The sequence below is a fragment of the Actinoplanes rectilineatus genome, assembly GCF_000962825.1.
Lineage (GTDB): Bacteria > Actinomycetota > Actinomycetes > Mycobacteriales > Micromonosporaceae > Actinoplanes > Actinoplanes rectilineatus.
The window spans coordinates 1-114117 of sequence record NZ_JZKF01000028.1 but is presented as its reverse complement, the minus strand read 5'-3'; the positions used below and the strand labels follow the sequence as shown (position 1 = coordinate 114117).

Below are 114117 nucleotides of genomic sequence, written 5' to 3'. Positions count from 1 at the left end.
CGCCGGGTGGGCGGTGCGGATGCGGTTCAGCTCGGCGAAGAGGGCGTCGGGACCGGGGGTCATCGAGCCCACGACGACGGTGAAGGACGGGCGGCCGCGGCGGAGGTGCGGGCGCTGGACCGGCGCCGTGCCCTCCAGGTGGCGGACGTTCTCCACGCGGTCAGGGATGATCACCAGGCGGGTCAGGGAACCCATGAGACGGCGTTCCACGGCGGCCACCGACGACCAGGGCAGGAACATCGGGCGGCGCAGGGTGGGCGTGAACGCGATGCCGGCTTCGGTGAGGCGGATTCGGGCCAGGGAGTCGCGCCGGAGGAGGGCGAAGGCGGCGGACGCGCCGACCGGGCCGGCCACGAGGGGGATCATGTCGGAGGCGTCGACGGTGGCGCTGCCCGCTATCAGCATCGCGATCAGCCGGGTCAGGATGACGGCGGTGACGGCCCACCCGGTGATGGTCAGCCACATCCGGCCGCGGTTCACCTGAAAGTCCACCCCCGCATTATGGACCTTGACAGCGGGCGGGTATCGACGGCGGTAGCGTCGGGGTGTGGGTCTGCCTGGTGACAGTCATGTGCACAGTGAATGGTCGTGGGACACCACGGCTGCCTCGATGGAACGGACGTGTGCGCGGGCCCTTCACATCGGGCTGCCTGCTGTCGCTTTCACGGAGCATTTCGATCACACCGTGTGGCGGATTGCGGTCGACGGGCCGTACAAGATGGACAATCTCACCCGGCTGGCGGACGACGACGGCGTCCTGACCCCACCGGTCTTCGATTCTCAGGGGTATCTCGCGGCTGTCGAGCGCTGTCGGGAGCTGTTCCCTGGGCTGCGGATTCTCAGTGGTGTCGAGGTGGGGGAGCCGCACTGGCATGCCGAACCGGTCGGGCGTGTGCTGGCCGGGGGCGGCTTCGACCGGGTGCTCGGGTCGCTGCACTGCCTGCCGGACCGGGGGAGTTTCGCCGAACCGTGGCTGATCTTTCCGCACCGGGACGCGCGCGAGGTGATGCGGGAGTACCTCGGTGCCGTCGCCACGATGGCGGCGATGGACGGGGTGTTCGAGGTGCTGGCGCACATCGACTACCCGCTGCGGTTCTGGCCGGCGCAGACTGCCGGGGTGTTCGATCCGGCCGACTTCGAGGAGGAGTTCCGGCACGCGCTGCGGATCACCGCCGGTTCCGGGCGGGCGCTGGAGGTCAACACCCGGCTGCCGATGGACGCCACGATTCTGCGCTGGTGGCATCAGGAGGGCGGGGAGGCGATCACGTTCGGCAGTGACGCTCACACGCCGGACGCGGTCGGGCACGGGTTCGCCGCTGCGGCGCACATGGCTGAGGCGTACGGGTTCCGGCCCGGCGCGGACCGGCATGCGCTGTGGGGGCGGGTGGACTGATCGCGGATCGCGATGGGTCAGGGTGCACCCGGATCGCAACCGGCAAACGTCAGGACGGCGCCCGCCGGGCCGAACCATAGGGGGTACAGGGAGGAGACCCCGCGATGTCCGACACCTCCATAGCCGTCGCGGCCGAGCGGTACAGGTCCGCGGTGGACGCCGTACCCGAAGTGCTGGAACTCGCATCGGAGGCCTGCCAGGTCCCGATGGCCGCGCTCAAGGTCGTCGGCGGGGGCAGTGCCCACTTCGCCGCGACGCTCGGCATTCAGACGGTGGTCGACGTGCCCCAGTCGATGTCGCTCTGCGACATCGTGTCCGCGGCCGACGACACCATGGTCATCAATGATGCGGCGCGTGACCCGCGCCTGTCGACGCACCCGCTGGTCCGCGGCACCGAGCACGTCCGGTTCCTGGGCGCCGCCCCGCTGCACCACGACGGGCAGATCGTCGGGGCGCTGTGCGTGTTCGACGATGCGCCGCGCCGCCGCAACACCGACACGATCAGCCGGCTGCTGTCGCGGATCGCCCGCCGGGTGGACGCCGAGACGAACCTGCGGCACCTGCTCACCCATCAGCCGTTCCCGGTCGCGAAGGACCAGGACGAGGTGATCTCGGCGATCTCGCACGAGATCCGGACGCCCCTGGCGGTGATCCGGGGCAGCCTGGAGATCCTGGCGGGTTCGATCGCCCCGGGTTCCGAGCGGCCGCTCGACGCGATCGCCCGCAACACCGACCGTCTCTGCCGTACGGTCGACAACCTGCTGTGCGCGGCCGATCAGCAGAGCCGCGAGCCGGTCGGGGAGCCGCGCCTGACGGACCTGGCGACCGTGGTGTCCGCGGCGGCGACCGGTCTGGGCCCGTGTGCGCACCGGCTGCGGATGGACCTGCCCGCCGCGCCGATCCGGATCGTTGCGGACGTCCGTCTGCTCGCCATCGCCGTCGGTCACCTGCTCAGCAACGCGCTCGGCTTCGGCGGACCGGACAAACCGGTCGATATAGCGATCACCGCCGAACCGCAGCCGACGGTGACCGTTCGCGATCAGGGTCCCGGGTTGGCGCCGGCCGAACTGGAGATCATCGGCCGGCCGTTCGTCCGGGGTGACGCCGCCCGCCGGGAGCAGGCGCCCGGCCTCGGCCTCGGCCTGTCGATCAGTCGCCGGATCGTCGAGGCGCAGGGCGGTTACCTGCTGCTGGAGAGCACGCCGGGGGCGGGTCTCACCGCCCGGATCCTGCTGCCGCCAGCCTGACCGTGACGAGGACCCGCTTGCCGTCGCGGCGGGCGGTGGCGTGCCCGGTCCGGACGACGTCGTCGAGGCGCAGACCGATCGGTCCGCCCTCGTCGAGGAAGTTGCGCCACCAGTTCTTCGCGTCCGGCATCATCACCTCGATCGTCACGCCGTCGGCGGTCCGGCGGTAGGCCACCGGGATGCTGAACTCCGTGCCGGACCGCCGGCCGGTGTACGTCACGACGGTCATCCGCCGGTTGACGAGCCGCCCCCAGCGGGGCGAGTTCTGCAGTCCGACGACGCAGCTGTTGAACCGGTCGACGAAAACGGTCACGGGTCGTGCCTGAGTACGCATGACGGCGACGCTATCCGCCGAAACGGAGAGCGTCGTCCGCCCACCTTAAAGTGGGAGCAATGAGCGCCCCCGCCTCTCCACTTCTGCGGTCCGACGCCCGCCGCAACCGGGACCGCATCCTCGACGCCGCCCGGGACCTGTTCGCCGTCCGCGGCCTCGACGTGCCGATGGCCTCGGTCGCCCGCCGGGCCGGCGTCGGCGCTGCCACCCTCTACCGCCACTTCCCGACCAAGGAGTCCCTGGTCACTGCGGTCTTCGCCGAACAGTTCACGGCCTGCGTGGCGGTCGTCGACCGCGCCCTGGCCGACCCGGACCCCTGGCGCGGCTTCTGCACGCTGCTCCACAAGGTCTGCGACCTGCAGGTCTCCGACCGCGGGTTCGGCCAGGCGTTCCTGGCGGCGTTCCCGGACACCGGCGGGGTCGCCGCCGAACGGGCCCGCGGCTACCAGGGTTTCGTCGAGCTGACCCGTCGCGCCCAGGCCGCCGGCCGGCTGCGCCCGGACTTCGTCCCCGCCGACCTGGCCCTGCTCATCGCCTCGGTCTGCGGGCTGGTGACGGTCGCCCCGGACGAGGCGGGCGCCGGCGCACAGCGGCTGGTGGCCTATCTGCTGGCCGCGTTCGACGCCCGCCACACCGGTCCGCCGCTGCCGCCGGCCCGCCTGGGGATGCGCCATCTGATCCAGGCCGGGTGAGCCGGTCACGCTCCTTCCGGGGTACGCCCACCGCCCGGTGCAGCCGCGCCGCCGTGTACCGGCGGTAGCCGGTGACCGGGAGTGTCAAGGGCAGTTCTCGCTCTTGAGTTTCACGTCGTACTCGGCGTCGTCGGAGGTGATGCCGGACGGGACGCCGTTGAAGTACGTCTCCTGCTTCTCCCCGGCGGCCACCTCCTCGAAGTGCAGGTGCGGGGCGCTGGAGTTGCCGGTGCTGCCCACCTTGCCGAGCTGCTGGCCCTGGGTCACCTCGTCGCCCTTGCTGACCATCGGCGGTTCCAGCATGTGCAGGTACAGCGTCGCCCACCGGCCGCCGTGGTCGATCTTCACCCAGTAGCCGCCGCCGCGGCCCTGCGGGCCCTTGGGGTTCTCCGGGGTACGCCCACCGAGCTCCCCGTTGATCCCCGCCTCGATCACCGTGCCCGGGAACGACGCGTGCACCGGGCGGCCCCAGGCCTTGCCCTTGGCGGGGTAGAGATCGACGTCGAAGTCGTCGTGCCCCGGATAGGTGGTGAGTTCCCAGGTCTCCCCGCAGGCGACCGGCAGCTGGAAGTTCGGCCGGGGGCCCGGTGGTCCCAGCACCGGCGTGAGCAGCGCCGCCCCCGCCACGATCACGGTGATCCCGGCGAGGGTGGCGAGCAGGAGGGAGCGGCGCTTATTGATCACCACTTGATGGTCGCAGGCGGACGCTTCCCCCGCCTCACGGCGAATCCGCCGCATGGCGAACCCGCCTCACGGCGAATCCGGGAAGCAGCCGGCGAACGGGTCGGGCAGGGCGCTCCAGGTGTCCGCCCCGGCCGCGAGTTCGACGTCGCTGAGCAGGCAACCGGCGAGCCGGTCGTGCAGGTCCGCGGTGTCCATGCCGAGGCCGACGAAGGCCAGCGCGGTCCGCCGGTCGCCGTAGTACGGGTCCCAGGTCACGTCCGCGGTCAGCCGCCGCAGCGCGCTCACCTCGGACCAGCGCTGTGCGGGGAGGGCGTCCAGCCACCGGCCGAGGGTGCCCAGGCTGATGCCCTGGCCGGCGGACTCCCAACCGACCGCGATGTCCGGCTGCGAGGCGATCCACATCTGGCCGCGGCCGCGCAGCGTACCCGTGGTGATCTCGGGCAGGGCCTCGTGCAGGCGTCCGGCGTGGAACGGCCGCCGACTGTCGAACAGCATCGCGGACACCCCGCAGGACCCGTGCGGATCGTGGACGCCGATCGGCATCGACTCCAGGGCCCGGCCGATCATGCCGGGGGCGTCCGGATCGTGCCGGCCGGTGCGCCGCAGCCGCCGGGTCAACTCTGCGGTGCCGTCCGTGTCCGGGACCGCCACGACGGTCGCCCACGGCACGAGCAGCCGGGCCGTCGCGGTGACCCGGTCGGCCTCGGGGCGTCCCCACACCACGACGGTGTCGGCGAACTCGACCTGCCGGGCGACCACCTGCGCGACGGCCCGGGAGTCGTCGTCGGCCGCGTGCAGGTCCCGGTCCCGTAGGTCGTCGTCGGTGCTCAGGTCGTCGAGGAAGTCGGCGGTGTCCAGGACCGTCACGTACGAGTCGAACCGCAGCGCCGGATGGTCGCAGGCGTCCGCGACGTCCTCCGGTTCGATCACCGGCGGCAGGACGAGCAGCACGTCCCGGCGCCCGTGACCGAGCCTGATCAGGGTGGGCAGGACGTCGTCGTGCAGGGTGCACGACACGCAGCCGTGCACCAGCGCGACGGTCGTGTCCTCGAGGACGTGCCGCTGGTCGCGGACGACGCGCCGCACCAGACCGTGCCGGATCCGGGTGATGTCGTGCTCGACCAGCACCAGGGCCGGGTCCTCGGCGAGTAGCCGTGCCGCCACGGCCCGGGTGGCCGGCGGGCTGAATCCGGACAGGACGGTGATGCGGGGCCGGGTGTCGGCGGGGGGTGGCGCGGTGGTCCGGGCCGGCTCGAGACTCATGGGAGCAACTCCCCGCGGGCGGCGAAGGTGTCCGGGAACCGTTGCCAGCCGTCCGGGCCGAGCGACAACTCGGCGTCGGTGAGCAGGCAGCGGGCCAGGGTGCGGTGCAGGCGGACCGGGTCGGTGCCGACGCCGACGAAGGCGAGGTGCTGGTGCCGGTCGCCGTAGTACGGATCCCAGTCGAGCGCGGCGGCGATCCGGCGTTCCGGGTGCGCTTGTTCCCAGGCGCCGTCGTCCTGCCCGTCGAGCCAGTGGCCGGCCGGTGTGACGGTCAGGACCCCGGCGGACTCCCAGGAGAGCACCCGGTCGGGCTGCCCGGCCAGCCAGAAGTGCCCGCGCGAGCGCAGCACCTGCTCGACGATCGCCGGCAGCGCCCGGTGCAGGCGCTCCGGGTGGAACGGCCGCCGCGCCTTGAACACACAGGCCACCACGTCGTCGCGGGACACCGGCTCGTGCACGCCGACCATCCGGCCCAGCAGTCCGCGGGTGGACGCGGCGACCGGTTCCCCGAACCGGCCGGCCGGGCGCCGCACGGTTGCCGGCAGCCGCGGGTCGTCCAGGCCGAGGACGCCGGCCCAGGGCGCGAGCCGTCGCAGCAGTGTCCGCAACTGATCGGCTTCCCACTGTTCGCCGCTCTCCGGTCCACCCTGGATGACGATGGTGCCGGCCTGCTCGATCTGCCGGGCGACGAGCTCACTGACCGGGCGGTCCGCGGTCAGCCCGTCGAGCAGTAGGTCGGCGGCGACCACGGTGACCGGTGCGGCGGTTCCGGTCATGTCGCTTGTCCAGGCCCGGCGCAGGTGGTCGGGTTCGCAGCCGTCCGGCATGACCACCACGGTGTCGCGCTCCGATCCGCCCGCGACGGTGATCAGATCGTTGACCAGGTGTGCCACCGGTGTGCCGCCCCGGTCCGCGAAGTCCACGACGGACCCGGGGCCGGCCAGCCGGTCGGCGGCCGTCCGGGTGGCGTGCGGCCAGAACCCGCAGAGCGGGACGACCAGCGGTGCTGAAGATCGCCTCATGGGGTCCCATCTTGTTGGAAATGATTTTCATTGTAAAGTCTGCCGCATGTCTTCCGTCTGTGACGTGACCGGAAAGTCGCCGGGCTTCGGCAACGCCGTGTCGCACTCCCACCGCCGCACCCGCCGCCGCTGGAACCCGAACATCCAGCGCCGCCGCTACTGGTTGCCCTCCGAGGGCCGCCACATCCGCCTGAACGTCAGCACCACCGCCATCAAGATCATCGATCGGGACGGCATCGAGGCGGTCGCCGCCCGCGTCCGGGCCCGGGGAGTCCGATTCTGATGGCCCGGTCCACGGACATCCGGCCGGTGATCAAACTGCGGAGCACGGCCGGCACCGGGTACACGTACGTCACCCGCAAGAACCGCCGAACCCATCCCGACCGGCTCACGCTGCGCAAATACGACCCGGTGGCGCGGCAGCACGTGCTCTTCCGCGAGGACCGCTGATCCTTCCGCACCGGTGCCGTCGATGCCGGCACCGTCCGCAATCATCGAACGTGAGGAATGCCCCATGGCACGTCGCTGCCTGACGGAACGCGAGACCCGCCGATCGCAACTGGTAGATCGGTACCGGTCGGAGCGTACAAAATTAAAGATCTTGATCTCTGCACCTGACACCGACGGCGTCACCCGGGCCGACGCGGTGCGCCGCCTGGCAGCCCTGCCGCGCGACTCCAGCCCGTCCCGCCGCCGCAGCCGCGACAGCATCGACGGACGGCCGCGCGGTGTGCTGACCAGATTCGGTCTGTCGCGCGTCCGGTTCCGCGAGATGGCGCTGCGCGGCGAACTACCCGGAATCCGCAAGGCCTCCTGGTGACCGTTTCGCCTGTGGCTGTTCTCGATCAGCCTTGACCGCCTCATCCCCGGCAGTTTCCGATCAGCGTCGATGCCGGGCTGCCGCGCGGACCGCCCGGTCCGCGCGGCAGGAAGCGGCGGTGGTCCGGCCAGGACCGATCGGTCCGTCCTCCTTGGGGGTACGCCTACCGTGAGTCCCCGGGCTACCGTCGGGCATGGCCGCTGACGTGGACGAGGACATCGCCGATACCCTGGACGAGGCCGTCATCGGCGCGCTGATCAGGACGTTCTTCGCGGCCTTCGTGTCGGGCGACGACGCCCCGGCCCGTCTCGACGCACTGCCGGGCCTGTTCCTGCCCGAGGCGGTGATCGTCCGCACCGGCCCGGACCTGGCCGTCTACGGCGTGGAGTCGTTCATCGCCCCGCGCCGTGATCTCCTGACCAGCGGCCGCCTGACCGATTTCACCGAACACGAACTGGCCGGCCACACCGCCGTCGCCGGTGACGTGGCCCAGCATCTCTGCACCTACACCAAGTCGGGCCTTCTGGACGGCAGGCCGTTCACCGGCCGAGGAGTCAAGACCTTTCAACTGGTCCGCACCACGTCGGGATGGCGCCTGTCCGCCGTGGCCTGGTCAGACGAGTAGCGTCGCCGGCGAAGGTTCAGGGGATGCGTTTCACCAGGAAGCGGGAGGGGTCGGCCATCTCGTGCACCGAGCCCTGATCGTCGATGAACGGGTAACGGTCCAGGTAGTGGCAGCCGGTCTCCTGGTAGCCCAGGCGCAGGTACAACGCCGCCGCCCTCGGATTGCCGTCGGAGGCGCCCAGACCTATCCGGTGGCGGCGCCGATCCGCGGCCAGCCGTTCGGCCGTGCGGATCAGCGCCGTCCCGATACCCCGGGACTGGTGTTCGGGGACCACCACCAGGCCGTTGATCTCGGGGCAGCCGGGGAAACGGGCGCGGACCGGCGACTCCTTCGCGCCCTGCCACAGCAGTTCGGTGCTGCCGACCGGTTCCTCGCCGAGCCAGGCGATCAGGAAGGTGCTGACGCCCGCACACTGCCGCCGGAAACGGAACTCGTGATAACGGTTCGGCCCGGTGGGGGAGTGCTTCTCCCACACGGCGACATCCGTCCACCGGCACTGCTTGACGACCAGTCGTGCGGCTTCCTCGCCCATGCTGAGCACGGTAGAGAGATCCGCTGCGCGATTCCACCCTGCACGACGTCGCCCGCGAGGTTAAGCGCTTGCGGTACGGGCCGGGTAATCGGTGTAACCGCTGGCCCCACCGATGTAGAAGGTCGCCGCGTCCGGCGCGTTCTCGTCGGCACCGGCAGCCCAGCGCTCGACCAGATCCGGGTTCGCGATCACCGCGCGGCCGACCGCCACCGCGTCACCGGCGTCCTCGCCGACCAGCCGGACCGCCTCCTCGCGGGTGGTCTGCACGCCGAAACCGGTGTTCACGATCACCGGGGCCCGCACCGCGCCGCGGATCTTCTGGACCAGCGGGCCGGCCGGATCGGCGTGCAGGATGTCCACGAACGCCAGACCGAGCGGGGCCAGACCGGCGGCCAGCGCCAGATAGGTGGCCAGCACGTCGTCGGCGTCCGTCTCCAGCGCGCCCTGGATGTTGTGCTCCGGCGAGATCCGGATGCCGGTACGGTCCGCGCCGACCGCCGCCGCGACCTCGGTGGCCACCCGGACGGCGAGCCGGGCCCGGTTCTCCGGGGAGCCGCCGTACTCGTCGGTCCGCTGGTTCGACGCCGGCGACAGGAACTCGTGCAGCAGGTAACCGTTGGCGCTGTGCAACTCGATCCCGTCCAGGCCGGCCGCGATCGCATTCCGGGACGCCGCCACGAAACCGGCCACCACCTCGTCGATCTCCGCGGTGGTGAGCGCGTGCGGGACCGGCAGCGGCTCCCGGCCATCGGGTACGCGGATGTCGCCGGGCGCCGCTACCGCGCTCGGCGCCACGACCCGTCCGGAGAGGCTGACCTGCGGGTGCGAGATCCGGCCGCCGTGCATGACCTGCATGACGATCGTCCCGCCGGCCGCGTGCACCGCGTCGGCGACCCGGCGCCAGCCGGCCACGTGCTCGGCCGTCTCGATGCCGGGCTGACCGATCCAGGTGCGGCCCTCGCCGACCGGCCACGTGCCCTCGGTGACGATCATGCCGACCGAGGCGCGCTGCCGGTAGTGCTCGACGAGCAGGTCACCCGGGACGCCGTCGGCGCCGGCCCGGATCCGCGTCAGCGGGGCCATCACGACCCTGTTGCGCAGGTCGATCGCCCCGAACCGGACGGGCGTGAAGATCTTGTCGGACAACGGTGGTTCCTTTCACGCGTACACAGGAAGGCTGTTGATCGGTTAAAGATCTGAAGCACCGAAAACCATGCCGGGTTGTGGGCACGGTCTCGCCATCGACGTCCGGGGCACATCCCGGACAGCGGCGCGGGTGGTACTACCGTGATCAACATGGTGAGCGCGAAGCCGGAGAGCATGCGGGAACGGGTCGTCCGGTACCGGGTCGACCGGTCGTTGACCGGGGACCAGGCCGCCGCGCGGATCACGGCCTACCTCTACGGCAACATCGTCGTGTTCGCCACCACGGTCCCGCTGACGACCGGGGACGCCGTGCACGGGCACGCCGTTCAGTTGCTGCTCGGCGTCGCGGTGTCGACGTATCTGGCGCACGTGTTCTCGGAGATCGTCGGGCATCAGGCGCGGGCGGGGGAGCCGATGACCCGCGCCGGGATCTGGCACGAGATCGGCGACTCCCGGCCGATCGTGAGTTCCGCGCTGGTGCCGGGTCTGCTGCTCGCGGCGGCGTGGGCCGGGTGGACGGCGGGGGACACCGCGATCCTGCTGTCCGAGATCTACCTGCTGATCCGGCTGGCGTTGGTGGGCTTCCTGCTGGAACGGTTGCGGTCGCAGCGGCCGTCGATCCACACGTTCGTCGCCGGGCTGGTGCTCGCGGCGGTCGCGGCGGGCATCGCCCTGATCAAGGTGTACCTGGGCCACTGAACCGTCGAGCTTTTCCTGATATATCCGATTTATCGGGTCTTGTTCTGGCGGGGGCTCGTGGCCCCCGCCAGACGGCTCCGTCCCGCGGTCAGGAGGACTTGCGGCGGGTGAAGTAGAGAGCCGCGCCGCCGGCCACCAGCAGGCCCACGCCCAGACCGGCCAGGCCCATGGCGTTCGGCCCGGTCCGCGGCAGGGCGCCGCCGGTGGAGACCGGAACCGTGGTGGCGGTGGCGGTGGCGCTCACCGAGACGGACGGGCTCACCGACGTGCCTACGGACGGCGACGCTGAGGCGGAGAGCGAGGGCGACGCGGATGCCGACGCTGATGCTGACGCCGATGTGGAAGCCGACGGTGAACTCGACGCCGAGGTGGAGGTCGACGGTGACGGCGAGCAGCCGGCCGGCTGCTGCCAGGTGCCGGTGTGGACGGCGCCGCTGTTGTCGCGGACGGTGAACGTGCTCAGCTGCGCCGGGCGGGCCTGGACCGTGCTCCGGCCGGCCGGAACCCGGTACTCCGACCAGGCGCCGTACTTCAGCTGCAGGATGAGGAATACGGCGTCGACGTTCGCGGCCGGACCGTTGGCGAACGTGGCGGTCATCCTACGGTCGCAGGTGGAGGTGAAGGTGACCGTCGGCTGCGGGGCGCACGCCGCACTGCCGCCGCGGGCGACGGCGATCCGGGGGACCAGGGCCTCCTCCTGCGCGGACAGCACAGCCGGGTCGGGAACCGTGGTACGCAGGACCACGATCTCGTGCCGGCAGGCGGGCACGTCGACGGTGACCGCGACGGTCGGCTGCGCGGCGTCGATGCGCAGGTAGGTGATCCGCTGGTAGACGATCCGCGGGTAGGCGTCGGCCTCCGGGGGCGTCGTGTAGGAGGCGACGGACACGGTCACCCCGTCACCCGCACACAGCGGTTTCGTGGTGGTGACCGTCACGGCTCCGGTCGTGTCGTCGATGTCCGCGTCGAACTCGGCGTCCGCCGCTGTCGTGCAGCTGTCGTCAGCCGCCGCCGGTGCGGCTGCGGGCATGCCCCCGAGCGCGCCGACACGGACTGGCGCGACAACCGCGGGCACGGCAGCGCCGGCCGGCGCAGCGGCTGGGGGCACGGCGGCGCGGACCGGCGCAGCGGCTGGGGGCACGGCGGCGCGGACCGGCTCGACTGCGCGGACCGGGCTGGTGAACGTGAAACCGCCGGCCACAGCGGCGGCAGTGATTGTCAGGAGCAAACGGCGCATGAACCATCCCCCGTGGATTCCGTAGCGGTGTCCGGAGGATACGGGTATCGATCAACGCCCGTGGCCCCTGGACCTCCCGTCACGTCGCCGGGGTGTGCCGTCGGTCCGGAGGCAGGGTTCAGTCGATGTCGTAGAGCACGGTGCCGGTGGCCGTGGTGACCACGCAGACGTCGGACGGTGCTGCCGCGGCGGCACCGGCCCAGCCCGCCCCGCCGATGACCGCTGCCGCGAAAGCGAGGGCGACCAGAAGCCGCACCCGGATCAGATGACGCATGGCATCTCCCTCCTCGAGGCGTCCACCCTAGGCGGCCGCGTCAAGCCCCGAAGATGGTGAAGCCCGGGGATATGGCCAATCCCCGGGCCTCCGCGTACCACTGAATTGCACACACCGGCACGTTTAAGGGTGTGGATCAATCATCAAGACATCGGGTTTTGCCTTTAAACTACCGCCGCTCGAAGCGCGGCGGGCCGGAATTGAACCGGCATCCGCTGTCGTCGTCCCACCCGGTCGATCCGGTGATCAGTGGTGAATGCTGACATTGGAGCGAGAATCTGAAATTCATACCGGCTGCCTCTGCCAGTTGGGCTACCCCCGCGCGAGTGGTGCGGGGAGCAGGACTCGAACCTGCACTGTCACCGGCTGGTTCAGCTTCAGCCTCAGCTGTCAGCTTTCGCGCCGCTGCCGGCGCGACCCCCGCGCTCCCACGGGGGAATCCATGACGGTCATCCGAACAGATAACCGAAGACGGCCGCTCCGACCTTCTGGTCGGTGACCTCGCTGTTGTTCGCCTCCTCGCGGGCGAACTTGACCGCGGTCTGCAGGGTGACGACCCGCTCGAGGATCTCGTTGACCCGCTTGGCCGGCAGCGCACCGGAGAACTTCAGCGTCGTCCAGTAGCCGACGGTGACATCCTCGTAGTACACCTCGACCTGGGCCGGGTGCTTGTCGGTGGCCTCCGCCTTGACGTGGTTGCGCGGCACCTTCTTGGTCCGGTTGGTGCGGACCGGCTCGGTGCGCCAGCTGTCGGTGGAGTCGTCGCGGATCCACGTCTCGGCCGCGTCGAGGACCGGCAGCTTCTTGACGAAGGTGTGCAGGTCGACGAGCTGCTTCTCGAGGAACAGCAGGTAGGTCACCGGCACCTGGGCGGCGATGGTGCGCCCGTCGACGACCACGTCGGCGCGGGCCACACAGTTCGTCCAGTCCTTCGTGGCGGTGACGTCGAAGAGCCGGGTCAGGGTGGCGGACATGTCCCGCAGGATGTCCTCGGCCTTGATCTGCACCCGCGTGGACTCCGGGGGCAGCTGCTCGCCCTCCTCGTCCTTCGGCTGGTACGTCCGGGAGATGCCGGCCAGCGGACCGGTCTTCTGCACGGCGTGGTGCGCCTCGCTCAGGTCGGCGAACGCCTTGCTCTTGACGCCCTTCTCCACGGCGATGATCTGGTTCAGTCTCGGCACGGTGTCCCCCTCTTCCGGCCGGAACCGTAACACCACCGATCAACCCGTCTCGACCCGTTTTCGACGATCCCGGGTGGCCGGCTCGGCGTGATCTCTAGGGTGGTCCCATGCGTCGTGTGGTGCGGTACGTTCCGGCCGGGCGGGAGATCGCCGAACCGGTCACCAAACTGAGTGGTCAGCCGGTGTGGCTGGAGACGCCGCAGTGGCCGATCTCCGCGTCGCGGAACCGGCAGATGCCGTTCGTGGGGCAGTTCCGTCTGGACGACGGCACCGGAGAGCCGCGCCTGGCCTACGTGTTCATGTCGGACGAGAACATCTGGGACATCGAGGACGAACAGAACGACGATTGGGATCCCGACGCCGACGATGAGGACGAGGTGGACGAGGACGAGGTCGGCGACACCTTCGATCCCGAGGGCGGCGAGAACGCGGTCATCATCCAGCCCGGCGGGCGGGTGCCGTCGTTCGTGACCGTCCGGCCCATCCGGACCGGGCCGGTCTTCAAGGACGATCACCTGCCGGAGGACGTGCCGGCCGCCGACGAGGAGAGTTGGCAGTTCCTGGGCGGGGAGCCGCGGTGGCTGCAACATCCGGAACCGCCGGGTGCCGGTTGGCGGTTCGTCGGGCAGATGACCGACGACCTGGGCCACAACTTCGGGGACGGCGGCATCGCGTACCTCTTCGTCTCGCCGGACGGCGCCGAGGGCCGCTTCCTGTGGCAATGCTGATTCAGGGCTGATCGAGTTCCTGGTAGCGCAGCGCCATCAGGATGTCGGCGCGGACCAGGGCGGCCGGGGCGTCCGCCTCCAGGGCGTCGGTGATCTGTTTCAGCCGGTAGGCGACGGTGTTCTCATGCAGGCGCAGTTCGGTCGCGGTGATGCGGGTGGAGAGGCCGGAGTGCAGGTAGGCGCGGAGGGTCTCCACCAGGTGGGGCCGGCCGAGCAGCGGGCCCAGGGCGCTCTGCACCACCTGGCGGGCGTCCAACGGGTTCTCCAGCAGCAGCACGTCGGCGACGACGGTGCCGAACTCGACCACGCCGAGGCGGCCCGCGTGCCGGCCGGCGGAGAGGGCGGCCATCGCCTCGCGGCAGGAGCCGGCCACCTCGCCGAAGCGGGGGCGGGGCAGGCCGACGCCGATCACCATCTCGTCGCGGCGGACGACCCGGTTGAGGGCGGCGATCAGGCCGGGCACCTCCGGGGTGACGATCACCGCAACGTCGTCGCGGGCGCCGGCCACGGTACGGCTGGGCAGGATCGGCCGCAGAGCGTCCAGGACGAGCCGCTGGGCGCGGGGCAGCAGGTGCGACCCGTGGACGGCCAGGGCCCGATGTTCGGCCTGGACGGCGACCCCGACGAGGCGGGCCCGTTCCTCGATGACCTGCGGGTCGAGGCGTTCCGCGCCGGTCAGCCGGGACACCAGGTCGGTGGCGATCTGTTCCAGGTGGCCGGCGACCTCGGTGCGGGCCCGCCGGTACGCCTCGGTGGACGCCGAGATCATCGCGTCGACCGCGGCGGCCAGGTCCCTGGACGACTGCCGGTGCTCGTCCGCGGTCATCGGCGCGTCGACCGTCGCCAGCCAGGAGAAGACCTCACGTTCGGCGCGGTGCCAGGAGGTGACCACGGCTTCGATCGGCACGCCCTGGATGGCGCGGCGTTCGCCCAGCCCGGCGGCGGTGGCCAGTTCGTCCCCGGCGGGCGGGCGGCGTTCGGCGACGCAGATCAGCAGGGTCCGCATGTTCGGGGTGATCGTGCCGACCAGGTCGTCGAGGTCCATGCGGTCCTCGTCATATCCCGGTAACTGCCGCCACACGTCGGTGACCAGGACCCGTGCCAGATCGGTAACACGGCTGAGAAGAAGGTGTGCTCGTTGTGGCACATCCACAATAAGTCGCCGCCCATCTTCTCGTTCACCTGGGTATTTTCGGTCGTGGGACGCCTCGATTATGTGGTGAATCGCTAACCGCGACCAGCCCGGCTATCAGGAGAGCGCGATGCCCGACGACAGGACCCTCGTGGCGGACATGGACGACCATGCCCTCGAAGCCGTACCGGCCTCGCAGCGCAAACCGCTGCTGCAGCTGATCGTGGTGCAGGTCGGCTGGAACATCAGTGTGAGCAGTTTCCTGGTCGGCGGGGTGGTCGGCGCCGGCACCACGTTCGGCGAGGGGATGGCCGCGATCGGCGTGGGCAACCTGGTGCTGGCCGTGGTGGCGTCGCTGATCGGCATCATCGGTTTCCGAACCGGCCTGACCAGCTATCTCGCGTCCCGGGCGGTGTTCGGGCGGTCCGGCTCGGTGGTCGTCTCGATCGTGCTCGGCGTGATCGCGATGGGTTTCATCGGTGTGCTGATGGACACCTGGGGCGGCGCGGTCCACAAACTGATCCCGGCGATCCCGTCGTCGGTGTTCGTCATCGGGTTCGCCCTGGCGATCCTCACCACCGCGATCTTCGGGTTCAAGGGACTGCACAAGTTCTCGATGGTCGCCGTGCCGGTGCAGGTGGCGATCGGCCTGTTCGCACTGTTCCGGATCGGGAGCCTGGAGGGCGGGTTCGGTGCGGTCTTCGACGCCTCCCCGGCGGCGTCGATCGGGTTCTCGGCGGCGGTCAGTTCGGTCATCGCCACCTGGGTCACCGGTGCGGCTCTGGTCTCCGACGTGCAGCGGTACGCCCTCAAGGCCCGCGACGTGGTGATCTCCTGCGTGCTCAGCTTCGTGGTCGGCGTCGGCATCTTCGAGGTCATCGCGACGGTCTCGGCGATGAAGGTCGGCAACAGCAACTTCGTGGTCGTCATGCAGGGTCTGGGCCTGCTCGCCCCGGCCGCGGTGCTGCTCTTCCTGGCGCTGTGGAACACCGCCGACAACAACATCTACAGTGCCTCGCTGGCCTTCACCTCCGCGTCGAACCTGGTCAAGCTGAAGATCTCCAAGCCGGTGTGGACCGTCGTCGCCGTGGTGATCGCGGTGGCCATCGCCTTCCTCGGGGTGGCCGGCCAGTTCGGCAGGTTCCTCACCGTGATCGGCGTGGTGGTGCCGCCGTTCGCCGGCCTGCTGATCGCGCACTTCTGGATCCTCGAACGCCGGGTCGAGAACGTGCTCAAGGACCTGCCGGCGGTGCGCTGGGAGGCCGTCGTCTGCTGGATCGCCGCCGCGCTGCTCGCTTACTACACCGACTTCCTGCTGGCCAACGCGATCGAGGGCCTGGTCGCCGGGTTCGTTCTTCACACCCTTGCCGGAGTGGCACTCAAGAAGAAGGTCGCCGCCTGATGCGCTACGGACTGGGAGTGCCGACCGGCACCGAGGGCCTGATGTACGCCGTCCCGTACGCCGACATCGACCAGGCGGTCGAACTCGCGATCAAGGCCGAGGAGTACGGGTTCGAGTCGGTGTGGGGCAACGACCACATCACCACCCAGCGGTACGTGCGGGACGGTTTCGACACCCCGCCGCGCTACTACGACCCGTTCGCCTACTTCAGCTATGTCGCCGCCGTCACCGAACGGATCCGGCTGGCTACCGCGATCATGGTGCTGCCGTTCCGCAACCCGGTGGTCGCCGCCAAGCAGGTCGCGACCCTGGACCACCTGTCGCACGGCCGGGCGGTCCTCGGCGTCGGGATCGGCGCGTACCGCGAGGAGTTCCAGGCGATGGCGCCCGGCACCCCGCTGCACCGCGGCGAGCACGCCGAGGAGGCGATCGTCGCGCTCCGCAGGCTGTTCACCGAGCGACGGGCCGGTTTCGACGGCAAGTGGGTGAAGTTCGACGACGTGGAGAGTTACCCGAAACCGGTGCAGACACCGCTGCCGATCCTGTCCGGCGGGAACGCCCCGGGCAGCCGGTCCCGTGCCGCCCGGCTGGCCGACGGATGGCTGCCGGCCTGCCTGTCACCGGCCGAGGTGGCGAGCGGCCTCGGCCTGATCCGGGCGGAGGCCGAGCAGCACGGACGTACCCTCGGCGACGATTTCGACGTGGCTCTTCAGGTGTGTGTGAGCGTGGCGCCGACCCGGGAGGAGGCGTGGCGGCGGTTCGAGTCGTCGCAGCTCTTCCACCACCTGGTGTCGCTGTCCAAGACCACGTTGAAGGACCAGGGCGTCGACGACCTGATCTCGCGCAACCTGATCGGTACGCCGCAGGACATCATCGAGCAGGTCGAGCAGTACCGCGAGGCCGGCGTCACCACGATGGCCGCGCTGTTGTTCGCCGCCGGTTCGGTCGGCGAGACCATCGACATGATGGCCGGATTCGGTCAGGAGGTGATCGCCCGGTGAGCGCCGCGCTGATCACGGCCGCCCTGGCGACGGCGGTGCTGCCGGAACGCCCGCAGGTCGATCTCACCGCCCTGGCCGCCGAGCGCCTGGCCCGGCTGCGGGCCGAGCTGGCGGCCGCGCCCTGCGACGCGATCGTGCTGACCGAGTCCGAGAGTGTCCTCTACGCGACCGGCTACCGCAGCATGCCCGGTCAGGTCTTCCGGGCACACCGGATCGCCGCGGTGGTCACCGCCGACGACCTCTGGCTGGTCTGCGCCGCCTCCGACGCGCCCGCCGCCGCGGCCGCCGGGATCCCGGTCGATCGGATAGTCCCTTTCGGTCGCTTCTACGTCGAGGCCGGCACCGGGGAGGCGGATCACGCGGCGATCACCCGGATGGCGGACCGCCATCCGGATCTGGAGACGGCGGTCCGCGAGGTGGTCGCCCGCCTGCGTCCCGGGACGCGCGTCGCCCACGAGAACGACACCGGCGTGGCCTCCGCGGCCCGGTCCGTCAAACTGCCGGGCGAGGTGCGTCTTCTGGGGTACGCCGCGCGGCTGAGCGAATCCGCCGTCACCGCCGCGCTGGCCGTGGCCGGCCCCGGCACCACCGAACGCGAGCTGGCCGCGGTCATCGCCGCCACCATGGTCGCCGGCGGTGGTGATCCCCGGTTCGTGGTGGCCACCACCGGCCCGAACAGCGCCCTCGCCGACGTGGTGCCGACGTCGCGCGCGTGGCAGCCGGGCGAGACGGCCCGGTTCGACGTCGGGTGCGTGGTCGACGGCTACTGGTCGGACATCGGGCGGACCGCCGTGCTGGGCGAGCCGGACGACCGCCAGCGCCGGGTGTACGCCGCCGTGCACGCCGGCGAGCAGGCACAGCTGGACGCGGCCCAACCCGGGATCAGCGCCACCGCACTGTTCAGGCTCGGACTCGAGGGCACCGCGGCGGGCGTGCCGAGCTATCGGCGCCAGCACTGCGGGCACGGCATCGGGCTCGCCGTCTACGAGCCGCCGATCATCGCGCCCGGCGTCGACGTCGCGCTGCGACCGGGGATGACGTTCTGTTTCGAGACGCCGTACTACGAGCTGGGCTGGGGCGGGATGATGGTCGAGGACACCGTGGTGATCACCGAGGACGGACACACGATGCTCTGCGCGGGCTCCCGCGAGCTGACCGTGGTGCCGGCATGAGCGCCTACACCGGGGAACTGCGCTGCGTCCGCTGCGGTGCGGGATATCCCGACCCGTCGATCGGGTTGATCGGCGCCGGCTGTCCGGCCTGCGCGGCCGAGGGGAGCCCGGCCAACGTGCTTCCCGCGTACCGGATGACGGGTCTGACCGGTGTCCCGACCGTGACCGGCGCGCCGGGGATCTTCCGGCACCGGGCCCTGCTGCCCCTGGCCGACGCGACGGTGCCGGTGAGTCTCGGCGAGGGCGGCACGCCGGTGGTCCCGCTGCCCGGGCTGGCCGAGGGGCTCGGACTGGGCGGGGTGTGGGTGAAGGACGAGAGCCGCAACCCGACCTGGTCCTACAAGGACCGGCTGGCCGCGGTGGCCACCACCAAGGCGGTCGAGGTGGGCGCGGAGACCGTGGTGGTGGCCAGCACCGGCAACCACGGCGCGGCGATCGCGGCCTACGCGGCCCGGGCCGGACTGCGCTGCGTGGTGCTGACCATCGCCTCGGTGCCGGCCACGATGAAGACGCTGATGCAGGCCTACGGCGCGCGGGTGGTCGCCCTGCCCCGGCCGGTGGATCGCTGGCATCTGATGCGCGAGCTGGTCGCCGCACGCGGGTGGATGGCCATGTCGGGGTACGCGGACCCGCCGGCCGGCTCGCACCCGTTCGGCGTCGACGGCTACAAGACGATCGCCTACGAGCTGGTGGAACAGTTGCCGTCGGTGCCCGACGTCGTGGTCGTCCCGGTGGCCTACGGCGACGGGCTGGCCGGCATCGGCCGCGGCTTCGCCGACCTGGTGGCACTCGGGGTGATCGGAAAGGTGCCGCGACTGCTCGTCGCGGAGCCGTTCGGCCCGCTCGCGGCTGCAATGGGATCGGGGGAACCGGTGGCCGTCCGGCCGTCGGTGGCGTTCTCCACCGCCTCACCGTTCTGGACCTGGCAGAGCCGGGCGGCGGTAGAGGCGTCCGGCGGGGCCGCGGTGGCCACCCCGGACGACGAGGAGATCATGGCGGCACAGCTGGAACTGGCCCGGCACGCCGGGATGTACCTGGAGGCGTCGAGCATCACCGCCGTGGTGGCCCTGCGGAAGGCGGTGGCCGCCGGGCTGGTGGCGCCGTCCGAGACCGCGGTGGTCATCGGGACGTCCACCGGGCTCAAGGACGTCGGCGCCACGGCGGCCCGGCTGACCGACGTGCCGGTGATCGAGCCGTCTCCCGCCGACCTGGACCGGGTGCTGTCGTTCTCGGGTGGGGCGGTGTCGTGAGGCTCGCGTTCTCGATCTCCGGCCGGCGGGACTCGGCGGGGGCGGTCCGGGCCGCGGTGGCCGCCGAGGAGGCCGGGTTCAACGACGTCTGGCTGACCGAGGACTACTTTGAGCGGGGTGCGTTCGCGCTGGCCGGAGCGGTGGCCGCCCACACCTCGCGGGTCCGGGTGGGCATCGGGGTGGTCAACCCGTGGACGCGGCATCCGGTGCTGACCGCCATGGAGTTCGCCACCCTCGACGAGCTCAGCGGCGGCCGGGCGGTGCTGGGACTGGGCGCCAGCAACGCCCACTGGATGACCGACAACCTGGGGATTCCGTTCGACAGGCCGCTGGCACGGACGCTGGAGGCTCTGTCCGTCATCCGGCAGGTGCTGACCGGACGGCACGTCACCTTCGACGGGGACTTCCATCAGGTGGACACCGGGCTGTCCTTCACCCCGGTCCGGCCGGACCCGCCGATCGTGCTCGGCGTCAAGGGGCCCCGGGCGGTGGCCCGGGGTGGTGCGGTCGCCGACGGGCTACTGCTGTCGATCCTGGCCGGGCCGGGATACGTGCGATGGGTGCGCTCGCAGGTCGGTGCCGGCACCGAGATCTCCGCCTACATAGGGGTTTCGGTGGACCCGGATCCGGCTGTGGCCCGGGACCGGATCCGGCCGATGGCGGCGCAGTACCTCGGTGTGCACGGCGACCACGTGATCACCCGGGAAGCAGGGGTGGACCCGGCGCTCGCCGCCTGGCTGCGGGCGGGATGGCTGGCCGGGGCGCCCCGGGCCGACCTGGTCAGTGACGCGCTGCTCGACGAGGTGGTGATCGCCGGTGACGTGGCCGGGGCCGCTCGTGGGCTCGAACGGTGGGCCGCGGCGGGGCTGGACGTGGCGGTGATTCGGGACGATCCGGCGGTCGACCCGGTCGAGACGTTGCGGGTGGCCCGGGAGATCGCCTGATCTCGGTCTCTACCGCTTGTCGACTGCCGGGTGACGAACACGCCCCGGGCCGGCTCCGCCGCCGACAGCCCGGGCCCTGGCCGAGCAGGTCCAGGCAGGAGAACTGCGGAACGGGCAGTCCCAGCGGTCGCAGCCCGGGCTTCAACCAGTTCTTCCTCTCCGGTCCAGCGGGCCCGAACGAGCGGACTGTTCGGCCTGAATAGCCAACCGTCGTGTTTGATCCGTCGGGGATGGCGTTGACGCTGGTCCGGGACGCGGTGTTCACCTCCACGGTGGCCTGCGTCCCGGCCCTGCTGTTGATCACGTTCCTGTTCACCCGGTGAACCGTTTCATGCGCCGGGCAGAGCTTGTGTCCGGACCGTTGCGGAGGGTGTTGAAAAATCGATTTTGATCTACTCTCGGAGGTGTGAGAACGCAGACGGGAGTGATCACCAGATGAGTTCGCCCGAGGCCGGCCCCTCCGCCGGCCGGCGCCCGACCGTTCAACCGAGATTCGCTTCCGAGCGGGAACTCCGGCGCATGGTCCGCGATATCCTGGGACGTTTCGATATCGGTGTCGACGAGAATCTCTTCACCGCCGGACTGAATTCACTTCAAGTGATCACCTTGACCGCCAGAATTCGATCCCGGTTCGGCGTACGTATCAGTCTGGCTGATGTGGTGCGGGCGCCGACCATCGCGGGGATCGCATTCACCCTGCGCGGAGACATCGCCCCGGCCGCCGACGCCGGCATTCTGGTCGCATTGCAGGTCGCCGCGGGTTCCGTGCCGTTGTACTGCGCTCATCCGATCGGCGGCAGCGTCATCCGGTATTTCGCACTGGCCGCCGCGATCGGCGCTGAACAGGCGTTGTACGGTCTGCAGGCGACCGGGCTCGCCGGGGGGCGGCCGCATCGTGATATCTCCGAGATTGCGCGGGCCGCCGCCGACGCCATGATGTCGCTGACCCCGGACGGTCCGTTCCGGATTCTCGGTTTCTCGTTCGGCGGTGTCGTTTCCGTGGAGATTGCGAGAATCATTCGTCAGCGTACCGGGCAGGCCCCGCTCATCATCATCGTCGATGCGGATGCTTCCATGGCCGGTCAGCCGTCCGATTCCGTCGCCGAGGCCACCGACCGCCTGGCGCGGACGCTCCTCGACAACGGTTCGGAGCGGATACCCCGCGGGCGTACCCTGACCCTCCCGGACCTGCATCGACAAGCTGTCGAGGCGGGTTTGGTAGACGTTTCCTATCCCATCGAGAAATTCGCTGTACTGCGCGACACCCTGGCGGGAAATCTGGAGGCACTCGCGCGCCACGACATCGAACACTATCCGGGCCGGTTGTTCGTCATCCGCGGGAACGAACCGGTGACCGATCCGGCTCTGGGGTGGCGGCGGCTGGCGGACGAGGTCGAGGTCCGCCAGGTGGATCTGCCACATTCCCTCCTTCTGGACGAGCGGGGTTCCCGGCGCATCGCGGACATCGTCCGGCCCCTGCTGAGTGGGGCGGCGGGGGCGTCACCCCTCTCGTGACGAGGCCTCGGGTTCCGCGGCATTCGGTGGATCGGACGGGCTGCCGCCGGACAGCTGCTCCCCGGATGTCTTCGGCCACGGCTTGGCCAGCAGGGCCAGCGTCACCACCACGGTGACGAGGGCGGTCGTGGCGATGGCGGTCGCGGGTTCCGTCACCTGCGCCAGACCTCCGACCATGATGGCGCACAGGGCCTGCATCGTGCTCTGGCCGCTGCCCACCACGCCCATCGCCTGTCCCAGCATCGGTTTCGGTACCAGCGAAACGAAGCGTTCCTGCAGGGAGAGGATGCCGGCGTAGCCGAACGAGGCTACGAAGGCTATCCCGGTGGCCACCGCCAGATTCGGGTGCAACACGAATACCAGATACGGGCACGCGAGCAGGAGGAAGAGCGGCATCGTCAGCCGGGTGCGCGTCTCGGGGCTCGTCCATCGGCCGATGGTCAGGTCGCCGATGAGCATCCCGACCGCGGCGGCGGTCAGGAGGGCACCGGCAGCCTTGCCGCCGTACGGGACGAACATCGACTCGACCCCGACGATGAGGCTGGCGGGCAGCCACAACGCCAGCAGAAGGCGCCGGATCGACGACGAGCTGAACAGTGTCCGGTTGCCGGCCCAGGTGGCGGCCAGGGAGGCACGCCCGGTTGCTCGTGGTTCCCGGTCTTGGAGGCGGAGCCGGAAGACGAGCGAGGCGGCGAAGCCCACGCCCGCCGCGGTCCACAGGGCGCCGATCGGGCTGACCAGTGCGAGGACGATACCGCCGACCGCGTACCCGACGATCTGCATGCTACCGATGCCGACGTTGAGCAGCGAACGGCCCAGGACGTAGGCTTCCTCCGGCAACACGTCCACGACCAGGGCGTTGCTGATCGCCCCCGCCACCGGGTCTCCGAACCCCAGGATCATGAGCAGCGCCAGCATCGCCCAGAGTGGCAGGACGCCGGTCGCCATCAGGACGAGAGCGGTGGCGTGCACGGCCGACCAGGTGGCCAGCGCGGTCCGTGGTCGCAGCCGGTCGGCCACGGACAGCAACGTCATCGCGCCGAGCGCCTGAGGCAGGAAGCCTCCGAGGTATGCGACCGCGGCGAGCAGGGGTGACCCGGTCTTCGCGTACACCAGTGCCGCCAAGCCTAAGGTCTCCATCATCTTGGCGATGACCGTTGCCGAGGTGGCGGTGAAGAGTACGCGGAATTCGCGGATGGCCAGGATCTGACGATAGGTTGTCATCGATCAAACCTCACGTTCTGTCTGCGGCGGCTCCTTTGCCGCGGCGAGCGAAGGTCAGTGGTGGCGTTCCGCGGCGGCGATCGCGAGCGCCCGTACGGCGGCACGATCGATCTTGCCGCTCGGCAGCCGGGGCATCATATCGACGATTGCGAAACTCCGTGGGATGAGGTGCTTGGGAACCCGGCTGAGCAGGAACCGGCGCATGTCGCGGACGTCGGCCACGGTGCCGGGTGCGGGCACCAGCACCGCGACGAGTACGCGATTCAGCGGATCGTCGCCCACCGTGGTCACAGCGACGGCGGACACCTCAGGTGACGTACCCAGGACCGCTTCTATCTCGCCCGGTTCGATCCGGACCCCACGGATCTTGACCTGTTCGTCCGCGCGACCGACGAAGTGATAGATGCCGTCGGCGTCCCTTCGCAGGATGTCGCCCGTACGGTAGCTGCGGCTGCGCCCCGGCCCGTCCAGGCCGGCGAAACGCTGGGCGGTGAGGTCGGGCCGGCCCAGGTAGCCGTTGGCGACGAGTTCCCCGGTGACTGTCAGCTCACCCTCGGCGCCGTCGTCCACGGTTGCCCCGTCGCGGTCGACGAGCGTGAGCCGAGCACCCCGTACCGGGGTGCCGACCGACGGAAGACGCGGCCAGGAGCGGTAATCGGTGTCCAACCGGTGACGCAGGACGGCATGGGTCTCGGTCGGCCCGTACTGATTGACCAGTGTGGCACCGGTTCCCTCGAACAGCGCGATGATCTCATCGGTGCACTGCAGTTGTTCTCCGGCCGACACCACCTCCCGCAGAGTGCTGCCGCGCAGGGCGTCTCGGTTCCCGAAGGCGGCCAGCAGTTGCAACGCGATGAACGGTACGAAGATCCGCTCAACTCGGTGTTCGGCGATGACGCGGGACAGCAGATCCGGATCGTTGCGGACGCTGACGTCCGGGCAGACGACGGTTCCGCCGGCGAGCAGGGTGGAGAAAACCTCCTGGAACGACACGTCGAACGAGGCAGGCGCGAACTGGAGCGTGCGGGTGGGTCCGCGACCGTCCAAGATCGAGTCCGCCACCTGCCAGCGAGCCAGGGAGATGAACGAGTCCTCCCGGTACATCACGCCCTTAGGCTGCCCGGTCGACCCTGAGGTGTACAGCAGGTATGACAGTCGGCTCTCAGGGCGTGGCACGCGCCGGCCCAGGAGATCGACGGAGGGCGGCCGGTCGGGGATGCCGTCCAGGTCGATGATCGCGCGGATGGGGAGATCGGCCGGCAGATGCCCGAGTGTACGAGCGTTGCCGACGAGAACCTCCAGTCCGGCGTCCCCGGCGATGAAGGCCAGCCGTGCCGGCGGGTACGAGTGATCCAGCGGTACTGGCACGGCGTCGGCGAGCAGCACGCCCAGGAACACCACGACGACGTCGACGGACCCCTCGACGGCGATGCCGACGCGGTCCTGGCTGTCGACCCCGGTCGCAATGAGTCGCTCGGCCAGCATCGAAGCTCGTTGCCAGAGACGGTCGTAGGTGAGGGTGGTGTTCCCGTCCATTACCGCGAGTTCCGGGCCGTGCCGGCGGACCTGCGCCCGTACCAGGCTCGGGATACCGGCATCGGCCTGGAGGTGTGTAGTCACGAGCAGCCACCTTCGTCGGAGTTCAGGATGGTGAGAGTGGTTCGGTCACCGGGGTCGACCGGTTCGGGACCAGCCCCGTCATCGGCCGGCCCGCCGCGGCCGGCGTCACCGATCGCATGACGCCGGACCTGCTGCTCGGTCATTCCCATGAAGTGCACGACGATCTCGTGATTCGTGGAGGTGACCGCCGCGACCGCCCCGGTCCGGTAATAGAGGTCGACGACCCGTTCCGTCGGCCGGAGATCCGGGTCCCGATCAGCACGCAGGTCGCTGTGGATCCTCGGCACGTCGTGGTCGAGCCGGATACCGTGCCGGACGTGGTAGGTCTCCCCGTACAGCTCGATCACGGGAAGGTCGTCGGCGCGGGCGTCGCCCGCGCCGCCGAGATAGACCGGCTGGGTCACCAGGTCGTACCGGAAGACGTCGTCCAGCAGGGGCGTCATCGCAGTGGGCAACCGTGGTCGGATGGACTCCTGCCACCAGACCTGGAGCAACCGACGGCCCGCCGGGTCGGTGTACAGGTAGGTGATCGCCGCGCCGAACGCCGCGGTGCCACCCATCGCCGTTGCGGCGTGGGATCGCAGCGGGGCCGCGGCCGGATGCGCCGTCTCGACGATCCACGTGTCCAGGTCGAGCAGGACCTGTGACTGGGTGAGCCCGGCCAACTGCCGGAGCGGCAACCAGATGTACCGCAGAACCGCGTTCTCGGCGATCACCCGAGCCCAGAACAGGAATCGCTGCATCTGCCGGTTCTCCGCGAACGTCATGGTGTGGTGCGCCAGTACGTACTCGAAGTCGTCGTGGTCACCCCGAACCGAGGTGATGCCGTATTCTTTCTTCTTCTCGAAGTAGTCGGTGTTCGGCAACAGCATGATCGGATACACCGCGATCCGCGAGACACGCCGGGAGAGCCGGTCGTAGCCCTCCATGAACGACTTCACCGTTTCGCCGGGAGCACCCCAGAGGAGTTCGGCGTAGCAGTCCAGGCCCTCCCGGTCCAGCCAGGCCGACAGTTCCTCCCAATCGTTCAGCTTCATGTTGCGCCGGTTCATGCTGTCGAGCGCCCGTTCGTCCAGAGTCTGTAGAGCGAGCGTGAAGGAGCTGCGCATGCCGGCCTCCTTCATGCGCTTGACGATGCGGTAGAAGGTCTTCGACTTGTTCTTCGCCCACGAGGTCTCCAGCGCCCGGGGGAAACCGAACCGTTCTCTGGTCTCGATCAATGCCTCGACGAAGTCGACATCCCCCGGCAGCAGGCCGAAGTTGGCGTCACACGCCACCACGGTGTGCACCTTCAGGCGACCGAACACCTCCAACTCTCGGCGGAGCCGGTCCAGCGAGAACGCACGGATCTTCTGCCCGACGGCGCCACCCCAATAACAGAAGGCACATTTGTACGGGCAGCCGCGATTGGTCTCCATCAGTGCTACGTCGTAACGGAAGGCGCCGTGTTCGTCGGTGAGATCGATTGCTCCGGTCAGTACCGGAGACGCGATGACCTCAAGGTCTTCGATGCGATCACGATCGGCTGTCGTGACGGTGGTCCCCTCGTGCTGGAAGGAGATCCCGTCGACGTGGTGCAGAGCCCGGCGGTCGTCACCACGGATGCGGGCACTCAGCAGATCGCGAAAGGTCAGCTCACCCTCTCCGTTGACGACCACGTCGACCTCCGGGAACATGCGGAACACACGTTCTGCCTGCCCGGCGACATGAGTTCCGCCGAAGATGACCCAGCCGTCCGGGTTGAGCTGCCGGAAAGAGGCGGCGAGCGCCCCGAAGGCTCGGTAGTTCCAGCCGAGCACCGAGAATGCAATCACGTCAGGCGTACCGTCGGAGAACAATTCGTTCGCCATCGCGGAATTGGTCGTCCCTCCGCGGAAATTCTTGATGTCGATGCTGGCCGAGCGCCGAACGAGATCATCGGTGAGGGCGGTCGCCTTCAGGTATCCGGATGCCAGTGGCATGGACTCCAGGGGCATGTCCCAGACGCCTTGCTGTACCAGGAAGACGCTGATATTCGCACTGTCGTGTGATGCCGGATCAGCCATGCGGATTCCCCCATGCGAAAGAGCAGGTTGACGGAAGGTGACGGAAGCGGTGCGAGGGCCTATGCCGCGACGACCACGAGGCGGGTCCGCCGGCCGAGGGGGCGGCCGTCCAGCCCGCCGAAGACGGACACCTCCCGGAACCCGGCACGGACGAGCATCCGGTCCAGCTCGGACGGGGTGTAGACGCGGATACGGCTCACCGATCGGTGTCCGTCCGTTCGGTCGAGAAGCGACATGTGCATCCATCCTGAGTGAACATCCCAGGTGGTTTCTCCGGCCTGCCCGGCAACGTCCGTCCGATTCTTGGCGGCCAGTTCGCTGATCACCCGGTCACGGTGCGTGGTGTCCATGACCAGCCGGCCCCCGGGCCGGAGCACACGCTGGAATTCATCCAGAACCGCCTGGTCGCCGTCGTCGCCGCAGAAACCGAACGAGGTGAACAGGTTGAGGACGGTGTCGAACGTGCCTGCCCGGAAGGGCAGGTCGCGGTAGTCGGCCCGGACCCATTGGACACCGGCCGGTGCGTGGACGGCCCGAGCGGCGTCCAGCATGTCCTGGGACGAGTCCACGCCCGTCACATGGTGACCGGAGGCTGCCAGCGCGCGACTGTGCCGGCCCGCGCCGCAGGGGGCATCGAGCACATCGCCGTCCGGCGGAGTCCCGGCCAGCGTGACCGCGCCGTCCACCTGGGCCGTCGCGAGCTCGTTGGTATGGGTCTTCTGGTATGCCCTCAGATAGTGGGCCACGTCGGCGGAGGTCCATGCGGATCCTGGCCGGCTCGTACCTTCGGTGCGACTGGGCACATCGGCGCCTTCCGATCGGGGTGAGTGTGACTACTCCTCAGCGAGCATCGGCGGGACGGGCGGTGTCGATCAGGCGGGCCATGGTGCCGAGCGTGGGTTCGGCCAGAAAATCGCGTAGGGAGAGGCGTACACCGAAGGCCCGTCCGGCCAGTGCGAGCGCCTGTGCCGCGCCGAGGGAGTCGCCACCCAGCCGGAAGAAGTCCGCCTGCTCCGGAACCGGTTCTATGCCGAGAATGCCGGTCCAGATCGCGCCGAGCCGGATCCGTACCGGATCGACGGGAATCCGATCGACCGTCTCCGCCCCCGTCCCGATTCGTTCCGGGGTGACGGTGGCGGCGAGGCGGGGCCGGTCGAGTTTCCCACTCGGCAACCGGGGAAGTTCATCGATCGGCAGCACTACCCGAGGCCGCATGTAGACCGGCAACTCGGCGTCGAGTTCCTCCTGGAGTCGCGTGGACAGGGCGGCCGGTACGAGCGTGCCGTCCGGTACCACGAATGCCGCGAGCGCGGCGCGGCCCGCGTGACCGTCGAATCGCACCACGGCGACGTCCCGGACGCCCGGTACCCGGCGGAGGGTCGACTCGACCTCGCCCAGTTCGATGCGGTGTCCGCTGATCTTGACCTGGTCGTCGGCCCGGCCGCGGAGCGACAGCATCGCCTCAGCGGACCAGACGGCCGAGTCGCCGGTGATGTACGCGCGTTCACGGGGGGAGTGGGGAACGAGGTCCGTGCGGAACAGGAGAGCGGTCTGATCCGGCCGGTTGAGGTAACCCTCCGCGATGCCGGTCCCACCGAGCACCAGCATTCCGGGCGTGGCGGGTGGGCATGGTCGATTCCATTCGTCCAGTACCCAAGCCCGGACATGGCGCATCGGCCGGCCGATCGAGACCGGCCCTCCGTGCTCCACCCGCCAGCCGGTGGCCCAGATGGTCGCCTCGGTCGGGCCGTACCAGTTCCAGGCCTGCTCCGCGATCGTGAGCAGCCGGTCCCGTACCTCGGCGCTCATCGTCTCCCCGCCGCACAGGGCGGCTCGTAGCCGGCGAGCCGGTGGGTCGAGGACGGCCCAGACACTCGGAGTCGCCTGGACCACGTCCACCTCCTCCCGGTCGATCAGCCCACCCAGGCTCGCCGGATCCTGGACCTGCTCGTCGTCGGCCATCACCACGGTCGCCCCCGTGACCAGGGGAAGGAGAATCTCGATCAGAGAGATGTCGAACGTGGTCGTGGTCGATGCGAGCATCCGTTCGCCCGCGGTCATGCCGGTCAGCCGGGCCATCTCCGCCATCACCTCGGCGAGGGCGCGATGCCCGACCAGCACACCTTTGGGGCGCCCGGTCGACCCGGACGTATACATGATGTAAGCGGCACCGTCCAGGCGTGACTCATCGACGGGTGGTGCCGGGCCGGCGGTCGCCACCGCGTCGATCAGAAGCGCTCGCGCACCCAGCTGGTGCGCGGACGTAGCGGAACAGAGAACGCGGCGTGCTCCCGCATCGGCGAGGACGGCGGTGAGCCGGGCGCTCGGCCAATCCCGGTCGAGGGGGAGGTAGACCCCGCCGGCCAGCAGGATGCCGAACAGAGCCGACACGAGGTACCGATCGCGTTCCGCGCAGACGCCGACGACATCACCGGGTCGCACACCATCCTCTCGCAGGCGGTGGCAGATCCGCCGGGCCTGCGTGAGGAACTGCCAATAGGTGAGGGTGCCGTCCCGATCCCGGACGGCCACCCGGCCGGGCGTGCGCATGGCGTCCCGAGTGATCGTGGCGGCCAGGGTCCGGGCCGGTTCGGTACGGACGACGTCGTCGTCCGGCCGTCCGGTGGCGACCCACCGCTCGTCCGGCAGCAGGATCGGCAGAGCCGAGAGTGGTGTGTCCGGATCCGCGACCGCGGCGGCCAGCAGCGTGACATACCGGTCGCAGAGACGGTCCAATTCCGGGCGGGCGATGGTGCGGCTGTCGAGACGCACGGCGATCGCCGTGCCGCTCTCCTCCATCTGTACGGCCAGACCGTAGAGAGTGTGCGGTATGTCGACGGGGAATGCCTCGACCTCCACGCCGGGCAGGCTCAGCCGTCCTCCCGGATCGCGCCGATGGGTGAACACCACGTCGGTGAGGGACACACCGTTACCGTCCCCGGCCGTCCGTACCACCCGCAGGACGTCTGCCAGGGGAACCGCCCGGTGTGCCAGAACCTCATCACACCGGCCTTCCACCTGGGCCGCCAGCTCCCGGAAGGTCGGGTCTTCCCGCACGGTGACGCGGATCGGGGCGACATTGGTGAGAAAGGCCACCGTCTGGTCGACGCCGGCCCGGGCCCGGTCGGCGAACGGCATACCGATCACGAAGTCCCGGCTGTTCGCCCAGCGCGCGAGGAGGGCGGCGCAGGCGGTCAGAAATACCTTGGCGTTCGTGAGCCGGTGGACGCGGGCGAAGAGACGGACGTCCTCCGTCAGCACGGCCGGCAGAGCCCGCAGCAAGGTGGACCCACCGAACCCGTCCGGCGTGGGAGTGGACGGCAGATCGAACGAGGTCGGTACACCGTCGAGTCGGTGTCGCCAGTGATCCAGCGCGGTCTGCCAAGCCGGGGTATCCCTCTCGGACAGACATTCCCCGATCAGTTCCCGCAGCGGTCGCCTGACCTGCGGTTTCGGCGGCGAACCGGCGACCACGGCCCGGTAGGCATCAGCAAGTTGCTGCTCTACGAGACCGAGCGACCAGGCATCCGCGACGATGTGGTGCAGGACCATGACGAGTACGTTCTCGTCCGGCCCCATCTGCAGCAGCGTGGAACGGAACAGCGGACCGGTACTCAGGTCGAAAGGCTCCTCGACCAGCCGTTCGACCGCGGCGGTGACATCCGTGCAGTCCGCCGGGCCGGCGATCCGCAGCAGGTCGCTGTCGGGAGGAAGGATGCGGAGCGACGGTCGGCCGTCCCGGTCGTCGAACACGCTGCGCAGTGATTCGTGCGAGGCCACCACCGTGTCCACGGCGGCGGCCAGCGCCGTGACGTCCAGCCGACCCGTCAACCGCCACACGGAGACGACGTGCAGCGCCGTTCGGGAGCCCTCATACCGGTCAAGGTGCCAGATCTCGTGCTGTGTCGGCAGGACCGGTTCGGCGTACTCCGGGTCAGCCACGGCCGGGAACCCTGGAGGCCAGAAGACGTGCCTGATCGGCCACCGTTCGGTGGGTCCTCAGCTCGATCACCGTGACCGGATGTCCACGCTGGGCGAATGCGCCGATCAGCCGCATGAGATGCAGCGAGTCGCCACCCAGGTCGGCGAAGTCGTCGGTGCGGCCGACCGTGGCGATGCCGAGAACAGCGCCCCACAGATCGGCGACGATCCGTTCCCAGGGCGTGGCCGGTGCCGATCCGGCCGGCGTCTGCGGCGTCCCGGTGGTCAGAAGTCGGCGGTCCACCTTGCCGGTCGCCCCGGTGGGAAGCTCGTTCCAGATCACGATGCGGGTGGGCACCATCACCTCCGGGAGCCGCTCGGCCAGGTGACGCCGAAGTTCGCCGAGGGTGACCTCGTCGGCGGCGACGTGAGCTGTCAGCCGACTGCCCTCCGGGTCGTTCGCCACCGTCACGACCGCCTGCCGGACGCTGGGATGGGCCGACAGGGCCTGTTCCACCTCTTCCAGTTCGACGCGTACGCCGTGCAGCTTCACCTGGCTGTCCGCCCGGCCGTGGAACTCGAGCTCTCCGTCCTGGCGGTACCGGCCTCGATCTCCGGTCCGGTAGTACCTCCCATCGGAGGCATCGACGACGAAGCGTTCCGCGGTCAGTTCCGGCGCGCCGAGGTAGCCGCGGGCGACGCACGCACCGCCGATCCAGATCTCGCCCTGTGTGCCGGCCGGCACCACGTGACCGGCCGCGTCCCGTACCTCCACCGTGTAGCCGGGCAGAGGCCGTCCGATCGGGATCGGGCCCGCGCCGTCCGGGTCGCAGCGGTGAAGGGTGGTGTAGACCGCGGTCTCGGTCGGGCCGTAGCCGTTCCAGACCTGGCAACCGCCGTCGGTCAGTTCCCGGACCAGGCTCTGCGGCAGGACTTCTCCTCCGCTGAGTACGAGGGCCGGACCGGTCCAGCCCACCTCGGTCAGCAGGCGGAGCTTCGTCGGTGTCGCCTCCACCACGGTCACGGCTGTTCGGCGGATACGGTCGCGGACCCGAACCGGATCCCGGGCCTCGACGTCACCGACCAGTTCGATGCGTGCTCCGAGGGTCAACGGCAGGACCAGCTCGGCGAACCCCATGTCGAAGACGACGGTGCTCCATGCCAGCACGACCGCCTCCGCGGTCAGCCCGACGCGGTCGACCAGTCCGCGTACCAGGTTGACGAGTTGCGCGTGTTCGAGCGCCACGCCCTTCGGCGCTCCGGTGGATCCCGAGGTGTAGAGAACGTACGCGAGCTGATCGGGAGCCGGACCGTCCGTCCTCGGTGTCGGCGGTGCGGTGCCCGCCCAGTTCGTTGCGGACACGTCCACCACCGTGCCGGCGAAACCTGGCAGCCCGGCCGGTGTGCCGAGAAGCAGGTCCACTCCGGCGGCGGTCAGAATCCGTGCGTTGCGGGCGGCCGGGTGACCGGGGTCGAGCGGCACGACGGCCGCACCGGCCTCCAGAACAGCGTGGATCGCCACCACCAGGTCCGCGGTGCGGGGGAGGAGGACGCCGACCCGCGCCTCGGGCCCGATCCCGGCCGCGCGGAGCGTCGCGGCCAGGATTCCGATCCGGTGGTCCAGTTCCCGGTACGTGAACGTGCTCTCGGGGGTGGCGATGGCGGGCCGGTCCGGGTGGTCGGCGCGAGCCCGCCGGAGCATGTCCACGAGTGTCTTCGGCGTTGCCGGCGCGGGATCCGGCCGGTGCACGGCCGGCTCGTCGAATCCGGTCACCATCGATGCCAGAATGGCTAGAAAATCCGCTACGAAACGTTGTGCACCGGCAGCCGGCCAACGATCGGGGTGGAACTGGAACAGCAGCCTCTGGTCTGTCGTACCGGCGTCCGCGGCGACCTCCACCAGGAGCGGCACACTGGTGTAGACCTCGTTCGTCGCGGATCCCTGCTCGACCAGACCGCGCCGGACCAGGTCGTCGATGCCGTGATAATCGGCGAACGTACAGATGTTCTCGATCTCCACGCCCGTTGCCGCCTGGATGTCGGCTGTTGCCAGTCCGCGATACGGGTAGACCGCCTTCTCCGCGGCGGCGACCGCGTTCGCCGTCATCTCCCATGATCCGGTGAGCGGAATCCGCAGCGGCACGGTGTTGAGGTAAAGGCCGGCTGCGGCGTCACCGCCGGTCCGTTCCGGCCGTGAGTGAACGACAAGGCCGATCAACACCTCGTCGGCGTCCGGCTCGAGGCGGCCGAGAGCCACCGCATGAGCCGCGCGATAGAGCGTCTTCACCGGAACGCCGCGGTCGTGGGCGATCCGGAGCAGACCGTCCGTGACGTCGGTGGGGATGGGCACGGCGACTGTGGTCGGCTCACCACCTGCAGGCGGTTCGACCGGGGACGGTATCCGGCCGGACGGCGCACCGTCCAGGTATCCGGACCAGAACCGGGTCGTCGCCGGATCCTCCCGGGCGGCCCGTTCGGCGGCGACGTACTCGCCGAACGGCGGTGGGGGATCGATGTCGGCCTCGGCCTCCGTGCTGTACCGCTCCACGAGTTCGGTCAGTAGGGCCCAGTTGCTCCAACCGTCGAGCAGGACATGATGCACGCTGCAGGTGAGCAAAAAGGAGTCGGCGGTGAGGGCGTCCGCCCGCCACCGGATCACCGGTACGTCGTGCCAGTCCAGCTTGACCGCCTGTTCCTCGGCCAGCACCCGTTCCCGGCGGTCCCCGATCGGTTCCGTGGTGAGACCGAAGACGCTGAGCGGAGGCTTCGCGGTGCGGTGAACCAGTATGAGCGGTACCGAGAAGTGTTCGATGTCGAACGACGACCGCAGTGCGGCATGCCGGTCGGAGAGGATGGTCAGGCAGTGCAGAAGCCGCTCCCCGTCCATCGGACGCCGGACGACGACGCTGCTGACACTGTGATACGAGTCGGGTGCCGACCCCTCGCTGTGGAACAACATGCCCAGTTGCAGTGCGGTCATCGGATACGCGTCGACCACGTCCGGCCCGAGCCGGCTCCGGTCGTCGCCGGAGAGTTGTGACAACGGCTGGTATTCCGGTTCGGTCGACCGGGCGTCCGCGATCAGACCGTCGGCCAGGACCCGGATGGTCCCGGCCTCGAGCAGCTGCCGGACGCTGATCGACAGTCCCCGCTCCCGTGCGATCGCCACCGCCTGGATGGCAAGAATGGAGTCGCCGCCGATCACGTAGAAGTCGTCGTCCGGTCCCACGACGTCGAGGTCGAGGACCTCACACCAGATGTCGGTCAGGGCGGCTTGTGCGTCGAAGGCGGTCACCGGCGGTCACCCGTGGCACCGGTCGGCTCGAGGATCCGCGCGACGGCGGTGGATACGTCCTCGAGGGGATCCGGGGCGTCGGCACCCGCCACGATGTCCGGCAACCAGGCGAGTGACTCAGCTGCGAGCGGGCCCACCAGGTAGGTCGGCGCGGTGACCGGCCGGGCGGCGGTGGTGATCTGCGCGGCGAGGAAGCAGAGCCAGTCGACGTACCTGCCGACGATGTCGTGGGCGACGGTCTTCGCGGTCTCCTCGTCGAGGTCGAGACCGGCTACCCGCTGCATGGCCACCGTATGGAACTTCTCGTCGAGGAAGGCGGACAGCCGGGACGGAGATGCGTCGCCGGGCAGTCCGGCCACGACGGCTCGGGCGAGTTCCTCGTCGCCGCCCAGCCGCCCGACGAGCGCAGCGGCCTCTTCGCCCAGCAGTTCCGGTGTGACCTGTAGCGGGTCCACGATCAGGAGGGCCCCCGGGGGCCGTCCGGCGTCGCTCAGCGCGGCTGCGAGAGAGATGGTGAAGTTTGCCCCCGAACACTGGCCCAGCAGGATGGGGCGTGCGGGCACCCGGTCGAGGATCGACTCCGCTACGGACCGGGCGTTCCGGGCGAGGAGATCCGTGCCGCTCCGCCAGGACAGGCTGAGCGGGTCCACCACGCAGGCCCGGGAAACATAGTCGGTTACCCCTGACAATAGCTCGTCCAACGGGCGTCCTACCCCGACGGAGCCGAAATCAACGGCAACGACGTCATTGAATCCAACGTCGTTGCCGGGTCTGACCTCGGAGTTGAGTCCTGGCATCCGACGGCTCCCCGCTCGAGTTTCATCCTGTCACACGCCGACGATTGATACATACACTCATATCAAACCTCTGAGTGATCGTCTAACCCTTGTAAGGCCTTGCATGTCATCGACGCTCATGCGTAAGCTCGGCGGCGGTGGATCTTCGTGCTTCGCTGTGAAGTGACTCATCCGTTGAACCGGGACTCACCTGACGCGGGGGATTCTGAAAATGGTGTCAGTCCAAGATCTTGGCGAGAAGAAATTTATTCGAGACGTTCTCTCAAGTCACGCTTCAACAGCCTGTGCGGATGCACTGGAAGACTGCGTGGTGATCGATCCGGCAGCGTTGTTCGCTCTTGACGGATCTCCGCTGATCGTCTATTCGATCGACCATCCATCACCGATTGACCGACCGATTCCGGCCGGAATGGAACGTCGTTTCCAAGGCCGCTGGATCGCCGCGTGCACCGCTAACGACGTACTGGCGATGGGCGCGCGCCCCCGTGGGTTCGCACTGGATCTGGCGGTGCCGGGAGCCACCGACGTCCGCGAGGTGGACGAGCTGTGCGCGGGTATCACCGATGTGCTGGACGAGTACGGAGCACGGTTCGAGGGCGGTAACACGGACGTCAATCCGCACCTTGGCACGGTCGCCATGTGCTGGGGAACGGTCGGCGCGGCCGGCGTGATCCGGCGGCGCGGTGCCCGGCCCGGTGACTATCTGGCGGTGACCACCGAACTCGGGCTCGGCTGGGCCAGTTACTTGTTACGCAAACAAGGCGGATGGGACCGGCTCGACGCGGATTCGCAACGGAGACTGGCCGATTACAACCTGATGCCCCTGGCGCCGCACCAGGCGATCGTCGATACCGCCGAGCGGGCACCCGGGGCGATAACCTCCGGGATGGATCTCAGTGACGGCCTCGTCGAATTCCTCTACACCATCATCCGAACTCCCGGTCTCGGCGTCCGCGTCGAGCAGCATCGGATACCCGAACCGCCGCTGTTGACGGCCTGCGCCCAGGCCCTCGGGGTGCCGGCCGCCGCGCTTGCCGTCGAGTACGGCTTCGACATGCCACGAGCACACGGATACACCGTCGCGCCACACCGCTGGGATGAGGTCGCGAGCATCTTCGCCGGGCACGGCACCCCGCTGTTCCGCATCGGTGAGGTCACCGCTGATCCTGAGGTGACCTGGTGCGGCGTGGACACGGCACCCCGCCCGCTCGAGCGGCTGTGGGACGACAAGGCGCGGCGCGGTGACGCCATCAGTGACTGGACAGCCATGGTGGACAAGAACGCCTGGTGACGCGGCGAGGAGGAAGTCATGGCCGGAAGAAGTGATCTGGCGATTCTGGGGGGACGTCCGGTACTGGAGAAGGCGCCGCCGTTCGTCTGGCCGCCGGTTCGTCCCGCGGACGCGGAAATCGTCGCCGACATGGTCCTGCGGGGTGAGCTGTCCTACTACGGCAGGGAGGGGCAGGTCCGCGAACTGGAGGATCGGTTCCGGGACTACCTCGGTGTCCGCCACGCCCTCGCCACCTCGTCGGGCACGACCGCGCTCCATTCAGCGTACTTCGGGCTCGGCCTTCGCCCGGGTGACGAGGTGCTAGCACCCACCTACACGTTCCTGGCCACGGTCATGCCGTTGCTGGTGGCGAACGCGGTGCCGGTGCTGGTCGACGCGGAGCCGGACACCGGCAACCTCGATCCGGTCGATCTGGAGGCGAGGATCACCGAACGTACCCGGGCTGTGGTGGTGACCCACATGGCCGGTAACCCGGTGGACATGCACCGGGTGCTCGATGTCGCCAGGCGGCATCGTCTCAAGGTCATCGAGGACTGTTCACACGCGCACGGCGCCGAGTACGACAATCGCAAGGCCGGAACCTTCGGCGACGTCGCGGTGTTCAGTCTCCAGGGCAAGAAGCTGGTCTCCGCGGGTCAGGGCGGCATTCTCGTCACGAATGACCAGGAGATCTTCGAGCGAGCTGTCCTTCTCGGTCACTTCAACGTCCGCTCGATGCAGGACGTGCACAGCCCGGCGTACCGCGACTACGCCTTCACCGGACTCGGCCTCAACTACCGCATGCACGCTCTCGCCGCGGCGCTCGCCGTCACCCAGATGGATCGTCTCGAGGAGTACATCGCCGGCCGGCGGCACAACATGGGACTCCTGTCCGAGCGGCTCGAGAAGACGCCCGGCATCGTTCCGCCCACGATGGGACGGCTCGTCACCCGGCACGTCTACTACGGGTACCGGCCTCTGTACCGGGCCGCTGATCTCGGTGACCTGCCCATCGACGTGTACGTCGACGCGGTTCGTGCCGAGGGTGTGCCGTTGGAACGCTACGTCAGCAGCCCCCCGCTGCATCTGTTGCCCATCTTCGGCGCGCAGGAGCCACCGCTGATCACACATGGTGTGCCGGAACAGTTCGCGGTCGGCGGACAACGCCGGTCGTACCGGCCCGGTGATCTGCCGGTTAGTGAGGGGTACGCCGACGTGACGCTGTCCCTGCCGACGTACACCGAGCCGGACGACGGTCTGATGGAGGCCTTCGGCGAGGCTTTTCGTAAGGTGGCGGACCATGCCGACGATCTGCATGCCTTGGCGTGTGAAGACCGGGACGACCGGTGACGGTGACGCTGAGCCCGGTTCACACGGGCGACACCCCGATCGCCACGTGCCACTGGCAGGGCATCGCGAACATCGTCGCGGCATCCGGGATGCCCGACGCGGAACGCATGATGTGTCCGTCATGGGGCGCCCGGTGGAAGGGCGACGGCGTCCTGTACGGCGGCGGGCGCTGGCCTATCCTGGTGGCGGATCTCTTCGCGGTCCGGGTGGGGCAGTACTCGTTCGCCGCATCGAGTGACAGTGACCGGTGTGAACAGAACGAGCTGGCGGCCGGCCGGCCGGTGGTGGCCGAGATCGACGCCTACTTCGTACCGTCGCCTTACCACCGCACCGAACACGTCGTGCACACCGTGGTGGTTCTCTCGCGAAGTCCGGTCGGTGCCACCATCCTGGACACCACGAACAACCCGGTACCGGTCACGGTCGCGCCGGCCGATTACCGTCTGATGCGCGATCATCCCTGCGTGGGCCGTGTCGAACCCCGGAAGATCTACACGGTCGATCACGGAACCCCGCGGATGCCCACACCGGTTCAGGTGCTCACGGCGGTGAGCCGCGACATGGCGGCGCAGGCCGATGCCGATCTCCGGCATCTGGCGGTGTTCCTGGACTGGGCCGAGCACACCTCGGACCCGGTGAACGTCTGCCGGGTGGCGGCGGAACGTCACGCAGCGGCTCGCCTGTTCGAGGCTCTGGCCGATGCCGGCGTCGAGGCCGCCGTACCGGTGTCGGCAGCCCTCCGTGACCTCGCCCAGCAGTGGTACACCACACACGTGCTCACGACGCACCCACGGGCGGGAGAGTTCCGGCATCGACAGAGAACCCTGCGGTTGCTCCGGGCGCTCACCGAGAGGGAACGTGATCTCCACGGGCTTCTCCGCGACGTGGTGACGCGATGACGGCCGCACTCGACCCGCCGGTGGTGGCCATCGGCACGGACGTCCTCGGGATCGCCGGAGTGGGCGCGTCTCTCGACCGTTTCGGCGATCGGTACCTACGGCACGTCTACACCTCGGAGGAGATCCGAGCCTGTGAGGCGAAGGGCGTCTTCCGCGGTACGGCGTACGCCGCACGGTTCGCCGCGAAAGAGGCTGTCATCAAGGTCCTGGGCAGCACGGAGGTCTCGTTCCGTGAGGTGGAGATCGATCTCCGTGAGGGGGAGACCGGCCGAGAACCGACCGGGGGCGTCCGGGTCCAGCTGCACCGGAGAGCGGCGGTCCATGCCGAGCGGTGCGCGATAGCGACCATTCAGGTCTGTGTCGGCTACGGCCGGGAGTACGCGATGGCGACGGCGATCGGGTTCGCCGCCGCCCCGGCCGAGGCCGCGCGAGAAGGGAGCAGCTCGTGACCCACCCCGATCACTGCCGGGTACGCCTGCTGGAACAGGAAGAGGTCACCGTCCCGCGGATCAGGGAGATCTACCGGATCGAACAGCAGGCGGGCCGGGTCCGCAATCTCACCCGGGCGACCGCACACTCCGCCGCCGTCTGGCAGACCACCACCAAGGCCCTGCAGATCTACGACGCGTTGCGCTGCGTCGATCGCCGACTGGTCGATCTGCTGTGTCTCTACACATCGCTGCTCAACGGCTGCGACTACTGCGTGGACGACGCTGCCGGCGAGGCGTTGCGGCAAGGATGGCAACCCGGCGAATTGCTGGCGCTGGGAGAGAAACACGCGGACGTCTATCCGGCCGCCACCGTGGCGGCGCTGCGATATGCCGCCGTACTGGTCAAGGGCGGGGGCGCCGTTGACGAGGATCTACTCGTCGAGCTCCGGCGGCATTTCAGCTCCGACGAGGCTCTCGTCGAGCTCACGGCTGTTCTGTCGATGAAGAACTTCTGGAATCGATTCGCCACCGCCCTTCGTATTCCACCCGAGGGAAAATGTGCCGATCCGGCACTCAGGCAGTCACTGTTCGACCTGAGTAGGACGCTGGCAGATTGAGGAATCCCATGCGTGACGAACTCCGACAGGTGCTCGACGAATACGCGTTGTTGACAGTCAGCGCGGCGAGCCTCGATCCGCACGACAATCTGTACGAGAAAGGAATGACATCACACGCTAGCGTCAACGTCATGCTGGCATTGGAAGAACGGTTCGACATCGAGTTCCCCGACTACATGCTCACCCGCGCCGCATTCGCCACGATCGCCGACATCGAGCGTTCGGTGGCGGAATTGCTGGGTGTGAACTCGTGATGATCGACAGCGTGGCCCGCGAGGTCGCCGGGATTGCCGCCGAACATGCGGACGACGTCGACCGGCTGGCCCGCTTTCCGTCCGAGGCGATCGGGGCACTGCGCGAAGCCGGCTTGCTCTATGCCGGTGTCTCACTGCGTGAGCTGGTCGCGATCACCGAGACGCTGGGCGCGGCGTGCGCGTCCACCGCGATGACGTTCGCCATGCATCACATCCAGCTTGCATGTCTGCTCCGGCACGGCGAATCGGAAGGGTTGCGCCGATTCACGGAACAGGCGTCCGGAGAGAGGTGGTTGCTGGCGTCGGCCACCTCGGAGGCCGGCGTCGGCGGCGACATCCGTACCAGCATCGCCGCGCTGATCGTGGAGGGCGACGGATACCGGGTGGACAAGAAGGCGTCCACGATCTCCTACGGTGCCCACGCCGATGCCGTTCTCGCCACGGCGCGGCGTCATCCGGACGCGGCTCCCGGCGACCAGGTCCTGGTCGTGGTACCGGTCGGGGGGAGCCGGATGGAGCAGTTGAGCGACTGGGACACGCTCGGGATGCGTGGCACGTGCAGCGCGGGGTTCCGGTTGACGGCCCTGGTGCCCACCGTTAACGTCTTCCCGCACCCGTTCGACCGGATCCTGCGCGAGACGATGCTTCCGTTCTCGCACATACTGTGGGCGGCATGCTGGGTGGGCATAGCCGGATCGGCGCTCTCCCGGGCACGCGTGTTCCTCCGGCGCAGGGAACGCGCGAAGCCCGGGGCCGCCTCCGCGGCGACCGCCCGCCTGGCCCGCGCCTACGGCAGGCTGCAGATGGCCGGGTCGATGGTCGCCGCCGCGGCCGAACAGTTCGATCGGAAGGCGGGCGATCGCCCGGAGCGATGGAGCACGGATCTGCAGCTTGCCAATGTCAAGGTCGCGGTATCCGAGATCGCCGGTGAGGTCACCTTCGAAGCGCTCACCGTCTGTGGGATAGCCGGCTATCAGGAACGCGGACCGGCCAGCATCGCCCGTCATTTGCGCGACGTCCTGTCCGCCCCGATGATGGTGGCCAACGAGCGCCTTCTCGCCACCGGTGCCGGGCTGCTGATGAGCCACAAGGAGGAGGCGCCGATCCTCGGATCGGGCGCGGTGGACCGGGTATGACGCCGGTCCGTACCGACGGAGTCACCGAGACTGAGCCGACGGCGTGGGAGCTGTGCTGGTCGGCACCGGGAGCGTATCCGGACCCCGGATCACTGCCCACCGAACAGCGGTGGCTCCCGGCCCAGGTGCCCGGAACCGTCGCATCAAGCGCACGGCTCTGGAGCCCCGCCGATGTCCCCGCCGAGACCGCCGACCCCGATCGGTACGACTGGTGGTACCGATGCGGGTTCCGGGCGGACCCGCCGGACGGCGCCATGCTCTCCCTGCATCTCGACGGTCTCGCGACGATCGCCGACGTCTGGCTCAACGGGGTTCACCTGGGACACGGCGAGAACATGTTCCTGGCACACCGGCTCGATGCGGGGGGCGGTCTCGATCCCATCGGCAACGAGCTCGTCATCCGGTTCTCGGCACTGGCGCCGCGGCTCGCCGAGCGCCGGCCACGGCCACGTTGGCGTACCCGGCTGGTGGCAGAGCAGAGTCTGCGCTGGTTCCGGACCACGATGCTGGGCCGTATCCCGGCCTGGTCACGGGGCCCCGCACCGGTCGGCCCCTGGCGCCCGGTCCGGCTGGTCGCCGCGCGGTATCTGGGAGTGACACGGGCGGCGGTGTCGACCGGTTGGGACGGCGTCACCGGGTCTCTCCGGGTCGACCTGTCGTTGCGGCCCGGACCCGCCCGGCAGGTGGTGGTCGCGCACCTGTTCTGCAACGGCCAGGAGTGGCCGATGACCCTGACCGGTCCGGAAGCCATGGCCGATGTGACTGTTGCCGGTGTCCAGCCCTGGATGCCGCATACACACGGCACACCTATGCTCTACCCGGTCAGGGTGGCCGTCGGGTTGAGCGACGGGACGACGGTCGGCATCGACCTGCCGGCCACCGGGTTCCGGACGGTGGACAGCGCGGGCGGCCCCGGCGATCTCGCACTGCGGGTCAACGGCGTCCCGATCTTCTTCCGTGGCGCGTGCTGGACGCCGATCGACCCGGCCGCGCTGACGGCTTCTCCGGGCGACTACCGGACGGCTCTGGAGCAGTTGCGCGACGCGGGTGCGAACATGATCCGAATCTGTGGGCCGATGTACTACGAGTCGGACGATTTCTATGCCTGCTGTGACGAACTGGGCATCGCCGTCTGGCAGGACTTCATGTTCGCCAACATGGACTATCCGTTCCAGGACGACGGCTTCGCCCGCGGCGCCGGCCAGGAAGCCGGACACCAGCTCGACCGGTTGGGTGGTCACCCCTGTCTGACGGTGCTCTGCGGCAACAGTGAGGTCAGTCAGCAGGCGGCGATGCTCGGGCTGCCGCGGGAACGCTGGGCGCCCCCGTGGTTCGAGAAGGACCTGCGGGATCTCTGCCGGGAACGGGTTCCGGCGGTCCACTACTGGCCGTCCAGCCCGAGCGGCGGGTCACTGCCGATGCACCCTTCGGCCGGTGACGCCCACTATCAGGGTGTCGGCGCGTACCTGCGTGACCCGAGCGACGCGGAGATCTGTGGCGTGCGGTTCGCCAGCGAGACGCTGGCCTTCGCCAACGTGCCGGAACCGGCCGCGTTGACCGGTCTGCGGAGGGCCGGTGAGCTGAGCGTGCAGAGCCCGTCGTGGAAGGCGGCGAGTCCCCGCGACCGCGGGGTCGGCTGGGACTTCGACGATATTCGCGATCACTACCTCGGCATGCTGTTCGGCGTCGATCCGATGCGGGTCCGCTACGACAGCGTGGACCGCTATCTGGATCTGGCCCGGGTCACCACCGGCGAGCTGATGCACCGGGTCTTCGTGGCGTGGCGTACCGGAGGCGGGCAGTGCCGGGGCGGTCTGGTGTGGTTCTGGCGCGACCTCGTTCTCGGCTCGGGCTGGGGCGTGGTGGACGCCGACGGACGCCCCAAGGCCGCCTACCACTATCTGCGCCGGGCCTGGCGACCGCTCACGGTGTTCCTGGTCGATGCCGGCCTCAACGGGATTCAGGCCAGGATCGTCAACGACGGTGACGAAGCGCAGGAGGTGGTGCTCCGGATCGCTGTGTACCCGGTGCGTGGCACGGTCCCGATCACCGCGGTGACCACCCTCGCTGTCGAGGCGGCCTCGGTGCGAACGGTGGCGGTGGAGGAACTGCTGGACGGCTTTCGCGACCTCAACCACGCGTACGCCTTCGGCCCGATCGGCTACGACGCGGTGCTCGCCGAACTGGCCGGTCCCGCTTCACCGGAGACGGCGTTCGCGGAGGATGTGTACCTGCCTGGTGGGCTCACCGCGCACGAGACCTTGGACCTGGAGCTGACCGCGACCGTCACCACCGGTCCTCACGGGCCGGTGGTGTGCCTGTCGGCCTCCCGGACCGCCCACGCGGTTCATCTCGACGTTCCCGGCTACACCCCGGACGACAACTACTTCCACCTGGTACCGGGCCGGCGACGACAGGTCTCCCTGCACCGGGACGAACGACATCCGGTCGGTCACGGCACGGTGGGCGCTCTGAACGCCGTGACCCGCACGGCTCTGGTCCTCGAGGAGAACCACGACGAAGGGCGGTACCTCAGGTGACCGGTACGACATCACGACGTATTGCGGCATCGATACCGGAAGGCTTCCCCCCGGCACTTCGCGATCACGGTCTCCTGGTGCCGACCGGCGACGGTCTGTTCGGGTGGGGCGCGGAGTTGGAGGAGGTCTTCACCGGGCTGGACCGGTTGTTGACCAGGGTCGGCCGTGATGCCGGCACCCGGGTCCTCCGATTTCCGCCGATGATCAGCCGGGAGGTGTTCGAGCAGAGCGAGTTCGGCCAGTCCTTCCCGCAGCTCTTCGGTACCGTTCACGCCTTCGCCGGTGACGACCGGGACCACGTGATGCTCAGTCGGGCGATGGCGGAGAGGACGGCTTGGCCGGATGTCGTCCGGCCCACGCGGTACGTGCTGACACCGGCCGCGTGTTATCCGGTGTATCCGCAGTATGCCGGGCGACCCGATGCCGACGCGGTGGTGGACACCAGCAGCTACTGCTTCCGGCACGAGCCGTCCGAGGAGGTCGGCCGGCTCGTGGCCTTCCGTCAGCGGGAGTTCGTCCGGATCGGCACATCGCGCGACGTCGACGCCTGGTTCGGTAGCTGGCGCGACCGTGCCCTCACGGTGATCCGGTCGCTCGGCCTCGTCGCCCGCTGCGAGCCCGCCGCCGACCCGTTCTTCGGCCGGGGCGCGCGGTTGCTGGCGAGCGGCCAGCGGGAACAGGGGCTCAAGTACGAGATCATCACAGAGATCGACGGGCACCCGGTGGCGGTCGCGTCCTGCAACAACCACCGGGACCATTTCGGCCGGACGTTCGGCATCGAGGCCTCCGGCGGTGAGGTGGCCGCCACCTCGTGCATCGGCTTCGGGCAGGAGCGCATCGCCTTCGCGCTGGCCTCCGCCTTCGGGCCCGACCTCACCGGCTGGCCGTCGGAGACCCGGGATGCTCTGTGGGGGTGAGCCGCGGCGACACGGTGCACGTCGTCTACCAGATGGGCAAGGTCGGTTCCTCCAGCCTGTACGAGTCGTTGCGCGCTGCGGGTGTGCCCAACCTCTACAAGATCCACTACCTTTCCGACCAGGGGATCGAGCGGGCTCAACGGTTGTATGCCGGATTCCGTACCGAGGTGGGTGTCCCTCATCTGGCGGCCTCGCGGGAGCTCCGGGAGCTTCGGCGATCACGCCCGGATGTGCGCTGGACCGTCTTCACCCTGGTCCGCGAGGTGATCGCCCGGGACGTCTCGGCATACGTCCAGATGGTTGACCTTCTCAACCCCGCCCTGGTCGACGGGCCCGAGCCGGATGTCGGGCGGATCGCCCGTGGCGCCGCGGCCCAGTTCCTCGGCTTCGACGAGCGACGTAACTACACCTGCCGGTGGTTTGCCGATGAACTCGGCGCGGTGTTCGGTGTGGACGTCTTCGATCACGCCTTCGATCACGCCCGAGGGTGGCAATGGATCCGGACGGCGGGTGTGGACCTGATACTTCTCCGGACCGAGGACCTCACCCGGGTCCTGTCCGAGGCTACGACGGTGGCCGTGGACGTTCCGGTGGCACCGGTGTACGCCAGTGCACGGTCACCCGAGAAGTTGCAGGCCGCGTATGAGGTGAACACCTATCGCCGGGTCCTCGACCGGGTTCGGATTCCGGAGAGGACGTGCCGCCGGGTGTATGACGCGAAGTATGCGCGGCACTTCTACACCGATCAGGAGATCGACGCGTTCACCGACCGGTGGACCAAGCGACAGGAAGGCTGAACGGACATGGACGACGAGCTGAATCAGCGCCTGGAGGATGTGCTTCGCATACATCTTCCGGCGATCGAACCGGACCAGGAGGTGCCGGGTGAGGTCCCGCTCGTCAAGCTGGGACTGGACTCGTTGCGTGCCGTCAACCTGGTGCTCGACCTCGAGGACACCTTCGGCGTGGAGTTCCCGGACGCGATGTTGTCCGAGAGCACGTTCTCGACCCGCCGGTCCCTTCTCGAGAACCTGCACGTGTTGCTCTCCGGTGAGGGGGCGCAGGCGGCATGACCCCACCGACTACGCCTGGCCCGGAGTGGGAACTCCTCGAGATGCTGTGCCGTGAGACGGATCCCGGCGTCCGTACCGCTGAAGTGGGCCGGCTGATCGGCGGTGGCCTGCGCTGGGGTGAAGTGTTCGACCATGCTCTGCGGCACAAGATGCTGCCGATGCTCGCCCACGAGATCGCCGAGTCTGGAATCACCCAGGGTGTCCCGATCCGGGTCCTCGAACACCTGCACAGCGTGCTTGCGGTGAACCGCTACCGCCGCCGGGTGTGGTACGCCGAACTGGGCCGGGTCGCCGAGGCCTTCGCTTCGCGAGGGCTGCCGACCGTGGCACGTAAAGGCGCTGCCTACGAGTCCACGGTCTATCACGGGAACGGCAGCAGGTGGATCGGCGACCTCGACCTGCTGGTGCGGCAGTCGGACGGCCCCGCGGTGACCCAGGTTCTCGAGGAACTCGGATACCAGTGTGGTCTGTTCGACTTCCGCCGTGAGGTCGTCGTCCCGTTCGACCGTGCCGAGCTGATCAAGTACCGGCTGAACCCCGATCATCTCCCGCAGTACACGTTCGTGACCGGTGATCCGCTTGTCCCGATCATCGAGGTCGACTGCGCGACCAGCCTGACCTGGGCCCGGTCTCCCTACCAGGTCGACGTCGACGAGGTGTTGGCCGCCCGGACCGAGGTGACTGTCGACGTCCCGCCCCAGCTTCGGGTGCCGTGCGCTCAGCCGGTCCATCAGTTTCTCGATACGGTGCTGCACCTGTTCCGGGAGGCGTGGTTCGACTGGTGGCTGGAGAAGGAGCAGGACGTCGACCTGATGAAGTTCGGCGACGTCATCCGGCTGTCCCGCCGCTATGCGGACGATCTCGACGGAGGCCGCTTCGTCGAGGTGGTGGAACGGTACGACGTGGTGCAACCGGTGTGCTGGGTGTTCGAGCATCTCGACCGGACGTTCGGCACCGGTCTGATCGATCGATTCGGGCTGGCCGGCCGGGTGAGCGACACCTTCCTGGCCAGTGCGGCGGCGACCGGCGCGGAGGTGGCGGTCTGGGGCGCCGACATGCGTACCCGGTTGTTCGCCCGGGACCGCCGCCCCCTGATGGCCCGGACCTGACACGATCGAGACCTGAGGAGGCGTCACGTGTGGGACTCCGCCCGCCGTCACCTGCGGGAGCAGCTGCGGCTCGAGCGCGGCCTGCCGTCGTTGCCGGGCGAATCGGTGTGCGGACCGATACCTCTGTCGGCGACCCAGATGCGGATGTGGCATCGGGAGCTCACCACTGCCGACGGTCGGTTCGCCAACAACGTGGCCGCACCCGTCGTCCTTCTGGGCGTGCTCGACCGCCCGGCCCTCGAGTACGCCGTCGAGCGGGTGGTGCGCCGGCACAACGCTTTGCGGACGGCCTTCGAGGAAACTCCTGAGGGGCCACGACAGCGGGTCCGGACCGTGGGTGGGGGCGGGCGGATCACGTACGAGGATCTGAGCGGCGGTTCCCCGGAGATGGTGGACCGCCGTCTGGCCGCGACCGTGACCGAGCGTTTCGATTTGACCGCGGGTGTTCCGTTCCGGGTGGTGGTGTTCCGGCGGCGTCCCGACGACCACATCATGCTGGTCGTCGGACATCACCTGGTGCTCGACGGGCGGTCGTTGAGCGTGATCCTGGTCGAGGTGGCCCGCTGTTACACGGAGTATCTCGACGGCGGCCCGGTTCGGGACGACCGGCCGATCGTCCAGCTGGACCAGTTCGTTCGCTGGCAGGGCGACTGGATGCGGTCCGCGGCTGCGGTGCCCTACGAGCGGTACTGGCGGTCGGTGCTCGCCGACCCGGCTTTCCGGCGATTCGGGGCCCATCCGTTCCGTCGGCCTTCGGCGGACGACCACTCCGGTGGGCGCGTCGTGTGCCGTGTCTCCGCCGAGGTGGCCGCCCGGGTGGACGGATTCGCCGCCGCCGAGGGGGTTTCGTCGATATCCGTCTATCTTGCTGCTTACCAGGCGGTGATGGAGGGCTGTCTGGGGCAACGGTACGTGGTCGTCGGCATTCCCGCGGTCAATCGGGGCCGCGCCGAGCTGGCCGACATGGTCGGGCTGCTCGCCAACGTCCTGCCGGTGGCCGTGGTGGAGCCGGCGTCGCGGACCCTGCGATCGGCTGTGTGCCTGGCGGAGAGAAGTGTTGCGGCTGCCTATGTCCATCAAGCCATGCCGATCGAGCACATGACACCCCGGGAGATGCCGTTGCTCGATCCGGCCGAGTCACCGATCGACACCTTCTTTGCCGCGTATCGTCAGGCCGTCCCCGAACCGGTGCTGATGACAGGACTGGAACTGGGCCCATGGCCGCAGCTGCGGGCTAAGGACACCGAAACGCCGGTGATGATGACGGTGTTCATCGATGACGACGGAGCCGACGTCCGCCTCGGGTACGGCGAGTGGGCCCTCAGCGAGTCCGCGGCCCACGACCTGTTGGCCGTATACACCGCGCTGATGGACGCGGGTACACGACGTCCGGACGTCACGCTGGCAAGCCTGCTCGGCACAGTGGGCGCGCCGTGACCGGGCCCGCCGTCCATCCGTCCTTCACCGGTGTCCACCGCAACCATGCTCTGCACCGTGATCCGGACGGCGAGTGGATCGATGCGAACTGCTACACCGACGTCTGGGTCGAACTGCTGCACGGGCTGGGGCTGGATCCGTATCCGGTCCTCGTCGCCGCGCTTCGTCTGGATTTCGAGGGCGATCAGTGGACCTTCTTCAAACCTGCGGTGGCCGACCTGCAGATGCTGTACGGCATCGACGTGATCGAGTTGGCGCCGTACGGGTCGTTGGCCGAACAGGCGGGCCGGCACCTGCGCCGCGGGGATATCATGATCATGGAAGCCGACGCCTATCACCTGCCCGACACCCCGACCACGTACCATCGGACGCACAGCAAGACCACCGTGGCCGTCGTCGCTGTCGACCTGCCCGCCCGTACCGCCCGCTATCTCCACAACGCGGACTGCTTCACGGTGTACGACGAGGACTTCGACGGCCTCTTCCGGCTCGGCGTGGGCGAGCCGCCCGCCGGGCACTTGCCGCCCTATCTCGAACTGGTCAAACTGAATCGGGTACGGCGCCGGCCGGAAGCCGAACTCCGTGCGCTGGCCGGAGGGCTCGCCCTCGAGGCCGGCGGCGCACCGGACCGGGCGGAGGCGATGTCGCGGTTCGTCACCGCCTTCGACGACGAGATCCGTCGTATCGTCGCGGCCGGCCAGACCGGATTCGGTGACTATGCATTCGTCACTCTGCGGCAACTCGGCGCCGGGTGCGCTTTGGCAGCGAAATTCCTCCGATGGCTGGGAGCGGCGGCCCCCGGTGACCCGGAACTGATCGCGGAGGCGTGCGACTCCATATCCCGATGTGCGAAGCGACTCATCATGAAGTCAGCGAGGGCAACGGCCACCGGGCGACGACTCGACGGAACGGCCACCTATGCGGAAATCGTCGCTGCGTGGCACCGAATGTTGATCAATACCGAAAGGAATGTTCGTGAATCAACGACCGATGCTCAGTGATGTCGGCGAGAAGGGATTGATCCGGACGGTTCTCGCCGACTATGCGACAACAGCCCGTGAGAATCAGATCGACGACTGTGTCGTGATCGAACTGAGCGAACGTCTCGGCATTCCCGGACTGCCTAACATCGTCTACTCCATTGATCACCCAGGGCTTATCGACCGGCCGCTTCCACCGAATTCCACCTGGCGATTCCGTGGCCGTTGGGCCGCGGCGTGCACCTGCAACGACGTGATAGCGATGGGCGCCCAGCCGCAGGGGTTCGCGCTCGACCTGGCGTTGCCGAAAGACATCGCCATCGACGACGTGCGGGATTTCTATCAGGGCATGACGGATGTACTCACCGAATACGGTGTGGTCATCGAGGGCGGCAACATCGACGCCAACGACCGTTTCGAGACGGCCGCGATGTGCTGGGGAACGGTCTCACCGGAGGGGATGATCCGCAGGGAGGGCGCCCGGGCCGGTGACGTCGTCGCCGTCACCACGCCCATCGGGCTGGGCTGGGCCAGTCATCTCCTGCACCGCAACGGCCGGTTCGCGGAGCTGTCGCCGGCGATTCGTGCGGAATTGGAGGAGTACAACCTGATGCCCCTCGGTCCTGCCGAGGCGGTGCGGGAGACGGTACGGATGCTACCGGGCGAGATCACCTCCGGTATGGACCTCACCGACGGCCTGATCGAATTCCTGGACACCATACGAGTGCGCAACGGTCTCGGGGCGGTGATCGATGCCCGATCGGTGCCGGTGCCTCCGGCCCTGGCCGAGTGCGCGGCGCTGCTCGGCGTACCCCCGCAGGTGTTGTGCCTGGAGTACGGATTCGACACACCGCGGATGCATGGATACACGGTGCGGGCCGCGAGCTGGGAGAAGGTCAGTGAGATCTTCGCCCGATGCGGATGGCCGCTGTACCGCATCGGGGAGGTGACCGTCGAACCTCGTCTTTCCTGGCGCAGCCTCGACGGGACGGTGCTGGACCTGCCCCGGCTGTGGTGGGATCCCTACGGCGAGGCCGACATCGTAGGCCGGTGGACGTCCGACATCGTCCGCGCCTTGAGCGAAGCCTGACCGTCGGCCCAGAGCGCGTCCGTGGGCAGGCTCTTGCGGCCCGCCCACGCCAGGATCCGCTCCCGGGCCCGGCCGACGTTGATCGACGCGGAAGGGGCCTGGACGGCGTGCTCCCAGTCGGCCAGGCTCACGTCTCCGGCGAGCAGGGCTGCCTGGGTCCGCAGGAAATGCGGGCTCAGAGGGCGCGTGACCGGGTAGAACCGTCGTCCGGAGACGGTTTCGAGGACGAGGTAACCATCCAGTTCACCGGCCAGTTCAGCGAGGTCGGACCAGGACTCCCAGCCGGTTTGCTGGCTCAGCGTCAGGTGATCGGCGAGATCGCCGGGGAGAGGGAGGACGTGCACGTGTGCGTGATGGCAGATCTGCTCGTGCGGGTTCCGGCGGACGCAGTGACCGGTGCGGCCGTGTTCGAACATCGCGAAGGCGCCGTACTCGGCCAGGTACAGGTCGCGCGCCCACGCGGAGGCCTCCTCCAACCGGGCGCTCACCCGGTCGGACAGATCGGCGGCCGAGGGGAAGTGTTCCACCGAGCAGATCAGCGCATGTCCCTCCACGATCGGGGCCGGGTCCAGAAGCATCCACAGGTCGGAACTTCGCCAGAGGGTCAGGTCGGACTGCTGACAGAACACACAGGATGCCGAGAACTGGGTCAAGGCACCTCACTCCCCTTTCGCGAGGTCGGCCACCGCACCGATCGTCGTGTCGATGTCGGCCTCACTCGTCAGATGTGACAGGGCGAACCGCACCGTTCCGCCGTCGATGGTGGTCAGGGTCCGGTGAGCGGCGGGTGCGCAGTGCAGGCCCGCTCGGACCAGTACGTCGTACCGCTCCTCGAGGAGCATGGCGGCGGTGCCAGGCGGCAGCCCGTCGAAGGTAGCGGACACCACCGGCACCGGCGCCTCCGTCGACGGCCAGTCCCGCAGCCGGATGCCGGGCAGCGCCCGGAGCCCGTCGGCCAGCCTGTCTCGAAGAACCCGTTCCCGGGACGCGAGGTTCGCGATGCCTTCGCCGAGGATGTACTGGACGCCGGCTCTGAGGCCCGCGATGCCGACGCCGTTGGGCGTCCCAGACTCGAGGGCGTAAGGCAGCCATCGCGGTTGACGGGGCAGCTCGGAACGGCCTCCGGTGCCGCCGTGCAGGAGCGGCCGGACGGTGACCCGAGGGGAGACGTGCATTCCACCGGTGCCTTGCGGCCCGAACAGCCCTTTGTGGCCGGCGAAGACGACAACCTCGGCGTCCGCGGCCTGGACGGGCAGGTGGCCGGCGCTCTGGCTGGCGTCGAGCACCAACGGGACGCCGTGCCTCGTCGTGATGTCATGGATCGAGGTGACGGGCAGGACTGTGCCGGTCACGTTCGAGGCGTGGGATACGACGACGAGGCTTACGCCGCCACGCCGGAGTTCGTCCTCCAGGCGGTTCAGGTCGAGGGGACAGTCAGGTGCCGGCGGGACGACCGTGGTGGTCACTCCGGTCTCGGCCAGGGCGTGGAGTGGCCGTACTACCGAGTTGTGTTCGAAGGCCGAGGTCAGGCATCGGGTGTCGGGCTGGACCAGGCCGGCGATGGCGATGTTGAGCGCGGTGGTCGCATTGGCGGTGAAGACGACCCGGTCGGGCTGGCCGGCGTGGAGGAGTCCCGCGACGGCTTCACGCGCCGCCCAGATCTCCTGCTCGGCGGCCTGAGCCAGGCGGTGCCCCGAACGTCCTGGGTTGCCGGCTCGCTCCAGATAGTCGGTCATCGCGGCCAGTACGGTGGGCGGCTTCGGATGTGATGTCGCGGCGTAGTCGAGATAGATCACTTCATCAACGTCCCGAGAGGCTCGTGACCTGCCCGTACGCGTCAGCGACGATTGCCTGCGCTGCCGCGTCCAGCGGTACGAGACCGGGCTCGGACCGATTCATCGTCTGTGTCGCACCGGCGAGCATCAGCGCCCGGGTGACCTGGAAGTCCTGCGGGGAGATCGGTTCGCCGGGGAGGTGGAAGTTCGTCGGGAACCCGCCCGCGACCAACACCTGCCGGCTGGTCGGCCCGACCGCGTAGTGGTTGAGCCAGGGCTGGTCCGCCGTCCCGCCCGAGCCGGGCAGGATCGCCGCAGCGGTGCGGTATCGCCACACGGCGAACTCGATGTCCGACGACGCCCCGTTCACCAGGACCAGCGGACGGGTGACCGCGGCGAGGTCGCCGGCATCGAGAATGGGACTGCCCGTGCAACCGATCAGCACGTCGACCTCGTCGAACAGTGCGTCGCGCTCGAGCACCCGGCGACCGTCCGCGCGTGCCGCGGCGAGGTTCTGCGCGGCGGTGTCGTGGACCACGACCGCGTGGTCCGCGGAGAGCAGCCCGGCGAGCCGGGCACCCATCCGGCCGTACCCGACGATGCCGATCCGTTCGGGACGATGGTTCAAAGCCGTCAAGGCCATCGACAGGCCGTCCACCATCGAGGCGGTGACCAGCGGGCCCTCGAGATCCGCCTTGGCGGCCGATCGGGCGACGTCCACGACAGGGAAGGGTGGTGCCGCTGCTTCGGTCCATCTCGCCCCGCGGGTCGTCTGCTCCACGACGTGGACCCGCGACAGGAGATCGGCGTCCCCGGTCTGCAGCAGGGCCTTCGTCGCTACGGCGCCCTCGTCGATGACGAGCAGGCCGGTTCCGGCGCCTAGCCGGGGGCGGAGTTCCGCGATCGTGCTGGTGACCTGAGCCGCGAGCTCGTCCTCGTAGCTGTGCAGTGGATCGGCCATCCGGAGCGGGTCGACCACCCGGGCACCGGCGGCCCGGAGGGCCTCCACGGCCGGGAGTCTCGTCGAGTACGACTTGCCGACCACGGTGACCGATGCGGGGTCGGCGCCGCCGCACCGCAGCCCGGCGAGGAGCGCGAGCATCGAGCTGTGTACATGCTGTACGGCGAGCACGAGACACTTCTGGAACGGTTGATCCTCGGGCAAGCGCAATTCACGGACAACCGCATTGATGACAGGAAAATCCTTGACCGCGACCGTTGTGCTCATTCGACAACGTCTTCCACTGTGGTGGCTGCGGTTAATGAGATGTGCAACAACGGTATAGTGCTGCCGATCGCCACGGCTGTCCCCCCGTAGAAGCGACTCATTCCGGTCTCGGGAGCGAACCTGTCCCAAGGCTGAATGGCCAAATGGCTTGGAACCTTGGTCAGACTAGCACACATAGGATGCACTCGATCTAGGTCCGAGTGTCGATTTTTAAGTTGATCATGAAATGACCGACGTCTACCAGTGTCTTAACCACAGTTCTGGTCCGTCCTCGCGCGTGCGTCAGGAGTGGATCTCGGTCGTGGGCCGGCCGCCCCGCTCCGAGAACTGCGGTTCAATATTTGACGACAACCGCTTTTATTGAGTGTCGTCAACGCTTAGCATGGTCCGGGACGCTCGGCCGAGTAATAGTTGCCGAGACGGCCTAATGGGGGAGTGGACGACGATATGTCGGTGCACGAGTCGATACATGTGGCCGTTCGTGGGTTTCCGGGTCGGGTGGCGGTCGAGTGCTCCGACGCCGAACTGACCTACGCCGAGTTGTGGCACGAGGCAGGTGTGTTCGCGGCGGCGCTGGCCGCGTTGGAGGTCGGCCCGGGCGAGCCGGTGGGCATCGCGCTGCGGCGCGGCCTTCCTCTTCTTCCGGCCCTGCTCGGAGTCTGGCGGGCAGGCGGCTGCTACGTCCCGCTGGACGCGGCGGCCCCGTGTATACGAAATGAACGGATCCTCGCGGAGACGGCCCGCCACGGCCTTCGCTGGGTGTTGGTCGACGACGACGACACGGTGGCGGAGATGAACCTCACCGTGACGCGCAAGGTCGTTCTAGCCGGTGCCCGCTCGTCCGTGCAAGCCTGTCTGATCACCGAGCCGGACGGCGTCGGCCGCCCGGCCCGCGACCTGGCTTACATCATGTACACCTCGGGGAGTACCGGCCAGCCCAAGGGCACCATGGTCACGCACGACAACGTGGTGGCCTTCCTCGCGGCGACGGAACAGGCTATCGGCGCGGTCGACGACGAGGTGACCCTGGCGACGACGGCGCTGACCTTCGACATCTCGGTTCTCGAACTCTTCTGGCCGCTGACAGCGGGGCGCCGGGTGAATCTGCTGGACACCTTCGCCGCACTCGACACCGGCCGGCTTGCGGCGCTGCTCGGGACCGGGCAGCCGACCCTCCTGCAGGTGACGCCGTCCACTGCGGAACTGGTGACACTGCCGTCTCGGCCGAATCGGATTCGCGTGCTGGTCGGCGGCGAGGCACTGCCCGCCGCCACCGCTGCCCGCCTGATCCGGCGTTGTGACCAGCTTTACAACATGTACGGGCCGACCGAAGCGACGGTCTGGTTCACTGCACATCAGGTGCGGCCCGGCGACGAGTTGACCGACCCGGTGAGCATCGGCCGCCCGCTTCCCGGCTGTGAGGTGCGGGTTCTCGACGATCACGGCGACTTGGTGGCCGACGGGGAGGTCGGCGAGCTGTGCCTTCTGGGTCCGCAGGTCGCGGCGGGTTATCTGGACGCCGGCGAGACGTCGAACGCCCGTTTCGGCGTGGACGCGGTCACCGGCCAGCTGTCATACCTGACCGGTGACCTGGTGTGCCGCCGGGCGGACGGCACCCTTGACTTCCGGGGCCGGATCGACAGTCAGGTGAAGATCGCCGGAAACCGGGTGGAGCTCGGCGAGATCGAGGCGGCCATCCGGGAACATCCGGCGGTCAAGGGCGCCGCGGTCACCGTCGGCGGTGCCGCGTCCGCACCTACGCTGTGGGCATTCGTGCAAGTCACCCGCCCGGACGCGGGGAGCGATGCGGAACCGCACACCGGCACTCTGCTGATGGACTGGCTGCGTCTCTTCGAGAACGAGTTCACCGAGATGCCGGAGCCAGACGAGGACGCGGAGCCGGATTTCGGCCTGTGGCGTAGCTTCTTCGACGGTGCACCGATCAGCAAGGCGGAGATGACCGAGTGGCTCGAGGCCTCCGCCGACCTGCTCCGTGGTGTGGGCGCCCGCCGGGTTCTCGACATCGGGTGCGGCACCGGTGACATGTTCTACGCGATCGGCGATGAGCTGGACCGTTACGTGGGAGTGGAGCCGACGCCGGCCGCGATTCCACGACTGCGCCGGATGTTCGCGTCCCGGTCGGACAAAGCGTCCTTCGTCCGGGGCTTCGCCCACGAACTGCGGTCTGCCCATGTCGAGGCCGCGATCGTCCGGGGTTTCACCGTCGACGGAGCACTGCGGTCACCGGACTGCGCGGTGATCAACTCGGTGATCCAGTACTTTCCGTCCCTCGGCTATCTCACCGATGTCCTCACCCAGGGGCTCGGTCTGCTCTCCCCCCGCGGTTCATTGGTGGTCGCCGACGTCCGCAGCCTGCCACTGCTGCCTCTGCTGATGGCCCGTGCCGGTGTCCGTCACGATCGGATGAGCGCCGGCCGCCGGTTGGCCACCAGCACCGAACTCTGTGTCGATCCACGATTCTTCGCCGTGTGGGCCGCGCAGCAGGAGGAACCGGTCGCCGTCTGGGTCCAGCCCAAGCTCCTGACAGCGCACAACGAGATCGCCGATTTTCGTTACGACGTGACGTTGACCAGGGGCACCCCGTTCACCGGGAGCTACCGGATCACCGACTACGTGGCGGCGGGCGGTACCGTGGACGCGGTGGCGTCGTGGGCGGCCGATGCGGCCCGGCGTGGTGCCACGGCTGCGCTGCGCGGCATCCCGAACGCCCGTCTGACACCCGAGACCGGCCGGTCCGGAACACCGATCGCGCCGGTCGACCTCCGGAACGCCGTCGCCGCGTGGCCGGGGACAGCCGTCGCGCTCGACCCGTCGGATCTCGACGGAGGCGCCTTGCTGATCGCCTACCACCCGGATGGCCGGCACGACTGGGCGGCGCTGGCTCGCGACTGCCCCGAACCCGATCTCTTCGCCACCCGTCCATGGATGGCGGTGGCCGAGGAGATGATGGGTTCGGAGATCTGGTCCTTCCTGGCGGCGCGGCTCCCGGCACACATGATTCCGGCCAGGGTTCGGGTGGTCGACCAGCTCCCGTTGACCACGAGCGGAAAGGTCGACCGAGCGAGTCTGTCGCAGGGGCCGCCGACCGGCACCGACGTGACGGGGGCGGCGCACGCGCTCGCCGCCCCGAACACCGGGATGCGGGACTCCCCGCTGGAGTTGGTGATCGAGCTGTTGGGCGGGCTGCTCGACGTTCCGGTCGAGCCGGACGACGACTTCCTTCGGCTCGGTGGCTCCTCGCTCGACGCGGCCCGGCTCGCGGGACTGCTCTGGTCACGGTGGGGGTGGTCGATCACCCCCGGTCAGGTGCTCCGGGCCCGGACCCCGCGTGCGGTCGCCGGTCTCTCGCCGGACGGCGGGCGGGCCGGCCGTCCCGAACTCCCCGATGTCCGCGCCCAGCGGAGGTCCACACCCGAGCTCTCGATCGGGCAACGTGCCATCCTAGCCCAGACCTACCTCGACATCGCCGGCAATGAGCGGATGACAGTGGTCCTTCGTTGGCTGTTCGAGGGGGATCCGGACCCCCGGCGGGTCAGGGCCGCCATTGACCGCGTGGTGGTGAGGCATCCGATCCTGCGGACCACCATCTCACCGACCGGCGCGACGACGGTGCTGCCCGGCACCGAGCCCTGCGACCTGACGGCTGTCCCGCTGGAGCGGGCTCCGGCGGACTGGCCGGATCTGCTGGTACGGCCCTTCGAGCTGGCGGCTGAACCACCGGCCCGGTGGATCCTGCGCCGAACGGGACCGGAGGCCATCGAGGTCTACGGGGTCGTGCACCACATCAGTGTCGACGATTCCGCGATCCGCACCCTGCATGATCACTTCGTGACGGCGTACACGACCGGGGCGGTCGGCGCGGGTGACGCCGCTGCCTTCAGGCCGGCGGCGGCGTTGCTCGCCGAGAGGCGGCTCCAGATGGAGCGGGCAGCCGGTGATCGCGCCTTCTGGTCCGCGCGACGGGGAACCTTCGACGATTGCCAGGGTCTTCCGAGGCCACCGGCGGGCCGCTCCGGGAATCGGCGGACCTCCCGGCACGTCGAGAGCGGCGCCAGCCTGCTGGAGGCACGGGCACGAGCCGTCTCGGTGACGCCGTACACCGTCTTCATCGCGGCCATCGGACAGGCGATGAGTTCCGTTCTGCACGGAAGACCGGTTCTGGCCGGTGTGCCGATGTCAAGCCGGGAGATGGCCGGCGGCCACGGTGAGCTCGGTTGTTTCGCCGGGATGGTCCCGCTGGGGTTGCGGCCCGGGGACGACGCCGTGGCCTATCAGCGTCAGGTGGCGGACGAACTCATCCTCGCGCTTGATCACGGGCTGCTGCCGCTGGCGGAGATCACCAGGCTTGCCGCCCTGCCCACCAGAGGCTGGAACGAGGTGCCGTTCGGTTTTGTCTGTGAGCTCGAGCCGATGCCCGAACCGGTCACGGCGGGCGGGAGCCGGATCACGCTGACCATCCAGACACCCGAACGGCAGCTGTACCCGGTGAACCTGCGGGGCGAGATCGTCGGGAAGGACCTCGTCCTGCACCTCGACGTCGAGGGCGGCCTGCTGGACGACCGATCGGCCGCGAACGTGCTGAACCGGGTGGTCTCGGTCATCGAGCACGACGCGTGGCAGTGACCGCGTGGACGACTGATAACGGAGGAGGCGGCGTGGCGTCAGTCGGGCTCGTCGAATTACCGGCCCTCAAACTCGTTGACGAGAATGGGCTCAACTGGACAGCCTTCCGCAAGACGGAACCGTTGGCCAGCAAGCAGATCCTGGCCGCGCTTCTGGACGCGGCGGGATTCGACACAGCGATCGTCAACATGAAACAGGCCGACGACGCCTACGAGTACGGGCAGGTCCGATGGCGCTCGCGGATGATGTCCAAGATCGCCGTCGGGGCGTCGGTCAAGTCGCTGGACCCGGCCCGGTTCGACGTGTGGGGAGTGACTGTCAACTATCTTCAGGAGCGGGATCCCGCCCTGGAGGTGGTCGCCTTCCTGCACGCCGGGGGTGCGAAGGTCGTGGTCGGCGGTTCCGAGGCGCTAGGTAATCCCCGGCTCTACCTGGATGCCGGTGCGGATGCCGTGGTGATGGACAAGTCGGGTGCTGCCAACATCGACGTGCTCCGGTATGTGCTGGGTCAGCCGGTAGAACGACTCACCGGGGTGATGCTTCCGGACGGAACCGTCCACAAGAATCGACGGCCGCCGATGGATCCGCACGATTGGCCGTTGCCGAAACCGTGGATGGTCTCGCAGACCCTGGGAACCAGCTATTGGGAGGCGCCGATCGGTGACGAGCTCAAACCGGTCGCCGGGGTGATGCTCGATGTCGGCTGCGACCGCCATTGCAGCTTCTGCCAGACACCGACCTATCGCATCGGTTACCGGGCCTCGGGCCCGGAACGGGCACACGACTGGCTGGCGGCGCAGCGGAACGCCGGTGCCAAGTCCGTCATCATCCTGTCCGACCAGTTCCTCGGCCGGGTGTTGTGGCCGAACGGGCGCGACGACGTCCTCGCCATCCTTCGGGACGCCCGTGAACAACAGCTCCCCATCCTGTGGGGCAACGGTATCGAGCTCGGCAAGGCGACGCTGGGCCGTGGCAAGCGCGGCGGCGACCGCCGGCCCGACCTGGAGATGGTCGAGGCCGTGTGGGGGTGGGACGGCCGGGTCGGCTGCGCCCAGGCGTACATCCCGGCCGAGCGTCCGCTGCTCGGCCAGGAATCGTACGAGAAGCTGCTGCCTTGGCAGGAGCACGCGGCGATGATGCGCGCCATCGTGCGAGCAGGGGTGCCGGACATCAACTACGGCGTGATCGTAGGGTTGCCGAGCGACAGCCACGCCACCATGGAGACGCTGCTGGACTCGGTGGGCCGGCTGAGGGACGAACTCCGGGACATCAACCCCGATCTGCGGTTCCGGATCACCCCGTACGCGATCCGTCCGCTTCCGGGAACACCGCAGGCGTCCGAGCTCGAACGGGCCGGGCTGGTGCGGTTCACCGACCCGGCGATCGTCGGCGGCTTCTGGACCGCTTGCGCAGACACCCTCAACATGAGCTACGAGGAGGTCTCGGACTGGCAGATCCGGCTGGTGACCGAGCTTAACGAGCCGGAGCCCGACTGGCAGGGCATCACCGGCCTGCAGGCCGCTCTCGCCTGATCACGGTCGAGGGCGACGGGCCCGTACCACCAGGAAGATGGGCACCGTCCCCCGAGCAGGGTCCGCGTCGAGCCAGTGGGGTGGAGGGAGGGGCTCGGCCAGTCGGTCCACGATCAAACCGTGATCGACCAGTGCGTTGAGATAGGTCGAAAGCGTGCGGTGGTTGGCCCCCACGGCTTGCCGGATCTTGGAGGAGGCCGCCTCGCTCCGCCACCACCCCTCGGTGTGGTATCCGGTCTGCGGCGCCCACGAACTGGACCGACCGGATCCCCAGCCCGGGAAGCACGGGTGCAGGATGGAGAAGACCAGCGCGCCGCCGGGCCGCAACGCACCCACGGTGCCGTCCAGCATACCGTCCAGATCATCGATGTCGGACAGCCCGAAGTTGCAGACGACCATGTCGAAGGAGCCCACCACCTCGGCGGCGTCACCGACGTGGTACTCGATGCCCAGTGGCTCGGCCGCCTCCTGTTTCCTCGCCCGCTCGACCAGCGTGGCGGAGAGGTCGACACCGGTGGGACGGGCGCCCCGCCGGGCAAGCTCGCGGGTGATCCGGCCGTGGCCGCAGGCCACGTCGAGTATGTCCAGTCCGTCGACCTGGCCGGCCAGGTCGAGAAGCCCGGCGGTGCCACCGTCGGTGACTTTCTCACCGACCTCGGCGATGTAGAGATCTGCGGCCTCGTCATATCGAGCTGTGGAGGTCATGGGCCGATCCTATCCATCGATCATGATGATGACCATGAAAGGCTGTGGTCCCGCCGGGCCGGACAGCGTTCCGGGTACGCTGTCCGGCGCCGGTGCGGACGGCACCGTCGTCTTCTGGGACGCCTACGCGTTCCTGCACGAGGTGGAGGTGCTGTGTGGGCAGGTGGGCGAGCTGACCGCCGAGGAGTGGCAGGCGAACGCGGCCTGGGAGACGCCGGTGCCGATCTGTTCCTAGGGCTCCGCGGGTGGGGCGGGGAGAGTGAACCAGACCGAGGTGCCCTCCTCGACCTCGAGGTCCAGCCAGATCTGGCCACCGTGGTACTCGATGATCTTCTTGACGATGGCCAGGCCGATGCCGGTGCCCTCGTAGGCCTCGCGCGGATGCAGCCGCTGGAAGATGACGAACACCTTGTCGGCGAACTCGGCCTCGATGCCGATGCCGTTGTCGCGGACGTTGACCCGCCACATGTCGCCGTCGCGGTCCGCCGTGACGGTGACGACCGGCGGCACGTCCGGTCGGCGGAACTTCAGCGAGTTGCCGATCAGGTTGACGAAGACCGTGGTGAGCAGCGGCTCCTCGCCGTGCACGGTGGGCAGGCCCGACCACCGGATGTCGGCTTCACCGTCCCGCTGCTGCGCGACCACCGCGAGGGTACGACCGAGGTCCACGTTCACGAACCCGGTGGTCAGCCGGCCGATCCGGGAGAACGCCAGCAGATCCGTGATGAGGCGCTGCATCCGCTGGGCGCCGTCGACGGCGAAGGCGATGTACTGGTCGGCGCGGTCGTCGATCTGCCCGGCGTAGCGGCGCTGCAGCAGCTGGCAGAAGCTGGCCACCTTGCGCAGCGGCTCCTGCAGGTCGTGCGAGGCGACGTAGGCGAACTGTTCCAGGTCCCGGTTGGAGCGGGCCAGTTCGGCGGCCTTCAGCTCCAGTTCCTCCTTGGCGGCCACCACCTGTTCGCGGGCCTCGGTGACCTCGGTCAGTTCGGTGGCGATCCGCCGGCGCATGCCGTCCACGTCACCGGCGAGACTGCGCAGCTCCGGCGACCCGGAACTGAGGATCTCGCGGCCGTAGTCGCCGCCGGCCACCGACCGGACCTGCATCGCCAGGTCCACCACCGGGCGGGTGATCAGCCGGTTGATCAGCAGCAGCATCAGGCCGCCGACCACGACCACGATCACCGCGGCGGCGATCTCCAGAGCCACGAGCACCGCTCCGGTACGCCTGGCGTCGTCCGCCGCCTGGTTGCGCAGCACCAGGATGTCCAGCTGCAGCTGGTCCACCGACGCCCGCAGCGTGTCGAAACGGGCGGTGCCGACCGCCTCGTCGACCCCTCCGGCGCCGGAGGCCGTCGCGGCGAACACCGGCTCGGCGACGCTGGTGCGCCACTCGAGTGCTCTGGTGCGTACCGTGGAGAGGTCCTGATCGATGGCCGCCAGGCCGCCGGTGGCGTTCAGGGTCTCGATCTGCTTCAGCAGCCGCTGCTCGTCGGCGACGCCCCGCTCGTAGGGTTCCAGATTGTTCGGTGAGCGGCTCAGCGCATAGCCGCGCACACCGGTCTCCTGGTCCAGGTAGGCGGCGTAGAGCTGCTGCCCGGCCACCCGCATCGGCCCGGTCTTCTCCAGGATCACGTCGAGGTTCCGGTTGCTGTCGGCGGTGGCGACGGCGGCGAGGACACCGATCCCGGTCAGCATCAGACCGGCCACCGTGAACAGCACCGCGACTCGGCGCCGCAGCGTCCAGGTGCGCAGATGCAACCAGGTCATATTCTCTTGTCTCCTCGCCGGAACCCGCATCGGTCCGTCGGTTATACCAGCGGTATGGTCGGGCGGCGAGTTGACGTCCCAGTCCGGCCTGTCTGGCGGCTCGCGGCTTTCCACGCCGTTGGAGTCTCCGTTCTGATGACAGGCCTTTCACATTTCCGTGCCCTTTTCCTGGTGCCCGGCGCTTTACGCTTCTTCCTTCCCGCCGCCCTGGCCCGCTGGGGCGTGGCGATGACCGGCCTCGCCGTGTTCTGGACGGTGCAGGGCACGGCCGGTTCGTTCGGCCGGGCCGGCGCCGCCACCGGTGCGTTCGCCGTCGCCGATGCGCTGGTGGGACCACATGTCGGTCGCCTGATCGACCGCTGTGGACAGTTCCGGGTCGTCCCGGTGACGACTGTGGTGTTCGTCATGGCCGCCGTCGCCCTGGTGATGTCACCCGGATGGGCGGCGGTCGGCGTGGCCGCCGTCGTCGGCGCGACGGCCCCACCGGTGGGTGCGCTGGCCGCCGCGCGCTGGCGGTGCCTGCTGGACGGCACCGGGACGGTCCCGGTGGCGATGTCCCTGGAAGCGGTCCTCAACGAGCTGACGTTCCTGGTCGGACCGGTGCTGGTCACCGCCCTCAGCGCGACGGTCGTGCCGTGGGCGGGCCTGGCGGTGGCCGTGACCCTGGTGGCGGGCGGTGTCGCCGGACTGATCACCGCACGTGTCAGCGAGCCGGACCCGGGCGGCATGTCGCCGGGGATGATCGTGGACCGCCGGCTGCTGAACCGGCACTTCCTGGTGTTGTTCGCCGCGAACCTCGCGCTGGGTTTCTTCTTCGGCGGCATCGGGGTGGCGGTGACCGCTTTTGCCCTCGCCCACGACGCGGGCGCGCTCGCCGGCGTGATCACGGCGGCCGGCGGGGTGGTCAGCATGATCGTGGGGATGGTCATGCGGCCCCGGTCGCCGCTGCCGGCCGGTGTGGTGCTCACCGCCGGGTGCGTGGCGCTCGCGGCGGCTCCCGGCCTGCCGGCCATGATCATCGGGTACGCGCTGATCGGCGGCGCGGTGTGCCTGGTGGTGGTGCCGCTGTCGGTGCGGCTGCAGCAGGTGACCGCCGCCGCGGTCTACACGCAGGCGATGACCTGGATCAACTCGGCGAGCGCCCTGGGACTGGCGGTCGCGGCCCCGCTGGTCGGCGTGGTCGTCGAGCGACACGGCTGGCCGGCCGGATTCCTGACGCTGGCGGCGCTGACCGCATGTCTCCCGCTGGCATCGGTGTTCATGGTCGACGATGAATCGCATGGCAGACCATGACGAGGTGCTCGACCGGATCCGGCGCGGCCACCTCTACACCGAGTCCGAGGCGTCCTTCCAGGACCCGCTGCGCCGCGCCGACCTGATCTTCGAGTACAACAGCACCCGGCCCGGCGACGCGGACCGGCGCCGGGCGCTGCTGGAGCGGATCCTCGGGTCGGCCGGCGAGCGGACCGTGCTGCTCTCCCCGTTCCACGCCGGGTTCGGCAGCAACGTGCACCTCGGCGACGACTTCTTCGGCAACGTCAACCTGACCTTCGTCGACGACGTCGAGATCCGGATCGGTCACGGCGTGATGATCGCCCCGAGCGTCACGCTGACCACCACCGGACATCCGATCCACCCGGCACTGCGGGAGGACTTCCGGCGGTTCTCCCGGCCGATCACCATCGAGGACAGGGTGTGGATCGGCAGCAACGTGGTGGTCCTGCCCGGCGTCACGATCGGGTACGGCGCGGTGATCGGTGCGGGCAGCGTGGTGAGCCGGGACGTGCCGCCGATGACGGTCGCCTACGGCACGCCGTGCCGGGTGGTCCGCGAGATCACCGACGCCGATTCCGCTCCCGCCAGCGGTGAAATTCGGTAGAATTCGGGCAACTTTCTGGGTGGGGGATGACTATGAACGGCGTCGACAGGCGGGCGATGCTGCACATGGCCGCTGGGGTGACCGGGGCCGGGGCGCTGCTGGCCGGATGCGGCTCGGACTCCGGCACCGAGTCGGAGACGACGGCCAGCACGACCACCGGAGCGACGGCCACGACCACGGCGACGGCGTCGGCCGCAGCGACAGCGAGCGCGGCGGCCGGCAGCGACAGCGAGGTCATCACCGCCGCCGCCGACGTCCCGGTCAAGGGCGGCGTGATCACCACCGATTACGTGGTGACGCAGCCAGAGGCCGGGACGTACAAGGCGTTCAGCAACATCTGCACCCATCAGGGGTGCGTGGTCTCCTCGGTCGCCGACAACACGATCACCTGTAAGTGCCACAACAGCACGTTCTCCAGCTCGACCGGCGAACCGACCGGCGGCCCGGCGACGAAGGCACTGGCCGAGATCAGCGTCGAGGAGTCCGGCGGCAACATCGTCAAGGCCTGAGGGTGCGCGGGCCTTCTGCCGAAGTCGGGCGAGAGTGCTGCCGCTTCGGTGGCAGGTAAAATCCTGCTCGGAAGGGTGATCTTTTTCCATCGGATGGGCTGCGCACATATATTTCGATGCGTGGCCGGATACCGGACGGATTGTGGGGCAGGGGACAGTCTTGGGTACCGCCTTGCGTCGTGTTGTCCGTCGGGGACGTGTCGGCCGTGACGCTCCGGGAGTGCGTGGAGACCCGGTGGGAACGTTCATGGCGTAAGGACCCGAAGGCGTGAACGTCAATCGCGGGTATGTTCGCCGTCTGGTCCTGACTTGCGGGCAGGTTGCCGCCCTTGACGAGCAGGGTCATGCCGCGCGGGCGATGTGGAACCTGTTGCACGCCTGGTGGACGTGGGGTGGAAGGAACCGCCGGTCGGCTCTGAAGCAGGCCGATGAGGCGATCCGGCAGGCCCGTAAGGACATCGGCTGGCTGGCCGTTCTCCCGGCTCAGGCCGCGCAGCAGGTCCTGAAGACGTATGTCACGGCGTGGAGGAACTGCTGGAAAGGCCGGGCGTGCGCCCCGCAGTTCAAGAGCCGCATCCGGTCCCGGATGGCGGTGGATGTCCCGCAGGGCGGCGAACTCGCCGTGACCCGCCTGTCCCGGCATGTCGGTCAGGTCAGGATTCCGAAGATCGGCGTCGTCCGGTTCCGTTGGTCCGGTCCGATTCCCGGCGCCGGACGAGAGCGGGGCCGGATCACCGGTGCCCGGATCGTCAAAGACGTCCTCGGCTGGCACATCGTGTTCCGCACCGAGGTCGAGTCGCCGGTGCCCGCCCGGCACGAAGGCCCTGCGGTCGGTATCGACCGGGGCATCAACGTCGCTCTGGCCTTATCGGACGGTGAGGACCAGACCCACGGTGCGTGGATCAGGCCGAAGGAAGCCGAACGGCTGCTCAGGCTGGAACGCAAAGCGGCCAGGCAGAACCGGGAACGTAGTAAGCCGTTCGAAAAGACGTCGAACAGGCTGCGCCGTACGTACGGCCAGATCGCCGGGGCCCGCGCGAGAATCAAGCGCCGCCGCAGCGACTGGCAGCACAAGACCACCACCACGATCGCACAGCGATACGGCATCGTGGTGGTGGAGGACCTGCGGGTCTCCACCATGGTCCGTTCCGCGAAGGGGACCACCCTGACTCAGGGCGTCAATGTACGGCAGAAGGCCGGGCTGAACCGATCGATGTTGAACGAGGCGCACGCCCGAACGGTGGAGATGCTGACATACAAACTGGTGGAACGGGGCGGGCAGTTGTTGAAGGTCCCGCCCGCGTACACGTCGCAGACGTGTTCGGCGTGCGGACATCGAGATCGGCAGTCCCGTAAGGGTGTGGCGTTCGTCTGCACGTCATGCGGCTGGGCCGGTCACGCCGATACGAACGCCGCCGTGAACATCGTGAACGCGGCAGGGCTTGCCGTGTCGGGACGCGGAGCCTGCGAAGTTGCGGGCTGTGAAACGTCAACCACCCAGAGCGCGGCTGACCGTCTTTGGGTATCTGCCCTCTCCCGGGGACAGAGGAGGTCATTCGAAGGACGATGTCGACGTCGACGCGACGTTGATCAGCAGCAGGGTGAGGCCGAGGGCGACCGGCCACAGGATCAGGCCGGCGTAGGCGCCCACCGAAGTGTCCGCCCGCCCGGACCGCCGGTGCCAGGCGCCCAGGATCAGGCAGGCCAGCAGTGCCCCGCCGAGGAACGCGCCGGCCGCGACCGGGTTCGGGACGAGCAGGAGGCCGGCGGCGGCCACGATCCAGATGGCCAGTGCCTGGGTCATGCCCAGGGGAACGCTCTGTTGCATCGGCCCACCCTACGAACCGTGTCAAAACCATGTCAGGATGCTGACATGACTTCTGGGGTGGGCGATCTCGATCTGTCGGTGGGGTACGCGTTGAAGCAGGCCGCGGCGGCCCTGCGGACCGCGATGGATGCGGAGCTGCGGCCGCTGGGACTGTCCGTTCCGCAGTATTCCTGCCTGGAGCTGCTCGGGCAGCGACCGGGTCTGTCCGCGGCCGAGCTGGCGCGGGGCGTGTTCGTCACCCGGCAGTCGATGCACGCGCTGCTGCTCGGTCTGGAGGAGCGCGGCCTGCTGGCCCGGGCGTCGTCCGCCCCGCAGGGCCGGGCGCTGCCGACCCGGCTCACCGATGCCGGCCGGGAGGTCCTCACCGAGGCCAGCCGGACGGTCGCCGCGGTCGAGCGCCGGATGACCGAGGCGTTGAGCGACGGCGGCCGGGAGCGCCTGCAGGCTGATCTGGCGGCGTGCGTGCGGGCGCTGAGTTGACGATGTCAGGATCCTGACATAGCGTGGTGCATGTCAGGATCCTGACATATGTACGTCTGAGGAGATCACCATGGCCGTCACCGGACTCGACTTCTACTCCCTGCAGGCCCGCGACCTGGAGGCGACCGCCGCCTTCTACGAGAAGCACCTGGGCCTGCGCCGCGCACCGGTCAGCCCGCCGCACGCCGTGGTCTTCGCGACCGAGCCGATCCCGTTCGCGGTCCGCGAGCCGGTCCCCGGCACCGACCTCGCGGCGGGGCAGCCGGGCCTCGGCGTCGCCCTCTGGCTGCACGCCGACAACGCCCAGGAACTGCACGACGACCTGCTGGCCGCCGGGGTCCGGATCGTCACCGCCCCGATCGACGGACCGTTCGGCCGCACCTTCACCTTCGAAGACCTCAACGGGTACGCGGTGACCGTCCACGACAAGCGCTGAACCGGCCCGGGCCCGGGGTGGCGCCGCCCGCCCTCGGCTCGTCCTCGTCGGGCCGCGTGGCGTCCACGGTGACGGCGCCGGCGTGGCCCGGCGCCGCCCGTCGTGCTCAGCTGTGGTCGACCGCCGCCTGCTGGACCGGCAGCGCCGCGACGTAGCGCGTCATGAACGCGTCGAAGCCGGCCACGTCGGCCGCGTCCGGCGCCACGGTGTCCAGGCGGGCGTCCGCGAACACCGCGGTGGTGAGGAAGTCGTCCAGGCTCTGGCCCGCGGAGCGCTGCGTGACGAAACCGGCGAGCACCGCGATGCCCCACGCGCCGCCCTCGGCGGCCAGGTCACCCACCGACACCGGAGTGTCGATCGCGGCGGCCAGCAGTCTCTGCGCGACGCCCTCGGTCTTGAACAGGCCGCCGTGCGCGAACATCCGGTCCAGCTGCACGTTCTCCGACTTCTGCAGCACGTCCATGCCGATGCGCAAGGTCGCCAGGGCGGCGTACAGCTGCACCCGCATGAAGGAGGCCAGGCTCAGCGTGCTGCCCGGCTCGCGCAGGAACAGCGGACGGCCCTCGTGCAGCTTGGTGATCGGCTCGCCGGACAGGTTGTTGAACGCCATCAGGCCGCCGCCGTCGGGGGCACCGTTCAGCGCCGCCTTGAACAGGGTCTCGAAGACGGTGCCGCTGTCCTGCTCGATGCCCAGCGCCGCGGTGAACTCGGCGAACAGGCCGGCCCACGCGTTCAGCTCGCTGGCGCCGTTGTTGCAGTGCACCATCGCCACCAGGTCACCGGCCGGCGTGGTCACCAGGTCGATCTCCGGGTGCACCCGGCTCAGCTCGCCGTCCAGCACGATCATGGCGAAGATGCTGGTGCCGGCGCTGACGTTGCCGGTGCGGCGGGCCACCGAGTTGGTCGCCACCATGCCGGTGCCGGCGTCACCCTCCGGCGGGCACATGGTCGCGCCCGGCGCCAGCGTGCCGCTCGGGTCGAGCAGCGCGGCACCCGCCGCGGTCAGCTCACCGGCCGCCTCACCCGCGGGCAGCACGGCGGGCAGCAGCTCGGCCAGCTTGTGCGGCACCCGCCCGGCGGCCAGCTCGTCGAACTGCGCGAGCATCCGCGCGTCGTACGTGCCGGTGGCGATGTCGATCGGGAACACGCCGCTGGCGTCGCCGACACCGAGCACCTGGCGGCCGCTGAGCTTCCAGTGCACGTACCCGGCGAGGGTGGTGAGGTGGGCGATCCGGCCCAGGTGCTCCTCGCCGTTCAGCACGGCCTGGTGCAGGTGCGCGATGCTCCACCGGTGCGGGATGTTGAACCCGAACAGGCCGCTCAGCTCCTCGGACGCCGCACCGGTGTTGGTGTTGCGCCAGGTGCGGAACGGGGTGAGGATCTCGCCCTCGGCGTCGAACGCGAGGTAGCCGTGCATCATCGCGGAGACGCCGAGCGCGCCGACGGTCCGCAGCGCGACGCCGTGCCTGGCCTGCACGTCGGCGGCGAGCGCGGCGAAACAGCCCTGCAGACCCTCCCAGACCGCCTCCAGAGAGTAGGTCCAGACCCGGTCGACGAACTGGTTCTCCCAGTCGTGACTGCCGACCGCGATCGCCTCGTGGCCGGGGCCGGTCAGGACGGCCTTGATCCGGGTCGACCCCAGCTCGATCCCGAGGGCGGTCCGGCCCTGTTCGATGGCCTCACGCACACCGGTTTCTGTGTCAGTCATCGTCATGTTGTACCGCACCCGGTCAGAAGTGATCCTTCGGGATCACCGCGTGCACCCCGACGGTGCGGTCCACGACCTGGGAGACCTGGAAATCGGCGGCCGCGGACAGGTACGCGTACGCGATCGCCCGGTGCATGCCGAGGTCGTGCTCGAGGAAGTCGAGGGCGTTGACCACCGCCCGCCGCATCGCCACGTCGAGGTCGGTGCCCTGTCCGCCGCCCAGCGAGCCGTCCGGGTCGGAGAGCCCGATCGGCACCCAGGCGTCCGGCGTCTCGGCGAACGGGTACCCGAACGCCACCGACGGCGCGCCCTTGCGGCCCCTCTTGACCACCGTCAGCCGGTAGGTGGCCCGCAGCGACCCCTCCATCGCGGTCAGCGCCACCTCGCCGTTACCCATCGCCATGTGCGGGTCGCCGACGTAGAACAGCGCCCCTTCGGCGAAGACCGGCAGATAGAAGGTGGCGCCCCGGCCCAGCAGGTTGATGTCGATGTTGCCGCCGCCGAGGGTGGGCGGGATCGAGTTGAGGGCCGGGTCGGTCAGTCCGGGCGCGTCGGTGAAGGCCACCCCCATCATCCCCATGAACGGGTTCAGCGGGAACGCGGCGCCGGGCAGGACGCCGGTGAGCGCGCCCTTGCGTGTGGTGCGGACCGGGGTGAAGACCGAGACGTTGCCGTAGCGGCGGGGGTCGCCGGTCGCCCGGCCGTCCGACTCCACCGGCGGCATGATGTCGGCCTCGGTGATCCCGGCGGGCACCGCGCCGCCGGCCAGGCGGGGGAGGGCGCCCTTGCCGTGGCGGCTGGAGATGACGCCGTACGGCACGCGGGGCAGTGCCGACAACACCTCGATCTTGAGTACGTCGCCCGGCGCGGCGCCGTCCACGTGGATCGGCCCGGTGACCACGTGCGGCCCGTCGACGTCGAAGTTCCGCGTCGTCCGGTCGTAGTCACGGGCGATCGCGATCGCGTCGGTGAGCACGCTGTCCCGGTTCACGCCCTGCCGCCGGAACCACTCGACCGGGTCGCGGCCCTGGTCCTCGAGGATGCCCTCGTGCGAGACGGTGTCGACGGTGACGGTCTCGCCGGACCGCATCCGCAGGACCGGCGCGCTGCCGGTGGACGGCACGTATCCCCAGCGCACCTCGTCCGGCCGGGACCGCAGGTAGTGCTTGCCGTCGATCGGTCCCTTCCCGGGTTGCAGGATCCCGGCGCTCCGGCCGCCGGCGATCGCCGGTCCGGACCCCGCGGTGACGCCGGCACCGAGCGCCGCGACAGCCGTGATGAGGGTACGCCGCCCGAGCGCCGCCACCAGTGCATCCTTGATCTTGTCCATGCCCGTCAGTCCTAAGGTGACCGTGTGTCGCCCGCGTCGCGCGTCGATGACGAGCCGGTGAACCGGGTGGACGGCCGTCCATATGTGAAATTGATTTCCATGAAGGCTGGCGTCCGTAACATTTCGCGGGCAAACTCCATGATCGGATCGACCTGCGGCGATGACCATTCTGGATGGTCGGCGGCGGGGAGAGCTCTGTCCTGAGGGAGGCGCGCGGCGCCCGGCCCGCGCCACCGCGCCCGGCCGGACGCCGGCGTGCGGCATGGAGGAGGCAGCCCGCGTGGGCTCAGTTAATTTCAGCAGGCGGCTCGCCGCCATGGCCGGCATCGGCGTCCTGATGGGCGTCACCGGTGTCGGCAGCGTTCCGGGGGCGGCTGCCGCCCCGGGGCTCCGGGATACGTTCGAGCCGGTCCCGGCCGGATCCAAGATCACGAACCTGCCGGCCGGGATGCGGGACCGTCAGGTCACCGTGATGGTGGAGCTGGACGCGGACCCGGTGGCGGTGGTCGACGCCGAGGCGGCGACGCCGCTGACGACCGCCCAGAAGAAGCAGCGCCGGGACCGGATCCGTGCGGACCAGGCGCCGGTCGAGAAGAAGGCCCGCCAGCTCGGCGGCACCGTGCTCGGCGCGTACCAGCACGCGTACAACGGCATCAAGGTCCGGGTCGCCGCCGGTGAGCTGGCGACGCTTGCCGCGGCGCCCGGCGTGGTCGAGGTGCACGCGCTGCAGCTGGTCAAGCCGGACAACACCCGGGGTGTGCCGATGATCGGCGCGCCGGCGGTGTGGAGCGCCCCGGACAACCTCCGCGGTGAGGGCATCAAGGTCGCGGTGCTGGACACCGGCATCGACTACACGCACGCCGACTTCGGCGGTCCGGGCACCTCCGCGGCGTACGAGACCGCGCACGCCACCGAGACCGCGGCGGCCGACCCGGCGCTGTTCGGCCCGAAGGCCCCGAAGGTCAAGGGTGGCATCGACCTGGTCGGTGACAGCTACAACGCCGACCCGGCCAGCGCGTCGTACCAGCCGGTGCCGAAGCCGGACGCGAACCCGCTGGACTGCGGCGGCCACGGCACCCACGTGGCCGGCACCATCGGCGGTTACGGGGTGCTCGGCGACGGGTCCACGTACCGGGGCGGGTACGACACCACCACGATCAACGCCCAGTCCTGGCTGGTCGGGCCGGGCGTCGCGCCGAAGGCGGACCTGTACGCGGTCCGCGTCTTCGGCTGCGACGGCTCCACCGACATGACGGTGGACGCCATCGAGTGGGCCGTCGCCAACGACATGGACGTCATCAACATGTCGCTCGGTTCGCCGTTCGGCACCGCGGACGCCCCGGAGTCGGTCGCCGCGGACAACGCCTCCAAGGACGGCGTGATCGTCGTCGCGTCGGCCGGCAACTCGGGCCCGGCGCCGTACATCACCGGCAGCCCGGCCGCCTCGACCAGCACGATCAGTGTGGCGGCCAGCGACCCGACCCCGGCGTTCCCGGGCGCCACGCTCGGCGGCCTGGGTCTGAACGCGATCAACGCCAACGGCGCCACCTTCGCCGACGGCCTGTCCGCGCCGATCAAGGTGGTCGGCAACGGCGCCGGTGGCATCGCGCTGGGCTGCAGCACCGCGGAGTTCGCCGCGGCCGGGGTGTCCGGGGCGATCGCCGTGGTCGCCCGCGGCACCTGCGCCCGGGTCGCCAAGGCGATCTACGGTCAGGCCGCCGGCGCGGTCGCGGTGATCCAGGTGAACAACGTGGATGCGCTGCCGCCGTACGAGGGCCCGATCGCCACCAACCCGGACACCGGTGAGGCGGCGATCGTCACCATCCCGTTCCTGGGTGTGCCGTCGACGGCGGCCGCCGCGCTGCTCGCCGCGGACGGCTCGACGATCACGCTGGACAACCTGAACCTGGAGAACCCGGGCTACAAGGGCACCGCGAGCTTCTCCTCGGGTGGCGCGCGGACCGGTGACAGCTGGCTCAAGCCGGACGTCACCGCCCCGGGTGTCAGCATCTTCTCGGCCGCGGTCGGCACCGGCAACGGCACGGTCGGCATGTCCGGCACGTCGATGGCGGCCCCGAACACCGCCGGTCAGGCGGCCCTGGTCAAGCAGGCCCACCCGGACTGGCGCAAGGTTGAGTACTGGAAGGCGGCGATCGTCAACACCGCCGACCCGGCGGGCGTCTCCGACTACACCACGCGGGTCGACGGCGCGGGCCTGATCCAGGCGCCCGGTGCGGTGAACACCCAGGTCGTCGCGCTCGGCGACAAGGGCACGTCCACGCTGAACTACGGCTTCGCCGAGCTGGACAAGAACTACACCAAGCGCAAGGTCGTCAAGGTCAAGAACCTGGGCAAGGCCAAGCAGACCTTCACCGTCACGGCGACGCTGCCGTCCGGCAGTGCGCACAAGGTCAAGCTGTCCAAGACCACCGTGACGCTGGCCGGCAAGGGCGAGACCGAGGTCGGCGTGACCCTCGAGGTGCCGGCCGCGACCGCGGGCGACGCCAGTGCCTTCCGGGACGTCGCCGGCCTGATCACGCTCACCCCGGTGGGCAAGGCCAACGACGGTGTCGCGTTGCGGGTGCCGTACTACCTGGTGCCGCAGGCCGTGTCGAAGATCAGCACGGCGGTGGACGCGAACGCGCTCAGCCGCAAGGGTTCGGCCACCGCGACGGTGACCAACAAGAAGGGCGTGGTCGCCGGCTCCGCCGACGTGTTCGCCTGGGGCCTGTCCGACGGTCGGGACGCGGCCGGTGCGGCGGACCTGAAGGCGGTCGGTGTGCAGAGCCTGCCCGCCGACGGTGCCGTCTCCTTCGCGATCAGCACCCACAACCGGCTGTCGAACGCCGCCCGCAACGAGTTCGACGTGTACGTGGACGTCGACGGCGACAAGACGGACGACTACCTGGTCGTCGGCGCGGACTACGGCCTGCTGACCACCGGGGACCTGACCGGTGAGCTGGTCACCGCGGTGTTCGACCTGCGGACCGGCGGCGGCACGCTGGAGTTCTACGCCGATGCCCCGTACGACAGCAGCACGATCGTGCTGCCGGTGCTGGTCTCGCAGCTCTGCGAGGACGGCTCGCCGTGCCTGTCGGCGGACAACCCGCGTCTGACGTACCACGTGGAGAGCGTCGGCATCGTCGACGGCAACGACGACGTGATCGCCGGGTCGGCGAGCTTCAACGCGTTCGCGCCGGCGATCACCACCGGCGCGGTCGGTGAGGTGGCGCCGAACCGCAGCGCCACCCAGAAGATCACGCTGAACCGTGCCGAGTTCGCCACGACTCGGGCCCTGGGCCTGATGGTCGTCAGCCACGACAACGCCAGTGCCACCGAGGCTCAGCTGATCCCGGTGCGCTGACCCGCGGCGTCACGAGACGCGGCCCGGAACCGTTTAACGGTTCCGGGCCGCTTTTCGTATGTTCCGGACATGTGACAGGGGCTTAAAGATTTATAGCCATCAATTGAAGTGACAAGCTCAAGCACCTATCGTCAGCGGAACGTTCCCCAACGTTACATCGAGGAGTCTCAATGTCCGAGCGTTTCGCCCCGATCGTGTGGCCCCTGTTCCGCGCCACGGTCGGCCTGCTGTTCGCCTGTCACGGGCTCGCCAGCCTCTTCGGCGTCCTGGGCGGCAGCCGCGGCACCGGCGAGCCGGTCCCGGTCGGCACCTGGCCCGGCTGGTACGCCGCCGTGATCCAGCTCGTCTGCGGCCTGCTCGTGCTGGCCGGACTCCTCACCCGCCCCGCGGCGCTGCTCGCGTCCGGCTCGATGGCCTACGCCTACTTCGTCGTGCACCAGCCGGACGGCCTGATGCCGATCCAGAACGGCGGGGTCAACGCCGCCCTCTACGCCTGGACATTCCTCGCCGTCGCCGCCCTCGGCGCCGGGCAGTGGTCACTCGACGCGCTGATCGCCCGCCGCCGCGGCGCCACGCCGGACAGTGCACGCGAGCCGAACGTCACCCCGGCGGTGTCCAGCAAGGTCTGACCCGGCGCCGGTCCCGGCCGGTGCCGCCACTGGCGCCTGCTTTTCGCGTACGCGACGAAGAGCGCGCGTGACGCACCGGCCCGGACCACCGTGGAACGACACGGACATCAATCCTCCGCGGGGAAATTCCCGGAAGCAACTATCATGGCCGCCATGGCTTCCTTCAACGACACGGTGATCGAGAATTTCCGCGCCAACGACGGCGTGCTCGGCGAGTACTGGGAGGGCAAGACCACCCTCCTGCTGCACACCCCCGGCCGCAAATCGGGCAAGAACTTCGTCAACCCGCTCGTCGCGGCCCCCGACGGTGACACCTACCTGCTGTGCGGCAGCGCCGCCGGTGCGCCCGCCGACCCGCAGTGGGTCGCCAACCTGGAAGCCCTCGAGGGCCCGGTCACCATCGAACTCGGCGCCGAGACCCTGACAGCCGGCCACAAGGTCGTCCGCCCCGGCGACGAGGGCTGGGAGCGGCTCTACGGCGTGTGGCGCGAGTACTGGCCGGCCGCCGCCGAGTACGAGACCAAGACCGACCGCAAGTTCCCGGTCGTCGTGATCACCCCCAACCGCTGACGTGACACCGCGCGGTGAGCCGGCCCACCCGGCTCACCGCGATGAACCCGCCGGGTGCACGCGCCCGTACAGTCCGGTGTCCGGCACTTTCCCGGATCTCGTACCGTGAATCATGGGTTTCCTGAATTCGGCCGGGAAACTGCCGATCTGCGGTACCACAGGGCCGGACGGGAGGTGCGTGTGCCGATCGAGGTACTCCGATTGCCGCTGCGGCACGGCGATCCGTCGGCGCCGGTCCGGCACCTGGTCCGTGACCTGCTCGACCCGTGGTGCCCGCCGGAAGCACTCGGCGACGTCCTGGCCGTCGTCTCGGAACTCGTGCACAACGTCACCCGGCACACCCCCGGCGGCGGCGAACTGGTCCTCACCGTCGCGGCGGGCGACCTGCTGATCGAGGTGACCGACGGCGACACCGCCCTGCCCGTCGCCCGGCCACCCGACCCGCGCCGCATCGGCGGCCGCGGCCTGCTGCTGGTCGCCGGACTCGCCCGGGAATGGGGCGCCCGCCCGATCCTGGACGGCAAAGTGGTGTGGGCACGACTCCCGCTGCCCGGCGTCTGCGGTTCCGGAACCGCCGCCTGACGGTTGTTACTCTTCAACCGTTCTCTCGACGGCGAGAGGCCGGCCGGGAGGGAAACAAGTGCAGCAGAACGGTGACCTCGACCGGCTCGACGCCGTGACCCGCACCGGCCTCAGCGCGACACCCGACCCGATGTTCGACCGTTTCGCCGACATGGTCCGCGCCATCCTGCGGGTCCCGGTGGCCCTGGTCTCCCTGGTCCAGCACGACCGGCAGGTCTTCCCCGGCGCCCGCGGCCTCGCCGAACCCTGGCTCGGCCGCCGCCAGACCCCGCTGTCCCACTCGTTCTGCCGCCACGTCGTGGCCACCGCGGAACCCCTCGTGGTCACCGACGCCCGCACCGACCCGCGCGTCGCCGGCAACCTGGCCATCACCGACCTGTCCGTGGTCGGCTACGCCGGGATGCCCCTCACCGACACCGACGGGCACGTCCTCGGCTCCCTGTGCGCCATCGACACCGCACCCCGGCAGTGGACCGGCGCCGAACTGGACCTGCTCGCCGACCTAGCCGCGGCCTGCTCGGACAGCCTGCGCCTGCGGATCGCCACCAGCGCCGCCCTGCACCGGGCGCGGGCCGCGGCGGACGTGGTCGACCGCAGCCAACTCCTGCTGCGAGCCAGCGTCACACTGGCCGACACCAGCACCGTCACCGACGTCGTCCAGGCCGTCCGCGACCTGATGACCAGCACCCTGGACCCGGACTACGTCGGCGTGTCCCTGCTCGACGACGACGGGCGCGTCGGCCTGCGATCCGGCGAACTACTACCGGAAGCGGTCGCGGACCGCTGGCACCGGTACCCGGGCACAGCCGCCACGCCGTCGGCGCTCGCAGCCCGCACCGGCCGACCGATCCTGCTGCCCGACCTCACCACAGTCGCCGCACTGACCCCGGACGCCGCCGGCACCTTCCGCGAGATGGGCTGGCAGTCCGGCGCCGCCCTGCCACTACCCGGCCCGGCCGGACCGGTCGGCGCGCTGACCTTCGTGTGGAAACAGCCCCGCCGGCTCGACGAAGCCGACCAGGCGGTCCTCGCCGCCCTCGCCGGATACGTCGCGCACGCCCTGCACCGCGCCGACTACCTGCACTCCCGGGAACAGGTCGGCGAACAACTCCAGCGCGCACTACTCAGCGACATCCCGGCGGCACCGCCGTTCGAACTGGCCGCCCGGTACGAACCGGCCGCCCGCGGCGAACACGTCGGCGGCGACTGGTACGACGCGGTCCGGCTCGCCGACGACCACCTCGCCCTGGTCGTCGGCGACGTGGCCGGCCACGACATGCACGCCGCGGCGCGCATGGGACAGATGCGCAGCATGCTCCGGGCGTACATCGCCGACCGGCACGAACCGCCGTCCGCCCTGCTGCGCCGCCTCGACGGGGCCATGCAGATCCTCGGCGACCGGACCCCGGCCACGGCGATCCTCGCGTACGTGCAGCCCGGCCGCACCGGACACCGGGTGCAATGGGCCAACGCCGGGCACCCGGTGCCACTGCTCGTCGAAGCGGACGGGACGGTCAGCCCACTGCACGGCCGGGACGTGATGCTCGGGGTGGTACGCCACACCCCGCGGAACAACCACAGCCACGACCTGCCGGCGGGCGCGACCCTGCTGCTCTACACCGACGGACTGGTCGAGAACCGGACCGAGGTGCTCGACGACCGGATCGACCAGCTGGGCGGGGCGTTACGGGGACTCGCGGGAGCGCCGCTGCCGGAACTGCTCGACGAAGTGCTCACCCGGTTCGCCGGAGACGACCACGAGGACGACGTCGCGTTGCTCGCCCTGCGTACCCCCGGCTGATCGTTTTCCGCCCTCTTCGCCAACCTGAGCGCGGCGCTACCGGCGGCGCGTTACGGTCCCAGGGTGGTCACACCGGAACAGGCCCGGCCCGCCCCGGAGATGGTGGACCTCGCCTCCTGGACAGTCGGCGACGCCACCGGTCTGAGCAGCATGCGGGCGTCCCTGTTCGAAGCGGTGACCGGGCAGGTCATGGCCTCCAGCTTCACCCTCGGCGGGGTGGCCGACCGGATGGTGCTGGTCGCCTCGGAACTCGCCACCCACATGCTGAGCAGCGGGACACCACCGGCCACCGTCCGCCTCTGCCGCGACGGCGCCGACTTCGTGCTGGACGTCGCCGCCGGTCAGTCACCACCCCCACCCACCACCGGTCCCACCGTCTGTGATGCGTGCGGTGCGGTCGGGGCGGACTTCGCGCCGGACATCGCCCACCGGGCCGTCCGGGAACCACCACGCCCCGAGCCCCCCGACGCCCCCGCCGAGAGCCGCCTCTGGCTCCGGCTCGCCCAGCGGCTCTCCACCCGGGTCGGCGCGTACACGACCGGCGACACCCGGCACGTGTGGGCCCTGTTCGAACCGGAACCCGCCACGGAGCAGGCCGGCCGCCCGTGACCCCACCCCTCGGCGCCACCGGCACCGTCGTCGACCATCGCACCCTCATCGCACCCGCCCGGCTGGCGGCCGTAGCCGGCGCCCGCGACAGCCTCCCCACCATGCCGGTGTCCCCGGACACCATCGCCCGGATGGCCGCCCGTCTGCTCGGCGCGCCGATGGCGGTCTGGTCCCTCGTCGACGGCGACACCGAGGAACCGCTCGGCACATACGGCGTACCCGAACGCTGGTTCGGCCCCGGCCCGCTGCCGCTGACCCGGCTCGTCGGCGCCACGGTCGTGTCGGCGAACCGCCCCCTGATCGTCGCCGACGCCGCCGGAACCCTGCCCGGCCACCCCCTGATCCGCGACCACGGCATCGGCGCACTGCTGGCGGTTCCGGTCCGCGACCGGACCGGCACCCCACTGGGATCGTTGACCGTGCTCGGCACCCGCCCCCACCCGTGGACCGACGCCGACCTGCGGATGCTCACCGAACTGGAAAGCCTCCGACAATCGGCGGAACGCCCGGACCACTCCGCCGAGGCGGCACTGCACCGGGTGGAACAATTCCGGGCCTGCCACCGCCGGGTGGACGCCGCGATGCGGGCAGGCGTGGCCACCACCCGCGCCGTGCCGGAGATGCTGGCCGCGGTCGGCGCCACCCTGGGCTGGCCGGCCGCGGAACTCTTCCTGGTCGACGAGGCAGCCGGCGAACTGTGGTCCGCCGGCAGCTGGAGCGCGGCCACCCCCGCGCCGGACGGGCTCTTCGACCACCGCCCGGTCCGCGGACGCGGGGCGACCGGGCGGGCCTGGGAAGACGGCGTACCCGTCTGGATCCCCCGACTGACCGAGATCATCGCCCGGGGTACGGCGTACGAGCGGGACCGCGCCCGGATCTGCCTCGGCCACGGCATCAGCACCGTCGTGGCGGTGCCGGTCCGGGACAGCCACGACGTGGTAGGTGTACTGACCTGCTACGCCGGGGCGGCGGAGAACGACGAAGACCTGCTGGTCGTACTCCTCGAAGGGGTCGCCGCACAGATCGGCGCCTTCGTGACGTTGCGCCGTGCGGAAAGCCTGTCCCGGGAACTGGCCCGCGTCCAGAACGACTTCGTCTCCCTGGTCAGCCACGAGATCCGCACCCCGCTGGCGGCCATCACGGCGCACGTCGGCATCCTCGCCGAGGACTCCGCCGACTTCGACCCGGACAGCCGCGTCCTGATCGAGGCGATGGCCCGCAACGTGGGAGAGTTGCACACCATCGTGGGTACGCTGCTGGACCTGGCCGGACTGGAATCGGGCCACCTGCCCCTGGCCGCCCAGCCCGTGGACCTCGCCACGCTGGTGACCACTGCCGCCGGGCAGGCCGGATCTTCTACCGCCGGGCAGGATGCGGTGGTGTCCGGTGGCGGTGGCGCGTCGGGGGAGCCGGCCCGCCTCTTCGTCGCAGTGTCGGGCGTGGCGTCGGGCGCGGGCGTGGTGTCGGGCGCGGGCGTGGTGTCGGGCGCGGTGGCGGGCATGGTGTCGGACTCGGCGTCTGGCGCGGTCTCGGGTGTGGCGTCAGGCGTGGAATCGGGTGTGGCGTCGGGTGTGGTCTCGGGCGTGGAATCGGGTGCGGTCTCGGGTGCGGTCTCGGGCGCGGGGGAGACCGGCCGGCTGGCCGTCGCGACGCCGGGCACGAGGGCCGGCCGACTGGTCGTCGCGGCCGGGCCGGACATGGTGGTGGTCGGGGACGAGCGACGGCTACGGCAGGTGATCGACCAGTTGCTCGCCAACGCGATCCGTTACAACCGTCCCGGAGGCAGCGTCCGCCTGACCCTGACCGGCGACCGCGATGCCGTGGAGTTGCAGGTCAGCGACGAGGGCATCGGCATACCGGCGGCCGAGCGGGACCGGGTCTTCGACCGTTTCTTCCGAGGCGGCGCTGTCCGTCACCAGGGGGTCGAGGGCTCCGGCCTGGGCCTGAGCATCGTCCGCACGATAGTACGGCTGCACAACGGAACCATCACCTTCCACGACAACCAGCCGGCCGGCACCCGAGTGGTGGTCCGCATCCCACGAGGCCCTGCCTCTCAATAACCGCCCGAGGCACCCCAGCACTCAACAACACCCCCCCCGCCGAACCCGGTAACCGTCTGCGGCAGCGTTCAGTAACCGCCTGCGGTAGCGTTCAGTAACGGTATCGGCAGCGTCCAGTAACGGAGTGTGTCAGCGTTGAGGCAGCATCGAGTAACGGCATGCGGTAGCTTCGAGTAACTCCATGCATCACGTCCAGTAATGGCTTGTGTCAGCGTTGAGTAACGGCCCCGTCCGAGTGGAGTCCAGCAACCGCCCGCGGCGGCACTCAGCAACCGTCCTGTAGGTACCCGATCTCCGCCCCGATCTCCGCCCCGGTCACCGCCCAGCTGGCACTCGATGATCGATCGCCAACGCAGAACCCGGTGATCATTTCGGCGGCACCCGTTGATCGCCCCGGCGGAGCCCGGCAATGGTCGTAGCTCCTTCAGTGACGGCGGTGACCGCACCCGATCAAGGCACCGGGAGCACCTACAACCCCAAATGAGACGGTGCCAGCCCCAAAACCGCGCTCGGGTGCGCCCACCCATCTGCCGGGCGGTGGCAGCACCCGATCAAGGCATCGGGGGTACCCGCCGTCCCCAAAGTGCCGGTGACCGCACCCAGTGCCTTGATCGGGTGCGCCAGCCACGAAGAACGGAGGTGACCGCACCCGATCAAGGGATCGGGAACGGTCACCGTCTCGAAGGGGATGGTGACGATCCGCGAAACCTTGATCGGGTGCGGGTGCCGTCCTGGCGGGCGGTGGGCTCACCCAGTTCGCTGTCGGGTGCGCCCGCCTCCTCAAAGTGCTGGTGGCCGCACCCGATCAAGGCGTTGGGGGTGCCTACCATCCTCAAAGTGCTGGTGGGCGTCCCCGAAACCTTGATCGGGTGCGGGTGCCGTCTTGGCGGGTGGTGTTGGTACCCAATGTGGTGATCGGGTGCGGGTGGTGTTGGCACCCAGTGTGGTGATCGGGCGCGGGCGCCGTCGCGGTGGGTGGTGGGTGCGCCCGGTTCGCTTTCGGGTGCGGTCGCCGTCTTCGAGGTGCTGGTGGGTGCACCCGGTGTCTTGATCGGGTGGGGTTGCCGTCCTGGCGAGGGAGTCACTGCACCCGATCATGGTTTTGGGGGCGGCTGCCGGCGGGGTGAGTGGTAGGTGCACCCGATGACGCTTCGGGTGTGTTCGCCAGCCCGGAGGCGGTGATGGGGACACCCGTTCACGGGACCGGGTGTGGGTGCCGTCTTGCGGGAGGGCCCGAGGGGCCTGCGTCGCTGGCAGGACCGTGTCGGGCTACCGGGGGCACGGTGGGGCGTGACTGGCGGGGGCTACTGGCGGAGCGGGAGTCCCGCGGCCTGGTAGATGTCGTCTATCAGGGACATCGTGGTCACCGAGTCGGAGGGTGGGGTCAAGTTTGCGGGGGAGCCGTTGACCGCGGCGGCGAAAGCCCGCAACTGATGCGTGTAGGAGGAGGGGCCGGTGAACTTCTCGTGGACGCGGCGGCCCGCCAAGGTCAGCGTGAAGCGGTGGAACAGGTGGGGCAGGATGTAGTTGTCGACTACGAGGGAACCGCGGTCGCCCAGGACCCGCGCCCTCATGCTCAGGATCGTTGTCGACCATATCGAGGTGCGGATCAGGCCGGTTGCGCCGTCGCCCAGGTCGAGACGGGCGTCCATCGCCCGGTCGATGCGGGGTTCGGACCTCAGGGTGCGGGCGCGGGCGCCTGTCACCCGGGGTGTGTTCGGGGAGAGCAGGCGCAGGCAGTGGACGGCGTAGCAGCCCGCGTCCATGAGGGCGCCGCCGGCCAGCCCGTAGTCGTAGCGGATGTCGGAGAACGACGGCAGCGGGAAGCACATCGACGTTTCGACGCGGCGGATCCGGCCCAGTTCGCCGCCGTGCACGATCGCGGCCATCCGGGCGGCCAGCGGGTGGTAGCGGTAGTGGAATGCTTCCATCACGACCAGCCCGCTGTCGGTTGCCGCGGCGGCGACCGCGCGGGCTTGGGCGGCGTTCGCGGTGGACGGCTTTTCGACCAGTACGTGTTTGCCGGCCGACAGCGCGGCGAGGGTCCACCGCGCGTGCCGGCCGTTCGGCAGTGGGATGTAGACGGCGTCCAGGGTGTCGTCGGCGAGCAGGTCGTCGTAGGTTTCGTGGATGATCGGGATGCCGTTTTTCCCGGCGAACGCGGTGGCTCTCATGCGCAGGCGGGCGGCGATCGCGGCTACTTCGACGCCGGGGACGTCCCGGGCCGGGCGGATCAGGGCGGCTGGGGCGATGCGGGCCGCGCCCAGCACACCGATCCTCATGGTGACGATCCTACGACTGCGGGTAGTCGACGTAGGCGAACCGCGCGCCGTCCGGCGACCAACTGTTGACGTTGATGGTGCCTTGACCGCCCGGGAGGGTGACCAGGGTGCGCGGGTGGCGCCAGTCGCCGCGGGTGACGAGGCGTAGTTCGACGGTCAGGTCGGCCGGGTGTCCCCGGGTGCCGGGCGGGTAGCTGAGGTAGACGACCGCGTCTCCGGCCGGCGGCAGGTGCGGGAACCAGTTGACCCGGTCGTCGGTGGTCAACTGTTCGAGGCCGGTGCCGTCGGGGTGGATCCGGGCGATCTGCGCGTTCGGCGAGAATCGTTCGGTGTTGAAGTAGATCCAGTCGCCGTCGGGGGAGTATTCGGGTCCGTCGTCCGGGCCCGGTCCGGTGGTCAGCGGCGTGTTGCCGGTGCCGTCGGCGCCGATCGTCCACAGCGTGCCGGAGGACCAGGCGCCGGGGGTGAGCCCGACGTAGGCGAGGGTCGTCCCGTCGGGGCTGATCCCGTGCAGGAAGTGCATCCACTGCGAGGCACTGGTGATCTTTGTGGCGGCGCCGCCGGTCAGGGGTGCCCGGTAGAGGTGGCCGTCGTTGGCGGACAGGAACACGTCGTCGCCGTAGACCACGTGGTCGTTGTTCAGTTCCGGCACGTCCGGCAGCGGGATCTGCCGGGGCGGCGCGGATCCGTCGGCGGGCAGGTTCCAGAGCAGGCCGTCACCGTTGACGATCAGGTCCCCGCTCGGCGTCCAGTTCGGGGCCTCGAAAAGCACGGTGCTGCTCGTGTGCAGGATCTTCTGAAGTCCGGTGCTCATCTCGTACGAGATGACTCGGCATTCCTGGCCGGCGGCGAGTGTGCGGGCGTGACCCATCATCGTGCTCCGATCTGTCGGCGGGCTTCGTCGATGGTCGCGAGGATGCTGACGGTCTCGTCGTGGGTGTGCAGGGGGGATTCCTGCCGTCCCTCGCCGACATACCGGGCGAGCGCGGTGGCCTCCCAGCTCAGCCCGCCGAAGAACGTGATGCCGGTCGGGTCGGTCCAGGTGATCGTCTCGGCGAGGTAGTCGTTGGGGGCGAGCCTGAACCCGCCGGGCACGTGGAACGGGGTGGCGATCTCGATGCGGGCCTCGGAGCCGGCGATCAGGGCTGCCGCCGGTGTCCGGGTCTGCAGGGACGTCGTCAGTACCGACGGTTCACCGGTGCCGTGGTCGGCGAGCAGGATGGCGTGTGCGTCCACGCCGGTGCTGGTGAGACCGCCGGACGTGACGAACGATCGCGGGGTGCCGCGCACCATCGAGTCCAGCTGGATCGGATAGATGCCCATGTCGAGCAGCGCCCCGCCGCCCAGGTCCGGGCGGAACAGCCGTCCGTGCGGGTCCGGGGCGACGGCCTGTCCGAGGTCGGCGTGCACGGTACGGATGTCGCCGAGCACCCCGTCCCGCAGGAGTTCCCCGATCACCAGGGCCTGCGGCTGGTAGCGGCTCCACATCGCCTCCATCAGGAACACCCCGGCGGCGCGGGCCGCCGCGACGAGGGTCCGCGCGTCGGCGGCGCTGGTGGCGAGCGGCTTCTCCATCAGCACGTGCTTGCCGGCCGCGATGGCGCGCAGTCCCTGGGCGAGGTGTTCCCCGGGCGGCGACGCCACGTAGACGACGTCGACGCCCGGGTCCTCGATGAGCGCGTCCTCGGTGCCGTGGGCGCGGTCGATGCCGTGCTGCCCGGCGAACTGCCGGGCCCGTTCGTCGCTGCGGGAGCCGACGGCGGCCACCTTCTGCGCGGTGTGCGCCTGGACGGCATGGGCGAATTCGCCGGCGATCCAGCCGGTGCCGAGGATGCCCCAGCGCAGGACGGGTTCACCCTGTCCGGGCCGGAAGAGGACGGGTTCGGGTAGTGATGCGGGCAGCACAGCGGCTCCTAGGGTCTGTGTCGACGTGCCGGGCGGGCGGTGCTCATCCGCGGACGGCGCAGAACGGCTGGGCGGTCAGCCAGTCCCAGGACGCCCGGGTGCTCTCCACCGGCGTGGCCAGGTGCGGCACGTCGACCTCGAGGATCGTCCAGCCGGACCAGTCCGCGGGCAGGGCGGCGAACACCGCGGCGAAGTCGATCGAGCCGCGGCCGGGTTCGATCCAGACGTGATGCTTCAGGGTGGCCGACATGTAGTCGGCGCCGCTCTCCAGCGCCGCCGCGCGTCCGGCCGGGTCGACGTCCTTGACGTGCAGGGCGATGATCCGGTCGGCGTAGTCGGCGATCACCGTCTCCGGGGTGGCGCCGGCCCAGCGCAGGTGGCCGGTGTCCGGGCCGAAACCGAGCGGGCTGCCGGCCGTGGCGTCCAGCACCGCGCGGGTCTCCTCCTCGGTCTCCACCAGCGAGCCGACGTGCGGGTGCAGGCCGTACCGGACACCGATCGCGGCCGCGGCCTCGGTGGCGGCAGCCATGCCCTCGGCGATGATCGCGCTGATCTGCGGGTCGCTGCCGGCGCCGACGGCGGGCGCGGCGATCCGCTCCGGGATCAGGTCGTTGGCGATGAACGCGGTGTCCAGTCCGAGCGCCGTGTGCGCCTCGGCGTGCTTGCGGATGCCCTCGACCGCGGCGGCGTGCTGCCGGCGGTCGTGGAAGGCGGCGGAGAAGTAGCCGGGGGCGAAGCCCATGCCGGCTTCGTCGAAGTAGGTGCGGTACTCCGCGGTCGGCATCCCCTCGGGGATCTCCACGGTCATCGACCGGAAGCCGACACCGCGCACGTCACGCAGCGCCGTCCGGATCACGTCGGGGTTCAGCAGGTAACCCATGTCGCCGAGGATCCAGGGCAACGGGTTGACGCCCAGCCGGGAAATGGTGGCCATCGGTTTCTCCAAAGGGGTGTCAAGCGACGAGTAGGGGGCGAAGCGTGCGGTAGGCGACCTCGAGTCCGGTTTCGATCTTCGGTTCGGTGCCGCCCCAGACGGGGTCCTCGTGCTCCACGGAGAGCACGCCGTCGAAGCCGCCCTCGTAGAGCGTGTCGACGACGCGGACCCAGTCGACCTGGCCGAGGCCGGGCACCCGGTACCGCCACCAGCCGGTGTCCCACGGGTCCTCGCGGACGACGGCCTTGCCGGGCCAGCCGTACCGGTTGCGTTTCTCCGGGAACAGCTGGATGTCCTTGGCCTGGGCGTGCGCGACCCTGTGCACGTACGGGCGCAGCGCCTCGACCGGGTCGATGCCCATCCACACCAGGTGCGACGGGTCGTAGTTGAGGTAAAGGCCGATCGAGAACATCCACTCCCAGAGCTCCGGGGAGTACGCGAGGTTGCCGGGGTATCCGTCCGGGTGCCAGCCCTCCATCACGCAGTTCTCGATGACGAGCTTGACGCCCCGCTCGCCGGCCCGGTCGACCAGCGGGGCGAACACCCGCTCGGCCTCGCGCAGGTTCTCGGCGACGCTCTGCCCGGGGTGCCGTCCGACGAACGTGCCGACGGTCGGCACGCCCAGCTCGGCCGCGGCGTCGATCAGTTTCAGCACGTGGGCGTTGACCGCGGCCCGCTCGTCCGGGTCCGGATGCAGGTTGTTGTCGTAGAACGCCAGCGACGACAGGGTCAGCCCGTGTCCCGCGAACAGATCTTTGATCTCATCGGTACGCAGCGCGTCCGGGTCGACGTGGGTGGCGGTGAACGGGCGGTCGCCCAGGTTCGGCCAGGCCGCCACCTCGAGGGCCTCGTACCCGTGTCCGGCCGCCCAGCTCACGATGTCGGAGAGCGTCCGGTCCGGCAGGCACGCGGTCAGGAATCCGAGCTTCATCAGGGGACCTCCACCCAGTTGCCGGTCTTCGCGGCGTCCAGCACCGCGTTGGTGATCGTCGCGGCGCGCAGGCCGTCGGTGAACGTCGGCAGGCCGTCGACCGCCTCGCCGCGGACCGCGCGGTGCACGTCGCCGACGAACGCGGTGAAACAGTCCTGGTAGCCCATCGGGTGCCCGACCGGGATCGGGTTGTACGGGGCGGCGTCCGGGTGGGACGCCTCGGCGCCTCGCGGAACGATCCTGCTCTCGGCACGGCCCCCGACCCACAGGGAATCCGGATTCTCCTGGTCGAACTGCAGGGACGCGGTGTCGCCCTCGACGGAGAACCACAGCCGGTTCTTGCGGCCGGGGGAGACCTGGCTGATCACGGCCGAGCCGAGGACTCCCCGGTCCGTCTCGAACATCAGCGTGCCGCCGTCCTCGGTGAGCACCGGACCGCCCGGGCGGTCGATGGTGAACAGCTTCGCGGTGAGCCGGGCGATCCGCTGGCCGGTGACGAACTCGATCAGGTCGCACCAGTGCACCCCGATGTCGCCGAACGCCCGCGAGCTGCCGCTGGTCGCCGGGTCCACCCGCCAGTTGCTCTCCTGCGGGCGGGACAGCCAGTCCTGCAGGTAGGTGCCGTGCAGCAGGCGCAGGTCGCCGGCCTCGCCGTGGGCCACCCGGGCCCGGGCGTCGCGGACCGCGCCGTAGAAGCGGTAGACGAACGGGACCGCGGCGACCACGCCGGCCGCGCCGGCCTGCTGTTCCAGTGCCGCGGCCGAGCCGAGGTCCATGGCCAGCGGCTTCTCGCAGATCACGTGCTTGCCGGCGGCGATCACCGCGGCGGCGATCTCGGCGTGCAGGTGGTTGGGGGTGCAGACGTGCACGATGTCGACCGCGGGGTCGTCCAGGACCTCGCGCCAGTCGGTGACGCCGCGGTCGGCGGCCAGCCGGCCGGCGGCGCTGCTCGCGGTCGCGGCGTCCCGGGTGACCACCGCGACCAGGTCACCGCCGGCGGCGCGGACGGCCCGGGCGTGGATCTCACCGATCATGCCGATGCCCACGATCGCTGATCCGAGTCGTCGTTTCATGGCACTCTCCGAACTCTGTTTCCGGCTCGTTTCGCTCCGATGCGGCAAACTTATGTGCGCGCGATCCCTAAGTCAATGCTCTGGGAACCTGAAGTGGGAGGTGGGGAACAATGGGGGAGTGTCCGTTCTCGATCCCCGCTTGACGACGCTCTCCGCGGTCCTCGACCTGGTACGCACGGGACGGGCCGCGACCCGCCCCGAACTGGAGACACTCACCGGGCTCGGCCGCAAACTGGTCGCCCAGCGGGTCGGCGAACTGATCGAGGCCGGGCTGCTCCGCGAGGACTCGTTCGGGCCCTCCACCGGCGGCCGGGCGCCGCGCCGGTTGCGGTTCGCGGCGGACGCCGGGTGCCTGCTGGTCGCCCACTACGGCGCGACCGGCGTCGGCGTCGGCATCGCCGATCTGTCCGGCGCCGTCGTCGATCTGGTGCACCGCGACCACCACATCGCCGACGGCCCCGAACCGGCCCTGGCCCTGGCCGTGGATCTCTGGGAGATGCTCCTCGAGCGCCGTGCGCAGAAGCCGCCGGTCTGGGGCGTGGGCATCGGGGTGCCCGGGCCGGTCGAGTTCTCCACCGCCCGCCCGGTGTCGCCGCCGATCATGCCGGGCTGGCACGAGTTCGACATCCGCGACCGCGTCCACCAGCGCTTCGAGGTGCCGGTCTGGGTCGACAACGACGTGAACGCGATGGCCCTGGGCGAGTTGCGGGCCGGCGAGGCCCGCGGCGTCCAGGACTTCCTCTACCTCAAGATCGGATCCGGTATCGGCGCCGGCCTGGTCTCCCGGGGAAGCCTGCACCGCGGGGCTCAGGGCGTGGCCGGCGACGTCGGGCACACCGCCACTCGCGAGCAGCGCGGCGTGATCTGCCGCTGCGGCAAGACCGACTGTCTGGAGGCGGTGGCCGGCGGCGCGGCCCTGATCGCCTCGGCGGGCAGGAGCGGCATCCTCGCCCGGCGCCTCGCGGAGAGGGGGCGGCTCGCCGTCGACGACCTGCGCTACGCGGCCGAGCACGGCGACCCGGAGATCATCGCCCTGCTCACCCGGTCCGGCCGCCTCGTCGGCGAGATGCTGGCCAGCGTGGTCAACCTGTTCAACCCGTCCCTGGTGATCGTCGGCGGGCACGTGGCCGAGGTGGGTGACGCCCTCCTGGCCGGGGTGCGCCAGACCGTCTACGAGCGGTCGCTTCCCCTGGCCACCCGTGACCTGCGGATCGTCCGCTCCATGCACAGCGACGTGGTCGGCGTGACCGGCTCCGCCTTCACCGCCATCGACGAACTGTTCGCCCCGGCCGCCCTGAGCCAGTGGATGGACCGGGGCTCCCCGGCGGGTCTGCGCTCGCTCTGATTTCGCCTTTACGTAATTACGTTATGGTGGGTGGATGAGCGATGACGACCGTCTCGCCGCGCTCGAAGCACGCGTGGCAGCCCTCGAGAAGAAACGCCAGCCCGCCGCGGACCCCGACACCTTCTGGGCACTCGAAGGACTCATCGAGCGGGTCGGCGACCCCGGCGCGGTGATGATCACCGGGCATGCCACCCTGCCCGACGGCCGCGTCGCCCGGTGGCAGGAGGGCGCCGCCGTCGCCGAACTCCTCGACTCCGACTGGTCGCCGCACGCCGCCGTGCTCGCCGCCCTCGCCCACCCGGCCCGGATCGGACTGCTCGCCCGGGTGCTCCAGGGCGCCTGCACCGCCCAGGAGCTGGTGCGGATCGACGGCATGGGCACCAGCGGCCAAGTCTATCACCACCTGCGCCAGCTCGTCGCCGCCGGCTGGCTGCACACCGTCGGCGGGGGACGTTACGAGGTGCCGGTCGCCCGCGTCATCCCCCTGCTCACCACGATCCTGGGAGCCCGCCGATGAAACGCGCCATCGCCCGCCTGCAGACCTGGTGGCTGCGGCTGTTCGTCCTGACCGTCGTCGCCACGATCGTTCTGGACGTGCCCCGGCCGTACGACCTGATGGCGGCCGCCGTCCCGTTCGTGCTCGCCTTCGTCCGCGCGCCCCGGTCTGAGCGCCCGCCGGTCGACCTCGCACCGCCCGTCCGGGGCCGCTGGGTGGCGATCAACAGCCCCGGCTCGGCCGTCCCGAGCCATGGCGTCAAGGCCTACGGGCAGATGTACGCGGTCGACCTCCTCCAGCCGTCCGCCGACGCCCCGGCGAAGGTCGGCTGGTCGGTGCGTACCCAGGCGCCGGAGACCTTCGCGTGTTTCGGCGAGCCGGTGCACGCCATGGCGCCGGGCGCCGTGGTCCACGCGTCGGGGACCCAGCGCGACCACCGCAGCCGCGACACCTGGCCCACCCTGCTCTGGATGATGATCGTCGAGGCGTTCGTCCGCGAGTTGGGCGGCGCCGCCCGCATCCTCGGCAACCACGTGATCGTCGAGCATGCGGACGGCACCTGTGCGGCCTACGCCCACCTGCGCCGGGGCTCGGTCCGGGTGCGCGCCGGCGACCGGGTGGCCGCCGGCGAGCAGCTGGCCGAGGTGGGCAACACCGGCAACACCTCCGAACCGCACCTGCACGTGCAGTTGATGGACGACCCGCGGCCGGTGGCGGCGGCCGGCGTCCCGATGCGCTGGCCGGACCTCACCGTCGACGACGGCGAGACCGATCCGCGCTGGTCCACCGGTGATCCGAAACCCACCGCCATGTCCGGCTTCCCCCGTAACGGCCAGCTCTTCGACGCCGGAACAAGCCGTTGCCACCCCGGCCCCGAGGTGCCATAGTCCACTCAAGACGCCGTACGGGGGAGCTGATCGATGAGTGCTGACGTGCCACCACGTGTCCAGGCCCGGGCCACGGAACTCGGTTTCGATCCGCTGGTGGCCCGGATCCGCCACCCCAACGGCGGCGTCTACGCGGCCATCTACGCCGGCTATCTCCTGTTCGCCGTCGGCCTGGTGCTGGCCGGCGTCGCGGGGCTGGTCACCGGCAACAGCCGCCTCGACGATCCGGGTTTCTGGCTGGTCTCCGCCCCGATCCTGGTGCTCAGCGCCGCGGCGGCCGTCTGGCTCTACCGCGGCATGGTCGGCTCGGTCACCCGGCGTGCCTTCTACCTCTACCCGCAGGGCTATCTGTACGTCGCCCCCTCCGGCCGGGTGGCCCGCGAGAGCCGGTGGGACGGCGTCGCGATGATCGAGGGCATGGAGGGGGTCGCACTCCAGGTGCAGGTCGCCGGGCGCCGCACGGTGTTCGTGATCAAGCACTTCAGTGGGCGGTCGATCCGGTTCACCGAGCGGCACGGGCGGGAGGTGCTCGGCCCGATGGCGTACGAGTTGCGCCAGGCGGCCGCGGCGGCCAGCCGGGACAGTGGGACCGTGCTCTGACTCGTACCCTATGAAAGGTCTCTGCTCCAGGCGGTGAGGGCGGGGACGCAGCGCTCGGCGAACGACTCGTAGTCGGCCGGGGTGTTGTAGGCGTGGGCCGAGAGCCGCAGATAGCCCTGTCCGCCGAAGGTGGAGAAGGCGCACTCGGCGTTCAGCTCGTCCAGGACGCGGGCGCGCAGGGCGTCGGGAGCGCCCGGTGCCGCGCCCAGCGAACCCGGGAGGCGGATCAGGCGCATCGGCCCGGTCGGCATGCCGACGTCGACGGCGTGGTCCTCACCGGTGATCGCGGTGAACGCGGATGCCACCAGCGCGGCGGCGTCCGATGCCACCTTTTCCGTGTATTTCCGGACCTGATCCCAGCCCCAGAGTCCCTCGATCTCCGCCAGCGCGCGCGGAGCCACCAACTGGGCCGTGGCGTCCAGCGTGCCCTGGGTGTCGAAACGGGACGGGAACGGCTCCGGCGAACCCCACGAGTCGATCGTCGGGAAGAGGTCTCGACCGTCCTTCGTGACCAGGACCGCGGCGCCGGGCGGGGCGCAGGCGAACTTGTGCAGGTTGCCCACCCAGTAGTCGCAGTCCAGCCCGTCGAGGGGCCGGTCGATCAGGGCCGGCACGTGGGCGCCGTCGACCAGGACCGGGATGCCCCGCTCGCGGGCGGCGGCGCTGATCGCGGCGACCGGCAGGAAACGGGCGGTCGGCGAGGTGACGTGGTCGATCACCACGAGGGCGGTCCGTGCGGTGAACCTGTCGATCACCGCCGCGGCGGCCTCCTCGGGGCCGGCGGCCAGTGGGACGCGTGCCCGCCGCAGCGGCCCCCGCCGTTCGGCGCCCATCACGACCGCGCCGTACCCGTGGTCGGTCACCAGGATCTCGCCGCCCGTGGGGAGGTTCAGGCTCTGGAAGACCGCGCTCGCCCCCGCGCTGGCGTTCGGCACCAGGGCCAGCGTCCCGGCCGGGACGCCGAGGAAGCCGGCGATCGGGGTACGCGCGGATGCCACCCGGGACGGCAGGCCGGCGAACCAGCGGACCGGGGCCGCGTTCATCTCGGCGCGCAGGGCGTCCTGGGCGGCGAGCACGCGGGCCGGTGCGGCGCCGAACGAACCGTGGTTGAGGTGCAGGAGGTCGTCGCTGAGGGGCCAGGCGGCGCGGGCCGGACGCCCGTCGGGAAGAAGAAGCACGGTGAAATGTTACAGGCAGGCTACCGACGTGAGTTGATTGCACCCTTTGTCCAGGTAAAAGACCGAACTTGCCGCGAGTGGCCGCGAACTATTCCCTGCCGGTGAAAGCATGTGACATAGTACAGCGGTGTTCACCACTCCTCAGGTTCTCATCGTCGGGGCCGGCATCGTCGGCGCGGCGATCGCCCGGGTCATGGCCCGGGCCGACTGCGACGTCGTCGTGGTCGACCGGGGTGCCACCGCGGGCGGCACGTCCGCGAGCGGGGAGGGCAACATCCTCGTCTCCGACAAGGGGCCGGGCGCCGAGCTGCGCCTGACCCAGCGCTCCCTGCGGTCCTGGGAGACGATCCGGGCCGAGCTGCACCACGAGCTTCCCGGCGACTTCCCCGGTCTGGAGCTCGACTATAAGGGCGGCCTGGTGGTGGCCACCACCGACGCCGGCGCGAAGGCCCTGCTGGAGTTCGCCGAGACCCAGCGCGACGCCGGCGTGATCGCCGAGGTCGTCGACGACGCCCGGGCCCACGAGCTGGAGCCCGACCTGACCCGTGACCTCACCGCCGCCGTCTTCTATCCCGAGGACGCCCAGGTCCAGCCGGTGATCGCCACCGAGGCGCTGCTGGCCGCGGCCCGCCACCACGGCGCGCGGATCCGCCAGCAGGTCGAGGTCACCGGCGGCATCGTCGAGAAGGGACGCCTGGTCGGCGTCGAGACCACCGCCGGACCGCTGCGCGCCGACCTGGTGATCGTGGCCGCCGGTCCCTGGTCGGGTGCGGTCGCCGAGCGGCTCGGGGTCAGTCTGCCGGTCCGGCCGCGCCGCGGCACCGTCCTGGTCACCTCGCGGATGCCGCACCGGATCCACCGCAAGGTCTACGACGCCGACTACGTGGGCGCGGTCGGCTCCGGCTCGGCGGACCTGCAGGTCTCCAGCGTCGTCGAGTCCACCGCGGCCGGCACCGTCCTGATCGGCTCGTCCCGCGAGCGCCGCGGGTTCGACGAGCGGATCGAGGCGCGGGTGCTCGGCGCCCTGGCGTCCAAGGCGCTGCTGCTCTTCCCCTTCCTGGCCGACGCCCAGGTGATGCGGGCGTACGGGGGGTTCCGCCCGTTCGTGCCGGACCACCTGCCGATCATCGGGCCGGACCCGCGGCTGCCCGGCCTGTGGCACGCTACCGGGCACGAGGGCGCCGGCATCGGCCTGAGTCTGGCGACGGCCCACCTGCTGGCCGAGCTGATCTTCGAATCCACTGAGGGCAACGAGTTCCGGCTGGACCGGCCCGGCCTGGAGGGGGAGCTGTGAGCATCCACGTGAACGTGGCCGGGGAGCAGGTCGAGGCGCAGGTGGGCCAGACCGTCGCCGGCGTGCTGATGTCCGGGGGCCGGGTCTCCTGGCGGACCAGCCGCAGCGGGCAGCCGCGCGGGGTGTTCTGCGGCATCGGCGTCTGCTTCGACTGCCTGGTCGTGGTCAACGACCTGCGGGACGTCCGCGCCTGCCAGCGCCGTGTCGTGGACGGCGACCGGATCGAGTTCCAGGAGGACGACCATGCCTGAGGGCTCGGCGACAACGGTCGTGGTGATCGGTGGCGGGCCGGCCGGGATGGCCGCGACCCTCGCCGCGCGTCGCCGGGGTGCCCGGGTCGTCCTGATCGAGGCCGGTGACGACGTCGGCGGGCAGTACTGGCGGCACCTGCCGGAGACTCGCGCCACCGCCGACGAGCACACGTTCCACCACGGCTGGGAGAGGTTCCGGACCATGCGGTCCGCGATCGTGACCGACCCCGAGGTGGAGTTGATCCTCAACGGGCACGTCTGGTCGGTGGATCGCCGCGACGGGCGCCCGCCGCTGGTGCACGTGATGATCGGCGCGGCCGACGGTCGACGCCGCCAGGCGCGAACGTTCGACCCCTCGTCCCTGGTCATCGCCACCGGGGCGCACGAGCGGACCCTGCCGTTCCCCGGCTGGGATCTGCCCGGCGTGTTCACCGCGGGCGCGGCCCAGGCCCTGGCCAAGGGCGAGCGGGTCGCGGTCGGCACGAACGTGCTGGTCGCCGGGGCGGGCCCCTTCCTGCTGCCGGTGGTGTCCAGCCTGCTGAAGGTCGGTGCGACGGTGGCCGGCGTGGTCGAGGCGGCCGGCTGGCCGCAGATCACCCGCGGTTGGGGCGCTCGTCCCTGGCGGTTGGCGAAAGCGAGCGCCAAAGGTGTCGAGCTAAAGGGATATATCGCCGAGATGGCGAAAAATCGGATTCCTTACACCGTGGGGTCCGCCGTGATCGCCGCGCACGGCATCGACCGTGTGGAAGAGGTCGTTGTCGCGCGGCTGACCCCCGACTGGTCCCCGATCCCCGGCACCGAGAAGACGATCACCGTGGACGCCGTCTGCGTCAGCCACGGCTTCGTCCCCCGGACCGAACTGGCGATCACCGCCGGCTGTGCCCTCGACAAGGACACGGTGAAAACTGATCAGAACCAGCGGACCACCGTGCCCGGAGTGTTCACCGCCGGCGAACTGACCGGCATCGGCGGCGTCGACCTGGCGCTCGCCGAGGGCGAGATCGCCGGAGCCGTGGCCGCCGGTGGCGCACCCCCGCCCGCCGCCGTCCGGAGACGGAAGACCTTCCGGGAGTTCGCCGGCCGGCTGGACGCCGCGCACGGCATCCGTCCCGGGTGGCAGACCTGGGTGGACGACACCACGCTGGTCTGCCGCTGCGAGGACGTCACCGCCGGAGAGCTCCGCGACACCGCCCGGATGACCGGGTCCCGCGGACTGCGCTCCCTCAAACTCACCACCCGCGCGGGCCTGGGCATCTGCCAGGGCCGCACCTGCGGACGCGCCGTCGAGGAGATCCTCGCGGCGGCCGTGGGACCGGACGGCCTGCTCGACGCCGGCCGGACCGCACATCGCCCCCTCGCGGTTCCCCTCAGACTGGGGGAACTCGCCACCACCGGAGAGGACGCCGGATGAGCCCCGAGCCCACCGATCTTCGCGGAGTCATCGTCGCCACCGCGCTGCCCTACAAGGAGAACCCGTCCGCGCCGGCCGGTCTCGAGGTCGACTACGACAAGTTCGCCGAACACTGCGACTGGCTGATCAGCAACGGCTGCCGCGGCGTCGGTCCGAACGGCTCGCTCGGCGAGTACTCGTCGCTGACCGATGCGGAGCGCCGCAAGGTCATCCAGGTCGCCGTGGAGACGGTCGCCGGCCGGGGCGTCGTCGTCGCCGGTGTGCACGGTCCGGGCTGGCACCAGGCCAAGCACTGGGCCGAACTGGCCGCCGAGGACGGTGCGGACGGTCTGCTCGCGCTGCCGCCGACGATGTACCGGGCGAGCAACACCCAGGTCGTCGAGCACTACGCGAAGCTCAGCGAGGTCGGCCTGCCGATCATGATCTACAACAACCCGATCGACACCAAGGTCGACCTGGTGCCCGAGTTGGTCGCCGAGATCGCCCAGCTGCCGAACATCTCCGCGATCAAGGAGTTCAGCGGCGACGTCCGCCGGCTCTTCGAGATCAAGGAGAAGTGCGACATCGACGTCGTCGCGGGCGCCGACGACGTGCTGTTCGAGCTGATGGCCGACGGTGCGGTCGGCTGGTTCGCCGGTTTCCCGAACGTCTTCCCCCGCGAGTCGGTGGAGATCTACGAGCACATGCTGGCCGGCCGGTTCGTCGAGGCCCGCGAGCTGTACAAGCACCTGGTCGCGGTGTTCCGCTGGGACTCCCGGGTCGAGTTCGTGCAGGCCATCAAGCTGAGCATGGACATCGTCGGCCGGTACGGCGGCCCGTGCCGTCCACCGCGCGGACCGCTGACGCCGGAGCACACCGCCCAGGTCACCGCGGACACCGAGCGGGCGGTCGCCGCTCTCGAGGCGTACCGAGCGGTGGCGGTCTGACATGCGGGCGGCGCGGCTGTTCTCCGCCGTCGACTCGCACACCGAGGGGATGCCGACGCGGGTCGTGACCGGCGGTTTCGGCGTCATCCCCGGGGCGACCATGAACGAGAAGCGGCTGCACTTCATCGAGCACCTGGATCATCTGCGCCGCCTGCTCGTCACCGAACCCCGCGGGCACGCGGCGATGAGCGGGGCGATCCTGCAGCCGCCGACACGCCCGGACGCCGACTTCGGCGTGCTCTACATCGAGGTGTCCGGGCTGCTGCCGATGTGCGGGCACGGCACCATCGGGGTGGCCACCGTGCTGGTGGAGACCGGCATGGTCGAGGTGGTCGAGCCGGTCACCACGATCCGGCTGGACACCCCGGCCGGCCTGGTGATCGCCAAGGTCGCGGTCACCGACGGGCACGCCGACAGCGTCACGCTGGAGAACGTCCCGTCGTACTGCGAGCGCCTCGACGTGACCGTGGACGTGCCCGGGTACGGCACCGTCCCGTACAGCCTGGCCTTCGGCGGGAACTTCTACGCCATGGTCGAGCTGGACGCGCTCGGCCTGCCGTTCGACCGGTCCCACCAGGACGAGATCCTCAAGGCCGGTCTGGCGATCATGGACGCGATCAACACGACCGCGCCGCCGAAGCACCCGAGCATCGACGGCGTGGACCAGTGCCACCACGTCGAGTTCCTCGCACCCGGTTCGGACGCCACGCTGTCCCGGCACGCGATGGCGATCCACCCGGGCTGGTTCGACCGTTCGCCGTGCGGCACCGGCACCTCGGCGCGGATGGCCGAGCTGCACGCCCGCGGTGAGCTGCCGCTCGGCGTGGATTTCGTCAACGAGTCCTTCATCGGCAGCCGGTTCACCGGCCGGCTGGTGGGGGAGACCACCGTGGGCGACATCCCGGCGGTGCTGCCCACCATCACCGGCCGGGCGTGGATCACCGGGATCGGGCAGTACATGCTTGATCCGACCGATCCGTACCCGGCGGGTTTCGAGTTCTGAAGGAGTCCTCATGACGATCGCGGCTGCGCACGCCGCCCGTGTCCCGATGCGCCGGTCCACCCCGGAGCAGCGGGCGGACTGGCTGGAAGCGGTGGCGGCGGCGCTGGACGCCGCGGCCGAGGAGCTGATCGGCATCGCGGCGGGGGAGACCCACCTGCCGCTGCCGCGGCTGACCGGCGAGCTCAAGCGGACCACCTTCCAGGCGCGCCTGTTCGCGCAGGGCCTGCGGTCCGGCGAGCTTCTTCCGGTACGCGTGGACCCGGCCGACCCGGACTGGGGCATGGGCCCGCGTCCCGACCTGCGCCGGACCGTCGTGCCGATCGGTCCCGTGCTGATCTTCGCGGCGAGCAACTTCCCGTTCGCGTTCAGCGTGTTCGGCGGTGACACCGTCTCGGCGCTGGCCGCGGGCTGCCCGGTGGTGGTCAAGGCCCACCCCGGCCACCCGCTGCTCTCGCGTCGCACGGCTTCGCTCGTGACCGGGGCGCTTGTCGAGGCGGGCGCTCCGGCGGGCGCGTTCGCGCTGATCGAGGGCGTGGAGGCGTCCCTCGACGCGCTGCGCGACCCGCGGATCAAGGCGGTCGGTTTCACCGGTTCGACCAAGGGCGGCCGGGCGCTGTTCGACATCGCCGCGGCCCGTCCCGAGCCGATCCCGTTCTACGGCGAGCTGGGCAGCGTCAACCCGGTGGTGGTCACCCCGGCCGCGTGGGCCGAGCGGGGTGCCGCGGTGGCCGAGGGCTGGGTCGGGTCGCTCACCCTGGGCGCCGGGCAGTTCTGCACCAACCCGGGCGTGGTGCTGGTGCCGGACCCGGAGGGCTTCCTCAAGGCGGTCGACCTGCCGGTTCCCGGCCGGATGCTCACCCCGGGCATCGAGGAGGGCTTCGCCTCGGCGGTGGTCCAGGTCGGTTCCCATGCCGGGGTACGGGTGGCGGCCGAAGGTCCCGCCAACGACCAGGGTGTGCGGTCCACCGTGCTGAGCGTGGACGCCGGCGACGTGATCGCCGACCCGGGAGTGCTGGACGTCGAGATGTTCGGCCCGGCCGGGCTGGTGGTCGGTTACGCGTCCCAGGACGAGTTGCTGGCGGTGCTGCGGCAGGTGCCCGGCCAGCTCACCGGCACGATCCAGGGCCACACCTCGGGCGACGACCCGGTGGCGGTGGAGGCGGCCGACGTGCTCGCCGAGACGGCCGGCCGGATCGTCTGGAACGACTGGCCGACCGGGGTGACGGTGTCCGGCGCGCAGCAGCACGGCGGTCCGTACCCGGCGAGCACCTCGCCGGCGTCGACGTCGGTCGGGCTGGCCGCGATCACCCGGTGGCAGCGGCCGGTCGCGTTCCAGGGCGCGCCGGATTCGGTCCTGCCGCCGGAGTTGCGGAACCACTGAGTGCCGTACTCTGTGGTCCCTGAACGCTTCTGCGCAGTGTGACATTTTATAGAGGAGGGGTCGCCGGTGAGTTCGTCGGTCATCGGGCCGGTCGATGTGGGCGTGAGCCTGCGGGGCACCGTCGAGGATGCGGTCGCGGCCGCGATCGTCTCCGGCGAGCTCGCGCCGGGCACCCTGGTGACCGCGCCGACGCTTGCCGCGCGGTTCGGCGTGTCCGCCACGCCGGTCCGCGAGGCCATGCTCAACCTGCAGAAACGCGGGTTCGTCGACGTGGTGCGCAACAAGGGTTTCCGGGTCACCGACGTCAGTGAACAGGACCTGTGGGAGATCGTGCGGATCCGGCAACAGCTGGAGAGCCCGCCGATGCGCGAGATCGCCCGCACCCTGCAGCCGGAGCAGGCCGCCGAGCTGCGGGTCAAGGCGCAGGTCATCGTGGACGCCGCGGCGGCCGCCGACCTGTCCGGATATCTGGCGGCGGACCTGGACTTCCACCTGCGCCTGCTCGAGCTGCACGGCAACCGCCGGCTGGTCGAGCTGGTCAGGGACCTGCGTCAGCAGACCCGGATGATCGGGCTGGCCGACATGATCGGCACGGCCGAGCTGGCCCGGTCGGCGGCCGAGCACCACAGCCTGATCGACCTGCTCGAAGCGCGGGACGGCCGGGGTGCGGAAACACTGATGAACGCGCATATCGGGCACGTCCTGGGCTGGTGGAGCGGTCGCGCCGAGGACTGAAAGAGCTGCTCACAAGGCCGGTCACCAGCGTGGTGACCGGCCTTTTCGCTGCCCCGGCATGTCCGCGCCGAAGAAATATGATCTCCAGTTTGTAAAAAGTTGCTCGGGACCTTTCCCATGCGATGTGTGACATACTACTGTTCCCTCAAGTGACCGGGGTCGCAATGAACCGGCACTGCCGCAGGTCGGCGATATGACCGCCGCGGACGGTCCGACCCCGCATGGTGCGCACACCGTTCGCCGTCACGGCGAACGCCTGACTGCGCCCTCTGAGGAAGGCAGAACCTCTTGAAACGAACCACACCCCGGATGGCCCTGGCTGGGCTGACCGTTTCCGTTCTCGCCCTGCAGGCATGTTCCGGCGGCGGCTCCGCCTCCACCAGCAGCAGCTCGGCCGGTGGCACCGCGGTGAAGGGCGGCACGGTCACCGTCCTGCAGAACACCGACTTCTCCTACCTCGACCCGGCCCGCGGCTTCGACGGCGGCGTCAACGCCTTCTACCGGCTGGTCTACCGCACGCTGATCACCAAGGCCGCGAACGACGCCGCCGACCCCAACGCCATGGTCCCCGACCTGGCGCAGAGCCTCGGCGAGGTGTCGGCGGACGGGCTGACCTGGACGTACAAGCTCAAGGCAGGCGTCAAGTTCGACACCGGCGCGGCGATCACGTCCCAGGACGTCAAGTTCGGCATCAGCCGCGAGTGGGACCCGGAGATCGGCATCGGCGCGCCGTACCTGCGGCAGCTGCTCGCCGCCCCGGACACCTACCAGGGCCCGTACAAGTCCGGCGAGAACCCGGCCATCGAGACGCCGGACGACACGACGATCGTCTTCAAGCTCAAGGCGCCGTTCCCGGAGTTCGACGCGGTGCTCTCGATGCCGAGCGCGGTGCCGTTCCCGGTCGGCACCGGCGCGGGCAACGAGTTCATCAACGACATCGTCTCGTCCGGCCCGTACGACCTGGACACCTTCACCCCAGGCAGCGCGATCAAGCTCAAGCGCAACCCGAACTGGGACGCCGCCACGGACACCGAGCGCAAGGCGTACCCCGACGCCTGGAATTTCGCCATCGGCATCGACGGCGCGACCATCGACGAGCGGCTGATCGCCGGCCAGGGCGCCGACGTCAACGCCCTCGCCGGCTCGGTGCAGACCGCCACCATCGCCCGGCTGCAGACCCCGCAACTGGCGGACCGCGTGGTCAAGGCGCCGTCCACCTGTCTGACCTACGTCGGCCTGAACACCACCAAGAAGAACCTGAGCGACGTCCGGGTCCGTCAGGCGATCAACCTGGCGGCCGACAAGACCACGCTGCTCAACGCGACCGGCGGCACCCAGTTCGCCACCATCGCCTCGACGATCATCCCGTCGAACGTCTCCGGGCACGCCGACTACGACCTGTACCCGAGCACCGGCAACACCGGTGACATCGAGAAGGCCAAGGCGCTGCTCACCGAGGCCGGTGTGCCGAACGGCTTCACGATGACCCTGGACATCCGCAACCGCCCGGCGGCCCAGGCCCAGGGCGAGGCGCTGCAGCAGAGCCTCAAGCGGGTCGGCATCGACGTGAAGCTCAACGTCATCGACGCGGCCACCTACTACGAGACGATCGGCACCCCGTCGCAGCAGAACGACGCCGCGATCACCGGCTGGTGCCCGGACTGGGCGTCCAGCGCCTCGACGTTCCTGCCGCCGCTGTTCGACGGCCGGCAGATCACCGCGAAGGGCAACCAGAACCTCGCCCAGCTCAACGACGCCACGGTCAACGCCGAGATCGACCGGATCAAGGCGCTCACCGACCTGACCGAGGCCAACAAGGCCTGGGGCGAGCTGGACAAGAAGATCATGGAGCTGGCGCCGATCGTCCCGGTCAACGTCGAGAACCGGATCTACCTGCCCGGGTCGAACATCGCCGGCCTGGTGGCGCCGCAGGGCGACCAGGACTACGGCATCGTCGGTCTCAAGGACGCGTCGAAGGGCTGACCTGACCGTGTCGATATCGTCCACCGAACTGGAAGCCGCGGGAGCGCCGGAGACCGGCGCCCTCGTGGCGGCCACGGACCCCCGGCGCAGCGTGTGGCACACCCTGCTGCGCGACCCGTCGGCCATCGCCTGCCTCGTCTACATCGGGCTCGTCATCGTGATGGCGCTCGCCGCGCCACTCATCGTCAAGGTCAGCGGCTGGGACCCGTACGAGTTCGACCAGACCGCCATCGACCCGAACCTGGGCGGCATCCCGCTCGGGTCGTGGGGTGGCATCTCCGCGGAGCACTGGCTCGGCGTTGAGCCGCAGAGCGGCCGGGACATCTTCGCCCGGATCGTCTACGGCGCCCGCGCCTCGATGCTCATCGCGGTGAGCGCGACGGCGCTGACGACAGTGCTCGGGGTCGTGTTCGGCCTGCTCGCCGGATACTTCGGTGGACGGACCGACATGGTGATCTCGCGGTTCATGGAGTTCCTGATGGCGTTCCCCGCCCTGATCTTCATGATCGCGGTGCTCTCCGCGCTGCCCGCCGACAACCGGCAGTACCTGCTGGTGCTGGTCATCTCGGTGTTCGGCTGGCCGTACCTGGCCCGGATCGTGCGGGCGCAGACCATGTCGCTGAAACAGCGCGAGTTCGTCGAGGCGGCCCGCGCGTCGGGCGCCTCGCGGACCCGGCTGGTCTTCACCGAGATCCTGCCGAACCTGCGCTCCACCATCCTGGTGATGGTCACCCTGGCGGTGCCCGGCTACATCGGCACCGAGGCGGGGCTCTCCTTCCTCGGCGTCGGCGTGGTGCCGCCCACCCCCTCCTGGGGACAGATGATCTCCAGCTCGGTGAGCTGGTACTCGGTCGTCCCCACCTACTTCCTGGTGCCGGGCACGTTCCTGGCCCTGCTCGTGCTCTCCTTCATGGTCCTGGGTGACCGTGTGCGGTCAGCCGTCGACCCCGGAGGCCGCTGATGGCGCGTTACCTCGTCCACCGGGTGTTCGGGATGCTCGTCGTCCTGTTCCTGGTGAGTCTCTTCACCTACATGGTCTTCTTCCTGCTCGCGCCGGATCCGGCGGTGCAGATCTGCGGCAAGACCTGCACCCCGGAGCGGATCGACCAGATCCGCGCCAACCTCAGCCTCGACGATCCGTTCCTGGTGCAGTTCCTGCACTTCCTGCAGGGCCTGTTCCTGGGCCGGGACTACGGCACCGGCGCGTCCGCGGTGCACTGCTCGGCGCCGTGCCTCGGTTACTCGTTCCAGAGCGCGCAGAGCGTCACCGACATGATCGTGCAGCGCCTGCCGGTCACCGCGGTCGTTGCGATCGGCGCGGCGGTGCTCTGGCTGCTCGCCGGCGTCGTCGGTGGCCTGATCAGTGCGGTCCGCGAGGGCCGGTTCACCGACAAGTTCATCACCTCGCTGACCCTGGGCGGCATGTCCGTGCCGAACTACGTGCTGGCCCTGGTCCTGCAGTACGTCTTCGTCGTCTGGCTGCAGTGGCTGCCGTTCCCGCAGGCCGTCCCGTTCGCCGACGACCCGGCACAGTGGTTCCTCAACTTCATCCTGCCGTGGACGGTGCTTGCCGTCGGGTACGCCTCCTCGTACACCCGCCTGACCCGGGCCAACGTGATCGACACCCTGGGCGAGAACTTCGTCCGGACCGCCCGCGCCAAGGGGCTGCGCCCGGACCTGGTGTGGCGGCGGCACGCGCTGCGCCCGGCGCTCACCCCGATCGTCACCATCGCCGGGATGGACTTCGCCGGCCTGCTCGGCGGCGCGCTGATCACCGAGTCGGTCTTCGGCATCAACGGTGTCGGCAAGCTGGCCGCCGACTCGATCACCAAGAACGACCAGCCGGTGATCATGGCGGTCACGCTGCTCGCCGCGTTCTTCGTGGTGGTCGGCAACATGGCCGTCGACCTCCTCTACTCGGCGATCGACCCGCGGGTCCGGGTGGGAGCGGCATCATGAGCCTTCTCAGCGTGAGAGACCTGACCGTCACGTTCGGCGACACCGCGGTGGTCGGCGGGATCGGCTTCGACCTGCCGAAGGGCGGCTCACTCGGCATCGTCGGCGAGTCCGGCTCCGGCAAGTCGATGACCAGCCTGGCCGTGATGGGCCTGCTCCCCAGGGGCGCGGCCCGCGGCGGCAGCATCGTCTTCGACGGCACCGACCTGTGTGCCCTGACCGAACGCCGGATGCGGGCGATCCGCGGCGACCGGATCGCGATGATCTTCCAGGACCCGCTGTCGTCGCTGAACCCGTACTACACGGTCGGCACGCAGATCGCCGAGGCGTACCGGTCGCACCGCTCCGGGGTCAGCCGCCGGGCCGCCCGCAAGGTGGCCGTCGAGGCGATGGAACGGGTGCACATCAAGGAGGCCGGGCGGCGCGTCGACGACTACCCGCACCAGTTCTCCGGCGGCATGCGCCAGCGCGTGATGATCGCGATGGCGCTCAGCACCGAACCCGAACTGATCATCGCGGACGAGCCGACCACCGCCCTGGACGTCACCGTGCAGGCGCAGATCCTCGACCTGCTCGCCGAGGTACGCCGGGACACCGGCGCCGCCCTCATCATGATCACGCACGATCTGGCAGTGGTCAGCGAGGTCGCCGACACCGTCGTGGTGATGCGCCACGGCGACGTGGTGGAGACCGGCAGCACCGAGCAGATCTTCTCGGATCCGCAGCATCCGTACACACAGGCGCTCCTCGACGCGGTGCCGCGCATCGATGATGAGATCGGTGACCTTCGCTTGCTCTCCGGAGGTGAGGCATGACCGGCGAACCGCTGCTGCGGGCCCGAGACCTGGTCAAACAGTTCCCGGTGGCGGGCACCGCCGGACTGTTGCGGCCGGCCCGGCTGTTCACCGCGGTCGACGGCGTCTCGTTCGACCTGCACGCCGGGCAGACCCTGGCCCTGGTCGGCGAGTCCGGCTCCGGCAAGTCGACCACCGCGCGGCTGGCCGCCCGGCTGATCGACGTCACCTCCGGCACCGTCCACCTCGAGGGCCGGGACATCACCGCGCTGCCCGAGAAGGACCTCGGCGAGGTGCGCAGCACGATCCAGGTGGTGTTCCAGGACCCCTTCTCGTCGCTGAACCCCCGGCACACGGTGGAACGCATCGTCACCGCGCCGCTGATCTACCAGAAGCGGCAGATCCCCGGCGGCTCCCGCGCGTTCGCCCAGGCCCTGCTGGAGCGGGTCGGCCTCGACCCGGACTGGGTCGGCCGGTACCCCGCCCAGTTCTCCGGCGGGCAGGCCCAGCGGATCGGCATCGCCCGCGCCCTCGCCGTCGGGCCGCGTGTGCTCGTCTGCGACGAGGCGGTCTCCGCGCTCGACGTGTCGGTCCAGGCGCAGATCATCAACCTGCTGCGCGACCTGCAACGCGAAGAGGGCTTCGGCTGCCTGTTCATCGCGCATGATCTGGCCGTGGTCCGGCAGATCGCCACCTCGGTCGCGGTCATGACAGCCGGCAAGGTCGTCGAGGCGGGGGAGCGGGACGCGGTCTTCGGCGACCCGCAGCACGAGTACACCCGCAGACTGCTGGCGGCGGTCCCGCGGATCCGCCCCGAGTGGGAGGCCGCGCGGCGGCGGAAGGCGGCAACCCGATGACCGTGGAATACCCGATCCCGGGCGCCTGGGTCCGCGAGTTCACCGTGCCCGTCCCGCTGGACTGGGACGACGAGACGGCCGGGACGATCGAGGTCTTCGTCCGGGAACTGTCCGACCCGGACCGCCGGCACGACGACCTGCCGCTGCTGACCTATCTGCAGGGCGGGCCGGGCGGGGCGAACCCACGCCCGCTCGCCGTGGACGGGTGGCTCGGTGAGGCGCTGCCGGACTACCGCGTCGTGATGGTGGACCAACGCGGCACCGGCCGCAGCACCCCGGTCGACGGCGAGGTGATCGCCGCATTCCCGACCGGCGCCACGGCCGCCTCCTACCTGCTCAAGTTCCGCGCCGACTCCATCGTGCGGGATCTCGAGCACGTCAGGCGTACCCGATATGGGGCTCAGAAATGGGCGACGCTGGCCCAGAGTTACGGCGGCTGGCTGACCCTCACCTACCTCTCGGTCGCGCCGGAGGCGCTGACCGCCTGCTACGTCTGCGGCGGCATCCCCGGCACCCCGCCCGACCCGGACGAGGTCTACCGGCGCACCTTCACCCGGGCCGCCGCCAAGACCGCCGGGTTCTACGCCCGCTACCCGCAGGACGTCGACACCGTGGCGGCCATCGCCGACCGGCTCGCCGACGGTGACGTGCTGCTGCCGGACGGCTCGCCGTTGTCGGTCCGCCGCTTCCAGACCCTCGGCGGCGACCTCGGCTTCGGCCCCGGCCACCTGCGCCTGCACTGGCTGATCTCGGAGGCGTTCCACCCCGCCGGCCACCTGACCGGCGGCTTCCTCGAGACGGTCCTGACGAAGACCTCGAACGCGTCGAACCCGCTGTTCTGGACCCTGCAGGAGAGCATCTACGGCGACGGCGCCAACGGCCCGTTCCGCTGGTCCGCGCAGCGCGAACGCGACCGCCGGCCCGAGTTCGGCACTGACCGCCGTCCGCTGCTGTTCACCGCCGAGATGGCCTTCCCGTGGATGTTCCAGGAGGTCAGGGCGTTGCGCCCGTTCGCCGCCGCGATGGCCGAACTGGCCGCGCTCCAGACCTGGACACCGCTCTACGACACCCGGCGGCTGGCGGACAACGACGTCCCGCTGGCCGCCGCGGTCTACTTCGACGACGTCTTCGTCGACGAGGGACTGCAACGCGACACCCTCGCCCGTCTCGGCAACAGCCAGGCCTGGGTGACCAACGAGTTCGAGCACGACGGCATCGGCAGCGGCCGGGTCTTCACCCGCCTGCGAGCGATGGTCCGTGATCGAGGAGGAGAACGACGGTGACGCAGCCCCGCCCGGCCTGGGCCGGAACCAAGCCGCCCCGCCTTGCCGACGACAGCCCCGGCTTCCTGGCCGCGATCGGTCAGGGCTGGGCGACCCGCGACGTGCCCGCGCCGGTGGACACCGAGGCCGCGAAGGCCGCCGCCGACCACCGGGAACGGCTCAGCGCGGCCCTGCCCGGCGAGACGATCGTGCTCGCCGCCGGCAGCGCGAAGAACCGCAACGGCGACGCCGACTACGCGTTCCGTGCCGACAGCGACTTCGTCTGGGCGACGTCGTGCCAGGTCGAGGGCTCGGTGCTGGTGATGACGCCGCGGTCCGGCGGCCACGACGCGGTCCTCTACATGCCACCGCCGGCGCGTCCGGGGGAGCGCGACTTCTTCGCCAGCGCCGCGTACGGCGAACTGTGGGTGGGACCGTCGGCCGGACTGGACGCCTGGTCGTCGGCGCTGGACCTGCCGGTGCGGGCGCGGGACGCGTACGCCGAGCCGTCCTCCTTCGTCACCGGCACCCCGGTCGTCTCCGACCTGCGCATGATCAAGGACGACTGGGAGATCGGCCAGATGCGGGCGGCGATCGACGCCACCGTGGGCGGGTTCGCCGCGGTCGCCGCCGAGGTGCCCCGCGCGATGACCGACGGCCTCGGCGAGCGCTGGCTGCAGGGCACCTTCGACCGGCACGCCCGGACGTTCGGCAACGGCCCCGGGTACAGCACCATCGTCGGCTCCGGGCCGCACGCCCCGATCCTGCACTGGGTGCGCTGCGACGGGCCGATCCTGCCCGGCGAGACGCTGCTGCTGGACATGGGCGTCGAGGCCCGGTCGCTGTACACCGCGGACGTCACCCGCACGATCCCAGTCGGCGGGGGATTCACCCCCGCGCAGCGCCAGGTGCATGATCTGGTCGAGGCCGCCCATCGGGCGGGCATGGATGCTGTACGCCCCGGAGCCCCGTACTCGGACTTCCACTTCGCCTCGATGGAGGTCCTGGCGAAGGGTCTCGCCGACTGGGGCCTGCTGCCGGTCTCGGTGGACGAGGCGCTCGCCCCGACCGGGCAGCAGCACCGGCGCTACATCGTCTGCGGCGTCGGCCACCATCTGGGACTCGACGTGCACGACTGCGGCAGTTCGGTCTACGAGAAGTACCAGGGCGCCACGCTGCGTGAGGGCATGGTGCTCACCGTGGAGCCGGGGATCTACTTCCACGCCCACGACGAGACGGTTCCGCCGGAGCTGCGCGGTATCGGAGTGCGGATCGAGGACGACCTGCTGGTTACCTTGAGTGGCCATGAGGTACTGTCCGGCGCGTTGCCGATCGATGCGGCCGGCCTGGAACAGTGGACCCTGGAGCAGACTCGATGACCGCTACGCCCGCCATACCCGGCGCTGTGAAAGCACGACCGTTCGCCTTGAGTGATGTCGCTCTGCGTGACGGAGTGCATTCCCGGGCCCAGGATCAGATGCTGCACCTGGCCCGGGTGTACCCCGTGGACCGGGTGCTCGCCGTGTTCCGGGCCAACGCGGGTCTCGACACCCTCGGGGCGCTGCCCCCGGGCAACTGGGAGGACTTCGGCCACCTCGAGGAGGAGCCGTGGTCCGGGTCGGACTATCCGGGGGCGGGCGTCGCGCAGACCGCTTCGTTGCTGCGCGGACACTATGCCGGACATTTCCTATCCATGCTGGCCATGGCCCATGCCGCCACCGGCGAGGAGATATTCCGGGAGAAGTCGGACTTGATGGTCGCCGGGCTGGCCGAGGTGCAGGAGGCGCTGGCGGCCACCGGGCGCTTCAGCCATCCCGGCTTCCTCGCCGCCTACGGCGAGTGGCAGTTCACCCGGCTCGAGGACCTCGCGCCGTACGGCGAGATCTGGGCGCCCTGGTACACCTGCCACAAGATCATGGCCGGGCTGCTCGACGCCCACCAGCACACCGGCAGCAAGCAGGCCCTCGACGTGGTGACGAGGATGGGCCACTGGGCGGCGCGGAGCATCCTCGCCGTCGACCCCACCCGGCGCCAGCGCATGTGGTCGCTCTACATCGCCGGCGAGTACGGCGGCATGAACGAGAGCCTGACCGTCCTGCACCGGATCACCGGTGAACAGACGTTCCTCGACGCCGCCGCGGCCTTCGAGATGGACGACTGGCTGGCCGGCGCGGTCGCCGGGCACGACGTGCTCGACGGCATGCACGCCAACCAGCACCTGCCGATGCTCGTCGGTCACCTCGCCCAGTACGAGGTCACCGGCGACCGGCGGTACCTGGACGCGGTGCTGAACCTGTGGGACCAGATCGTCCCGGGCCGCACCTTCGCCCACGGCGGCACCGGCGAAGGCGAACTGTGGGGACCGGCCGGCGCGGTGGCCCGGTTCATCGGCCGCCGCAACGCCGAGTCGTGCGCCACGTACAACCTGCTCAAGATCGCCCGTGGGCTGTTCACCCACACCCTGGACGCCAAGTACGCCGACTACGCCGAACGGGCGTCGCTGAACCACATGGTCGGCTCCCGCGCCGACGTCGTCTCGGACACCAGCCCCGAGGTCGTCTACATGTACCCGGTCGACCCCGGCGCGGTCCGCGAATACGACAACGTGGGCACCTGCTGCGGCGGCACCGGCCTCGAGACGCACGTCAAGCACCAGGAGTCGGTCTGGTTCTCGGCGCCCGGCGAGCTCTACGTCCTGCAGTACGTCCCGTCCGTCCTGACCTGGGCCGACGTCGACGGTGACGTGGTGCTGGAGACCCGGTACCCGCGCGACGGCCACATCACCCTGACCATCGGCTTCACCGCCACGATCGCCCTGCACCTGCGCATCCCTCCGTGGGCGCGGGACCGGGCCGTGGTCCTGCTCAACGGACTGTCCCGGCGCAGCACCGTGGACGACAAGGGCTTCGTGACCATCCACCGGGAGTTCCACGCCGGGGACACCGTCTCGCTGATCCTGCCGATGCCGCTGCGCCTGGTCCCCACCCCGGACGACGCGTCCCTGGTCAGCCTGGAACACGGGCCGACCCTGCTACTCGCCCGCGACGACGCCACCACCACCCTGTCGGTGGCGCCGGCCGGCTCGCGGCTGCTGGACGGCAGCATCACCGGGGTCACCGTCGAGGACGACCTGGTCACGGTTCTCGGCCACACCTTCGAACCGGCCTGGTCCGGCGGCGACCACCGCTACCACGCGTACCTGCGGCTCGACGACGCGGACATCAGGTTCCTGGGCAGCGACCCGGGCGTGCCGAACCGGCGCGACCAGGACGGCTGGTCGTTCCTCGGCGCGCTCTGGGGCGACGGCGGGTACCCCACCGTCGAGGAGTTCTTCCTCGCCGTCCACCGGCACGTGGTCCGCGCCGCCCGCAACGGCCTGCTCAGCCGGGCCGAGGCCGAAGCGGTGCTGCTCGCCGCCTCGGAGAGCACCCTCGACGGGTCGGACGTCCGCCGCAAGGGTCTCGTGCAGCGCACGCTGCCGCCGGGCGGACCGGGCGCGACCGAACGCCGGGCCCTGCCCGGGGTGACCATCTGGGAGTCGCCGGAGGGCGGCGACCTGGTCATCTGGGAGCTGCCGCCGGACGCGGGCGCGGAGTCCGCGGCGCCGGTGATCCGCATCGACGTGACCGGGTCGCGGGCGTCGTCCGGCTGGTACACCTCGCTGCCGTCGTGCACAATCACCGTGGTGTCGGCGGGGGCGGGCGTCGCCTCCCTGGAGATCTCCCTCGCCGACGGCGAATGGCGGGCCGTGGACGGTCCGGTGGCCCTCGGGGCGGACGGCCGACACCTGCTGCGTGCCCGCGCCACCGACGTGTCCGGCCGGACCGTGCACACCGCCCGCGAGATCGACGTCGACACCGTCCCGCCGACGGTGTCGGCCCGGGTCCGGTCGCTGGGCCGCAGCGTCGAGGTGACCCTGGACGCGACCGACGAGGTGTCCGGCGTGGACCGCATCCAGTGGCGGACGGCCGAGACGTTCTGGGGCGTGTTCCAGGAGCCGTTCACGCGGGCCCTGCACGCCGAGCCGCAGACGCTTGAATTCACCGCCACCGACCGGGCGGGCAACACCACGCCGGTCCAGACGGTGACACTTCCCGCGCTGACCGACTGAGTCGTCTATCCGGGTGCCGTTACTTCCCTATTAGATCTTCGTGTGACGACTCTCAGTGTTACCGTGTTGATCTCCAAGTGGCGTGTGCATTGGGTGTCGAGGAACGGCGCCGTAGTAGCAAGTGATCATCCTGTGCTCCAGCGCTGGACCGACCTCGGCGAGCGTGAGGCCGCGTGCCGGATCGACCCCGGAGATGTCTTCCTGGTCGATCCCGAGCAGCGGGTCGACGCCCGGCTGACGTTGTACCTGACGCGGTCCTCGTTCGCCCGGCTGGCCCGAGAGACCAGGCGAAACTATGCCGAGGACAGCTGCCTGTTCTTCAACTTCATGTGGTCGCGCGGTAAGGGCTGGGACCGTGCGACCACAGAGGACCTGCTCGACTTCGAGGACTGGCGGCGTTGGTCGGTGCGCAATCCGCGGCGGATCAGCGGGGCGAAGTGGAATCGGGAGCCGGCGGCTCTTCGCCGGCTCTACGGCTGGGCCGTCCGGCAGAGGTTCTGTCCGAGAGCCCGGTTACCGAACGTGAGGTTCGCGGGCGGCATGGCGAGCGGATTCGGGTGCCGGCTGCGCGAGCGAAGGCCGCCCGGTCGAGCAACGTGAAGTGGTTGACGCCGCGGGCATATCGGCTTTGGCGGGACGTCGGCTTGCGTGGTTATGACGCGGATGGCCGACGTGATCCGCGGTGGCGGGGCCGCAACGACGACCGTAATGCGGCGTACTCCGACGTGCTGTTCTCCTCGGGCATGCGTCGTTCGGAGGGTGGCTCGCTGCTGACCATCGAGGTGCCGGAGCTAATCGCCGCGGACTGATTGTACTTCGATGCCCGGTTGGGCAGGGAGGTCACGAAGAGCCGCCGCGAGCGCACGTTCTACGTGTCGGCGGACGCGCTGCGCGCGGTGTGGGCGTACGTGAACACCACCCGCCGCGCGGCGGTGCGCCGGGCCCAGGCGCACGGCCGCTACGAGCTCGGCAGCGAGCAGGCTCTGGTGGTTGACCGGTCCGGCCACGCCGGCCGGGTCCTGCACTGCCGGCTGACCGACGGCCAGGTGGTGCGGCGGCACGTCACCACCCTGGACGTCGAGGAGCGCCGCTGGCTGTTCGTCGAGGGTGAGCGGGGCTTGGAACCGCTGTGGCTGTGGCTGGCCGAGGACGGATTGCCGTTCCTGCCGCATTCCTGGGAGGCGGTCTACCGGGCAGCGTCACAGCGGTGCGAGGTTCATCTGGCCGGCAGGGTCGGGCAGCCGCCATTCTTCACACCGCATATGGCCAGGCATTCCTTCGCACTCTACATGCTGGTGGCGTTGCAGCACGCGCTGGACAACCGGTTCGGGTTGAGCGTGCAGGAACGGCACGACTTTCGGCTGCTCTACGGCGACGCGTGGAACCTGGTGAAGAACCTCCTGGATCACGCGAGTGAGGAGACCACCCGCTCGATCTATCTGGCTCCGGTCTCCGATCTGCAGGTCAGGTCGCTGCTGCAGGAGCAGGTCGACGGCGGGGCAAGTGCTCTGCTGGCCCAGATCGCTCGGCAGTCCGAGCGGGTCATGGACAGCGAGGCGGGCTGGTGAGCCCCCGGGGCAGGGCTGCCGCGATGCCGGTCGGCGATCACCAGCGTGAGCTGCCGTTGGCACCCGGCGATCTGGTGGTTCGGCACGTGACCGAGGACAGCGGACGAACCGCGGTTTATGACTTCGGGTCGTTACCGGTGGGCGCCCAGTTGCGTCGGGAGTTCGCGGAAATCTTCGCCCATCGTGTCGGTCCGGAGGGGACGTGGCGCAGCCTCGCGTCCAGCCGTGAAATGTGGTTGATCGTCGTGCTCTTCGCCCGGTTCGTGGCCACGTTATGACCGCCGCCGGGCAGGGTCAGAGACCTGACGCCAGGAGTGTGGGCAGCGTTTAGGTTGAGCCGGCCGCACTCAAGCAAGCTGGCGACCCGATCCCGGCGATCTTCGCCGGAGGCCTGCCGGCCCGAGCGGCGATCACCTACCTCGCCGCGAAGACCGGCACGCCGACGCGCACGGTCGCGATCACCCTTCAGCGGCCGATCTGGCGTGAATACCTCCGGGACCACCACGCGTCAGCCACGCTGGACACCCCGGTCACCGGCCAGCTCGACGGGCGGCCCTGGCACGAGCCGTTCCTCTACTACGAGCGGCAAAACCTGGTCAGAATGCTCTCCACCGCCGTTTCGTCGTCATCGCCTACCTCACCGGAATGCGTCCCGGCGAAGTTCTGGCGCTGGAAGCCGGCTGCTGCCCACCACCCGCGACCGGCTCAGGACGGCAACTGATCTACGCGACGGCCCTCGAAGACGGCGCCCCGAACGATGACGCACCAGCCCACTCGATGATCCACGGGAGGCAGTTCAAGTACGCTCTCGACGAGAACGGCGTCCACCAATCCGCCGGCGCTGCCCGGGTTCCTTGGGTCGCCGTCGCTCCCGTGGTCACCGCCGTCCGGGTGATGGAACGACTCGGCCACGGAAGCCGGCTGCTGTTCGACACGATGGCCGAAGACCGACGCTCGGGCGAGGTCCGCACCGGGCGCTCGCTCTCCCCGGTCACGGTCCACAACCGGGTCAAGGCGTTCATCGGCTGGGTCAACCAGCATGCCCGGTCACGGGGCCGCGAGGCCGAGGTCATCCCCCCGGACGCCCACGGCGCCGTCAGCCTGGGCCGATTCCGGCGCACGCTCGCCTGGCATATCGCCCGGTGACCTGGCGGCCTCGTGGCCTTGGCAGTCCAATACGGCCACCTGCGCACCCTGATCAGCGAGGGCTACGCAGCACGGTCCCGCAACGGCGTCCACGAACTTCTCGACTTCGAAACCGCCCGGATAGCGGCCGAGCATCTGACCGACGTCCACGAAGCGCTCGAGAACGGCGGCGGCGTCTCCGGGCCAGCCGCGCGGCGCCTGATCAATGCCGCCGGCACCGAACACCGCCGCTTCGGCGGAATGATCACCACAACGCGCCAGGCCCACAGCCTCCTGGCCGACCCCGCGCTCAACGTCTTCCACAACAGTGAGGCGTTCCTGTTCTGCAACTACGACCGCGCCAAGGCGCTCTGCCACCCCAGCCGCGGCCCCCAGACCATCCCAAGCCTCGACCGCTGTCGGCCAAACTGCGCCAACATCGCCCGCACCGACGAGCACGCCAGCCAGATCGAGGACACCGCAGCCGAACTGCGCGCCCAGGCCGGCTCACCGTTGCTGCCCGCCCCGCTCGCTGACCGGCTGCGGCAGAAGGCCGATCATCTCGCTCAGTTCGCCGCTGAGCACCGCACTTCCCGCATCACCGTCGACGAGGAGCACTCATGAACACACAAACCGCCGCCGCCGACCGCGACGCCATCCGAGCAGCGATCGACCGGCTCCTCGCCGGAACACCGCTTCGCTCCGACGGCTCGCTGACCATCGTCGCGCTCGCCGACGAGGCCAACATCAAACGGCGTCTGCTTACTCACCGTCACACCGACCTCAAGGACGAGTTCTACGCCCGCGTCCGCGCACGCGGCCACGTCCCCGACAACGAACGCAAGCTCCGCGACGACCTCTACAAGGCTACCGAGCGCATCAAGGAACTCATCGCTGAGATCAACAAGATCCAAGGAGAGAACCATGCGTTCGCCCGCATCATCAACGTCCTCGAACTCGAAAACCACCAGCTCCGGACCGACACGGGCAGAACTGGTCACCTGGCCGCTCTGCCCGGTGCACACGACCGCTGATCCGTCCCCATAGGAAGCGCCTCCGGCGGCCGGGATACATTCGCCGCCACATCGGTCCCGACGGAAAGGTCAACGGGGAATGGACGCCAGAACCCAAGAACTGCGAGATGCGCATGACGTGCTCTCGGAGTGGTACGCCAAAAACCTGGTCGGCGTGCTCGAGAGCATGCCGATCGAGCGGGCAATGCTCGACCTGTTCGCCGAGATGACCTTGTCCGTAGGCACAGACATCGCGGACGTGGGCTGCGGCACCGGTCGTCTTCTTCCCTACCTCGCGAGCCGGGGCCTGTCGCCCCGCGGCGTGGATCTCTCACCCAAGATGATCGAAGTGGCACAGCAGGAAAACCCTGGCTTCGCATACGAGGTGGCCGACCTACGCGACCTGCCGTTCGAGGACACCTCGCTTGCTGGGGTGGTCTGCTGGTTCTCGCTGATCTACCTGGCACCAGACGCCAGGGTTCCGGCCTTCACCGAACTCGCCCGGGTAGTAAAGCCGGGTGGCTACTTGGTGACCGCCTTCAAACACGGTGATGGCACCGGGCACCGAAACCCTCCGGGGAGCCTGGTCGAGGACTTCGGCATCGACTTCGACCGGTACTGGCTCTCCGCCCGTGAAATGGAGGCCCGCTTCGCCGACGCAGGGTTCACACTGCTCTTCCAGGGCAGCACGCCACCCGAAGCACCGGAACCCTCATACGGATACATGCTGGTCCGGAAGGCCGATTCCGAAAGCGCATAGCCGCGGTCCGGTATTGGCATGGTCAAGGTCGGGTGAACTGGCTGCTCTTGTCCCGGCTAACGGATGGCGCTCCATCCGACACAGGGCAAGAGCAGGCCAGGTTGTCGATCAAACAATCCGCGGACACAACACCCTGGAACTTGACAGGGAAGCCGGCTGTCCTTTCGAGGGCGGCCGGCGCACCCTTTTGTTGCCATTGTCATCCTGGTAGCAGCCGACATACTGAGGTGATCTCAGCGAGAAGGGGCGTCTGATTCTGTACGACACGGGCAAATGCCTGCGGATCGGACGGTGCTGGATATAGGCGTGGAGCCATCGATAG

Annotated in this window: 105 protein-coding genes, 1 tRNA gene and 1 pseudogene; 73 read left to right on the top strand and 34 right to left on the bottom strand. The window is 69.8% G+C overall.

The genetic code is table 11. The features are described from left to right. Positions 1-492, bottom strand: a 492-nt coding sequence (locus WH85_RS47235; protein WP_052720662.1) for a hypothetical protein, incomplete at its 3' end; no start/stop codon positions are given. A gap of 55 nt (positions 493-547) precedes the next feature. On the opposite strand from WH85_RS47235, the gene WH85_RS22120 reads away from it, so the two are divergent. Both WH85_RS22120 and WH85_RS22115 read left to right on the top strand, forming a co-directional pair. Continuing rightward, positions 548-1393, top strand: a complete 846-nt coding sequence (locus tag WH85_RS22120) for a PHP domain-containing protein (RefSeq protein ID WP_045743839.1) — start codon at positions 548-550, stop codon at positions 1391-1393. A 104-nt stretch (positions 1394-1497) separates the two neighbouring features. Then, positions 1498-2640, top strand: a complete 1143-nt coding sequence (locus WH85_RS22115) for a GAF domain-containing sensor histidine kinase (protein WP_045743838.1) — start codon at positions 1498-1500, stop codon at positions 2638-2640. Here the strand turns inward: WH85_RS22115 and WH85_RS22110 are convergent. Beyond that, a complete protein-coding gene (locus tag WH85_RS22110) occupies positions 2609-2974 on the bottom strand; it encodes a hypothetical protein (RefSeq protein ID WP_045743837.1) in 366 nt (121 codons plus the stop codon). The genes WH85_RS22115 and WH85_RS22110 overlap by 32 nt on opposite strands. Before the next feature lie 59 nt (positions 2975-3033). Here WH85_RS22110 and WH85_RS22105 point away from each other — a divergent pair, with 59 nt between their 5' ends. Beyond that, positions 3034-3666 (top strand): TetR/AcrR family transcriptional regulator, encoded by a 633-nt coding sequence (locus WH85_RS22105; RefSeq protein WP_045743836.1) that lies wholly within the window; start codon positions 3034-3036, stop codon positions 3664-3666. A gap of 84 nt (positions 3667-3750) precedes the next feature. On the opposite strand, the gene WH85_RS22100 is transcribed toward WH85_RS22105, so the two are convergent. From WH85_RS22100 to WH85_RS22090, 3 genes are all read right to left on the bottom strand, one after another. Then, positions 3751-4350, bottom strand: a complete 600-nt coding sequence (locus tag WH85_RS22100) for a M23 family metallopeptidase (RefSeq protein WP_245674043.1) — start codon at positions 4348-4350, stop codon at positions 3751-3753. Between the two features lie 66 nt (positions 4351-4416). Beyond that, positions 4417-5613 (bottom strand): CobW family GTP-binding protein, encoded by a 1197-nt coding sequence (locus WH85_RS22095; RefSeq protein ID WP_045743834.1) that lies wholly within the window; start codon positions 5611-5613, stop codon positions 4417-4419. Next, on the bottom strand, positions 5610-6635 hold the full coding sequence (locus tag WH85_RS22090; protein WP_052720661.1) for a GTP-binding protein: 1026 nt from the start codon (positions 6633-6635) through the stop codon (positions 5610-5612). The genes WH85_RS22095 and WH85_RS22090 overlap by 4 nt, the downstream gene beginning before the upstream one ends. 46 nt (positions 6636-6681) lie before the next feature. Here WH85_RS22090 and rpmB point away from each other — a divergent pair, with 46 nt between their 5' ends. The 4 genes from rpmB (at position 6682) to WH85_RS22070 (ending at position 8080) form a co-directional block, all read left to right on the top strand. Continuing rightward, the gene (rpmB, locus tag WH85_RS22085) at positions 6682-6918 is read left to right on the top strand and encodes a 50S ribosomal protein L28 (RefSeq protein ID WP_045743833.1); all 237 of its coding nucleotides are present in this window, start codon (positions 6682-6684) and stop codon (positions 6916-6918) included. Further along, the gene (rpmG, locus tag WH85_RS22080; RefSeq protein ID WP_045743832.1) at positions 6918-7085 is read left to right on the top strand and encodes a 50S ribosomal protein L33; all 168 of its coding nucleotides are present in this window, start codon (positions 6918-6920) and stop codon (positions 7083-7085) included. Before rpmB ends, rpmG begins: the two co-directional genes overlap by 1 nt. Positions 7086-7149: 64 nt before the next feature. Further along, positions 7150-7455, top strand: a complete 306-nt coding sequence (gene rpsN / locus WH85_RS22075) for a 30S ribosomal protein S14 (protein WP_045743831.1) — start codon at positions 7150-7152, stop codon at positions 7453-7455. Positions 7456-7648: 193 nt separating this feature from the next. Continuing rightward, on the top strand, positions 7649-8080 hold the full coding sequence (locus WH85_RS22070) for a nuclear transport factor 2 family protein (RefSeq protein WP_045743830.1): 432 nt from the start codon (positions 7649-7651) through the stop codon (positions 8078-8080). Positions 8081-8096: 16 nt separating this feature from the next. Here the strand turns inward: WH85_RS22070 and WH85_RS22065 are convergent, their stop codons facing one another. Continuing rightward, positions 8097-8612, bottom strand: a complete 516-nt coding sequence (locus WH85_RS22065; RefSeq protein ID WP_045743829.1) for a GNAT family N-acetyltransferase — start codon at positions 8610-8612, stop codon at positions 8097-8099. 60 nt (positions 8613-8672) lie between these two features. Further along, positions 8673-9758, bottom strand: coding sequence for an alkene reductase (locus tag WH85_RS22060; RefSeq protein WP_083449171.1), 1086 nt, complete (start codon positions 9756-9758; stop codon positions 8673-8675). A 150-nt stretch (positions 9759-9908) separates the two neighbouring features. Here WH85_RS22060 and WH85_RS22055 point away from each other — a divergent pair, with 150 nt between their 5' ends. Beyond that, on the top strand, positions 9909-10457 hold the full coding sequence (locus tag WH85_RS22055) for a hypothetical protein (protein WP_052720659.1): 549 nt from the start codon (positions 9909-9911) through the stop codon (positions 10455-10457). Positions 10458-10545: 88 nt separating this feature from the next. On the opposite strand, the gene WH85_RS47230 is transcribed toward WH85_RS22055, so the two are convergent. The 4 genes from WH85_RS47230 to WH85_RS22045 all read right to left on the bottom strand — a co-directional run bounded on the left by WH85_RS47230 (position 10546) and on the right by WH85_RS22045 (position 13149). Continuing rightward, positions 10546-11694, bottom strand: coding sequence for an LPXTG cell wall anchor domain-containing protein (locus WH85_RS47230; RefSeq protein ID WP_157411153.1), 1149 nt, complete (start codon positions 11692-11694; stop codon positions 10546-10548). Positions 11695-11812: 118 nt separating this feature from the next. After that, positions 11813-11968 carry a hypothetical protein gene (locus WH85_RS50625; protein ID WP_157411152.1) on the bottom strand — a complete coding sequence of 52 codons (156 nt, stop codon included), beginning with the start codon at positions 11966-11968 and terminating at the stop codon, positions 11813-11815. A gap of 327 nt (positions 11969-12295) precedes the next feature. Beyond that, a tRNA-OTHER gene (locus WH85_RS50620) sits at positions 12296-12392 on the bottom strand. 25 nt (positions 12393-12417) lie between these two features. Beyond that, positions 12418-13149 (bottom strand): DUF7873 family protein, encoded by a 732-nt coding sequence (locus WH85_RS22045; protein WP_045743864.1) that lies wholly within the window; start codon positions 13147-13149, stop codon positions 12418-12420. A 107-nt stretch (positions 13150-13256) separates the two neighbouring features. Between WH85_RS22045 and WH85_RS22040 the strand changes: the two genes are divergently transcribed. Next, positions 13257-13877: a hypothetical protein gene (locus tag WH85_RS22040; RefSeq protein ID WP_045743828.1), complete on the top strand. Its 621-nt coding sequence runs from the start codon at positions 13257-13259 to the stop codon at positions 13875-13877. Position 13878: 1 nt separating this feature from the next. On the opposite strand, the gene WH85_RS22035 is transcribed toward WH85_RS22040, so the two are convergent. Then, positions 13879-15024 carry a PucR family transcriptional regulator gene (locus tag WH85_RS22035; protein WP_483757015.1) on the bottom strand — a complete coding sequence of 382 codons (1146 nt, stop codon included), beginning with the start codon at positions 15022-15024 and terminating at the stop codon, positions 13879-13881. A 115-nt stretch (positions 15025-15139) separates the two neighbouring features. Between WH85_RS22035 and WH85_RS22030 the strand changes: the two genes are divergently transcribed. The 6 genes from WH85_RS22030 (at position 15140) to WH85_RS22005 (ending at position 22293) form a co-directional block, all read left to right on the top strand. After that, entirely contained in the window at positions 15140-16411 is a 1272-nt protein-coding gene (locus WH85_RS22030) for a cytosine permease (RefSeq protein ID WP_045743826.1), read from the top strand. Continuing rightward, positions 16411-17412: an LLM class flavin-dependent oxidoreductase gene (locus WH85_RS22025; protein WP_045743825.1), complete on the top strand. Its 1002-nt coding sequence runs from the start codon at positions 16411-16413 to the stop codon at positions 17410-17412. Before WH85_RS22030 ends, WH85_RS22025 begins: the two co-directional genes overlap by 1 nt. Further along, on the top strand, positions 17409-18584 hold the full coding sequence (locus WH85_RS47225) for a M24 family metallopeptidase (RefSeq protein WP_052720655.1): 1176 nt from the start codon (positions 17409-17411) through the stop codon (positions 18582-18584). Before WH85_RS22025 ends, WH85_RS47225 begins: the two co-directional genes overlap by 4 nt. After that, positions 18581-19834, top strand: coding sequence for a threonine synthase (locus tag WH85_RS22015; protein WP_211275419.1), 1254 nt, complete (start codon positions 18581-18583; stop codon positions 19832-19834). The genes WH85_RS47225 and WH85_RS22015 overlap by 4 nt, the downstream gene beginning before the upstream one ends. Further along, on the top strand, positions 19831-20778 hold the full coding sequence (locus WH85_RS22010; RefSeq protein ID WP_045743824.1) for an LLM class flavin-dependent oxidoreductase: 948 nt from the start codon (positions 19831-19833) through the stop codon (positions 20776-20778). The genes WH85_RS22015 and WH85_RS22010 overlap by 4 nt, the downstream gene beginning before the upstream one ends. Before the next feature lie 435 nt (positions 20779-21213). Further along, positions 21214-22293 (top strand): thioesterase domain-containing protein, encoded by a 1080-nt coding sequence (locus WH85_RS22005; protein WP_045743823.1) that lies wholly within the window; start codon positions 21214-21216, stop codon positions 22291-22293. Here the strand turns inward: WH85_RS22005 and WH85_RS22000 are convergent. From WH85_RS22000 to WH85_RS21970, 7 genes are all read right to left on the bottom strand, one after another. Beyond that, complete coding sequence (locus WH85_RS22000; protein WP_063775534.1) at positions 22279-23517, bottom strand: MFS transporter; 1239 nt, start codon at positions 23515-23517, stop codon at positions 22279-22281. The genes WH85_RS22005 and WH85_RS22000 overlap by 15 nt on opposite strands. A 54-nt stretch (positions 23518-23571) precedes the next feature. Next, positions 23572-25137: an amino acid adenylation domain-containing protein gene (locus WH85_RS21995; RefSeq protein ID WP_052720652.1), complete on the bottom strand. Its 1566-nt coding sequence runs from the start codon at positions 25135-25137 to the stop codon at positions 23572-23574. Continuing rightward, on the bottom strand, positions 25134-27182 hold the full coding sequence (locus WH85_RS21990) for a KedN5 family methylcobalamin-dependent radical SAM C-methyltransferase (protein ID WP_157411151.1): 2049 nt from the start codon (positions 27180-27182) through the stop codon (positions 25134-25136). The genes WH85_RS21995 and WH85_RS21990 overlap by 4 nt, the downstream gene beginning before the upstream one ends. A gap of 59 nt (positions 27183-27241) precedes the next feature. After that, positions 27242-27928: a class I SAM-dependent methyltransferase gene (locus tag WH85_RS21985; protein WP_052720650.1), complete on the bottom strand. Its 687-nt coding sequence runs from the start codon at positions 27926-27928 to the stop codon at positions 27242-27244. Positions 27929-28022: 94 nt separating this feature from the next. After that, positions 28023-31124, bottom strand: coding sequence for a non-ribosomal peptide synthetase (locus WH85_RS21980; RefSeq protein ID WP_045743822.1), 3102 nt, complete (start codon positions 31122-31124; stop codon positions 28023-28025). Further along, the gene (locus WH85_RS21975) at positions 31117-34398 is read right to left on the bottom strand and encodes a non-ribosomal peptide synthetase (RefSeq protein ID WP_045743821.1); all 3282 of its coding nucleotides are present in this window, start codon (positions 34396-34398) and stop codon (positions 31117-31119) included. Before WH85_RS21975 ends, WH85_RS21980 begins: the two co-directional genes overlap by 8 nt. Continuing rightward, on the bottom strand, positions 34395-35051 hold the full coding sequence (locus tag WH85_RS21970) for a hypothetical protein (RefSeq protein ID WP_157411150.1): 657 nt from the start codon (positions 35049-35051) through the stop codon (positions 34395-34397). Before WH85_RS21970 ends, WH85_RS21975 begins: the two co-directional genes overlap by 4 nt. Before the next feature lie 451 nt (positions 35052-35502). Here WH85_RS21970 and WH85_RS21965 point away from each other — a divergent pair, with 451 nt between their 5' ends. From WH85_RS21965 to WH85_RS21895, 15 genes are all read left to right on the top strand, one after another. After that, positions 35503-36486, top strand: coding sequence for a thiamine-phosphate kinase (locus tag WH85_RS21965; protein WP_045743819.1), 984 nt, complete (start codon positions 35503-35505; stop codon positions 36484-36486). Between the two features lie 18 nt (positions 36487-36504). Continuing rightward, positions 36505-37815 (top strand): DegT/DnrJ/EryC1/StrS family aminotransferase, encoded by a 1311-nt coding sequence (locus WH85_RS21960; RefSeq protein ID WP_045743818.1) that lies wholly within the window; start codon positions 36505-36507, stop codon positions 37813-37815. Beyond that, positions 37812-38714, top strand: coding sequence for a hypothetical protein (locus WH85_RS21955; RefSeq protein WP_045743817.1), 903 nt, complete (start codon positions 37812-37814; stop codon positions 38712-38714). The genes WH85_RS21960 and WH85_RS21955 overlap by 4 nt, the downstream gene beginning before the upstream one ends. Then, the gene (locus WH85_RS21950) at positions 38711-39163 is read left to right on the top strand and encodes a holo-ACP synthase (RefSeq protein WP_052720648.1); all 453 of its coding nucleotides are present in this window, start codon (positions 38711-38713) and stop codon (positions 39161-39163) included. The genes WH85_RS21955 and WH85_RS21950 overlap by 4 nt, the downstream gene beginning before the upstream one ends. Next, positions 39160-39762: a carboxymuconolactone decarboxylase family protein gene (locus WH85_RS21945; RefSeq protein WP_045743816.1), complete on the top strand. Its 603-nt coding sequence runs from the start codon at positions 39160-39162 to the stop codon at positions 39760-39762. The genes WH85_RS21950 and WH85_RS21945 overlap by 4 nt, the downstream gene beginning before the upstream one ends. Before the next feature lie 8 nt (positions 39763-39770). Beyond that, entirely contained in the window at positions 39771-40016 is a 246-nt protein-coding gene (locus WH85_RS21940; RefSeq protein WP_045743815.1) for an acyl carrier protein, read from the top strand. Beyond that, positions 40016-41152 carry an acyl-CoA dehydrogenase family protein gene (locus WH85_RS21935; RefSeq protein ID WP_045743814.1) on the top strand — a complete coding sequence of 379 codons (1137 nt, stop codon included), beginning with the start codon at positions 40016-40018 and terminating at the stop codon, positions 41150-41152. Before WH85_RS21940 ends, WH85_RS21935 begins: the two co-directional genes overlap by 1 nt. Next, on the top strand, positions 41149-43692 hold the full coding sequence (locus WH85_RS21930) for a glycoside hydrolase family 2 protein (protein ID WP_045743813.1): 2544 nt from the start codon (positions 41149-41151) through the stop codon (positions 43690-43692). The genes WH85_RS21935 and WH85_RS21930 overlap by 4 nt, the downstream gene beginning before the upstream one ends. Before the next feature lie 77 nt (positions 43693-43769). Continuing rightward, the gene (locus tag WH85_RS21925; protein ID WP_245674042.1) at positions 43770-44609 is read left to right on the top strand and encodes a class-II aminoacyl-tRNA synthetase family protein; all 840 of its coding nucleotides are present in this window, start codon (positions 43770-43772) and stop codon (positions 44607-44609) included. After that, positions 44606-45406 (top strand): putative capsular polysaccharide synthesis family protein, encoded by an 801-nt coding sequence (locus WH85_RS21920; protein ID WP_157411147.1) that lies wholly within the window; start codon positions 44606-44608, stop codon positions 45404-45406. The genes WH85_RS21925 and WH85_RS21920 overlap by 4 nt, the downstream gene beginning before the upstream one ends. Positions 45407-45412: 6 nt before the next feature. Continuing rightward, positions 45413-45682: a phosphopantetheine-binding protein gene (locus tag WH85_RS21915; protein ID WP_063775532.1), complete on the top strand. Its 270-nt coding sequence runs from the start codon at positions 45413-45415 to the stop codon at positions 45680-45682. Continuing rightward, positions 45679-46791 (top strand): nucleotidyltransferase domain-containing protein, encoded by a 1113-nt coding sequence (locus WH85_RS21910; RefSeq protein ID WP_083449167.1) that lies wholly within the window; start codon positions 45679-45681, stop codon positions 46789-46791. Before WH85_RS21915 ends, WH85_RS21910 begins: the two co-directional genes overlap by 4 nt. A 27-nt stretch (positions 46792-46818) precedes the next feature. Continuing rightward, entirely contained in the window at positions 46819-48228 is a 1410-nt protein-coding gene (locus tag WH85_RS21905) for a condensation domain-containing protein (RefSeq protein ID WP_045743809.1), read from the top strand. Further along, positions 48225-49229, top strand: coding sequence for a DUF1839 family protein (locus tag WH85_RS21900; protein ID WP_052720646.1), 1005 nt, complete (start codon positions 48225-48227; stop codon positions 49227-49229). The genes WH85_RS21905 and WH85_RS21900 overlap by 4 nt, the downstream gene beginning before the upstream one ends. A gap of 82 nt (positions 49230-49311) precedes the next feature. Beyond that, positions 49312-50298: a thiamine-phosphate kinase gene (locus WH85_RS21895; protein ID WP_169792477.1), complete on the top strand. Its 987-nt coding sequence runs from the start codon at positions 49312-49314 to the stop codon at positions 50296-50298. Here the strand turns inward: WH85_RS21895 and WH85_RS21890 are convergent. Genes WH85_RS21890 through WH85_RS21880 form a run of 3 tightly spaced genes read right to left on the bottom strand, consistent with a single transcriptional unit; the run spans position 50232 to position 53205 of the window. Beyond that, a complete protein-coding gene (locus WH85_RS21890) occupies positions 50232-50951 on the bottom strand; it encodes an HIT family protein (RefSeq protein ID WP_157411146.1) in 720 nt (239 codons plus the stop codon). The genes WH85_RS21895 and WH85_RS21890 overlap by 67 nt on opposite strands. A gap of 6 nt (positions 50952-50957) precedes the next feature. Continuing rightward, a complete protein-coding gene (locus tag WH85_RS21885) occupies positions 50958-52094 on the bottom strand; it encodes an aminotransferase class V-fold PLP-dependent enzyme (RefSeq protein ID WP_045743806.1) in 1137 nt (378 codons plus the stop codon). A gap of 4 nt (positions 52095-52098) precedes the next feature. Beyond that, on the bottom strand, positions 52099-53205 hold the full coding sequence (locus WH85_RS21880) for an NAD-binding protein (protein WP_045743805.1): 1107 nt from the start codon (positions 53203-53205) through the stop codon (positions 52099-52101). Positions 53206-53748: 543 nt separating this feature from the next. Here WH85_RS21880 and WH85_RS21875 point away from each other — a divergent pair. Both WH85_RS21875 and WH85_RS21870 read left to right on the top strand, forming a co-directional pair. Then, positions 53749-57945 (top strand): non-ribosomal peptide synthetase, encoded by a 4197-nt coding sequence (locus WH85_RS21875; protein WP_083449163.1) that lies wholly within the window; start codon positions 53749-53751, stop codon positions 57943-57945. A 32-nt stretch (positions 57946-57977) separates the two neighbouring features. Further along, positions 57978-59477 carry a B12-binding domain-containing radical SAM protein gene (locus WH85_RS21870; RefSeq protein WP_045743803.1) on the top strand — a complete coding sequence of 500 codons (1500 nt, stop codon included), beginning with the start codon at positions 57978-57980 and terminating at the stop codon, positions 59475-59477. Here WH85_RS21870 and WH85_RS21865 read toward each other — a convergent pair whose 3' ends face one another. Then, a complete protein-coding gene (locus tag WH85_RS21865) occupies positions 59478-60182 on the bottom strand; it encodes a class I SAM-dependent methyltransferase (protein WP_052720645.1) in 705 nt (234 codons plus the stop codon). A 22-nt stretch (positions 60183-60204) separates the two neighbouring features. Between WH85_RS21865 and WH85_RS21860 the strand changes: the two genes are divergently transcribed. Next, a complete protein-coding gene (locus WH85_RS21860) occupies positions 60205-60417 on the top strand; it encodes a hypothetical protein (RefSeq protein ID WP_045743802.1) in 213 nt (70 codons plus the stop codon). Here WH85_RS21860 and WH85_RS21855 read toward each other — a convergent pair. After that, the gene (locus tag WH85_RS21855; RefSeq protein WP_045743801.1) at positions 60414-61949 is read right to left on the bottom strand and encodes a sensor histidine kinase; all 1536 of its coding nucleotides are present in this window, start codon (positions 61947-61949) and stop codon (positions 60414-60416) included. The genes WH85_RS21860 and WH85_RS21855 overlap by 4 nt on opposite strands. A gap of 171 nt (positions 61950-62120) precedes the next feature. Between WH85_RS21855 and WH85_RS21850 the strand changes: the two genes are divergently transcribed. From WH85_RS21850 to WH85_RS54170, 4 genes and pseudogenes are all read left to right on the top strand, one after another. Continuing rightward, entirely contained in the window at positions 62121-63242 is a 1122-nt protein-coding gene (locus WH85_RS21850; RefSeq protein ID WP_052720643.1) for an MFS transporter, read from the top strand. Further along, positions 63229-63828, top strand: a complete 600-nt coding sequence (locus tag WH85_RS21845) for a sugar O-acetyltransferase (RefSeq protein ID WP_045743800.1) — start codon at positions 63229-63231, stop codon at positions 63826-63828. Before WH85_RS21850 ends, WH85_RS21845 begins: the two co-directional genes overlap by 14 nt. 26 nt (positions 63829-63854) lie before the next feature. Beyond that, positions 63855-64337 carry a Rieske (2Fe-2S) protein gene (locus tag WH85_RS21840; protein ID WP_045743799.1) on the top strand — a complete coding sequence of 161 codons (483 nt, stop codon included), beginning with the start codon at positions 63855-63857 and terminating at the stop codon, positions 64335-64337. 268 nt (positions 64338-64605) lie between these two features. After that, positions 64606-65757: pseudogene (locus WH85_RS54170) on the top strand (RNA-guided endonuclease InsQ/TnpB family protein); the annotation flags it as partial. Positions 65758-65889: 132 nt separating this feature from the next. Here WH85_RS54170 and WH85_RS53060 read toward each other — a convergent pair. After that, positions 65890-66165, bottom strand: coding sequence for a hypothetical protein (locus WH85_RS53060; protein WP_169792475.1), 276 nt, complete (start codon positions 66163-66165; stop codon positions 65890-65892). Positions 66166-66210: 45 nt separating this feature from the next. On the opposite strand from WH85_RS53060, the gene WH85_RS53055 reads away from it, so the two are divergent. Continuing rightward, positions 66211-66645 (top strand): MarR family winged helix-turn-helix transcriptional regulator, encoded by a 435-nt coding sequence (locus WH85_RS53055; protein WP_052720640.1) that lies wholly within the window; start codon positions 66211-66213, stop codon positions 66643-66645. Between the two features lie 70 nt (positions 66646-66715). Next, on the top strand, positions 66716-67081 hold the full coding sequence (locus WH85_RS21825) for a VOC family protein (RefSeq protein ID WP_045743796.1): 366 nt from the start codon (positions 66716-66718) through the stop codon (positions 67079-67081). A 106-nt stretch (positions 67082-67187) separates the two neighbouring features. On the opposite strand, the gene WH85_RS21820 is transcribed toward WH85_RS21825, so the two are convergent. Together WH85_RS21820 and WH85_RS21815 are read right to left on the bottom strand one after the other, a co-directional pair. After that, positions 67188-68789 carry a xylulokinase gene (locus WH85_RS21820; RefSeq protein ID WP_157411144.1) on the bottom strand — a complete coding sequence of 534 codons (1602 nt, stop codon included), beginning with the start codon at positions 68787-68789 and terminating at the stop codon, positions 67188-67190. A gap of 22 nt (positions 68790-68811) precedes the next feature. Continuing rightward, entirely contained in the window at positions 68812-70119 is a 1308-nt protein-coding gene (locus tag WH85_RS21815; protein ID WP_045743795.1) for an acetamidase/formamidase family protein, read from the bottom strand. A 280-nt stretch (positions 70120-70399) separates the two neighbouring features. On the opposite strand from WH85_RS21815, the gene WH85_RS21810 reads away from it, so the two are divergent. The 7 genes from WH85_RS21810 to WH85_RS47220 all read left to right on the top strand — a co-directional run bounded on the left by WH85_RS21810 (position 70400) and on the right by WH85_RS47220 (position 79734). After that, entirely contained in the window at positions 70400-73483 is a 3084-nt protein-coding gene (locus tag WH85_RS21810) for a S8 family peptidase (RefSeq protein WP_169792476.1), read from the top strand. Positions 73484-73653: 170 nt separating this feature from the next. After that, positions 73654-74112: a DoxX family protein gene (locus WH85_RS21805; RefSeq protein ID WP_045743794.1), complete on the top strand. Its 459-nt coding sequence runs from the start codon at positions 73654-73656 to the stop codon at positions 74110-74112. Positions 74113-74265: 153 nt separating this feature from the next. Then, positions 74266-74682, top strand: coding sequence for a nitroreductase/quinone reductase family protein (locus WH85_RS21800; protein WP_045743850.1), 417 nt, complete (start codon positions 74266-74268; stop codon positions 74680-74682). A 180-nt stretch (positions 74683-74862) separates the two neighbouring features. Further along, a complete protein-coding gene (locus WH85_RS21795; RefSeq protein WP_045743849.1) occupies positions 74863-75264 on the top strand; it encodes an ATP-binding protein in 402 nt (133 codons plus the stop codon). A gap of 58 nt (positions 75265-75322) precedes the next feature. After that, positions 75323-77065 carry a GAF domain-containing SpoIIE family protein phosphatase gene (locus tag WH85_RS21790; protein ID WP_045743793.1) on the top strand — a complete coding sequence of 581 codons (1743 nt, stop codon included), beginning with the start codon at positions 75323-75325 and terminating at the stop codon, positions 77063-77065. Positions 77066-77128: 63 nt separating this feature from the next. Next, positions 77129-77674: a hypothetical protein gene (locus WH85_RS21785; protein WP_045743792.1), complete on the top strand. Its 546-nt coding sequence runs from the start codon at positions 77129-77131 to the stop codon at positions 77672-77674. Continuing rightward, positions 77671-79734 carry a sensor histidine kinase gene (locus tag WH85_RS47220; protein ID WP_052720632.1) on the top strand — a complete coding sequence of 688 codons (2064 nt, stop codon included), beginning with the start codon at positions 77671-77673 and terminating at the stop codon, positions 79732-79734. The genes WH85_RS21785 and WH85_RS47220 overlap by 4 nt, the downstream gene beginning before the upstream one ends. Positions 79735-81038: 1304 nt before the next feature. Here WH85_RS47220 and WH85_RS21775 read toward each other — a convergent pair. From WH85_RS21775 to WH85_RS21750, 6 genes are read right to left on the bottom strand one after another with little or no spacing between them, the layout of a single operon-like run. Beyond that, positions 81039-82016, bottom strand: a complete 978-nt coding sequence (locus WH85_RS21775; protein ID WP_045743791.1) for a Gfo/Idh/MocA family protein — start codon at positions 82014-82016, stop codon at positions 81039-81041. 10 nt (positions 82017-82026) lie between these two features. Next, the gene (locus WH85_RS21770) at positions 82027-82830 is read right to left on the bottom strand and encodes a TolB family protein (RefSeq protein ID WP_245674041.1); all 804 of its coding nucleotides are present in this window, start codon (positions 82828-82830) and stop codon (positions 82027-82029) included. Between the two features lie 56 nt (positions 82831-82886). Further along, the gene (locus WH85_RS21765) at positions 82887-83921 is read right to left on the bottom strand and encodes a Gfo/Idh/MocA family protein (RefSeq protein WP_045743789.1); all 1035 of its coding nucleotides are present in this window, start codon (positions 83919-83921) and stop codon (positions 82887-82889) included. A 43-nt stretch (positions 83922-83964) separates the two neighbouring features. Further along, positions 83965-84855, bottom strand: coding sequence for a sugar phosphate isomerase/epimerase family protein (locus WH85_RS21760; protein WP_045743847.1), 891 nt, complete (start codon positions 84853-84855; stop codon positions 83965-83967). Positions 84856-84874: 19 nt separating this feature from the next. Further along, the gene (locus WH85_RS21755) at positions 84875-85786 is read right to left on the bottom strand and encodes a sugar phosphate isomerase/epimerase family protein (protein ID WP_045743788.1); all 912 of its coding nucleotides are present in this window, start codon (positions 85784-85786) and stop codon (positions 84875-84877) included. After that, entirely contained in the window at positions 85786-86859 is a 1074-nt protein-coding gene (locus WH85_RS21750; protein WP_045743787.1) for a Gfo/Idh/MocA family protein, read from the bottom strand. Before WH85_RS21750 ends, WH85_RS21755 begins: the two co-directional genes overlap by 1 nt. Positions 86860-86977: 118 nt before the next feature. Between WH85_RS21750 and WH85_RS21745 the strand changes: the two genes are divergently transcribed. From WH85_RS21745 to WH85_RS21730, 4 genes are read left to right on the top strand one after another with little or no spacing between them, the layout of a single operon-like run. Further along, on the top strand, positions 86978-88204 hold the full coding sequence (locus WH85_RS21745; protein ID WP_045743786.1) for an ROK family protein: 1227 nt from the start codon (positions 86978-86980) through the stop codon (positions 88202-88204). 34 nt (positions 88205-88238) lie between these two features. After that, positions 88239-88721, top strand: a complete 483-nt coding sequence (locus tag WH85_RS21740; protein ID WP_045743785.1) for a helix-turn-helix domain-containing protein — start codon at positions 88239-88241, stop codon at positions 88719-88721. Next, positions 88718-89587 carry a M23 family metallopeptidase gene (locus WH85_RS21735; protein WP_052720631.1) on the top strand — a complete coding sequence of 290 codons (870 nt, stop codon included), beginning with the start codon at positions 88718-88720 and terminating at the stop codon, positions 89585-89587. The genes WH85_RS21740 and WH85_RS21735 overlap by 4 nt, the downstream gene beginning before the upstream one ends. Positions 89588-89620: 33 nt before the next feature. Beyond that, positions 89621-90187 carry a hypothetical protein gene (locus WH85_RS21730; protein ID WP_045743784.1) on the top strand — a complete coding sequence of 189 codons (567 nt, stop codon included), beginning with the start codon at positions 89621-89623 and terminating at the stop codon, positions 90185-90187. Positions 90188-90195: 8 nt separating this feature from the next. Here the strand turns inward: WH85_RS21730 and WH85_RS21725 are convergent, their stop codons facing one another. Beyond that, entirely contained in the window at positions 90196-91365 is a 1170-nt protein-coding gene (locus WH85_RS21725) for an aminotransferase class V-fold PLP-dependent enzyme (RefSeq protein ID WP_045743783.1), read from the bottom strand. Between the two features lie 127 nt (positions 91366-91492). Between WH85_RS21725 and WH85_RS21720 the strand changes: the two genes are divergently transcribed. The 23 genes from WH85_RS21720 (at position 91493) to WH85_RS21620 (ending at position 113795) form a co-directional block, all read left to right on the top strand. Further along, positions 91493-92659: an NAD(P)/FAD-dependent oxidoreductase gene (locus WH85_RS21720; protein ID WP_045743782.1), complete on the top strand. Its 1167-nt coding sequence runs from the start codon at positions 91493-91495 to the stop codon at positions 92657-92659. After that, entirely contained in the window at positions 92656-92910 is a 255-nt protein-coding gene (locus WH85_RS21715; protein WP_245674040.1) for a (2Fe-2S)-binding protein, read from the top strand. The genes WH85_RS21720 and WH85_RS21715 overlap by 4 nt, the downstream gene beginning before the upstream one ends. Continuing rightward, the gene (locus WH85_RS21710) at positions 92903-94321 is read left to right on the top strand and encodes an FAD-dependent oxidoreductase (RefSeq protein ID WP_045743781.1); all 1419 of its coding nucleotides are present in this window, start codon (positions 92903-92905) and stop codon (positions 94319-94321) included. The genes WH85_RS21715 and WH85_RS21710 overlap by 8 nt, the downstream gene beginning before the upstream one ends. Beyond that, the gene (locus tag WH85_RS21705; protein WP_045743780.1) at positions 94318-95247 is read left to right on the top strand and encodes a dihydrodipicolinate synthase family protein; all 930 of its coding nucleotides are present in this window, start codon (positions 94318-94320) and stop codon (positions 95245-95247) included. Before WH85_RS21710 ends, WH85_RS21705 begins: the two co-directional genes overlap by 4 nt. A gap of 1 nt (position 95248) precedes the next feature. Beyond that, positions 95249-96250: a proline racemase family protein gene (locus tag WH85_RS21700; protein WP_045743779.1), complete on the top strand. Its 1002-nt coding sequence runs from the start codon at positions 95249-95251 to the stop codon at positions 96248-96250. 10 nt (positions 96251-96260) lie between these two features. Then, positions 96261-97631, top strand: coding sequence for an aldehyde dehydrogenase (NADP(+)) (locus WH85_RS21695; RefSeq protein WP_045743778.1), 1371 nt, complete (start codon positions 96261-96263; stop codon positions 97629-97631). 66 nt (positions 97632-97697) lie between these two features. Further along, positions 97698-98366 (top strand): GntR family transcriptional regulator, encoded by a 669-nt coding sequence (locus tag WH85_RS21690; protein ID WP_083449160.1) that lies wholly within the window; start codon positions 97698-97700, stop codon positions 98364-98366. A gap of 288 nt (positions 98367-98654) precedes the next feature. After that, positions 98655-100349, top strand: coding sequence for an ABC transporter substrate-binding protein (locus tag WH85_RS21685; RefSeq protein WP_052720629.1), 1695 nt, complete (start codon positions 98655-98657; stop codon positions 100347-100349). 7 nt (positions 100350-100356) lie between these two features. Next, on the top strand, positions 100357-101310 hold the full coding sequence (locus WH85_RS21680; RefSeq protein WP_052720628.1) for an ABC transporter permease: 954 nt from the start codon (positions 100357-100359) through the stop codon (positions 101308-101310). Continuing rightward, the gene (locus WH85_RS21675; RefSeq protein WP_045743776.1) at positions 101310-102308 is read left to right on the top strand and encodes an ABC transporter permease; all 999 of its coding nucleotides are present in this window, start codon (positions 101310-101312) and stop codon (positions 102306-102308) included. Before WH85_RS21680 ends, WH85_RS21675 begins: the two co-directional genes overlap by 1 nt. Next, a complete protein-coding gene (locus WH85_RS21670; RefSeq protein ID WP_052720626.1) occupies positions 102305-103120 on the top strand; it encodes an ABC transporter ATP-binding protein in 816 nt (271 codons plus the stop codon). The genes WH85_RS21675 and WH85_RS21670 overlap by 4 nt, the downstream gene beginning before the upstream one ends. Continuing rightward, positions 103117-103956 (top strand): ATP-binding cassette domain-containing protein, encoded by an 840-nt coding sequence (locus tag WH85_RS21665; RefSeq protein WP_045743775.1) that lies wholly within the window; start codon positions 103117-103119, stop codon positions 103954-103956. The genes WH85_RS21670 and WH85_RS21665 overlap by 4 nt, the downstream gene beginning before the upstream one ends. After that, a complete protein-coding gene (locus WH85_RS21660; protein ID WP_045743841.1) occupies positions 103953-105239 on the top strand; it encodes an alpha/beta fold hydrolase in 1287 nt (428 codons plus the stop codon). The genes WH85_RS21665 and WH85_RS21660 overlap by 4 nt, the downstream gene beginning before the upstream one ends. Next, entirely contained in the window at positions 105236-106597 is a 1362-nt protein-coding gene (locus WH85_RS21655) for an aminopeptidase P family protein (protein WP_045743774.1), read from the top strand. Before WH85_RS21660 ends, WH85_RS21655 begins: the two co-directional genes overlap by 4 nt. A gap of 47 nt (positions 106598-106644) precedes the next feature. After that, entirely contained in the window at positions 106645-109329 is a 2685-nt protein-coding gene (locus tag WH85_RS21650) for a glycoside hydrolase family 127 protein (protein WP_211275416.1), read from the top strand. Between the two features lie 132 nt (positions 109330-109461). Beyond that, positions 109462-109929, top strand: coding sequence for a site-specific integrase (locus WH85_RS52345; RefSeq protein WP_052720624.1), 468 nt, complete (start codon positions 109462-109464; stop codon positions 109927-109929). 44 nt (positions 109930-109973) lie between these two features. Continuing rightward, positions 109974-110138 (top strand): hypothetical protein, encoded by a 165-nt coding sequence (locus tag WH85_RS52340; RefSeq protein WP_211275415.1) that lies wholly within the window; start codon positions 109974-109976, stop codon positions 110136-110138. A gap of 18 nt (positions 110139-110156) precedes the next feature. Continuing rightward, entirely contained in the window at positions 110157-110897 is a 741-nt protein-coding gene (locus tag WH85_RS52335; protein ID WP_211275414.1) for a hypothetical protein, read from the top strand. Positions 110898-110920: 23 nt separating this feature from the next. Continuing rightward, entirely contained in the window at positions 110921-111175 is a 255-nt protein-coding gene (locus WH85_RS21640) for a hypothetical protein (protein ID WP_157411142.1), read from the top strand. 367 nt (positions 111176-111542) lie between these two features. Next, complete coding sequence (locus tag WH85_RS21635; RefSeq protein ID WP_045743771.1) at positions 111543-112043, top strand: hypothetical protein; 501 nt, start codon at positions 111543-111545, stop codon at positions 112041-112043. A gap of 12 nt (positions 112044-112055) precedes the next feature. Further along, complete coding sequence (locus WH85_RS53050; RefSeq protein WP_245674039.1) at positions 112056-112646, top strand: hypothetical protein; 591 nt, start codon at positions 112056-112058, stop codon at positions 112644-112646. Then, positions 112643-113056: a hypothetical protein gene (locus WH85_RS21625; RefSeq protein WP_045743770.1), complete on the top strand. Its 414-nt coding sequence runs from the start codon at positions 112643-112645 to the stop codon at positions 113054-113056. The genes WH85_RS53050 and WH85_RS21625 overlap by 4 nt, the downstream gene beginning before the upstream one ends. Positions 113057-113135: 79 nt before the next feature. Further along, the gene (locus WH85_RS21620; RefSeq protein WP_045743769.1) at positions 113136-113795 is read left to right on the top strand and encodes a class I SAM-dependent DNA methyltransferase; all 660 of its coding nucleotides are present in this window, start codon (positions 113136-113138) and stop codon (positions 113793-113795) included. The last annotated feature ends 322 nt before the right edge of the window (positions 113796-114117 follow it).

Excerpts from the sequence above, each read along its gene's own strand:
- WH85_RS21910 (WP_083449167.1), top strand. The coding sequence starts at position 45,679 with ATGACCCCACCGACTACGCCTGGCCCGGAGTGGGAACTCCTCGAGATG.
- WH85_RS22065 (WP_045743829.1), bottom strand. The coding sequence starts at position 8,612 with ATGGGCGAGGAAGCCGCACGACTGGTCGTCAAGCAGTGCCGGTGGACG.
- WH85_RS21730 (WP_045743784.1), top strand. The coding sequence starts at position 89,621 with ATGAGTGCTGACGTGCCACCACGTGTCCAGGCCCGGGCCACGGAACTC.
- WH85_RS21705 (WP_045743780.1), top strand. The coding sequence starts at position 94,318 with ATGAGCCCCGAGCCCACCGATCTTCGCGGAGTCATCGTCGCCACCGCG.
- WH85_RS21805 (WP_045743794.1), top strand. The coding sequence starts at position 73,654 with ATGTCCGAGCGTTTCGCCCCGATCGTGTGGCCCCTGTTCCGCGCCACG.
- WH85_RS21845 (WP_045743800.1), top strand. The coding sequence starts at position 63,229 with ATGGCAGACCATGACGAGGTGCTCGACCGGATCCGGCGCGGCCACCTC.
- WH85_RS47230 (WP_157411153.1), bottom strand. The coding sequence starts at position 11,694 with ATGCGCCGTTTGCTCCTGACAATCACTGCCGCCGCTGTGGCCGGCGGT.
- WH85_RS21710 (WP_045743781.1), top strand. The coding sequence starts at position 92,903 with ATGCCTGAGGGCTCGGCGACAACGGTCGTGGTGATCGGTGGCGGGCCG.
- WH85_RS22070 (WP_045743830.1), top strand. The coding sequence starts at position 7,649 with ATGGCCGCTGACGTGGACGAGGACATCGCCGATACCCTGGACGAGGCC.
- WH85_RS21625 (WP_045743770.1), top strand. The coding sequence starts at position 112,643 with ATGAACACACAAACCGCCGCCGCCGACCGCGACGCCATCCGAGCAGCG.
- WH85_RS22015 (WP_211275419.1), top strand. The coding sequence starts at position 18,581 with ATGAGCGCCTACACCGGGGAACTGCGCTGCGTCCGCTGCGGTGCGGGA.
- WH85_RS53055 (WP_052720640.1), top strand. The coding sequence starts at position 66,211 with ATGACTTCTGGGGTGGGCGATCTCGATCTGTCGGTGGGGTACGCGTTG.
- WH85_RS21620 (WP_045743769.1), top strand. The coding sequence starts at position 113,136 with ATGGACGCCAGAACCCAAGAACTGCGAGATGCGCATGACGTGCTCTCG.
- WH85_RS21815 (WP_045743795.1), bottom strand. The coding sequence starts at position 70,119 with ATGGACAAGATCAAGGATGCACTGGTGGCGGCGCTCGGGCGGCGTACC.
- WH85_RS21635 (WP_045743771.1), top strand. The coding sequence starts at position 111,543 with ATGCGTCCCGGCGAAGTTCTGGCGCTGGAAGCCGGCTGCTGCCCACCA.
- rpsN (WP_045743831.1), top strand. The coding sequence starts at position 7,150 with ATGGCACGTCGCTGCCTGACGGAACGCGAGACCCGCCGATCGCAACTG.
- WH85_RS53060 (WP_169792475.1), bottom strand. The coding sequence starts at position 66,165 with ATGCAACAGAGCGTTCCCCTGGGCATGACCCAGGCACTGGCCATCTGG.
- WH85_RS21860 (WP_045743802.1), top strand. The coding sequence starts at position 60,205 with ATGATGATGACCATGAAAGGCTGTGGTCCCGCCGGGCCGGACAGCGTT.
- WH85_RS22115 (WP_045743838.1), top strand. The coding sequence starts at position 1,498 with ATGTCCGACACCTCCATAGCCGTCGCGGCCGAGCGGTACAGGTCCGCG.
- WH85_RS21990 (WP_157411151.1), bottom strand. The coding sequence starts at position 27,182 with ATGGCTGATCCGGCATCACACGACAGTGCGAATATCAGCGTCTTCCTG.
- WH85_RS21700 (WP_045743779.1), top strand. The coding sequence starts at position 95,249 with ATGCGGGCGGCGCGGCTGTTCTCCGCCGTCGACTCGCACACCGAGGGG.
- WH85_RS22105 (WP_045743836.1), top strand. The coding sequence starts at position 3,034 with ATGAGCGCCCCCGCCTCTCCACTTCTGCGGTCCGACGCCCGCCGCAAC.
- rpmG (WP_045743832.1), top strand. The coding sequence starts at position 6,918 with ATGGCCCGGTCCACGGACATCCGGCCGGTGATCAAACTGCGGAGCACG.
- WH85_RS21755 (WP_045743788.1), bottom strand. The coding sequence starts at position 85,786 with ATGAAGCTCGGATTCCTGACCGCGTGCCTGCCGGACCGGACGCTCTCC.
- WH85_RS22090 (WP_052720661.1), bottom strand. The coding sequence starts at position 6,635 with ATGAGGCGATCTTCAGCACCGCTGGTCGTCCCGCTCTGCGGGTTCTGG.
- WH85_RS22110 (WP_045743837.1), bottom strand. The coding sequence starts at position 2,974 with ATGCGTACTCAGGCACGACCCGTGACCGTTTTCGTCGACCGGTTCAAC.
- WH85_RS21665 (WP_045743775.1), top strand. The coding sequence starts at position 103,117 with ATGACCGGCGAACCGCTGCTGCGGGCCCGAGACCTGGTCAAACAGTTC.
- WH85_RS21770 (WP_245674041.1), bottom strand. The coding sequence starts at position 82,830 with ATGAGCACCGGACTTCAGAAGATCCTGCACACGAGCAGCACCGTGCTT.
- WH85_RS50625 (WP_157411152.1), bottom strand. The coding sequence starts at position 11,968 with ATGCGTCATCTGATCCGGGTGCGGCTTCTGGTCGCCCTCGCTTTCGCG.
- WH85_RS22040 (WP_045743828.1), top strand. The coding sequence starts at position 13,257 with ATGCGTCGTGTGGTGCGGTACGTTCCGGCCGGGCGGGAGATCGCCGAA.
- WH85_RS21915 (WP_063775532.1), top strand. The coding sequence starts at position 45,413 with ATGGACGACGAGCTGAATCAGCGCCTGGAGGATGTGCTTCGCATACAT.
- WH85_RS22025 (WP_045743825.1), top strand. The coding sequence starts at position 16,411 with ATGCGCTACGGACTGGGAGTGCCGACCGGCACCGAGGGCCTGATGTAC.
- WH85_RS21840 (WP_045743799.1), top strand. The coding sequence starts at position 63,855 with ATGACTATGAACGGCGTCGACAGGCGGGCGATGCTGCACATGGCCGCT.
- WH85_RS21750 (WP_045743787.1), bottom strand. The coding sequence starts at position 86,859 with ATGAAACGACGACTCGGATCAGCGATCGTGGGCATCGGCATGATCGGT.
- WH85_RS21695 (WP_045743778.1), top strand. The coding sequence starts at position 96,261 with ATGACGATCGCGGCTGCGCACGCCGCCCGTGTCCCGATGCGCCGGTCC.
- WH85_RS21875 (WP_083449163.1), top strand. The coding sequence starts at position 53,749 with ATGTCGGTGCACGAGTCGATACATGTGGCCGTTCGTGGGTTTCCGGGT.
- WH85_RS21800 (WP_045743850.1), top strand. The coding sequence starts at position 74,266 with ATGGCTTCCTTCAACGACACGGTGATCGAGAATTTCCGCGCCAACGAC.
- WH85_RS21855 (WP_045743801.1), bottom strand. The coding sequence starts at position 61,949 with ATGACCTGGTTGCATCTGCGCACCTGGACGCTGCGGCGCCGAGTCGCG.
- WH85_RS22055 (WP_052720659.1), top strand. The coding sequence starts at position 9,909 with ATGGTGAGCGCGAAGCCGGAGAGCATGCGGGAACGGGTCGTCCGGTAC.
- WH85_RS21735 (WP_052720631.1), top strand. The coding sequence starts at position 88,718 with ATGAAACGCGCCATCGCCCGCCTGCAGACCTGGTGGCTGCGGCTGTTC.
- WH85_RS22030 (WP_045743826.1), top strand. The coding sequence starts at position 15,140 with ATGCCCGACGACAGGACCCTCGTGGCGGACATGGACGACCATGCCCTC.
- WH85_RS21820 (WP_157411144.1), bottom strand. The coding sequence starts at position 68,789 with ATGACTGACACAGAAACCGGTGTGCGTGAGGCCATCGAACAGGGCCGG.
- WH85_RS21865 (WP_052720645.1), bottom strand. The coding sequence starts at position 60,182 with ATGACCTCCACAGCTCGATATGACGAGGCCGCAGATCTCTACATCGCC.
- WH85_RS21660 (WP_045743841.1), top strand. The coding sequence starts at position 103,953 with ATGACCGTGGAATACCCGATCCCGGGCGCCTGGGTCCGCGAGTTCACC.
- WH85_RS21950 (WP_052720648.1), top strand. The coding sequence starts at position 38,711 with ATGACGGCCGCACTCGACCCGCCGGTGGTGGCCATCGGCACGGACGTC.
- WH85_RS21775 (WP_045743791.1), bottom strand. The coding sequence starts at position 82,016 with ATGAGGATCGGTGTGCTGGGCGCGGCCCGCATCGCCCCAGCCGCCCTG.
- WH85_RS21640 (WP_157411142.1), top strand. The coding sequence starts at position 110,921 with ATGCCGGTCGGCGATCACCAGCGTGAGCTGCCGTTGGCACCCGGCGAT.
- WH85_RS21760 (WP_045743847.1), bottom strand. The coding sequence starts at position 84,855 with ATGGCCACCATTTCCCGGCTGGGCGTCAACCCGTTGCCCTGGATCCTC.
- WH85_RS21740 (WP_045743785.1), top strand. The coding sequence starts at position 88,239 with ATGAGCGATGACGACCGTCTCGCCGCGCTCGAAGCACGCGTGGCAGCC.
- WH85_RS21935 (WP_045743814.1), top strand. The coding sequence starts at position 40,016 with ATGATCGACAGCGTGGCCCGCGAGGTCGCCGGGATTGCCGCCGAACAT.
- rpmB (WP_045743833.1), top strand. The coding sequence starts at position 6,682 with ATGTCTTCCGTCTGTGACGTGACCGGAAAGTCGCCGGGCTTCGGCAAC.
- WH85_RS22095 (WP_045743834.1), bottom strand. The coding sequence starts at position 5,613 with ATGAGTCTCGAGCCGGCCCGGACCACCGCGCCACCCCCCGCCGACACC.
- WH85_RS22005 (WP_045743823.1), top strand. The coding sequence starts at position 21,214 with ATGAGTTCGCCCGAGGCCGGCCCCTCCGCCGGCCGGCGCCCGACCGTT.
- WH85_RS21930 (WP_045743813.1), top strand. The coding sequence starts at position 41,149 with ATGACGCCGGTCCGTACCGACGGAGTCACCGAGACTGAGCCGACGGCG.
- WH85_RS21940 (WP_045743815.1), top strand. The coding sequence starts at position 39,771 with ATGCGTGACGAACTCCGACAGGTGCTCGACGAATACGCGTTGTTGACA.
- WH85_RS21670 (WP_052720626.1), top strand. The coding sequence starts at position 102,305 with ATGAGCCTTCTCAGCGTGAGAGACCTGACCGTCACGTTCGGCGACACC.
- WH85_RS22000 (WP_063775534.1), bottom strand. The coding sequence starts at position 23,517 with ATGACAACCTATCGTCAGATCCTGGCCATCCGCGAATTCCGCGTACTC.
- WH85_RS21675 (WP_045743776.1), top strand. The coding sequence starts at position 101,310 with ATGGCGCGTTACCTCGTCCACCGGGTGTTCGGGATGCTCGTCGTCCTG.
- WH85_RS21960 (WP_045743818.1), top strand. The coding sequence starts at position 36,505 with ATGGCCGGAAGAAGTGATCTGGCGATTCTGGGGGGACGTCCGGTACTG.
- WH85_RS21825 (WP_045743796.1), top strand. The coding sequence starts at position 66,716 with ATGGCCGTCACCGGACTCGACTTCTACTCCCTGCAGGCCCGCGACCTG.